This window comes from Deinococcus maricopensis DSM 21211 (assembly GCF_000186385.1).
GTDB lineage: Bacteria > Deinococcota > Deinococci > Deinococcales > Deinococcaceae > Deinococcus_B > Deinococcus_B maricopensis.
Map to the genome: position 1 here is coordinate 980,416 of NC_014958.1, position 114,565 is coordinate 1,094,980.

The 114,565-nt window shown below is 70.3% G+C and carries 99 protein-coding genes and 1 riboswitch (2 of these 100 running past the window's edge); of the genes, 58 read left to right on the forward strand and 41 right to left on the reverse strand.

Features of this window, described 5'->3' with window-relative positions; all coding sequences use genetic code 11:
• A protein-coding gene (locus DEIMA_RS04505) for an ABC transporter permease (RefSeq protein ID WP_013556046.1) crosses the window boundary here: on the reverse strand, positions 1-490 show its beginning. It extends 1,061 nt beyond the left edge of the window; 490 of the gene's 1,551 nt are visible here — the first part of the coding sequence; it begins with the start codon at positions 488-490; the stop codon falls past the left edge of the window.
• Positions 491-497: 7 nt separating this feature from the next.
• A complete protein-coding gene (locus tag DEIMA_RS04510) occupies positions 498-1,508 on the reverse strand; it encodes a thiamine ABC transporter substrate-binding protein (RefSeq protein ID WP_013556047.1) in 1,011 nt (336 codons plus the stop codon).
• A 62-nt stretch (positions 1,509-1,570) separates the two neighbouring features.
• Positions 1,571-1,671: riboswitch (TPP riboswitch) on the reverse strand.
• A gap of 27 nt (positions 1,672-1,698) precedes the next feature.
• On the opposite strand from DEIMA_RS04510, the gene DEIMA_RS04515 reads away from it, so the two are divergent.
• From DEIMA_RS04515 to DEIMA_RS04525, 3 genes are read left to right on the forward strand one after another with little or no spacing between them, the layout of a single operon-like run.
• Positions 1,699-2,109, forward strand: a complete 411-nt coding sequence (locus tag DEIMA_RS04515) for an NUDIX hydrolase (RefSeq protein ID WP_013556048.1) — start codon at positions 1,699-1,701, stop codon at positions 2,107-2,109.
• Between the two features lie 53 nt (positions 2,110-2,162).
• Positions 2,163-3,425, forward strand: a complete 1,263-nt coding sequence (locus DEIMA_RS04520) for an NAD(P)/FAD-dependent oxidoreductase (protein WP_013556049.1) — start codon at positions 2,163-2,165, stop codon at positions 3,423-3,425.
• Positions 3,422-4,048 carry a VOC family protein gene (locus DEIMA_RS04525; RefSeq protein ID WP_013556050.1) on the forward strand — a complete coding sequence of 209 codons (627 nt, stop codon included), beginning with the start codon at positions 3,422-3,424 and terminating at the stop codon, positions 4,046-4,048. Before DEIMA_RS04520 ends, DEIMA_RS04525 begins: the two co-directional genes overlap by 4 nt.
• Here DEIMA_RS04525 and DEIMA_RS04530 read toward each other — a convergent pair.
• Both DEIMA_RS04530 and purU read right to left on the reverse strand, forming a co-directional pair.
• Positions 4,035-4,694 carry a DsbA family oxidoreductase gene (locus DEIMA_RS04530; protein ID WP_043816457.1) on the reverse strand — a complete coding sequence of 220 codons (660 nt, stop codon included), beginning with the start codon at positions 4,692-4,694 and terminating at the stop codon, positions 4,035-4,037. The genes DEIMA_RS04525 and DEIMA_RS04530 overlap by 14 nt on opposite strands.
• 63 nt (positions 4,695-4,757) lie before the next feature.
• Positions 4,758-5,654: a formyltetrahydrofolate deformylase gene (gene purU, locus DEIMA_RS04535; protein ID WP_013556052.1), complete on the reverse strand. Its 897-nt coding sequence runs from the start codon at positions 5,652-5,654 to the stop codon at positions 4,758-4,760.
• Positions 5,655-5,814: 160 nt separating this feature from the next.
• Here purU and DEIMA_RS04540 point away from each other — a divergent pair, with 160 nt between their 5' ends.
• Positions 5,815-6,564: an MIP/aquaporin family protein gene (locus DEIMA_RS04540; RefSeq protein ID WP_013556053.1), complete on the forward strand. Its 750-nt coding sequence runs from the start codon at positions 5,815-5,817 to the stop codon at positions 6,562-6,564.
• A gap of 39 nt (positions 6,565-6,603) precedes the next feature.
• The gene (locus DEIMA_RS04545; protein ID WP_148234903.1) at positions 6,604-7,680 is read left to right on the forward strand and encodes an aminopeptidase; all 1,077 of its coding nucleotides are present in this window, start codon (positions 6,604-6,606) and stop codon (positions 7,678-7,680) included.
• 3 nt (positions 7,681-7,683) lie between these two features.
• On the opposite strand, the gene DEIMA_RS04550 is transcribed toward DEIMA_RS04545, so the two are convergent.
• Both DEIMA_RS04550 and DEIMA_RS04555 read right to left on the reverse strand, forming a co-directional pair.
• Positions 7,684-8,940, reverse strand: coding sequence for a sensor histidine kinase (locus DEIMA_RS04550; RefSeq protein ID WP_013556055.1), 1,257 nt, complete (start codon positions 8,938-8,940; stop codon positions 7,684-7,686).
• On the reverse strand, positions 8,937-9,617 hold the full coding sequence (locus DEIMA_RS04555) for a response regulator transcription factor (RefSeq protein ID WP_013556056.1): 681 nt from the start codon (positions 9,615-9,617) through the stop codon (positions 8,937-8,939). Before DEIMA_RS04555 ends, DEIMA_RS04550 begins: the two co-directional genes overlap by 4 nt.
• A gap of 176 nt (positions 9,618-9,793) precedes the next feature.
• On the opposite strand from DEIMA_RS04555, the gene DEIMA_RS04560 reads away from it, so the two are divergent.
• The 6 genes from DEIMA_RS04560 to DEIMA_RS04585 are packed head-to-tail and all read left to right on the forward strand — an operon-like array spanning position 9,794 to position 16,223.
• Positions 9,794-11,122 carry a TolC family protein gene (locus DEIMA_RS04560; RefSeq protein WP_013556057.1) on the forward strand — a complete coding sequence of 443 codons (1,329 nt, stop codon included), beginning with the start codon at positions 9,794-9,796 and terminating at the stop codon, positions 11,120-11,122.
• Positions 11,119-12,168, forward strand: a complete 1,050-nt coding sequence (locus DEIMA_RS04565; protein WP_013556058.1) for a TolC family protein — start codon at positions 11,119-11,121, stop codon at positions 12,166-12,168. The genes DEIMA_RS04560 and DEIMA_RS04565 overlap by 4 nt, the downstream gene beginning before the upstream one ends.
• Complete coding sequence (locus tag DEIMA_RS04570) at positions 12,168-13,562, forward strand: efflux RND transporter periplasmic adaptor subunit (protein ID WP_013556059.1); 1,395 nt, start codon at positions 12,168-12,170, stop codon at positions 13,560-13,562. The genes DEIMA_RS04565 and DEIMA_RS04570 overlap by 1 nt, the downstream gene beginning before the upstream one ends.
• The gene (locus DEIMA_RS04575; RefSeq protein ID WP_013556060.1) at positions 13,559-14,308 is read left to right on the forward strand and encodes an ABC transporter ATP-binding protein; all 750 of its coding nucleotides are present in this window, start codon (positions 13,559-13,561) and stop codon (positions 14,306-14,308) included. Before DEIMA_RS04570 ends, DEIMA_RS04575 begins: the two co-directional genes overlap by 4 nt.
• A complete protein-coding gene (locus tag DEIMA_RS04580; protein WP_013556061.1) occupies positions 14,305-15,606 on the forward strand; it encodes an ABC transporter permease in 1,302 nt (433 codons plus the stop codon). The genes DEIMA_RS04575 and DEIMA_RS04580 overlap by 4 nt, the downstream gene beginning before the upstream one ends.
• 23 nt (positions 15,607-15,629) lie before the next feature.
• Entirely contained in the window at positions 15,630-16,223 is a 594-nt protein-coding gene (locus tag DEIMA_RS04585; protein ID WP_013556062.1) for a hypothetical protein, read from the forward strand.
• A gap of 57 nt (positions 16,224-16,280) precedes the next feature.
• Here the strand turns inward: DEIMA_RS04585 and DEIMA_RS04590 are convergent, their stop codons facing one another.
• Positions 16,281-17,366 carry a PQQ-dependent sugar dehydrogenase gene (locus DEIMA_RS04590; protein WP_013556063.1) on the reverse strand — a complete coding sequence of 362 codons (1,086 nt, stop codon included), beginning with the start codon at positions 17,364-17,366 and terminating at the stop codon, positions 16,281-16,283.
• A 54-nt stretch (positions 17,367-17,420) separates the two neighbouring features.
• Entirely contained in the window at positions 17,421-18,758 is a 1,338-nt protein-coding gene (aroA, locus tag DEIMA_RS04595; protein WP_013556064.1) for a 3-phosphoshikimate 1-carboxyvinyltransferase, read from the reverse strand.
• 229 nt (positions 18,759-18,987) lie between these two features.
• Between aroA and DEIMA_RS04600 the strand changes: the two genes are divergently transcribed.
• Positions 18,988-19,851, forward strand: coding sequence for a hypothetical protein (locus DEIMA_RS04600; protein ID WP_043816463.1), 864 nt, complete (start codon positions 18,988-18,990; stop codon positions 19,849-19,851).
• 58 nt (positions 19,852-19,909) lie between these two features.
• Here the strand turns inward: DEIMA_RS04600 and DEIMA_RS04605 are convergent, their stop codons facing one another.
• Positions 19,910-20,176, reverse strand: coding sequence for a hypothetical protein (locus DEIMA_RS04605; RefSeq protein WP_043816465.1), 267 nt, complete (start codon positions 20,174-20,176; stop codon positions 19,910-19,912).
• Between the two features lie 79 nt (positions 20,177-20,255).
• Between DEIMA_RS04605 and DEIMA_RS04610 the strand changes: the two genes are divergently transcribed.
• Together DEIMA_RS04610 and DEIMA_RS04615 are read left to right on the forward strand one after the other, a co-directional pair.
• On the forward strand, positions 20,256-21,473 hold the full coding sequence (locus DEIMA_RS04610) for a saccharopine dehydrogenase family protein (RefSeq protein ID WP_013556067.1): 1,218 nt from the start codon (positions 20,256-20,258) through the stop codon (positions 21,471-21,473).
• Positions 21,474-21,700: 227 nt separating this feature from the next.
• On the forward strand, positions 21,701-22,162 hold the full coding sequence (locus DEIMA_RS04615; protein ID WP_013556068.1) for a hypothetical protein: 462 nt from the start codon (positions 21,701-21,703) through the stop codon (positions 22,160-22,162).
• A 55-nt stretch (positions 22,163-22,217) separates the two neighbouring features.
• Here the strand turns inward: DEIMA_RS04615 and DEIMA_RS04620 are convergent, their stop codons facing one another.
• Positions 22,218-23,663, reverse strand: coding sequence for an MFS transporter (locus DEIMA_RS04620; RefSeq protein ID WP_013556069.1), 1,446 nt, complete (start codon positions 23,661-23,663; stop codon positions 22,218-22,220).
• The gene (locus tag DEIMA_RS16795) at positions 23,660-24,106 is read right to left on the reverse strand and encodes a MarR family winged helix-turn-helix transcriptional regulator (RefSeq protein ID WP_013556070.1); all 447 of its coding nucleotides are present in this window, start codon (positions 24,104-24,106) and stop codon (positions 23,660-23,662) included. Before DEIMA_RS16795 ends, DEIMA_RS04620 begins: the two co-directional genes overlap by 4 nt.
• 88 nt (positions 24,107-24,194) lie before the next feature.
• Between DEIMA_RS16795 and nspC the strand changes: the two genes are divergently transcribed.
• Positions 24,195-25,376 carry a carboxynorspermidine decarboxylase gene (gene nspC / locus DEIMA_RS04630; protein ID WP_013556071.1) on the forward strand — a complete coding sequence of 394 codons (1,182 nt, stop codon included), beginning with the start codon at positions 24,195-24,197 and terminating at the stop codon, positions 25,374-25,376.
• Here the strand turns inward: nspC and DEIMA_RS04635 are convergent.
• The 3 genes from DEIMA_RS04635 to DEIMA_RS04645 all read right to left on the reverse strand — a co-directional run bounded on the left by DEIMA_RS04635 (position 25,369) and on the right by DEIMA_RS04645 (position 28,029).
• Entirely contained in the window at positions 25,369-25,860 is a 492-nt protein-coding gene (locus DEIMA_RS04635; protein ID WP_013556072.1) for a gluconokinase, read from the reverse strand. The two genes, nspC and DEIMA_RS04635, sit on opposite strands and share 8 nt — an antisense overlap.
• 62 nt (positions 25,861-25,922) lie before the next feature.
• Positions 25,923-27,131 (reverse strand): DUF4384 domain-containing protein, encoded by a 1,209-nt coding sequence (locus DEIMA_RS04640; RefSeq protein WP_013556073.1) that lies wholly within the window; start codon positions 27,129-27,131, stop codon positions 25,923-25,925.
• A gap of 151 nt (positions 27,132-27,282) precedes the next feature.
• Complete coding sequence (locus DEIMA_RS04645) at positions 27,283-28,029, reverse strand: hypothetical protein (protein ID WP_148234904.1); 747 nt, start codon at positions 28,027-28,029, stop codon at positions 27,283-27,285.
• 332 nt (positions 28,030-28,361) lie between these two features.
• On the opposite strand from DEIMA_RS04645, the gene DEIMA_RS04650 reads away from it, so the two are divergent.
• From DEIMA_RS04650 to DEIMA_RS04665, 4 genes are all read left to right on the forward strand, one after another.
• Positions 28,362-29,684 (forward strand): family 1 glycosylhydrolase, encoded by a 1,323-nt coding sequence (locus DEIMA_RS04650; protein ID WP_013556076.1) that lies wholly within the window; start codon positions 28,362-28,364, stop codon positions 29,682-29,684.
• The gene (locus DEIMA_RS04655; RefSeq protein ID WP_013556077.1) at positions 29,681-30,439 is read left to right on the forward strand and encodes an SDR family NAD(P)-dependent oxidoreductase; all 759 of its coding nucleotides are present in this window, start codon (positions 29,681-29,683) and stop codon (positions 30,437-30,439) included. Before DEIMA_RS04650 ends, DEIMA_RS04655 begins: the two co-directional genes overlap by 4 nt.
• A 57-nt stretch (positions 30,440-30,496) precedes the next feature.
• Positions 30,497-31,807: a hypothetical protein gene (locus DEIMA_RS17775; protein WP_013556078.1), complete on the forward strand. Its 1,311-nt coding sequence runs from the start codon at positions 30,497-30,499 to the stop codon at positions 31,805-31,807.
• 182 nt (positions 31,808-31,989) lie between these two features.
• Positions 31,990-34,014, forward strand: coding sequence for an elongation factor G (locus DEIMA_RS04665; protein WP_013556079.1), 2,025 nt, complete (start codon positions 31,990-31,992; stop codon positions 34,012-34,014).
• Between the two features lie 35 nt (positions 34,015-34,049).
• Here DEIMA_RS04665 and DEIMA_RS04670 read toward each other — a convergent pair whose 3' ends face one another.
• Complete coding sequence (locus DEIMA_RS04670) at positions 34,050-34,565, reverse strand: DEAD/DEAH box helicase family protein (RefSeq protein WP_013556080.1); 516 nt, start codon at positions 34,563-34,565, stop codon at positions 34,050-34,052.
• A gap of 54 nt (positions 34,566-34,619) precedes the next feature.
• The gene (locus tag DEIMA_RS04675; protein ID WP_013556081.1) at positions 34,620-36,182 is read right to left on the reverse strand and encodes an acyl-CoA carboxylase subunit beta; all 1,563 of its coding nucleotides are present in this window, start codon (positions 36,180-36,182) and stop codon (positions 34,620-34,622) included.
• Positions 36,183-36,271: 89 nt separating this feature from the next.
• On the opposite strand from DEIMA_RS04675, the gene DEIMA_RS04680 reads away from it, so the two are divergent.
• Positions 36,272-37,363 (forward strand): DNA glycosylase AlkZ-like family protein, encoded by a 1,092-nt coding sequence (locus tag DEIMA_RS04680; protein ID WP_013556082.1) that lies wholly within the window; start codon positions 36,272-36,274, stop codon positions 37,361-37,363.
• A gap of 4 nt (positions 37,364-37,367) precedes the next feature.
• Here DEIMA_RS04680 and DEIMA_RS04685 read toward each other — a convergent pair whose 3' ends face one another.
• From DEIMA_RS04685 to fni, 3 genes are all read right to left on the reverse strand, one after another.
• Positions 37,368-38,369 (reverse strand): aminoglycoside phosphotransferase family protein, encoded by a 1,002-nt coding sequence (locus DEIMA_RS04685; RefSeq protein WP_245528347.1) that lies wholly within the window; start codon positions 38,367-38,369, stop codon positions 37,368-37,370.
• Between the two features lie 65 nt (positions 38,370-38,434).
• Positions 38,435-38,671 (reverse strand): hypothetical protein, encoded by a 237-nt coding sequence (locus tag DEIMA_RS17240; RefSeq protein ID WP_013556084.1) that lies wholly within the window; start codon positions 38,669-38,671, stop codon positions 38,435-38,437.
• Between the two features lie 54 nt (positions 38,672-38,725).
• Positions 38,726-39,763, reverse strand: coding sequence for a type 2 isopentenyl-diphosphate Delta-isomerase (gene fni / locus DEIMA_RS04690; protein ID WP_013556085.1), 1,038 nt, complete (start codon positions 39,761-39,763; stop codon positions 38,726-38,728).
• A gap of 141 nt (positions 39,764-39,904) precedes the next feature.
• On the opposite strand from fni, the gene DEIMA_RS04695 reads away from it, so the two are divergent.
• From DEIMA_RS04695 to DEIMA_RS04715, 5 genes are read left to right on the forward strand one after another with little or no spacing between them, the layout of a single operon-like run.
• Positions 39,905-40,975 carry a hypothetical protein gene (locus DEIMA_RS04695; RefSeq protein ID WP_013556086.1) on the forward strand — a complete coding sequence of 357 codons (1,071 nt, stop codon included), beginning with the start codon at positions 39,905-39,907 and terminating at the stop codon, positions 40,973-40,975.
• Between the two features lie 52 nt (positions 40,976-41,027).
• Positions 41,028-42,557: a VWA domain-containing protein gene (locus DEIMA_RS04700; RefSeq protein WP_013556087.1), complete on the forward strand. Its 1,530-nt coding sequence runs from the start codon at positions 41,028-41,030 to the stop codon at positions 42,555-42,557.
• Complete coding sequence (locus DEIMA_RS04705; RefSeq protein WP_013556088.1) at positions 42,554-43,150, forward strand: hypothetical protein; 597 nt, start codon at positions 42,554-42,556, stop codon at positions 43,148-43,150. The genes DEIMA_RS04700 and DEIMA_RS04705 overlap by 4 nt, the downstream gene beginning before the upstream one ends.
• 44 nt (positions 43,151-43,194) lie before the next feature.
• Positions 43,195-43,593 (forward strand): YbaN family protein, encoded by a 399-nt coding sequence (locus tag DEIMA_RS04710; RefSeq protein ID WP_013556089.1) that lies wholly within the window; start codon positions 43,195-43,197, stop codon positions 43,591-43,593.
• Between the two features lie 2 nt (positions 43,594-43,595).
• On the forward strand, positions 43,596-43,955 hold the full coding sequence (locus tag DEIMA_RS04715; protein WP_013556090.1) for an MmcQ/YjbR family DNA-binding protein: 360 nt from the start codon (positions 43,596-43,598) through the stop codon (positions 43,953-43,955).
• A gap of 86 nt (positions 43,956-44,041) precedes the next feature.
• Here DEIMA_RS04715 and DEIMA_RS04720 read toward each other — a convergent pair whose 3' ends face one another.
• From DEIMA_RS04720 to DEIMA_RS04735, 3 genes are all read right to left on the reverse strand, one after another.
• On the reverse strand, positions 44,042-44,371 hold the full coding sequence (locus tag DEIMA_RS04720; RefSeq protein ID WP_013556091.1) for a hypothetical protein: 330 nt from the start codon (positions 44,369-44,371) through the stop codon (positions 44,042-44,044).
• 84 nt (positions 44,372-44,455) lie between these two features.
• A complete protein-coding gene (gene pnp, locus DEIMA_RS04725) occupies positions 44,456-46,612 on the reverse strand; it encodes a polyribonucleotide nucleotidyltransferase (RefSeq protein WP_013556092.1) in 2,157 nt (718 codons plus the stop codon).
• 454 nt (positions 46,613-47,066) lie between these two features.
• Complete coding sequence (locus DEIMA_RS04735) at positions 47,067-48,545, reverse strand: peptide MFS transporter (RefSeq protein ID WP_013556093.1); 1,479 nt, start codon at positions 48,543-48,545, stop codon at positions 47,067-47,069.
• Positions 48,546-48,730: 185 nt separating this feature from the next.
• Between DEIMA_RS04735 and DEIMA_RS04740 the strand changes: the two genes are divergently transcribed.
• The 7 genes from DEIMA_RS04740 (at position 48,731) to DEIMA_RS04770 (ending at position 54,496) form a co-directional block, all read left to right on the forward strand.
• Positions 48,731-48,979 (forward strand): acyl-CoA-binding protein, encoded by a 249-nt coding sequence (locus DEIMA_RS04740; protein ID WP_013556094.1) that lies wholly within the window; start codon positions 48,731-48,733, stop codon positions 48,977-48,979.
• A 94-nt stretch (positions 48,980-49,073) separates the two neighbouring features.
• The gene (locus DEIMA_RS04745; protein WP_013556095.1) at positions 49,074-49,865 is read left to right on the forward strand and encodes an ImmA/IrrE family metallo-endopeptidase; all 792 of its coding nucleotides are present in this window, start codon (positions 49,074-49,076) and stop codon (positions 49,863-49,865) included.
• Entirely contained in the window at positions 49,858-50,730 is an 873-nt protein-coding gene (gene folP, locus DEIMA_RS04750) for a dihydropteroate synthase (protein ID WP_013556096.1), read from the forward strand. The genes DEIMA_RS04745 and folP overlap by 8 nt, the downstream gene beginning before the upstream one ends.
• Positions 50,723-51,079 carry a dihydroneopterin aldolase gene (folB, locus tag DEIMA_RS04755; protein WP_013556097.1) on the forward strand — a complete coding sequence of 119 codons (357 nt, stop codon included), beginning with the start codon at positions 50,723-50,725 and terminating at the stop codon, positions 51,077-51,079. The genes folP and folB overlap by 8 nt, the downstream gene beginning before the upstream one ends.
• Positions 51,076-51,576 carry a 2-amino-4-hydroxy-6-hydroxymethyldihydropteridine diphosphokinase gene (folK, locus tag DEIMA_RS04760; protein ID WP_013556098.1) on the forward strand — a complete coding sequence of 167 codons (501 nt, stop codon included), beginning with the start codon at positions 51,076-51,078 and terminating at the stop codon, positions 51,574-51,576. The genes folB and folK overlap by 4 nt, the downstream gene beginning before the upstream one ends.
• A gap of 51 nt (positions 51,577-51,627) precedes the next feature.
• Positions 51,628-53,238 (forward strand): PASTA domain-containing protein, encoded by a 1,611-nt coding sequence (locus DEIMA_RS04765; protein WP_013556099.1) that lies wholly within the window; start codon positions 51,628-51,630, stop codon positions 53,236-53,238.
• Between the two features lie 139 nt (positions 53,239-53,377).
• Positions 53,378-54,496, forward strand: coding sequence for a cysteine desulfurase family protein (locus DEIMA_RS04770; protein WP_013556100.1), 1,119 nt, complete (start codon positions 53,378-53,380; stop codon positions 54,494-54,496).
• Positions 54,497-54,516: 20 nt separating this feature from the next.
• On the opposite strand, the gene DEIMA_RS18175 is transcribed toward DEIMA_RS04770, so the two are convergent.
• From DEIMA_RS18175 to carB, 4 genes are all read right to left on the reverse strand, one after another.
• Entirely contained in the window at positions 54,517-54,678 is a 162-nt protein-coding gene (locus DEIMA_RS18175) for a hypothetical protein (RefSeq protein ID WP_013556101.1), read from the reverse strand.
• A 17-nt stretch (positions 54,679-54,695) separates the two neighbouring features.
• Positions 54,696-54,902: a hypothetical protein gene (locus tag DEIMA_RS17780; protein ID WP_148234906.1), complete on the reverse strand. Its 207-nt coding sequence runs from the start codon at positions 54,900-54,902 to the stop codon at positions 54,696-54,698.
• 61 nt (positions 54,903-54,963) lie between these two features.
• Positions 54,964-56,076: a GGDEF domain-containing protein gene (locus tag DEIMA_RS04775; protein WP_169311920.1), complete on the reverse strand. Its 1,113-nt coding sequence runs from the start codon at positions 56,074-56,076 to the stop codon at positions 54,964-54,966.
• 216 nt (positions 56,077-56,292) lie between these two features.
• Complete coding sequence (gene carB / locus DEIMA_RS04780) at positions 56,293-59,379, reverse strand: carbamoyl-phosphate synthase large subunit (protein WP_013556103.1); 3,087 nt, start codon at positions 59,377-59,379, stop codon at positions 56,293-56,295.
• Positions 59,380-59,716: 337 nt separating this feature from the next.
• On the opposite strand from carB, the gene DEIMA_RS04785 reads away from it, so the two are divergent.
• The 14 genes from DEIMA_RS04785 to DEIMA_RS04855 all read left to right on the forward strand — a co-directional run bounded on the left by DEIMA_RS04785 (position 59,717) and on the right by DEIMA_RS04855 (position 83,432).
• Entirely contained in the window at positions 59,717-60,946 is a 1,230-nt protein-coding gene (locus DEIMA_RS04785; protein WP_013556104.1) for an argininosuccinate synthase, read from the forward strand.
• A gap of 4 nt (positions 60,947-60,950) precedes the next feature.
• Complete coding sequence (locus DEIMA_RS18605; protein ID WP_013556105.1) at positions 60,951-61,898, forward strand: GNAT family N-acetyltransferase; 948 nt, start codon at positions 60,951-60,953, stop codon at positions 61,896-61,898.
• A complete protein-coding gene (gene argH, locus DEIMA_RS04800) occupies positions 61,895-63,313 on the forward strand; it encodes an argininosuccinate lyase (protein ID WP_013556106.1) in 1,419 nt (472 codons plus the stop codon). The genes DEIMA_RS18605 and argH overlap by 4 nt, the downstream gene beginning before the upstream one ends.
• Positions 63,310-63,834: a GNAT family N-acetyltransferase gene (locus tag DEIMA_RS04805; RefSeq protein WP_013556107.1), complete on the forward strand. Its 525-nt coding sequence runs from the start codon at positions 63,310-63,312 to the stop codon at positions 63,832-63,834. Before argH ends, DEIMA_RS04805 begins: the two co-directional genes overlap by 4 nt.
• Entirely contained in the window at positions 63,831-64,358 is a 528-nt protein-coding gene (locus DEIMA_RS04810; protein WP_013556108.1) for an N-acetyltransferase, read from the forward strand. Before DEIMA_RS04805 ends, DEIMA_RS04810 begins: the two co-directional genes overlap by 4 nt.
• 110 nt (positions 64,359-64,468) lie before the next feature.
• Entirely contained in the window at positions 64,469-65,653 is a 1,185-nt protein-coding gene (gene carA, locus DEIMA_RS04815; protein ID WP_013556109.1) for a glutamine-hydrolyzing carbamoyl-phosphate synthase small subunit, read from the forward strand.
• Positions 65,654-66,121: 468 nt separating this feature from the next.
• On the forward strand, positions 66,122-66,607 hold the full coding sequence (locus tag DEIMA_RS04820; protein ID WP_013556110.1) for a hypothetical protein: 486 nt from the start codon (positions 66,122-66,124) through the stop codon (positions 66,605-66,607).
• Positions 66,608-66,633: 26 nt separating this feature from the next.
• Positions 66,634-68,655, forward strand: coding sequence for a beta strand repeat-containing protein (locus DEIMA_RS04825; protein ID WP_013556111.1), 2,022 nt, complete (start codon positions 66,634-66,636; stop codon positions 68,653-68,655).
• Positions 68,656-68,794: 139 nt separating this feature from the next.
• Entirely contained in the window at positions 68,795-71,575 is a 2,781-nt protein-coding gene (locus DEIMA_RS04830; protein ID WP_013556112.1) for an isopeptide-forming domain-containing fimbrial protein, read from the forward strand.
• Between the two features lie 2 nt (positions 71,576-71,577).
• Positions 71,578-76,341: a porin family protein gene (locus DEIMA_RS04835; protein ID WP_013556113.1), complete on the forward strand. Its 4,764-nt coding sequence runs from the start codon at positions 71,578-71,580 to the stop codon at positions 76,339-76,341.
• The gene (locus DEIMA_RS04840; RefSeq protein WP_013556114.1) at positions 76,338-79,235 is read left to right on the forward strand and encodes a DUF11 domain-containing protein; all 2,898 of its coding nucleotides are present in this window, start codon (positions 76,338-76,340) and stop codon (positions 79,233-79,235) included. Before DEIMA_RS04835 ends, DEIMA_RS04840 begins: the two co-directional genes overlap by 4 nt.
• A gap of 74 nt (positions 79,236-79,309) precedes the next feature.
• Entirely contained in the window at positions 79,310-80,002 is a 693-nt protein-coding gene (locus DEIMA_RS04845; protein ID WP_013556115.1) for a S4 domain-containing protein, read from the forward strand.
• Positions 80,003-80,362: 360 nt separating this feature from the next.
• Complete coding sequence (gene lon / locus DEIMA_RS04850) at positions 80,363-82,822, forward strand: endopeptidase La (RefSeq protein ID WP_013556116.1); 2,460 nt, start codon at positions 80,363-80,365, stop codon at positions 82,820-82,822.
• Positions 82,823-82,910: 88 nt separating this feature from the next.
• On the forward strand, positions 82,911-83,432 hold the full coding sequence (locus tag DEIMA_RS04855; protein ID WP_013556117.1) for a YqgE/AlgH family protein: 522 nt from the start codon (positions 82,911-82,913) through the stop codon (positions 83,430-83,432).
• Between the two features lie 12 nt (positions 83,433-83,444).
• On the opposite strand, the gene DEIMA_RS04860 is transcribed toward DEIMA_RS04855, so the two are convergent.
• The 8 genes from DEIMA_RS04860 to DEIMA_RS04900 form a co-directional block, all read right to left on the reverse strand.
• Complete coding sequence (locus tag DEIMA_RS04860) at positions 83,445-86,033, reverse strand: GGDEF domain-containing phosphodiesterase (protein WP_013556118.1); 2,589 nt, start codon at positions 86,031-86,033, stop codon at positions 83,445-83,447.
• A complete protein-coding gene (gene dnaG / locus DEIMA_RS04870) occupies positions 86,030-87,790 on the reverse strand; it encodes a DNA primase (protein ID WP_013556119.1) in 1,761 nt (586 codons plus the stop codon). Before dnaG ends, DEIMA_RS04860 begins: the two co-directional genes overlap by 4 nt.
• Positions 87,791-87,921: 131 nt before the next feature.
• Positions 87,922-88,917, reverse strand: coding sequence for a Holliday junction branch migration DNA helicase RuvB (gene ruvB / locus DEIMA_RS04875; RefSeq protein WP_043816475.1), 996 nt, complete (start codon positions 88,915-88,917; stop codon positions 87,922-87,924).
• Positions 88,918-89,048: 131 nt separating this feature from the next.
• Entirely contained in the window at positions 89,049-89,717 is a 669-nt protein-coding gene (locus tag DEIMA_RS04880) for an SCO family protein (RefSeq protein ID WP_013556121.1), read from the reverse strand.
• 105 nt (positions 89,718-89,822) lie between these two features.
• A complete protein-coding gene (locus tag DEIMA_RS04885; RefSeq protein WP_013556122.1) occupies positions 89,823-92,255 on the reverse strand; it encodes a cbb3-type cytochrome c oxidase subunit I in 2,433 nt (810 codons plus the stop codon).
• 9 nt (positions 92,256-92,264) lie between these two features.
• Positions 92,265-93,380 carry a cytochrome c oxidase subunit II gene (gene coxB, locus DEIMA_RS04890; RefSeq protein WP_013556123.1) on the reverse strand — a complete coding sequence of 372 codons (1,116 nt, stop codon included), beginning with the start codon at positions 93,378-93,380 and terminating at the stop codon, positions 92,265-92,267.
• A gap of 157 nt (positions 93,381-93,537) precedes the next feature.
• Positions 93,538-94,446: a heme o synthase gene (locus DEIMA_RS04895; RefSeq protein ID WP_013556124.1), complete on the reverse strand. Its 909-nt coding sequence runs from the start codon at positions 94,444-94,446 to the stop codon at positions 93,538-93,540.
• A complete protein-coding gene (locus DEIMA_RS04900) occupies positions 94,443-95,399 on the reverse strand; it encodes a COX15/CtaA family protein (protein ID WP_013556125.1) in 957 nt (318 codons plus the stop codon). The genes DEIMA_RS04895 and DEIMA_RS04900 overlap by 4 nt, the downstream gene beginning before the upstream one ends.
• Positions 95,400-95,620: 221 nt before the next feature.
• Here DEIMA_RS04900 and DEIMA_RS04905 point away from each other — a divergent pair, with 221 nt between their 5' ends.
• Together DEIMA_RS04905 and panB are read left to right on the forward strand one after the other, a co-directional pair.
• Positions 95,621-96,106 carry a DUF420 domain-containing protein gene (locus tag DEIMA_RS04905; protein WP_013556126.1) on the forward strand — a complete coding sequence of 162 codons (486 nt, stop codon included), beginning with the start codon at positions 95,621-95,623 and terminating at the stop codon, positions 96,104-96,106.
• Positions 96,107-96,169: 63 nt separating this feature from the next.
• Complete coding sequence (panB, locus tag DEIMA_RS04910; protein ID WP_013556127.1) at positions 96,170-96,988, forward strand: 3-methyl-2-oxobutanoate hydroxymethyltransferase; 819 nt, start codon at positions 96,170-96,172, stop codon at positions 96,986-96,988.
• Positions 96,989-97,018: 30 nt separating this feature from the next.
• Here panB and DEIMA_RS04915 read toward each other — a convergent pair whose 3' ends face one another.
• The gene (locus tag DEIMA_RS04915) at positions 97,019-98,419 is read right to left on the reverse strand and encodes a tetratricopeptide repeat protein (RefSeq protein WP_013556128.1); all 1,401 of its coding nucleotides are present in this window, start codon (positions 98,417-98,419) and stop codon (positions 97,019-97,021) included.
• Positions 98,420-98,628: 209 nt separating this feature from the next.
• Here DEIMA_RS04915 and ftsH point away from each other — a divergent pair, with 209 nt between their 5' ends.
• The 5 genes from ftsH (at position 98,629) to DEIMA_RS04940 (ending at position 103,486) form a co-directional block, all read left to right on the forward strand.
• Positions 98,629-100,503: an ATP-dependent zinc metalloprotease FtsH gene (gene ftsH / locus DEIMA_RS04920; RefSeq protein WP_013556129.1), complete on the forward strand. Its 1,875-nt coding sequence runs from the start codon at positions 98,629-98,631 to the stop codon at positions 100,501-100,503.
• Between the two features lie 201 nt (positions 100,504-100,704).
• Entirely contained in the window at positions 100,705-101,076 is a 372-nt protein-coding gene (locus DEIMA_RS04925; RefSeq protein WP_013556130.1) for a GNAT family N-acetyltransferase, read from the forward strand.
• A 206-nt stretch (positions 101,077-101,282) separates the two neighbouring features.
• On the forward strand, positions 101,283-102,083 hold the full coding sequence (minD, locus tag DEIMA_RS04930; RefSeq protein WP_013556131.1) for a septum site-determining protein MinD: 801 nt from the start codon (positions 101,283-101,285) through the stop codon (positions 102,081-102,083).
• Positions 102,083-102,307 (forward strand): cell division topological specificity factor MinE, encoded by a 225-nt coding sequence (gene minE / locus DEIMA_RS04935; RefSeq protein ID WP_013556132.1) that lies wholly within the window; start codon positions 102,083-102,085, stop codon positions 102,305-102,307. Before minD ends, minE begins: the two co-directional genes overlap by 1 nt.
• Before the next feature lie 111 nt (positions 102,308-102,418).
• Positions 102,419-103,486 (forward strand): FtsW/RodA/SpoVE family cell cycle protein, encoded by a 1,068-nt coding sequence (locus DEIMA_RS04940; RefSeq protein ID WP_245528350.1) that lies wholly within the window; start codon positions 102,419-102,421, stop codon positions 103,484-103,486.
• 99 nt (positions 103,487-103,585) lie between these two features.
• On the opposite strand, the gene DEIMA_RS04945 is transcribed toward DEIMA_RS04940, so the two are convergent.
• From DEIMA_RS04945 to DEIMA_RS04960, 5 genes are all read right to left on the reverse strand, one after another.
• A complete protein-coding gene (locus tag DEIMA_RS04945; protein ID WP_013556134.1) occupies positions 103,586-105,445 on the reverse strand; it encodes an ABC transporter ATP-binding protein in 1,860 nt (619 codons plus the stop codon).
• A gap of 98 nt (positions 105,446-105,543) precedes the next feature.
• Complete coding sequence (locus tag DEIMA_RS04950) at positions 105,544-107,511, reverse strand: transglutaminase TgpA family protein (RefSeq protein WP_013556135.1); 1,968 nt, start codon at positions 107,509-107,511, stop codon at positions 105,544-105,546.
• Positions 107,508-108,416 carry a DUF58 domain-containing protein gene (locus DEIMA_RS17525; protein WP_013556136.1) on the reverse strand — a complete coding sequence of 303 codons (909 nt, stop codon included), beginning with the start codon at positions 108,414-108,416 and terminating at the stop codon, positions 107,508-107,510. Before DEIMA_RS17525 ends, DEIMA_RS04950 begins: the two co-directional genes overlap by 4 nt.
• Positions 108,413-109,345 (reverse strand): AAA family ATPase, encoded by a 933-nt coding sequence (locus tag DEIMA_RS04955; RefSeq protein WP_013556137.1) that lies wholly within the window; start codon positions 109,343-109,345, stop codon positions 108,413-108,415. Before DEIMA_RS04955 ends, DEIMA_RS17525 begins: the two co-directional genes overlap by 4 nt.
• 101 nt (positions 109,346-109,446) lie before the next feature.
• Positions 109,447-109,965, reverse strand: coding sequence for a M23 family metallopeptidase (locus DEIMA_RS04960; protein WP_043817101.1), 519 nt, complete (start codon positions 109,963-109,965; stop codon positions 109,447-109,449).
• Positions 109,966-110,056: 91 nt separating this feature from the next.
• Between DEIMA_RS04960 and DEIMA_RS04965 the strand changes: the two genes are divergently transcribed.
• Complete coding sequence (locus tag DEIMA_RS04965; protein WP_013556139.1) at positions 110,057-110,962, forward strand: alpha/beta fold hydrolase; 906 nt, start codon at positions 110,057-110,059, stop codon at positions 110,960-110,962.
• A gap of 240 nt (positions 110,963-111,202) precedes the next feature.
• A complete protein-coding gene (locus tag DEIMA_RS04970; protein ID WP_013556140.1) occupies positions 111,203-111,763 on the forward strand; it encodes a response regulator transcription factor in 561 nt (186 codons plus the stop codon).
• A gap of 55 nt (positions 111,764-111,818) precedes the next feature.
• On the opposite strand, the gene DEIMA_RS04975 is transcribed toward DEIMA_RS04970, so the two are convergent.
• The gene (locus DEIMA_RS04975) at positions 111,819-112,445 is read right to left on the reverse strand and encodes a hypothetical protein (protein ID WP_013556141.1); all 627 of its coding nucleotides are present in this window, start codon (positions 112,443-112,445) and stop codon (positions 111,819-111,821) included.
• An 86-nt stretch (positions 112,446-112,531) separates the two neighbouring features.
• Between DEIMA_RS04975 and DEIMA_RS04980 the strand changes: the two genes are divergently transcribed.
• The 3 genes from DEIMA_RS04980 to DEIMA_RS04990 all read left to right on the forward strand — a co-directional run.
• Positions 112,532-113,773 (forward strand): MFS transporter, encoded by a 1,242-nt coding sequence (locus DEIMA_RS04980; protein ID WP_013556142.1) that lies wholly within the window; start codon positions 112,532-112,534, stop codon positions 113,771-113,773.
• A gap of 22 nt (positions 113,774-113,795) precedes the next feature.
• Entirely contained in the window at positions 113,796-114,338 is a 543-nt protein-coding gene (locus DEIMA_RS04985; RefSeq protein WP_013556143.1) for an HD domain-containing protein, read from the forward strand.
• Between the two features lie 184 nt (positions 114,339-114,522).
• Positions 114,523-114,565, forward strand: the start of a protein-coding gene (locus DEIMA_RS04990) for a WGxxGxxG-CTERM domain-containing protein (RefSeq protein WP_013556144.1). It continues 314 nt past the right edge of the window; only the first 43 of its 357 coding nucleotides appear in the window; the start codon lies at positions 114,523-114,525; its stop codon lies beyond the right edge, outside the window.

Genomic DNA, 114,565 nt, shown 5'->3' on the forward strand with positions numbered 1-114,565 from the left:
TCGCGCCGAGCGTCCGCGCGGCGTTCAGGGCGTTCGCGGGCACGCGCGCGAACGCGGCGTACGCGAGGCGAATCATGACGGGCAGGTTGAAGAACAGGTTGCCGAGCACGATGAGTCCGGGCGTGTCGCTGAGGTCCACGCCCAGCAGGCCATGCGGGCCGAGCAGCGCGAGCAGCCCGAGCGCCGCCACGAGCGTCGGCGTGACGAACGGCAGCAGCAGCGCCCGCAGGAACGTCGCCTTGCCCGGCACGGCGTACCGGGAGAGCAGGTACGCGAGGGGCGTGCCGATGGTGACGGCGAGCGCGCTCGTGCCGAGCGCCTGCGCGAGCGTGAACGCGAGCCGCTCCCGGAAGTACGGGTCCGCCCACACGCCCACACTGACGCCGCCCTCGCGCAGCACCCGCACGAGCGGCAACGCCAGGAACGCCAGCAGGAACGCGAGCGCCGGGGCGGCCACCAGCCACCCCAGCGCCCGGCGTGGGCCGCTCACGTTCGCCTCAGCGGGCGCGCAGGACCTGCGTCACCCACGCGTCCACCAACGCCTGCGGGTTCTGCAGCAGGTTCGCCTTCACGGGGGTCACGTCCGGCTTCTGCGCGTACTTCCAGACGTCGGCGAGTTTCACACCGCTCACGGCCGGGTACACCCACATGCGCGTCGGGAAGTCCGCCTGCACACCGCCGGACAGCATGAAGTCCACGAACTGCCGCGCGAGGGCGCGCTGCTTCGTGCCTTTCAGGACGCCCACGCCTTCCAGCTGCAGGAACGTGCTGCCGGGCAGCAGCAGGTTCGCGGTGGGGCTGGCCGTGAGGGGCTTCTCGCTGTACGCGACTTCCGCGGCGGGGCTGCTGGCGTAGCTCAGCACGATGGGGTACTTGCCGCCGTTACGGCTGAAGTCCTTGTAGTACGCGTCGGACCAGCCACGCGTGACGCGCAGGCCGTTCGCGCGCGCCTCACGCCACCACTGCATCGCGCGGTCCTGCCCGAGGTGGTTCACGGTCGACAGCAGGAACGCCAGGCCGGTGGAGCTGGTCGCGGGGGACTCCACGACCGTCAGGCGCGCGTACTCGGGCTTCGCGAGGTCCTCCAGGGATTTCGGGAGTGCCAGCTTGTTCTGCTCGAAGTACGCCTTGTCGTAGTTCAGGGCCACGTACCCGTAATCCACGGTGTTCAGCAGGCCCGCGTCGTCCAGGCGGAACTGGGCGGGCACCTTCGCGAGCGCCGGGGACTTGTACGCTTCCAGCAGGCCGGCGCTGCGCGCGCGCGGCAGCAGGCTGTTGTCCAGGCCATACACGACGTCCGCGAGGGGCGCGCCGCGCGTCAGGATCAGTTTATTCAGCAGTTCGCCGGCGTCGCCGCCCTTAATGAAGCGGACCTTGCTGCCGGTGCGCGCCTCGAACGCCGCGACCAGTTTCTTGTCGACGTCGAAGCTGTCGTGCGTGATGACCGTCAGGGTTGCGGCCTGCGCTGCGCCGGCCATCAGGGCCACGGAAACCAGAATGTTACGCATAAGAAAACCCCCTCCGCGTCAGGGAAGGGGAGAGTCGAGCCGACGCCCGCGCCGCGCCGCTCGGGCGCGGCCTGTCACTCTCCCTCCGCCGGTATGAGCCGGATCAGGTTCCTGGGGACTCTCTCAGACCCGCCGTTGCGGCGGGCCACCCCCGGTGACGCCAGCGCCACTATAGCGCCAAAATGAGGGCGTGCAGCTGCTCGCGTGGACAGTCGTGACGCGCGCCGGACGCGTCCTGCTGGGACAGCGCGCGCCGGGCCGCCTGCACGCGGGCCTGTGGGGCCTGCCGGGCGGCCGGGTCGAACCCGGCGAGGCCCTCGCAGACGCCGCCGCGCGCGAACTGCACGAGGAGACTGGCCTGCTCGCCCGGCCGGACGCGCTCGCGCCCCTGGGCGTCACGCACTACCGCACGCCCGAGGGGCGCGGCCTCAGCTTCTTCTTCCTGGCGGAGGACCTGCCGGGCACGCCCCGCGCGCTGGACGCCACCACCGCCGTGACCTGGGCGGACCCGGACAGCCTCCCCGGCGCTGTGCTGCCGTGGCTGCCGCGCGCCCTGCGCGTCCACTGGCGTGAACGCCGCCCCCTCGACGAAACCCTGTAAGCCGGCACTCAGGTCCGCACGCCCGCTCCCGCCGAGCACGCTACGCTCAGCTCATGACGGACACCCTCGTGATCGGCGCGGGCCTCGCGGGTCTCACCGCCGCACGCGCCCTTCAGCGCGCCGGGCGCCACGTGCGCGTTCTGGACGCCGCCGAACACCCCGGCGGTCGCCTGCACACGCACACCGACGACGGCTTCACGTACGACGCGGGCTTCCAGGTGCTGTTCACCGCGTACCCCGCCGTGCGCCGCCACCTGAACCTCCACGCCCTCGACCTGATCGCCCTGCCGCCCGGCGCGGAACTCCGCCGGGGCGCGCACGCCGAGGTGCTCGGCGACCCCATCCGCGACCGCGCCGCCCTCACCCGCACCGTGCTGGCGCGCAGCGTCCCCCTGGCGGACAAACTGCGCGTCGCGCACCTGGCCGCCGACCTGCGCCGGGGCCCCGCGCACGCGCTCCTGCGCGGCCCGGACGAGCGCACCGACGCGTTCCTCCGCGCGCGCGGCTTCAGTGACCGCGCGCTCGACGCGTTCTTCCGCCCGTTCTTCGGCGGCATCTTCCTGAACCGCGAGCTGACCACCAGCGCCCGGCTGTTCCGCTACTACTTCCGCATGCTCATGGACGGCCAGGCGGCCATCCCGCGGCGCGGCATGCGCGAGATTCCCCGTCAGCTCGCGCGCGGCCTGCACGTCATGTGCCGCGTGCAGGTCCACAGCCTCCACCCGCACGCGGGCGGCGTGACCGTCCTCACGAACGCCGGCGACCTTGAAGCGCGCAACGTCATCGTCGCGGCCGACCCGCCGGAAATCGCGCGCCTGACCCGTGAGCGCGTGCACCTCGGCAGCGTCCCCGCCACGTACCTGTACTACGCGGCACCGGACGCGCCCACAGCGCAGCCCCGCCTGATCCTGAACACCGCGCCCGGCCTCATCAACAACGCGCACTGGACCAGCCACGCCCTGCCGGGCCGCGCGCCTGGCGGGCAGCACCTCCTGACCGTCACGGTGCTCGGCCATCCCGACCTGCACGACGACGCCCTTGACGCCGGCGTGCGCGAGGAACTCCGCGGGTGGTACGGCCCGGGCGTGCACGCCTGGCGGACGCTCCGCGTGGAGCGCCTCGCGCACGCGCAGTACCCGCAGCCGCCCGAGTACGCCGCCACGCTGCCCGGGCACGGCACGGCCCTGCCGGGCGTGCTGATCGCCTCGGAGGTCACCAGCATGAGCAGCATTCAGGGCGCCATGGAGAGCGGCGAGAAGGCCGCCGCGATCCTCCTGAACGACGCCGCCGGCATGAGCCGCCCGAGGGGCGCGTGACCGCCGCCCTCGACCACCTCGTGGTGGCGGCGCGCACCCTGCCGGAGGGCGTGGCCTGGCTCGAAGGGCGTCTGGGTGTGCCCCTGCAGCCCGGCGGGGAGCACCCGCTGTTCGGCACGCACAACGCCCTATTGACCCTGGGCGGCGGCGCGTACCTGGAGGTCATCGCCGTGAACCCGGACGCGCCCGCCCCGGCCCGCCCCCGCTGGTTCGCCCTGGACACACCGGACCTGCGGGCGCGTCTCGCGGAGCGCCCGCGCCTGATTCACTGGGTCGCGCAGGTGCCCCAACTGCAGCCCGAGTGGGCCAGCCTGCACGGCGACCCGCTCGCCCTCGCGCGCGGAACGCTCACCTGGACGCTCACAGTGCCGCCGGACGGGCGCCTGCCGCTGGGCGGCGTCCTCCCGAGCCTGATCGCCTGGGCCGGCGCGCACCCCACCGACCGCCTGCCGGACGCCGGCGTGCGCCTTGAGGCGCTCACGCTCACCAGCCCGGACGCGGAAGCCCTGCGCGCGCACCTGGGCGCCCTGGGCCTCGGGGCGGCCGCGACCATTCAGGCGGGCCGCGCACCCGCCCTCACGGCCACGCTCCGCACGCCCGCCGGGACGGTCACGCTGGACTGAGGGGTTGCGCCGCCGCCCACGCGAGCGCCCCGCGCATCGTGTCCAGCGGCTGCGCGCCACTCAGCGCGTACTGCGCGCGCAGCACGTAGAACGGCACGCCCTGCACGCCCGAACGCGCCGCGAGTCCCTGGCTGGCGTCCACCTCCGCCCCGTACGCGTTCCCGGCGAGCACCGTGCGGACGTCCGCCTCGTCCACGCCGACCTCCACGGCGAGGCGCGCGAGCACGTCGGCGCTCCCCACATCAGCACCCTCCTCGAAGTGCGCGCGCATCAGGCGCATGGCCGCCGCGACGCCCACGCCGCGGTCCTGCGCGAGCAGAATCACGCGGTGCGCGTCGCGGGTGTTCGCGGCCTTCCCGATGGCGTCCCAGTTGAAGCACACATCGTCCGTGCACGCGTACTGCGTCACGTGGTCGAACGCCGCCTGCGCGCCAGCGTCACCGCCGAACTTCTGCGCGCGGAACACCGCCCAGTCCACGCCCTCCCGGGGTAGGTCCGGCTGCAGCTGAAACGGCCGCCACGTGACCTGCAGCGGCCGCTCCGCCGCGAGTTTCGTGAGGCGCTCCAGGCCGATGTAGCAAAACGGGCACGCGATATCCGCGAAGACGTCCACGGTGAGGGGCGCGGTGGCAGGGTCGGTCGTCATGCGCTCAAGGTACGGCGCGCGGGGCGGGCGGTTCATGGCCCGCCCCGCAATTGCCGGCGCGCCTCAGAACACGACGGTCTTGTTGCCGTGCACGAGCACGCGGTCCTCCACGTGCGCTTTCACGGCCCGCGCGAGCACCTGGCGTTCCACGTCGCGGCCCAGGCGCATGAGCGTCTCGGGCGTTTCGCGGTGCGTGACGCGCGCGACGTCCTGCTCGATGATCGGCCCGGCGTCCAGTTCCTCCGTGACGTAGTGCGCGGTCGCCCCGACCAGTTTCACGCCGCGCGTCCACGCGGCGCGGTACGGGTTCGCGCCGATGAACGCCGGCAGGAACGAGTGGTGGATGTTGATGACCGGCACGCCCACACCACGCAGGAAGTCGCCGCTGAGAATCTGCATGTACCGCGCGAGCACCACGAAGTCGCAGCGGTCCCGGAGCAGCGCGATCTGCTCCGCTTCCGCCTCGGCCTTGTTCGCTTTCGTGACCGGAATGACGTGGTACGGAATGCCGAACCCTTCCGCGTCGCGGCGCAGGTCCTCGTGGTTGCTGATGATCATGGGGATGTCCACGTCCAGCTCGCCGCGCCGGTGACGCCACAGCAGGTCCAGGAAGCAGTGGTCGTATTTGCTCACCAGGATCGCCATGCGTTTGGGTTCGGTGTTGTACCACACGTGCCAGTCCATGCCGAACGGCGTGGCGACGACGTCCTGAAAGGCCCGCTCGAACGGGCCGCGCGCGAGGTCGAGGCCTTCCAGGTGGAACTCCATGCGCATGAAGAACGTCCCGCCGCTGGGGTCGGTGCTGTGCTGGTCGCTGTGGATGATGTTCGCGCCGTGGTTGTGCAGGAACTGCGACACCGCCGCGACGATGCCCTTGCGGTCTGCGCACGAGATGGTGAGGCGGGCGGTGTTGCTGCGCTGCGGGGCGGCCAGGTCGGTGGGCGTGGGGGTGACCGTCATAATTCGCCCAGGATACGGGAGTGCCCTGGGCCGTGCAGGCAAACCTCCAGATGACCGCAGGGGGGGATTTAAGGATTCATGCAGGCACCCACCAGGGGAAGTCCGCTATGGTACGGGCCTTCCATGTCAGGGCTGTGTCAGGTCCAGGAGGGCCAGCACCATGAGTGACGCCACCATGCAGCGGGCACCCACCCACGCGGACCGCGCGGCCGTGCCGCTCGCGCGGCGCCTGCTCGCGGAGAGCCTGGGCACGGCGCTGCTCACGCTCGGCGGCGTCGGCGCCGGCGCGCTCGTGCGCGCGGGGCTGCTGCCGGACGTCGTCGCGCACACCCTGCCGCCCGCGCTGATCGTGCTGGGCGTCATCTACACCTTCGGGGACGTGTCGGGCGCGCACATCAACCCGGCGGTGACGCTCGCGTTCGCGGCGCGCGGCAGCTTCCCGTGGAGGCGCGTCCTGCCGTACTGGGCAGCGCAGCTGCTCGGCGCGGTCCTCGCGGCGCTCACGTTGCGCGCCGTGTGGACGCTGCCGCACGAAACGGAACGCGTCCCGCCGGTCGGGGCGCTGCTGCTGGACGGCGGGGCCGCGCTGTGGCTGGCGCTCGTGATCGTCGGCACCGCGAAACGCACCGGGAAGCTCGGCCCGAACGTCGGCATTCCGGTGGCGTGCACGGTGGGCCTGTGCCACTTCCTGACGAACGCCGTATCGGCCGTCGCCATGAACCCCGCGCGCAGCCTCGGCCCGGCCCTCGTGAGCGGCGACGCGGCGCGCGCGTGGCCGCACGTGCTCGGACCGCTGCTGGGCATGCTCGTCGGTGTCGCGCTCACCTGGGCGCTGCGCGGCGGCATGAACGACGACGAACGCAAAGCCGCGCGCGGGGACGGGCAGGCCGTGGACGACGCGGACGCCTGAGGGTGGGCGGGCGCGCAGCGGGGAGGTATGCTCACGCCGATGATCTACAACCCTGAGAAGCACGCCGACCTGCTGGTCGACTACTGCGTGTACGTGAAGCCCGGCGAGCGCATCCTCGTGCACGGCAGCACCCTGGCATTGCCGCTGCTGGAGGCCCTGCACCGCGCGCTGCTCACCCGCGGCGCCCGGCCCGTGTTGCGCCTGGAGTACCCGGAGCAGGCGGACGACTTCGTGCGGCTCGCGTCCGACGAGGTGCTGGACGCCGTGCACGCCGCGGACCTCGCGGACATGGAAGCCATCGACGGCAGCATCCGCGTGCTCGCCGCGCGCGCCCTCGCGTCCGACGTGGACCCCGCGCGCCGCAGCCGCCTGATGAAGGCCGCCGCGCCCCTCGCGGGCGCCCGCAGCCGCCGCAAGTGGACCCTCACGCAGTACCCGGCCCTCGCGGACGCGCAGGCGGCCGGCATGAGCGAGGAGGAATACGCGGCGTTCGTGGCGCGCGCCATGTTCCTCGACCACGCGGACCCGGTCGCGCAGTGGGCGGAGGTCCGCGCAATGCAGGCACGCCTGATCGAGCGCCTCACCGTCGCCGACGAGGTGCGCATCGTCGGGCCCGGCACGGACCTGCGCCTGAGCGTGCGCGGACGCACCTGGGCGAACAGCGACGGGAAGCGCAACATGCCGAGCGGCGAGGTGTTCACCGGTCCTCTTGAGGACAGCGCGCAGGGCGTCATCACCTTCGACCTGCCCACCGTGTTCCAGGGCGCGCGCGTGCGCGGCATCCGCCTGGAATTCCGCGACGGCAAGGTCGTGGACGCCACCGCCGAGGAAGGCGAGGCGGCGCTGCTCGCGGCGCTCGACACCGACGAGGGCGCACGCTTCCTGGGGGAACTGGGCATCGGCACGAACTTCGGCATTCAGGTGCCCACGCAGAACATCCTCTTCGACGAGAAGATCGGCGGCACCGTGCACCTCGCCGTCGGCAAGAGCTACCCCGAAACCGGGGGCGTGAACGCGTCCGCGCTGCACTGGGACATGATCTGCGACCTGCGCAGCGGCGGGCAGATCCTGCTGGACGGCGAGGTCTTCCAGGAGAACGGCCGCTTCGTGCAGTGACGCTCAGGCGGCGGCGCGGCGCGCGTCCGCCGCCTGAACGGACGGCAGCGTGAGCGTGAACTCCGCGCCGCCGTCCGGGTGGTTACGCGCCGTCACGTGCCCGCCGTGCAGCGCCGTGATGGCCTGCACGATGGCGAGCCCCAGGCCGCTCCCGCCGGTCGCGCGGTCCCGCGCGCCGTGCACGCGGTAGAACCGGTCGAACAGGCGCGGCGCGGCGTCCTCCGGGAAGCCGGCGCCGCTGTCCCGCACCGCGAACGTCACGGCGTCCGCCTCGGCGCGAACGCTGAGCTGCACGACGCCCGCGTCCGGCGTGTGCCGCAGGGCATTGTCGAGGAGGTTCCCGAGCGCCTGCGCGAGCCGGTCCCGGTCCGCGTGCAGCGGCGCGGGACCGGTCGGCAGGTGCGTGCGCAGCATCTGCGTGCGCGCGTGCGCGCGACTCTCGAACGACCGCGCGACGTGCGCGACGAGGTCCCGCGCGTCGAACGTCGTGCGGTCCAGGGACAGCTGGTGCGCCTCCGCGAGCGACAGCGTCCGCAGGTCCCCCACCAGACGCGTGAGCAGCTCCACCTGCTGCGACAGCACGCCGATCTCGCCGGGCGTCATGGGCAGCACGCCGTCCGCGAGCGCGTCGAGGCGCGCCTGCATCACCGCGAGCGGCGTGCGCAGCTCATGCGCGATGTCGGCGATCATGTTGCGCCGCTCCCCTTCGAGGCGCTCCAGCGCGTCCGCCATGCCGTTGAAGTTCCGGGTGAGCGCCAGCACCTCCAGGCTGCTGGGCTGCTCGGGCGCGCGCACGCTCAGGTCCCCGTGCGCGACGCGCCGCGCCGCCGCGCTGACCCCCTCGATGGGCCGCGCGATCCGCCGCGCGAGCAGCCCCCCCAGCAGCACCGCGAGCGTCCCGGAAATCAGCGCCGCGCCCGTGAGGGAGTTCGTCAGCTGATTCTGGAAGCGCGGGCCGCTCGGCGTGGGCCGCGGCCGCAGGGGCGGCTCGCCGTAGCGGCGACGCATGGCCTGCTCATACGAGCGGTTGCGGAGGTCCTCGGCGCGGCGCTGCGCGTTACGCGCCTCGAACTGCGCGCGCAGCTCCGGCGGGAGCTGCTCGAACTGCCGCCGCACGCTGTACGCACTCAGCGCCACCATGCTCACCGCCATGACAACCACCGTGAGCAGCATGGCGCTGATCAGGTTCACGGACAAGCGCCCCCACAGGCGCGTGACGCCCCGCACGACCCGCGGGAGGCCCCGCCGGACGGCGCTCATGTCTCCGCCAGGCGGTAACCGACGCCGCGCACCGTGTGCAGCAGGCCGGGCGCGCCGTTCGCTTCGAGCTTGCGGCGCACGCTGGTGAGGTGCGCGTCCACGACGCGTTCCATCGCGTCACTGTCCGGCAGGGCCCCTTCCAGCAGTTCCTCGCGCGTGAACGCCCGCCCGGGCGCGCTCGCGAGGTGCGCGAGCAGCCGGAACTCCGCGGGCGTGAGCGACAGCGGCGCGCCGTGCACGCGGACGCTCACGGCGCGCGTGTCCACCTCGAGCGCCCCCACCCGCGTGGGGGCACTGAGCGGTTCCAGCGCCTCCTGCGTGCGGCGCAGCACCGCGCGCACGCGCGCCATCACCTCGCGCGGGCGGAACGGCTTCACGACGTAATCGTCCGCGCCGAGCTCCAGCCCGACCACCTGATCGGTCTCCTCGGCGCGGGCGGTCACGAGGATCACGCCGGTGCGGCCCTCCGCACGGACGCTGCGCAGCACGTCCAGGCCGCTGCGGCCCGGCAGCATCAGGTCCAGCAGGATCAGGTCCGGGCGGGCCGCGTGGAACAGGGTCATGGCGGTGTTCCCGTCGGCGGCGCGTTCGGTGCGGAACCCCTCCTGGCGGGCGTACGCTTCCAGGATCTCCGCGAGATGCGGTTCGTCCTCGACAATCAGGATCAGGGCACTCATGTCTCTCAGGCTAACGGGACCCTGCAAAGGTTTCTTGAACCTGCCCTGCGGAGCCGCGCGGCCCCACGACAACCGCTGACTGCGCGGAAGGGTGTGCTGGACGGCGTCGGCGCGTCTTCGACAAATCTTCACATAGGCTTCGCGGGGCCTTGATGCCCGCCGCGCACGCTGAACGCATGCCCCTCCAGACCCGCCCCCGCTGGGCGCTGCTGCTGCTCACCGCGACGCTCGGCGCCGCGCACGCCCAGGCCACCCCCCTCACGCTGGACGCCGCGCTCGCGCAGGTGAACCGCGCGCCGCAGGCGCAGGCGGCCGCGCTCACCCTGCAAAAAGCGCAGGCGGACCTGAACAGCGCCCAGGCGGCCCTCGGCCTGAACGTCGCCGCGAACGGCAGCGGCGGGTACACCGCCGCTGGGGGCCTGACCCTCACGGCCGGCGTCACCGCCACGCTCGGCGTGCTGCCCTGGGCGAGCGCGCAGAGCACCCTGCGCGACGCGCAGGCGCGTTTGCGCCTCGCGCAGCTCAGCGCCGCCGAAACGCTCAATGCCACCCGCCTGAACGCCGCCACCACCTACCTCAACGCGCACCTCGCGCAGCTGGACCTGGACCTCGCTGCCCAGACGCTGACGCTGCGCGAAACGCAACTCGCGAACGTCACCGCGCAACGTGCCGACGGGAACGCCACGCAGGAAAGCGTCCTGAACGCCACCGCCGCCGTGCAGACCGCGCGCGCCAGCGTCGCCACTGCGACCGCCACGCTGGACGCCGCGCGCCGCTCGCTCGCCGCGACGCTCGGCACGCCCCTCGACGGCGTGACCTTCACGAGCGCCGCACCGGACGCGTCCGCCCCCGGCGACGTGGACGCCCTGATCGCCCGCGCGCGCAGCACCAGCAGCGACGTCGTGCAGGCGCAGGCGGACGTGACAAGCGCGCAGGACGCCCTCGCGAGCGCGCAGCGGGACCGCACGCTCCCGGACCTGAACGTCACCGCCCGGTACGGCGCGAACGGCGGCGGCCTCAGCGCCGGCCTGAACCTCAAGGCGGGCACCGCCAGCGTCGGGTACAGCCAGCCGATTCTCACCAGCAGCGCCAACAGCACTGGCAGCGCCAGCGGCGACCCCAGCCTGAGCGTCAGCTTCAGCGGCGGCGTGAACCTGTTCGCGCCCGCCCAGGACGGCCAGATCGCCGGTGCGCGCACGCAGCTCGCGCAGGCGCAGCTCGCGCTGTCCCTCGCCGGGCAGAACCTCGAACTCGACGTGCGCCAGAAGTACGCCGACGCCCTCAACGCCGCCGCGGCCCTCACCGTGAAGACCACGCAGCTGCAGGCCGCGCAGCAGGCCCTCGCAACTGCGCAGGCGCGCGCGGACAGCGGCCTCGCCACTCCCACCGACGTCACCGCCGCGCAACTCGCCGTCCGCCAGGCCGAACGCGACCTCGAAGCCGCTCGCGTCAGCGCCTACACCGCCACCCTCAAACTCCAGAACGCCGCCGGAGGCCCCCAATGATCCACGCCCGCTCCTTCCGTCCCCTCACCCTGACGCTGCTGCTCGCGATCAGCGTCGCGGGCGCCGCGCAGGCCGCGGACGTCACCCTCGCCGCCACCGTGCAGGCCGCTCTCGCGAGCGGCGCGGACGTCCGCACCGCCCAGGCGAACTTCGACAAGGCCGCCGCCACCCAGAAGGCCCGCGAGGGTGACCCGTCCGCGCTCGTCACGGACCTCACGAGCGCCCGGCAGGCCACCGACCTCGCCCGCGTGCAGCTCGCCAGCGCCCGCATCGGCACGCTGCAGGACGCCATCGGTGCGTACGTCACCCTGCTCAACGCCCAGCAGACCGTGGACCTGCAGACGTTGCAGGTGACGTACGACACCCGCAACCTGCAGGTCGCGCAGGTGAAACGCGCCGTGAACAACGCCACCGACCTCGACGTGAAAAACGCCCAGGCGGCCCTGAGCAGCAGCACCCAGGACCTCGCGGACGCCCGCGCGCAGGTGAACCTCGCCGCGAGCAGCCTCGCGAACCTCACCGGCCTCAGCAGCAGCGCCCGCGCCGCCACCCTCCCGAGCGTCCCCGCCCTCAAGACGTCCCTGCAGGCCCTCACGACCGGCCTCGACACGCGCCTGCCGAACGTCGTGAGCGCCGCGCAGGCCGTGGCGCTCAGCCAGCTGAAAGTCAAACTCAGCGACAACGACTTCACGCCCGCCCGCACCCTCCAGGACGCCCGCACCGCCCTCGCCAACGACCAGCGCAGCCTCGACAACGCCACCCGCACCGCCCGCGCCACCCTGCAGGACGCGTACCAGAAAGCCAACACCGCCGTGGCGCAACTGCAGATCGCCACGACCCGCGAAGCGAACGCCAAGACCAGCTACACGCAGGGGCAGACGCGCCTGAAAAGCGGCCTGATCAGCAACGTCGAGGCCCTCAAAACGCAACTCGACCTGAAAACCGCGCAGGTCGCGCGCGTGAAGGCGCAGGGCAGCGTCCTCACGGCCCTCGCGGCCCTGTCCGCCGCGTCCGGCACGAACGTGACCGGCATCGGAGGCGTCTGATGACCACTGACGCGCCCCCCGCGCCCGCCCGCACCCGCAAACCCCGGCGGCGCGTGTGGCCGGCCGTGCTCACCGTCGTCCTGCTGGGCGGCGCCGTCACCGGCGGCGTGCTGTACCGCCGCGCGCAGACCACCACCGCCGAGCAGACCACGACGGTGCAGACCGCCACCGCCCAACCCGGCCAGGTGCGCGTCTCCGTGAGTGGTCCCGCGACCGTGCAGGCCGCCCGCACCGGCGACCTGAGCGTGACCGTCGCGGGCACCATCACGCGCGTGCCCAGCGTCGGCGAGCACGTCCGCCGCGGCCAGCTGATCGCGCAGGTGCAGGCCGACGCCGCTGCGACCGCCGTCACGAACGCCCGCCTTGCGCTGCAGAAAGCGCAGGCGCAGCTCGCGTCCGTGCGTGCCGCGCAGGCCAGCACCCGCGCGCAGAACGCCAGCAGCACCGTGCAGGCCAGCGTGAGCGTCCAGAACGCCGAACGTGACGTGCAGACCGCCCGCACCGCCCTCGACGCGCAGACGCGCCTGTACAGCGTGGGCGGCGTCAGCCGCGTGAGCGTCGACGACGCCCGCGCCGCCCTCGCCAAGGCGCAGGCCACCCTGGCCACCGCGCGCGCCGCGCAGGCCGCGACGCTGCAAGGCCTCGACGCGCAGACCGCCAGCAACAGCACCGACCTGCAGAACGCGCAGATCGCCGTAGACCAGGCCCGCGCGGACCTGCAGGACGCCGAAACGACCGTCGCCGGCACCAAGCTGTACGCACCCTTCGACGGGACGGTGTCCGTCGTGAACGGCAGCGTCGGCGGCGCCGTGAACGCCAACACCGCCCTCGTGACCATCATCGACGACCAGACTGTGGACCTGCCCGTGCAGATCGACGAGACGCAGATCGGCAGCGTGCAGGTCGGCCAGCGCGCCGACATCACCCTCGACGCCCTGGAGGACCAGAGCTTCACGGGCACCGTCACGCGCCTCAGCCCCGCCGCCACGCAGGACTCCGGCATCTCGTACTTCACGGCGACCGTGCAGGTCCGCAACCCGGACGGCCTGCTGCGCCCCGGCATGACCGCCGAGGCGGACATCGTGCAGCAGGAAGCCAGCGGCCTGATCATCCCCAAACGCGCCGTGCAGACCGTCCGCAACCGCAGCTACGTGCAGCTCGCCGCACGCACCAGCGGCGACGACGCGGAACGCACCCGCGTGCACCTCGGCGTGGACGACGGCACGAACGTCATCGTCGAGAGCGGCCTGCAGCCCGGCGACCAGGTCGTGCTGCCCAGCACCACACCCCGCAGCAGCGGCGGCAGCGGGACGCGGAGCGGCACCCGCAACGCCACCGGCCTGCCCGGCGTGGGCGGCCTCGGCACGCCCGGCGGGTTCGGAGGCGGCCGGTGAACGCCGCCCCCGCAGCGCCCGTCGTGAGCCTGCGCGCCGTGCGCAAGGTGTACGAGGGCGGCGACGTGGTCTTCGAGGCGTTACGCGGCGTTGACCTCGACGTGCACGCCGGCGAGATGGTCGCGCTGATGGGTCCCAGCGGCAGCGGCAAGACCACCCTGATGCAGATCATCGGCCTGCTTGACCGCCCCACCGCCGGCACGTACGTCCTGAACGGCCGCGACGTCACGGCCCTCACCGAGAACGAACGCGCCGGCGCCCGCAACACCCAGATCGGCTTCGTGTTCCAGGCGTTCCACCTGCTGCCCCGCCTGAACCTCGTCGAGAACGTCGAGGTGCCCCTGATGTACGCTGGCGTCCCGCCGCACGAGCGGCGCGAGCGGGCCATGCAGATGCTGGAACGCGTCGGCATCGCTGCGAAGGCCCGCAACCTCCCCAGCCAGATCAGCGGCGGGCAGAAGCAGCGCGTCGCCGTGGCGCGCGCGCTCGCGCAGAACCCGGCGCTGCTCCTCGCGGACGAACCCACCGGGAACCTCGACTCGCGCACCAGCGAGGAGGTCATGGGCCTATTCTGCGACCTGCACGCCGAAGGCACCACCGTCGTGATCGTCACGCACGAACCGGACATCGCGGAGTACACCGAACGCGTCGTCCGCGTCCGCGACGGGCAGATCGAACGCGACGCCCGCCAGGCGCGCACGCGCGGCCCGCATGCGCCCGCCGCCCTCGCCGGGGGGGCCGGATGACCGCTGCGCCCGCCCCCGCCGCGCCCGTCACGCCTGCCGACGACGCAACGCGCCGCAGCGGCCCCGGCTTCGCCGGCGCGTTCGGCATCGCGTGGCGCGCCATCGCCGCGACGCCCATGCGCAGCATCCTCACCGCCCTCGGCGTGATCATCGGCGTGGCCGCCGTCGTGGCACTCACCGCCATTGGCGCGGGCTCCACCAGCAACGTCACCCGCAACCTCGAGAGTCTCGGCACGAACCTGCTCACCGTCGGCAGCGCCCGCCCGCAATTCGGCGGGGGCGGCGGCCTCGTGCGCGGCGGCCCCCGCCAGACCGTCACCCTCAAGGACGCCGAAGCTCTCCGCGACTACGACCCCTCCCGCGTCGCGGGCGTCGCGCCCACCGCGCAGAGCAGCGTGCAGGCGAAGGCAAACAGCGTGAACATGCAGGCGACCGTCATCGGTACGTGGCCCGCGTACGCCACCGTCCGCAACAGCCCCGTGGAGAGCGGCGCGTACTTCACGGACGCCGACGTGGCGGACCGCCACCGCGTCGCCGTGATCGGCTCGGACCTCGTCACGCAACTGTTCGACGGGCAGGACCCCATCGGGCAGAAACTCCGCCTGGGCGCCGTCACGTTCACGGTCGTCGGCACGCTCCCCGACAAGGGCGCCACCGGCTTCGGCAACCCCAACGCGCAGGTCCTCATTCCGCTCAGCACCTTCCAGCAGCGCTTCAGCAACACCCGCAACAACGGCCAGCCCACCGTGCAGAGCGTGTACGTGCAGGCCAGCCGGAAAGACGACCTGAGCGCGCTTCAGACGGACCTCACGACCCTGCTCGCCGAACGGCACAAGCAGACTGACCCGGACAGCTACGACTTCAACATCCAGAACCAGGCGGACGCCGTCGCCAGCCTGAACAGTGTCACCACCACCCTCACGCTGCTTGTCGGCGCCATCGCCGGCATCAGCCTGCTCGTGGGCGGCATCGGCATCATGAACATCATGCTGGTGAGCGTCACCGAGCGCACCCGCGAGATCGGCGTGCGCAAGGCCCTCGGCGCCCGCCCGAGCGACATTCTCACGCAGTTCCTCGTGGAAGCCAGCCTGCTCAGTCTCGGCGGCGGCGTCCTCGGCGTGCTGCTCGGCGTCGGCGCGGCGTTCGGCGGCAACCTCGCCGGCATCACGCCCGTGTTCTCTCCGGTCACGATCCTGATCGCGTTCGCGTTCAGTGCGTTCGTCGGCATCTTCTTCGGCTACTACCCGGCCGTGCGCGCCGCGCGCCTCGACCCGGTCGACAGCCTCCGCTACGAGTAACCCTCACCCCCAGGAGTCCACCCATGAACCCCAGCACCCCCCTGATCCTGACCGTCGCCGCTGTCCTCGCCACCGCCAGTGCCCAATCCACCGGCTCCCCCTCCACGGGCGCCGGGGCGCGCACTATGACACCGGACATGCGCGCGCGCATGGCGCAGTTTCAGCCGATCATGGACCTCGCTCAGACGGTCGCGCTGCTGCCCGAACTCGAGAAGGTCAAAGGGCAGGCGGTCAGCAAGGCGCAGGCCAAGCAGCTCCTGCCGATCCTGCAGACCCTCCAGAAGGCCAGCAGCATCAAGGGCGCGGATGCCACGAAGTACCTCACGCAGATCGAGGACAAGATCCTCACCGACAAGCAGCTCACCGCCATCGACAGCCTGCAGCTCAAGCGCGAACAGGAACGCCGCGCCCGCATGACGCAGGGGCAGACCGGCCAGAACCGCTTCGGGCCGGGGGGCGCGCAGGGCCAGGGCCGCCCGCAGGGGCAAAACGGCTCGGCGCAGGGCGGCGCGCGCGGGGGCCCGTTCGGCGCGAACGGCGGCGCGTTCAACCCGTTCAAGAACGGCCGCACCGCCGACGCCCTCAAGGCGTACATCACCGTCCTTCAGAAGAAGTAAGCGTCCGCAGAGGGGCGGCGAAGCTCAGCTTCGCCGCCCCTCGCCCCTCGCCGCGCGTTACCGGCCCGCCGCGATGCGGTAGATCGCGCCGTTCCCGTCGTCCGTGAGCAGCAGCGCGCCGTCCGGCGTGACCGCGAGGTCCACCGGGCGGCCCCGCACGTCCTGCCCGTTCAGGAAGCCCGTCAGGAAGTCCTGCACGCGCCCGCTCTGCGGGTCCACCATCACGACCTTGTAGCCGCTCTTCTGACTGCGGTTCCACGAGCCGTGCAGCGCCACGAACATCTGGTTGCGGTACGCCGCCGGGAACGCCGTGCCGGTGTAGAACGCCAGCCCGAGCGGCGCGCTGTGCGCCGTGACGGTCGCGAACGCCGGCGTCGCGTTCGTGCACGCCGACGCGTCCTTCCGCCCGAAGTCCTTGTCGAAGACCTGCTGGCCGTTCAGGGTGTAGCAGTACGGCCAGCCGTAATTCCCGCCCGCCTTGAGCTTGTAGAACCCTTCCGGCGGGATGTTGTCCCCCAGCTGGTCGCGGCCGTTGTTGGTGGCGTACAGCGTCCCACCGAACCACTCCAGGCCCACGGCGTTGCGCAGGCCGGTGGCGTACGCGCGGCCATTCTTGCCGTCCGCGTCGTACACCCACACGGCCGCGCGTTTCGGGTCGCTCTCCTCGCACACGTTGCAGCTGCTGCCCGCCGACACGTACATGCGCCCGTCCGGGCCGAACACGACTGTGCGGGTGCTGTGCCCGCCGCCGCTCGGCAGGTCCACGACCTTCTCCGCCGCCCCGCTCGCCTTGGTGTCGCCGGTTTTGTAGCGGTAGCGCACGACTGCGTCGGTGTTCGCGACGTACAGGTACCCGTTGTGGAACGCTAGGCCGTGCGGTTGCCGCAGCCCGGACGCGTACACCGTCTGGCTGTCCGGTTTGCCGTCGCGGTTGCGGTCCGGCAGGACGTACACCCGCCCGGCGCCCATGTCGCTCACGAACACGTCGCCGTTCGGCGCGACCGCCAGCAGGCGCGGCGCGCGGAACCCCGTGGCGTACGTCGTCACCCGGAAGCCGTCCGGGACCTTCAGGTTGCCCGCGACGCCCTGCGCGCCCGCAGCGGACGCGGCGGCCAGACCCAGCAGCAGAAAGACTTTGCGCATGTTCCTATTGGACGGCGCGCCCGTGAGGCCCGCCCCGCAAGCGCATGAAGGCGCTCAGCGCGCGTGGTATTCGAAGGTCGCGCCGAGCGCCTCCAGGTGCGCGAAGAACCCCGGGTAGCTCTTGCGGACGTGGTGCGCACCTGTGACCGTGATGGGCGCGTCCGCGCGCAGGCCCAGCAGGGTCAGCATCATGATCATGCGGTGATCGCCGTACCCGTCCACGATCACGCCGCCCGGAATGTGCGCCGCGCCCGTTACGCTCAGGCTGTCGTGCGTTTCGGTGGCGTGCACGCCGATGCTGGCCAGAGCGGCGCGGGTGTCGCTGATGCGGTCGCACTCCTTGAGGCGCAGTGTCGCCACGTTCTCCCAGGTGGTCACGCCCTGCGCGCTCGCCGCGGCGGCCGTGAGGGCCTGCACGGCGTCCGTGAACGCGTCCCCATCGCGGGTGAGGGCGCGCAGCGGGGCGCCGCCCTGCACGACCACGCTGTCGCCGTCGCGCCACACCTGCGCGCCCATGTCCCGCAGGACGTCCACGGCGGCGCGTTCCCCCTGCAGGTCGTCCGCGAGGAGGTTCAGGACGCGCACCTCACCGGGGCGGACGGCGGCCGCCGCCAGGATTGCGGCGCTGCCCGGGTAGTCGCCGGGCACGCGCACGGCGCCGCCGGGTGCGCGGTACGTCTGCCCGCCGGGAATGGTGACGCGCGTGAGGTCTGCGCTCGCCGTGAACGTCACGCCGAACGTGCGCAGGGTCTGCAGCGTCTGCCGGAGCGGCGCGTGGCTCTTGACGTCACCGGTGAGGTGCAGGTCCAGCCCGTTCGGGAGCAGTGGCGCCGCGAACATCAGGCCGGAGGCGTACTGACTGGACCGCTCCGCGCTGACCTGCACCGGTCCGCCCACGACCGGGCCGCTGACCGTGACCGGCAGGCGACCCTCGGTGCTCGTGACGGTGGCGCCCAGCGCGTGCAGGGCCTCCAGCAGGTCTCCTTGCGGGCGCTTCCCGAGCGATTCGGCGTAGTCGGTGACGAGGGTGGTGCTCTGGGTGAGCAGCGCCACGGCCATCAGGAACCGCGCGACGGCGCCCGCGTTGCCGGGGTTGAGCGTTACGCCGGGGCGCGGGTGAGCGCCGAACCCGGTTACGAGGGCGTCCTCGCCGTCCAGGGCGATGTGGGCGCCCCAGTCGCGCAGGCAACGCAGCAGCGCTTCGGCGTCCTCGCTGGTGGCCACGCCGTGCACGCGCGTGGGGCCTTCGGCCAGCGCCGCGGCGAGCAGGTAGCGGGTGGTGTAGTTCTTGCTGGGTTGCGCGTGGAGGGTGCCGCGCAGGGCGGCCACCGGGTGCACCGTCACGTCGAACCGGGCCGGAAGGGAAGCGTGGACGCTCGGCAGGCCGCTCATGCGCGCACTGTAGCGCTGCCGCGTTCGGCACACGTCCACGTGCCTAGGCCAGCCTTCACCGCTCAAAACGGACGCAAAAAAATCGCAAATGACTGTTCCTTATGGCACAGATTAAGGCCGCGTGAAGGTTTTCTGGTCATCCGCTCTCACCTGCCCTGCATATCACTGAGTGGTCCAGCACCACGCTGCACCACCCATCCCTACTTCCTTTCCGCTCCCAAGGAGTCTCATGATGCGCACCTTCCTGATCCTCACCACGGCCCTCACCCTCACCACCGGCGCGTACGCCCAGAACACCACCGCCACCGGCACTGCCCAGGCCAGCGCCCAGGCGAACGCCACCATCCAGACCGCCGTGCTCCTCGACGCGCGCGGCCGCGTCGTCGGCGAATTCAACCGCGCCGGCCAGCTCGTCGCCCGCGGCGCCGTGAACACCGCCACCCAGGTGCAGGTCACCACCCAGAGCGGCCTGCGCAGCGTCTACGCCCTCGACGGGCAGCTCCGCAGCGGCGCGCAGCTCACCCTCGACACCGTCATGGTCAGCACCGGCCAGGCCCGCGCCAGCGTGAGCGCCGCCGCGCAGGCCAGCGTTACCGCCATGCAGAACGCCCGCCTGCTCGCCGGCCGCACCGTCACCTTCACGAACGCGTCCGGGCAGGCTGTCGCGCGCGTCGCCGCGAACGGCACCCTCACTGTCATGGGCGACCTGCGCAGCGCCACGACCGCCACCATCGAAGGCGGCGCGAGCGTCGCCCAGCGCCTCCAGCTCGACAGCGCCCTCAGCGCCACCGCCGCCGGCGCGCTCAACCTCGGCACCGTCACCGTCGAGCAGGGTCGCGGTGCCCTCAGCCTCACCAGTGTCCTCACCGGCGCCGTCCAGCTGGGCGGCAACGCCAGCGGGAACGGCAGCACCGGCGGCACCACCAGCGGCGAGGCCACAGGCGGCGCCAGCGGGAACGTCAGCGGCAACGCCGGCCTGAACATCGGCGTGGGTGGGAACGCCGGCGGCAGCGCCAGCGGCGGCACCGGCATCAGCATCGGGGTCGGCACGGGCGGCGGGATCGGCATCGGCATCGGCACCGGCGGCAAGTAACCCCACCCACGCAGGAGGGAGGCGCCCGGATGGGCGCCTCCCTCCTGCACGTCGGGCCTCAGCGGCGAGCCAGGTACGTCCGGCCACTCTCCAGACTCAACTGGACCACCAGCGTCCCCCCCTCGCGCCGCACCTCGCACCGCGTCATGTCCGGCGGCGACTGCACGCCGCGCGCCACCTCCCGGCATGCGCCCGGCCCGGTCGCCTCGCGCGCCACGCGCGCCGCGTACTCCCGCGCCCCGCGCCCCTGCAGCGCGAACGCCGCCACGAACACCAGCAGCAACGCCACGAACCCCACCAGGAACCCCACGAACGTCCTCACCATGCCCTCCAGTCGCGCGTCATGCTACCCGCCCCGCGCGGGCGGGATGCCCCGGCACGCCCCCTGGGGTAGAATTCGCGCCATGAGCAAGGTCATCATCATCGGCGCGGGCGGCGTGGGCAACGTCGTCGCCAAGAAATGCGCGCAGAACGACAGCGTCTTCACCGAAGTGCTGTTCGCCAGCCGCACCGTCAGCAAATGCGACAAGATCGTCGCCGAAATCAAAGAGCACATGCCCGACAGCAAGACGGTGTTCACGACCCGCGCAGTCGACGCCGACAACGTCCCGGAACTCGTCGCGCTGTTCAAGGAATTCCAGCCGGAACTCGTCATCAACGTCGCCCTGCCGTACCAGGACCTCACCATCATGGACGCCTGCCTCGAAGCGGGCGTGCACTACCTCGACACCGCCAACTACGAACCGCGCGACGTCGCGAAGTTCGAGTACTCCTGGCAGTGGGCGTACCGCGAACGCTTCGAGCAGGCCGGCCTGATGGCCCTGCTGGGCTGCGGCTTCGACCCGGGCGCCACCAACGTCTTCACCGCGTACCACGCCAAACACCACTTCAGCGAAATCCACTACCTCGACATTGTGGACTGCAACAACGGCAACCACGGCAAGGCGTTCGCCACGAACTTCAACCCGGAAATTAACATCCGCGAGATCACCGCGAACGGCCGCTACTGGGAAAACGGCCAGTGGGTCGAGACGGCCCCGCTGGAAATCAGCCAGGACATCTACTACCCCAAAGTCCAGACCCGCAAGAGCTTCGTGCTGTACCACGAGGAACTCGAGAGCCTCGTCGTCAACTTCCCGACCATCAAGCGCGCGCGCTTCTGGATGACGTTCGGCGAGAGCTACATCAAGCACCTCAACGTCCTTGAAGGCATCGGCATGACCAGCATCGAACCCATCGACTTCCGCGGTCAGAAGATCGCGCCGATCGAGTTCCTGAAGGCCGTACTGCCCGCCCCCGAGAGCCTCGCCGCGAACTACACCGGGCAGACGTGCATCGGCGTGCAGGCCAAAGGCGTCGGCAAGGACGGCCAGCCGAACGTGCACTTCGTGTACAACGTCTGCGACCACGCCGAAACGTACAAGGAAGTGCAGGCGCAGGGCGTCAGCTACACCACCGGCGTGCCCGCCATGATCGGCGCGATGCTGATGCTGCAAAAGACGTGGTTCAAGGCCGGCGTGTACAACGTCGAGGAGTTCGACCCGGACCCCTTCATCGACGCGATGAACACCTGGGGCCTGCCCGTGGATCAGCTGCACGGCATCGAACTCGTCCGCGACTGAGCGGACCGTGCGGCGCGGCGGGCACCAGGGTGCCCGCCGCGCTCTGTGGAACGCCAGCGGCACCCCGAAGGCAGGCCCCGCGCGAGCACCGCCTCAAGACGTCCCGGCAGGACCAGGGGGCGCACCGTGTAGCGTCCGCTGTGGCGTTGGGGGTGCACGTCCGGGCTCAGGTTCTTATCTGCTTCGGGATGACCCTCCCTAAAACGGGGGCCGAATGTCAGACCTGAATGCGCCTTGCGCCCACAGCGCAGCTCCGAGCTCAGGCGTACGCTGACCTCGAAACGCACCTGAACGCCCTGCAAACCCAGCTGCAACGCGGTCAGATTGCCGATCAGGACGTGCTCGACGCGTACTCGGCCTTCCAGGTGCCCGCCCCGGCCCTCGGCGAGCCCTTCAGCGCCCGGCGCGAAGCGTACCTCGGGTCGTACGTGGCGCACGTCGCCCTCGCCCACTGGCTGCTCGCCCGCGCCTGGGCGTACCGGGGCGGCACCACCTTCGACCTCGTCAGCGACCGGGGCGTGCGTGGCCTGCAGCACGTCCTGGAGCGCGCGGAGGGCGGCGCGCACGAAGGGCACGGGCGTGCCCACGAGTTCCTGAACGGCTCAGGCACCGGCGGGCACGGCACGCGGTACCCGACCTGGCTGGTCTTGGTCCGCGCGGTCCTGCACCTGCTTGGTGTTGGGCACTAAACCCACTCAGAGGAGGGGGACGCCCGCGGGCGTCCCCCTCCTCTGAGTGGGGTGTTCAGTCGGTGGCGGAAGTGGCGGGAATGCGCCGCGCGGCGGGCACGATGTACGCGAGCAGCGTGGCGACGGCGCTGAGGGCCGCGAGCAGCCAGAACGCGACGTGCAGGCCGTTGATGAACGGTTGCAGGGTCGTGGCGGGCAGGTGCGTGGCGAGGCCGCTGAACACCTGCAGCATGACGTCGCGCGGCACGTTGGCGACGACGATGCTGAGCGTGAAGATGATCGCGATGACGCCGCCGACGCTCATCAGGAGGCTGCGGACCCCGGCGGCGACGCCGCGGCGGTCTGGGGCGACGGCGCCCATGATCAGGCTGCTGTTCGGGGAGTTGAACAGGCCGTTGCCGACGCCGTTGACGAACATCAGCGCGGCGAGCAGCCAGTAGGGGGTGTTGAGGTTCAGCGTGAACGCGAGCCCGGCGAGCGTGACGGTCGTGAGGATCAGGCCGACGCGGATGAGGTGCAGGGGGTTCATGCGGTCCGCGAGGCGCCCGGCGATGGGGGAGGCGAGCAGCAGGCCGACCGCGACCGGGCCGAGCATGATGCCGGCGATGACGGCGTCAATGCCTTTGGCGCCCTGGAAGTAGAAGACGAACAGGAACGTGAGGGCCATGCGCGTGACGGCGTTCAGGAACACACTGAAGTTGTTCAGGGTGAACGCGGCGTCGCGGAAGAGGCGCAGGTCGAGCATGGGGACGCGCACACGCCGTTCGATGGCGACGAACGCGGCGAGGCCTGCGAGGCCGACGATGATGTACGGTGCGACGCCACTCCACGACTGGATGCCGCCCTGGGACAGGCCGATCATCAGCAGGGCGAAGCCGGCGGCGTAGGTGAGGTTCCCCCACCAGTCGAGTGGGTCCTTGGCGTCGCGGCGGGCCATGTCGCGCAGCGTGAAGGCGGCCCAGAGGGTGCCGATCAGGCCGAGGGGGACGTTGAACCAGAACACCCACTGCCAGCCGAGGGAGGTGAGCCACCCGCCGATGATGGGGCCGAGGATGGCGCCGACGGCGACCATCATCTGGTTGGTGCCGATGGCGAGGCCGAGTTCCTCGCGGGGGAAGGCGTCGGTGACGATGGCGCTGGAGTTGGCGATCATGAAGGCGCCGCCGACGCCCTGCAGGGCGCGCAGCGCGATGAGCAGCGGTACGTTGCCGGTGAAGCCGGCGAGCAGCGAGGAGATGGTGAACAGGCCGAACCCGAGGACGTACAGGCGTTTGCGGCCGTACATGTCGCTGAGGCGGCCGACGTTCAGGACGAACACGGTCTGGGTGACGTTGTAGGCGAGCAGAATCCAGATGAGGTTGAGCAGGCTGGTGTGCAGGTCGCGCAGCAGGGTGGGCAGCGCGATGATGAGCGTGCCGGAGTTCATGCTGGCCATGAGGGCGCCGAGGCTGGTGACGCTCAGCGCGAGCCATTTGTACGGGAAGCGGGCGTGCAGGTTCATGCGGTGACCTCGGTGGGGGAGAGGTGGTGTTCGAGGCGTTCGAGCAGCGCCTGGGTGTGCTGGAGTTCCTCGGGCGTGAGGGTGCTGAACAGGGTGCGGACGTGGTCGCGGACGTCGGGGACGGCGACGCGCATCAGGTCGGTGCCCTGGGGGGTGATCTGGACGCGGACGCTGCGGCGGTCGCCTGCTTCGCGGGTGCGGTGGAGGTGGCCGGCGCTTTCCAGGCGGTCGAGGATGCCGGTGAGGTTGCCGGGTGTGACGCCGAGGCGTTCAGCGAGGGTGTTGGGGCTGAGTGGGCCGTGGTCGCTGAGGAGGCGCAGGACGCGGTACTGCGGGGAGGTGAGGCCGACCTCCGCGAGCTTTCCGGCGATGCGTCTGGACAGGATGGTGTACACGCGGTCCAGGGTCAGCCACAGGTGCACTTCGGGTGGCTTCAGGTCCATGCAAATAGTATAAACCTATATTGTTTAGATATAAAGTACTCGGCGAGGGTGACGGTTCCTCACCCCCCGGAACGCTAAGCTGACCCCCATGACGGACACCGCCCTCACCCCCGTGCTCCCCACCGACCAGATCCCCTGGCAGGACCTCCCCAGCCCCGCCTTCGTCCTCGACGAACGCCGCCTGCTGCGCAACCTCGAACTCATCAAACGCGTCCAGGACGAAAGCGGCGCCCGCATGATCGTCGCCTTCAAAGGCTTCGCCATGTGGAGCACCTTCGACACCGTCCGCGACTACGTGTACGGCGCCACCGCCAGCAGCCTCAACGAAGCCATCCTGGCCCGCGAGGAAATGCGCAAGGAAGTGCACGTATACGCGCCCGCCTACAGCGACGCGGAGTTCCCGGACATGCTCGCCCTCGCGGACCACATCACCTTCAACAGCTTCTCGCAGTGGGCGCGCTTCAAGGACCAGGTCATGGCCGCGCGCGCGCAGGGCCGCCACATCGGCGTGGGCATCCGCGTGAACCCCGAGTACGCCGAGGTCGGCACCGCCCTGTACAACCCCAGCATGCCGTACTCCCGCCTCGGCGTCACCCGCGCCGAATTCCGCCCGGACCTGCTCGACGGCGTGGACGGCCTGCACTTCCACACCCTCTGCGAAAACGACAGCAGCGTCCTCGAACGCGTCCTTGAGGTCTTCGAGCAGAACTTCGGCGAGTTCCTCCCGCAGATGAAGTGGGTCAACTTCGGCGGCGGGCACCTCATGACCCGCGAAGGCTACGACATCGAACGCCTGATCCGCCTCGTGAAGGACTTCCGCGAACGCCACGACGTCGACGTGATCCTGGAGCCCGGCAGCGCCTACGGCTGGCAGACCGGCTGGCTGATCAGCAGCGTCCTCGACGTGGTCCGCAACGAAAAGGACATCGTCATCCTCGACGTGTCCGTCAGCGCCCACATGCCCGACGTGCTCGAAATGCCCTACCGCCCCGGCATCCTGAACGCCTCGGAACCCGGCGAGCGCGCCCACACGTACCTGCTGGGCGGCACCACCTGCCTCAGCGGCGACGTCGTCGGCGAATACAGCTTCGACGCGCCACTGCGGGTCGGCGACCGCGTCATCTTCGACGACATGATCCACTACACCATGGTCAAAACGACCTTCTTCAACGGCGTGAAACACCCGGACATCGGCATCTGGACCAAAGACGGCCAGTACCGGCACGTGAAGAGCTTCGGGTACGAGGAATTCAAGGCGAAGCTCAGCTGAGCGCGAACGCCCCCGCGATGCGCCCGGCCAGCTGGTCGGGCGCATCACTGCGCTGCACGTCCAGCGTAACCGTGTCCGCCTCGCCGGCCGGTTCCTCCAGCGTGTCCAGCTGGCTGGGCAGTAGGCTCACGCCCGCGTAGTGCGTGCGGTGCTGCAGGCGGTCTTCCAGCACCGCGCGCGGCACCCGCAGGTACGCGAAGTGCACGCCCGGCGCGCGCAGCGCGTCCCGGTACGCGGCGCGCAGGGCGCTGCACGCCAGCACCACCCCGCCCGGCTGCGTCTGCAGCGCCTCACGCAGCCGCGCCAGCCACGGCGCGCGGTCCGCGTCAGTGAGGCCCTCGCCCGCCGCCATCTTCGCCTTCGCGGCGGGCGTATGGAAATCGTCCGCGTCGAGGAACACCCACCCCAGCCGCGTCGCGAGCGCCTCGCCCACGGTCGTCTTGCCGCTGCCGCTCACGCCCATGATCACCACTGCCGCCTGCATGCCCCGCAGCGTACCCAAAAAGGGCCGGGCCGGGGCACGCCCGGCCCGGTAGGCCCACTCGTTTACTTGCGGTACACGCGGTACTGCCCGCTCACGTACCGGATGGTGCCACCCTCGAAGTCCGCCGCCCACGCGCCGTTCAGCAGGTACTGGTCACGCTTCGGGAAGCCCAGGACGCTGCCGCTCCCGCCGAGCCCCTGGTACGTCTTGAGGAGCGCGCCCGTCAGCCAGAACGTCCCGTACTTCTCGGTGCTGTACAGCGCGCCGCTCTGGAAGAACCCGTACAGGCCGCTCGTGCCGAACCGGTTGCGCGGAATGACCTTCTCGTCACCGGCGGCCCAGCCGAGGCGGCTGGGTGGCCGCGCCGCGCCGCTCTCCGCCTGCGCGAGCGCCAGGTAGCGTTTCAGGATGGCGCCGTGCACGGCGTACGCGCGGCTGCTGCCGTCCGCGTGCAGCAGCACGCCGTTCCCGTACGCGCCCACGCCGCGGAACTTCTGCCACGCGCCGTTCCCCCAGCGCTGCACGTACGTCGTCGCCGTGCCCAGCGACTCCCCGCCGCGCAGACGGTCGTACGCCGCCGCGATGGCCGCGTCCGTGCTGCCGTCCTCCCGCTCGCCCGGCTGAATCGCCGCGACCGGCGTGCCCGGTTGGGGCTGCGGCTTCGGCTGCGGTTGAGGTTGCGGCTGGGGCTGCGGCGCGGGCGCCTGCGCGGCGCCGACCACCGTGAAGTACGCCGTGTCCGTTACCCACGCGTCCTGCGGCACCGGGTTCACCACGATGCTCAGCGCCTGCGCCAGCTCGTCCTGGCCGCGCGCACTCACCGTCGCGAACGCCGCGTCGTCCTCAAAGCGCGCGAGGTCGCCCAGGTTCAGCTTCTCGGTGCTGGCCAGCGCCAGCACCTTGTCCTGCCCGGCCGGGCCACTCACGTTGAACTGGTACTGCGCCTTCGGGCCGGGGAACGACGTCGCCTGCCCGGCCTGCACGAAGTTGCTGCCGTCGTAGTTGTTCGGGCTGATCAGCGTGATGCGTCCGTCCGCGTTCACGTCGAACAGGTACACGTACGCGTCACTGTTCGTCTTCACCGTGACCGTCAGGCCCTCGCCGATGCGGTACTTCGGGTTGCCCTGCCCGCTCGGGTCCCGGTTCACGCGCACCTGCACGCTCAGGGGCGGCTCGGTGGGGTTCACGATGATGCTCTGCGCGCTGATCTTCGATGGGCCGGCTGACGCCACACCCGCGAGAAGGGCCGACAGGATCAGAAGCTGTTTCATGACCGCACCGTAGGGGCCCAAACTGACCCGCCCCTGAACGCCCGGCGAGCGTCAAGATCACCCTAAGACTCCCTGAGTGGCTGCTGAGAACTGTCAGGCTGAACGGCAGGCCGCCCCAACGGAGCGACCTGCCGTTCAGTTCAGCGCAGCGTCAGCGAACAGCGAGCTTCACGGTCGCCTTGCTGCTCCCGCACGTGACGTTCGCCGTACCGGCCGTCGCGTTCGTCACCGTGCACCCGAGCAGCTTCAGGGCGTCCACGGGCAGCAGCAGCCCGGCGCCCCCCTGGAACGGGGCGCTCGTGAGCGTCACTGCGCCCGACGCGGTCCGCGCGCTCGTGCTGCCCGGCGTGACGATCAGCAGGCCGCCCGCGCGCGTCAGCTGCACCACACCGCCCGTCTGCGGCGTCGCCGTGACCAGGCCGCGCAGGTCCGCGACATTCACGAACGTCGCGCCCGCGCTCGTGGGCGTCGTGGCCGGGCGGGTCGTCGCGGGCGCCGTCTTCACCTGCGACGACAGCGCTCCACGCGCGGCTTTCGGGCTGTCCACGATGACCAGCAGTTCGGACGCACCCAACTGCGCCAGCAGCACGTACGACCCGACGTTGCCTTCACGCACCACCAGGCTCGCGGTCTTCCCGCTCGTCTTCCAATCGCCGATGGCGCGCGCGCCCAAGCGCGCCTTCACCTTGGCCTTGTTCGCGTCGAGCGTTCCCGGGACGTACAGGCACACGGCCTGCGCCGTGACGTTCAACTTCGCGGGGCACGTCACGAGACGACCGCCAATCGCGCGGCTCACTTCCACGCCCAGCGCCGCGTTGGCACTGGAACCACTCTGCGCGCCGGCGACGCCAGCGAGCCCCACCGCAAGCGTCGCGGTCATCAGGGAACGGATCAACATGAGCCCCATGCTACGCAGCGTGCGTGAGCGCACGTTCAGCGAAACGTCCGCTTTTCATGAGAACGCCCGTGCCCGGCACACACGCGCACCCCGACGCCACGCGGACGAACACCTCCCACGCGGCCTGAACGGAACCTGAACGCAACCCTGAAAACTCCTTGATTTTCACCCGGCACCCATACGCGCGCCGCTCAAGTGAAACTGAGGAGGACCGCGAATGACCCCCGAAACGCGCGACAGCACCCCCGATGGACCACGCACGCCCCCCGACCCCACCGTGAACGGCGACCCCTGCGGGGGCCGCGCATGACCTGCGTCCACAGGAGCGTCCCATGATCTACTTCATGTTCGCCACGGGCATCGAGAACTCCTACCCCACCATCCAGGGTGGCCGCGTCCGCATGGACGAAATGGCGAAATGCGGCCACTACGACCGCTGGCAGCAGGACTTCGACCTCGTCACGCAGCTCGGCGTGCAGTACCTCCGCTACGGCCCGCCCATCCACACCACCTGGACCGGCCCGGACCAGTACGACTGGTCCTTCGCGGACGAGACGTTCGCGCGCCTCCGCGCGCTCGACATCACGCCCATCGTGGACCTCTGCCATTTCGGCGTGCCCGACTGGATCGGCAACTTCCAGAACCCGGACTTCCCCGAGCAGTTCGCGCGGTACGCCCGCGCGTTCGCGGAACGCTTCCCATGGGTGCAGCTGTACACGCCCGTGAACGAGATGTACATCTGCGCGCTGTTCAGCGCCCGTTACGGCTGGTGGAACGAACAGCTCAGCAGCGACCGCGCGTTCGTGACCGCCCTGAAGTACATCGTGCGCGCCAACGTCCTCGCCATGCAGCAGATTCTCGCCGTGCGGCCCGACGCGATCTTCGTGCAGAGTGAAAGCAGCGAGTACTTCCACGCGCAGGGCCCACAGGCCATCGGCCCGGCGGAACTCATGAACGCCGTGCGGTTCCTGTCCCTCGACCTGAACTACGGGCACCGCGTCAGCAGCGACATGTACGAGTACCTGCTCGACAACGGCATGACCCGCGACGAGTACCACTTCTTCCTCGACCAGACGCTCAAGCACCACTGCATCATGGGCAACGACTACTACGTCACCAACGAGCACCTCGTCCACCCCGACGGCAGCTCCGAGGCGAGCGGCGAGATCTACGGGTACTCGGTCATCACGAACCAGTACTATGCGCGCTACGGCCTGCCCGTCATGCACACCGAAACGAACTTCGCGCAGGGCGAACGCGGCGACGAGGCCGTCCGCTGGCTCCGCAAGGAATGGGCGAACGTCCTGCGCGTCCGCAACGACGGCCTGCCCATCGTCGGCTTCACGTGGTACTCCCTCACCGACCAGGTCGACTGGGACACCGCCCTGCGCGAGAACAACGGCCGCGTGAACCCGCTCGGCCTGTTCGACCTGAACCGCGCCATCCGCCCCGTCGGGCAGGCGTACCAGCAGCTCATTCAGGAGTGGCGGGCGGTGCTGCCCACGCAGAGCGTCGTGCTGGGCCTCCCGGTCACGCCGCCCAGCCAGCAGACCGCCCCGCAGAGGCAGCAGGCCGCGCAGCGCGCCCAGGCGCGCGAGCAGGCGTACCGCGCCGCGCCCACCAACACCGAACCCGCCAAAGGAGAGCAGCCATGACCACCCCCGCCACCCCGCACCGCTTCCAAGATCAGGTCGTGATCGTCACGGGCGCCGCGAGCGGCATTGGCCTCGCCACCGCCACCCGCTTCGCGCAGGAAGGCGCGCGCGTCGTCATCGCGGACCTGCACGGCGACCAGGCGCAGGCCGCGGCCGAGCAGCTGCGCGCCCACGGCGCCGCCGACGCGCTCGGCCTCCCCTGCGACGTCTCCGACGAGGCGCAGGTGCAGGCCTGCGTCGCCCAGGCCACCCAGCACTTCGGCACGCTCGACGTGGTCGTGAACAACGCCGGCCTCATGACCTTCAAGGCCATTACCGACCTCACCGGCGACGACTGGCGCCGCGTGCTCGGCGTGGACCTCATCGGCACGTTCTTCTTCATCCGCGAGGCGTTCCGGGCCATGCCGTCCGGCGGGCGCATCGTGAACGTCTCCAGCATCCACGCGGTCGAGACGTCCCCGCTCGTCGCGCCGTACGCCGCCGCGAAAGCCGCCGTGGTGTCCCTCACGCGCTCCGCCGCCATCGAGGGCCGCCAGCGCGGCATCCGCGTGAACGCCGTCCTGCCCGGCGCCGTGAACACCCCGATGCTGTGGGACAACCCCAACGTGAAAAGCGGCGTCGAGAAGATCGACCGCAGCCTCGTCGGCGAACCCGAGGACCTCGCCGCCGCCATCGCGTTCCTCGCGTCACCAGAGGCGCGCTTCGTGCAGGGCGCCGCGCTCGTGGTGGACGGCGGCCGCATCGACATCCTGTAGCCCGCTCTCCGCCGGGTGGCGGATGCCGCGCTCCGCCCGGCCCGGCACGATGAAGCCGTGCCCACCCTCAACCACCTTGACGCGCTGGACGCCCGCGTCCGCGCCGCCCTGCGCACCCACCCGCTCCTCACGCACGCCCTCGCGTACGGCAGCCGCACGCAGGGCCCCGCCGAGCAGGGCGCGCACGACGAGTACAGCGACCTGGAGTACTCCGCGTACACCCCGCCCGGCGTCACCCTCGACCCCTTTGCGCTGCTGGCGGGCATCACGCCCGTCGCGCTCGCCGTCACGAACCCGTTCGGCACGCCGAACGTCATCACACCCGACCTCGTGCGCATCGAACTGCACGTCCACCCGGACACGCACCTGCGCGAGGTGCTGGGCTGGCCGCCCGGCAGCCTGCGCGCGGACCTCGCCCTCATCCGCGACGACTCTGGCGTCCTCACGCCGCTCCTGCAACAGCTGGAAGCGGCCCCGCCCGCGCTGCCTGACCTGCAGCGCACGTACGACGACCTCCTGAACTGGCTCACGTTTGCGTCTGCCGTCCTCGCGCGCGGCGAGCACTGGCGCGCGCACGAACTGCTCACCTGGGTGCACGGCGCCCTGCTGCGCCTCGCCCGCGCCGCGACCGGCGCGCCGCACCGTCCCGCGCCCACCCGCCTCGCCGAACGCGACCTCCCGGCCCTCACGCTGCGCGCCCTGCGCCGCACCACGCCCGGCCTGAACCACCTCCCTGACGCGCTGCGCGCCGCGCTGCCCCTCGCCGCGCAGTTCGCGCAGGCCCTGCACCTCCAGGCGCATCCCGCCCTCATGGCCGCGCTGCGCGCGCCTCGGCGCCCACACGGCGCGGTGAAGGGCCGCTCAGGCCCCCATCACCCGCACTCCACCCCCGGCGCCTACGCTCAGCGCATGGACCGCATGGACAAGACCAGCCGCACCGCCATCGACGCGAGCGCCCACGCCGGCCAGTACGCCGTCGACATCACCCCCAACCTCGACCCGCGCGCCGGCATGAAAGCCTCGGAGCCCCTGCTGCAACTTCGCGTGCTCGAACACGTCCACGACGGCGAGGAACGCCACGAAGTCATGAAGAACTTCATCACGCCCGACAGCGCCAGCCGCATTGACGCCGTCCTCGCCGGCGCAGCCCCCCAGGTCGATGTGATCTTCCCCGCCGACGCGCCCAACTGGGTCATCCGCTTCACGCGCCTGGACGACGGCGGCCTGGAACTGCACAGCCTGAACCCCGCTTCCATGCTCCCCGAAGGGCCCGCCGTGACGCTCGCGCGCGCCGAAGCGGACGGCCTGCGCCAGCAGCTCCGCGACCGCCTCCCCGAAATCCTCCACGAGCGCGCCAAAGAAGACTGACGCGCCGCAGCAAACGGGCGGCAGGGGTTCCTCCCCGCCGCCCGCGCTCGCGCCATGAGGAAGCCCACGCCCCACCCGCCCGCGTGGGCGGTGTACACTCGCCGTACCGCATTCATTCCCTGTCCGTCCGGCAGACCATAAGCCCGCCCTCACTGTCTGAAGTGTTTTCAGGAGGTGGTCGAATGCCCGTCAGGAACGTTTCCATCGCCGCGCACAGCGGCGTCGGGAAAACCACGCTTACCGAGGCCCTGCTGCACACCAGCGGGGCCGTTTCGCGCATGGGCCGCGTCGAGGACGGCAGCACCGTCAGCGACCACACCGACGCCGAAAAAGCCCACGCGTTCAGCGTCAGCACCGGCGTCGTCACGCTCAACCACGGCGGCACCACCCTCACGCTGCTCGACACGCCCGGTTTCGCGGACTTCGTCCGCGAAATTCGCGGCGGCATCCGCGCCGCCGACGCCACCCTCATCGTCGTGAGTGCCGTCAGCGGCGTCGAAGTCGGCACCGAACGCGTCTGGGCCACCGCCGACCGCTTCAACATGCCGCGCCTCATCGCCGTGAACATGATGGACCGCGACCGCGCCGACTTCTACGCCGTCCTCGCCGACATCCGCGCCACCCTCCAGGGCCCCAGCGTGGCCACGCACCTCCCCATCGGCAGCGGCGGCACCTTCACCGGCATCGTCGACCTCCTCACCCGCCGCGCCCACACCCCCGACGGGGAAAGTGCCGCTCCCGCCAGCATGACCGAGCTCATCGAGGAGTACCGCGCGCCCCTCATCGACGCCATCGTCGAAACCGACGACGCGCTCGTCGAACGCTACCTCAACGAGGAGGCCATCAGCGACGACGACCTGCACGCCGCGTACCTCCGCGCCGTCCACGCCGGCACCCTCTACCCGGTGATGCCCATCAGCGCCGCCCGCGAAATCGGCATCCGCCCCCTCCTGAACGCGCTCATCACCGGCGTGCGCAGCGCCCGCGAACGCGGCCCCCTCATGGGCACCGACGGGCAGACCCGCGAACCCACCCCCGACGCGCCCTTCAGCGCGCGCGTCTGGCGCACCGTCATGGACCCCTACGTAGGCCGCATCGCGTACATCCGCGTGTGGAGCGGCACCCTCAAACCCGGGCAGGCCCTGCGCAACACCACCCACGGCGCCGACCTGAAACCCGCGCACCTCTACACCCTGCACGGCAACGCCCTCACCGAAGTGCCCGAACTCACCGCCGGCATGATCGGCGCCCTCACCAAACTCGGCGACCTGCACACCGGCGACACCCTCGCCGACCCGGCGCACCCCATCACGTACGACCCGCTCGTCCTGCCCGACCCGGTCGTCACCCGCGCCATCCACCCGTACAGCCGCCAGGACGACGACAAACTCACGCCCGCCCTCACCAAGCTGCTGGAAGAAGACCCCACCCTGCACTTCCAGCGCCACCCGGAAACCGGCGACCTGCTCCTCAGCGGCATGGGCGAGCTGCACCTCGACATCGCCGTCGAGAAACTCGCCGCGCTCGGCGTGAACGTCACCACCTCCACGCCCCGCATCCCGTACCGCGAGACCATCCGCGCCGCCAGCGCCGCGCAGGGCAAACACAAGAAGCAGAGCGGCGGGCACGGCCAGTACGGCGACGTGCACCTGAAGATCGAACCCACCACCGAACCCTACGAATTCACGAGCGCCGTGGTGGGCGGCACCATCCCCACCAAATACATCCCCAGCATCGAGAAAGGCGTGCAGGACGCCCTCGCGCGCGGCACGCTCGCCGGGTACCCCGTGCAGAACGTCAAGGTGACCGTCACGCACGGCAGCCACCACGACGTCGACAGCAGCGACATCGCCTTCCGGACCGCCGGCGCGCTCGCGTTCCGCAACGCCATGCAGGGTGCCAGACCGGCGCTGCTTGAACCGGTCCTGCAACTGCGCGTGCGCGCCCCCGCGCAGTACACCGGCGACCTCATCAGTGACCTCCAGACCCGCCGCGCCCGCGTGCAGGGTATGGACCCCGAAGGGACCGTCATCACCCTCACCGCCGTCGTCCCGCAAAGCGAACTGCAGACCTACAGCGCCGACCTGCGCAGCCTCACTGCCGGACGCGGCGCGTTCAGCATCAAACCGCACGGGTACCAGGAAGCGCCCGCGCACATCGTGGAAAAGGTCATCGCGCAGCGGCAGCGCGAAACCGCGAACGCCTGAAGCCCCACAGGGGAGGCCGCTCAGGGCGGCTTCCCTCAGGCCAGCGCGAGAATGGCCTGCACGGCCGCCCGCACGCTCAGGTGCGTGGTGTCCAGCACCGCCCACCCTGCCTGCCGGTAGGCGCCCAGGTCCTGCCCGGCGTGCAACTGCCGGATGACGCCGTCCAGCACTGCCGGGTCGAACGCCTTGTTGGTGCGGGTGCGGTTGCGTTCCAGCACGGCGTCCAGGTCCGCCCGGAGCAGCACCCGTGTGACCGGCCCGGGCAGCTCGAACATGTCGGCGTCCTCGGGTCCGAGGACGTCGTCGAGCGCGACCGCGAAGCCCGCCCCCGCGTACACCGCGGCGAGCCGCCCGGCGGCTCGCCGCGCCAGCGCGAACTGCCGCAGCGTTTCCGCGGTGACCGCCGGGACGGGGTGCGCGATGCCCGACACCACGAACTCACGCACGTCATCGACCGGCACGTGCACGCCGAACTCGAAGTGCTGCAGCAGTGCGCGGCACACGCTGCTTTTGCCCGTGCCGGGCACCCCGGTGATGATGAACGTGCGCATGCGCTCCAGCGTACCCGGCGCGCAGCGGGCCTCCAGCCTGGAGGCCCGCTGCGTTCACAGGGGGATGTTGCCGTGCTTCTTGTACGGGCGCTGCTCCTGCTTTTCCTCGAGCATCTCGAAGGTCTGGATGAGGCGCTGGCGGGTGCTTTCGATGGGGATCACGTCGTCGATGTAGCCTTTCGCGGCGGCCACGTAGGGGTTGTCGAAAGTGTCTTTGTACTGCTTGATCTTCTCGGCGCGGGTCGCTTCGGGGTTGTCGGACTTCTGGATGTCGCGGCGGTACACGATGTTCGCGGCGCCCTCGGCGCCCATGACGGCGACGGCGGCGGTCGGCCAGGCGTACACGACGTCGGCGCCCATGTCGCGGCTGTTCATGGCGAGGTACGCGCCGCCGTAACTCTTGCGGGTGATGAGGGTGATCTTGGGGACGGTCGCCTCGGCGTACGCGTACAGCATCTTCGCGCCGTGCCGGATGATGCCCGCGTGCTCCTGCGCGACGCCCGGCAGGAACCCCGTGACGTCCACGAGCGTGAGGATGGGGACGTTGTAGCAGTCGCAGGTGCGGATGAAGCGCGCGGCCTTGTCGGACGCGTCGATGTTCAGGGTGCCCGCCATGACCTTCGGGTTGTTCGCGACGATGCCGACCGAGCGGCCGTTCAGGCGCGCGAAGCCGACGATGATGTTGCGCGCCCAACCGGGCTGGATTTCCAGGAAGGTGCCGTCGTCCACGAGGCTGTGGATGACGTCGTGCATGGCGTACGGTTTGCGCTGGTCCGGCGTGACGACGCTCAGCAGGTCGTCGTTCGGGCGGTCAACCGGGTCGCTGGTGGGTTTGAGGGGCGCTTTTTCGCGGGCGTTCTGCGGGAGGTAGGAGAGCAGGTCGCGCAGGCCCGCGAGCACCGCCTCGTCCCCGTCGTATTCGAGGTGGGCGACGCCGCTTTTCTTGTTGTGAACGTCGGCGCCGCCGAGTTCGTCGAAGGTGACGTCCTCGCGCGTGACGCTCTTGATGACTTCCGGGCCGGTGATGAACATGTAGCTGCTGCCGCGGCTCATGACGATGAAGTCCGTGAGGGCGGGGCTGTACACGGCGCCGCCGGCGCACGGGCCGAGGATGGCGCTGAGCTGCGGGACGGCGCCGCTGTAGATGGCGTTGCGGTAGAAGATCTCGCCGTAGCCGCTCAGTGAGTCGACGCCTTCCTGGATGCGGGCACCGGCGGAGTCGTTCAGGCCGATGACGGGGCAGCCGGTTTTCGCGGCGAGGTCCATGATTTTGGTGACCTTCTGGGCGTTCATCTTGCCGAGGGACCCGCCCAGGACGGTGAAGTCCTGGCTGAACACGAACACCTGGCGGCCGTCGATGGTGCCGCGGCCGGTGACGACGCCCTCGCCGGGCGCGTCGACGCCCTGCATGAGGCGGTTGTGGCCGTGTTCCACGAAGGTGCTGAATTCGAGGAAGCTGCCGGGGTCGAGCAGCGCGTCGATGCGTTCGCGGGCGGTGAGTTTGCCGCCTTCGTGTTGTTTCTTCTGGCGTTCGGGGCCGCCGCCCGCTTCGACCTTGGCGCGGCGGGCCTCCATGTCGGCGATGCGTGCCTGCAACTCGTTTCGGATGTCCGTCATGACTGAGCGCAGTGTACCGAACGAGCGTTCGGTCGTACGCGGATGGACACGCTGCGAACAGAGGCGCGCGCGAACATTATGCTGGTGGCATGACCCTCACGCCCGCTGCCCTGCGCGCCCACGCCACCGCCCGGACGTTGCCGCCCCGCACGACCCTGCAAGCCGCCCTGGACCGCCTGGGATTCGTGCAGGCCGACCCGATCCGCGCGCCCGCCCGCGCGCAGGACCTGATCCTCATGCAGCGCGTGAAGGGCTACCGCGCCGGCGACCTCGAACGCCACTACCCGCGCCTGAACGTCGAGGAGGACATCATCCCGAACTACGGGTTCGTGACGCGCGACGTGCAGCGCCTCCTGCACCCACGCGGGCACCGCCCCCTGCGCATCGACCAGCACGCACCCGGCCTGACGGAACGCGTGCTCGCGCACGTTCTGGAGCGCGGCGAGGTCCACCCGCGCGACGTGGAGGCCGCGCTCGGCCGGCAGAGCGTCGGGAACTACTGGGGCGGGCAGTCCAGCGCCACCACCAGCGCCCTCGACGCCCTGCACTACCGCGGGCACCTGCGCGTCACGCGCCGCGAGGGCGGCGTACGCCTGTACGCGCCCGCCACGCACCTCGACGCGCTGCGCGCCGCACCCCTGAGCGACGAGGTGCGCGCACTCGGCCTCGTACACCTCATCACGAACGTGTACGCGCCCCTCCCGCGCGCGAGCCTCACAGGGCTGCTGAGCCTGTGCGGGTACGGCGCGCCCGGCCTCACGTCGCAGCTGCGCGCGGCGCTCAACACCGCCCTGGGCGGCACCCTCACCGAGGGGCGCGTGGACGGCGTCCCGTACATCTGGCCGGCTGCCGAGGCGCCCGGCGACGCCGCCCCCATGCGCGGCGCCCGCATCGTCGCGCCGTTCGACCCGCTCGTGTGGGACCGCCGCCGCTTCGAGCACCTGCACGGCTGGGCGTACCGCTTCGAGGCGTACACGCCCGCCGCGAAACGCACTCTGGGCTATTACGCCCTGCCGGTCCTCCACGCGGACCGCGCCGTCGGCTGGGCGAACCTGAGCGTGAACGCCGGCACACTGCACGCGGACGTGCAGTACCGCCCGGACGTGCGCCAGACCGCCACGCTCACGCGCGCCGTGAACGCCGAACTCGACCGTTACCGCGCGTTCCTCGGCGCGCGCTGAGCGCTCACCACACCGCGCGCGCCGCGTCCAGCACGTTCCGCAGCGCCTCGCGCACCCCTTCGCTCGGGGTGCGCTGCGCCTCCCGCCACACACTCGCGGCGTTCATGAGCACGCCCGCGCGCCACTGCGCCGCGCCGTCCAGCGTCACGCCGTGCTCCGCGAGGCGCGCCGCGTACGCACGCTGCAGCGTCGGCGCGAGGGCCGCGCGGTCCTCCGGCGTCAGGCGCACGGCGAGCAGATGCGCGAGGTCCACGCCCGGCGGCGCCGCCCGCACCCGCCCGAAATCAATCAGCGTGACCACCCCGGTGTCGTGCGGATCAAGCAGGAACTGCCCGGCATGCAGGTCCCCGTGAATCAACGTGACCGGCAGCGCCGACAGGTCCAGGCGCTTCAGGGCGGCGCACACCGGCGGCCCGGCGTCCAGCACGTCCACTGTCGCCCCGGGCGGCGGCACCGCCAGCCCCTCCATGAGGCGCGTGCGTTCCCGCTCCGCACGCCACCGCCACGCCGCCCATGCGTCCGGACGCGCCAGCCAGTGCGCGTGGAAGTCCGCCACGGCCCGCACGATCCCCACCAGGCGCGCCTCGCGCTCGCCGGTCGGCACGGCCCCCCACCCGACCGTGCGCTCCGTCAGGTCCTCCATCAGCACGTGCCCCAGGCGGGCCGCGTCGTCCAGCTGGGCGTGCAGCAGGGGCGCGCTCGGCACCGGGCAGGCCGGCGCGAGCGCCCGCAGGTACGCCACTTCGTTCGCGAGGCGCCGCTGCGCGCGCGCGTCGCGGTCCATGGGGGAGCGGTACTTCAGGAACAGCGGCCCGCGCGCCGACGTGTAGCGCGCGAAATTCGCGCCGTCGCCGCGCCACGCCTCCACCAGACGCCGCGCCGGGAACAGCGCGCTCACGTCCCTCGGCCACGCGCGCGCCGACTGCACCGGGCCGCGGCGCGTCACCGCGAACGTCAGGGACCGCCACGCCCCCCGCGCCTGCACCGCCGGCGCGGACGCGCTCACGGCGCCCCCGCGCCGCGCCACGCGGAGGGTTGAGGCGGCGCCGCTCCGGCCTTCATGTGCCCCGCTTAGGCCAGCAGCGCGAACACGCCACCCACGGCCGCCACGGCGCCGCTCAGCACCGCGACGCCCACCACGAACGCGCCCAGGCACCCGCCCCGGCGCACCACGTGCCGCGCGTGCCCGCGGTGCCCGTACCGGTGCCCGCCAGAATGACTGTGGCTATGGCTGTGCCCACGGAACCCGCGCGCGCCGCGTCCGCTTGACCGACTGAACGAGAACGACCCACCGGAAAATCCGCTCATGCCTCACAGTACGACACGCCCGCACTGTGCGTTTCCGCACATGCCGCGCGGCCCTCACGGCAGGGGCTCGGCGCCCAGCGCGCCCTGCACGGCGCGGACGCTCCCGAACCCCCCCACGAACAGCGCCACCCGCAACTCCTCCAGGAAGGTGGCGAGCCACGCCTCCACCGCCTCGGCGCTGTCCAGAGCGGGCGCCAGCAGGGGCCGCGCGACCGCCACGGCCGTGGCGCCCAGCGCGAGCGCCTTCGCGGCGTCCAGGCCGGAGCGGATCCCGCCCGACGCGATCAGCGGCACGCCCGGCGCGGCAGCGCGCGCGCCCAGCAACGCCTGCGCCGTGGGCACGCCCACCTCGCACAGGTCCGGGGTGCGCACCGCGCCGAACCGCACCAGCTGCTCCACCCGCGCCCAGCTCGTCCCGCCCGCGCCCGCCACGTCCAGCGCCGCGAACCCCGCGCGCGCCGCCGCGCGCACCGCCGCGCCGTCCAGGCCGTGCCCGACCTCCTTGAGCAGCAGCGGGTACGGTACGCGCGGCACCACCTCCGCGAGGCGCGCCGCCACGCCCGCCCACGCGCGGTCCCCGCCCGCCTGCAACGCCTCCTGCAGCGGGTTCACGTGAATGGCGAGCGCGTCCGCGCCGACCCCCTCGACTGCGCGGACCACGTGCGCCTCGTCGTACCCGCGCAGGAACTGCGCCGCGCCAAGGTTGCCGATCAGCAGCACGTCCGGCGCCACCGCCCGCACCTGGAAGCTCGCGGCGGTGTCCGGGCGTTCCAGCATGACGCGCTGACTGCCGAGCATCAGGCCCACCCCGAGCCGCTGCGCCGCGGTCGCCAGGTTCCGGTTGATGTGCGCGGCCCGCTGCGCACCCCCGGTCATCGCGCCGATCAGGACGGGCGCGCGCAGCGCCCGGCCCAGGAAGGTCGTGCGCAGGTCCACGTCGTCCACGTTCAGGTCCGGCAGCGCCCGGTACGGCCAGCGCAGCCGCTCGAACCCGGTGGTGACGTGCGCGTACTGGCTGTCGGCGCGCAGGCACGCCTCGATGTGCCGCAACTTCCGGTCACTCAGGTCCACGTTCGGCGCGCCGTCACTCACGGGCGTAGGGTAGCGCGCGCCCTCACCCCGGAAACGCAGGAACGCCTACAACGCCCCGCGGACGCAGCGACAAGTGCCGCGCCGCTCACGCCTGACGCGACACTGACGCTCCCCTGACACCCTTGAACTCAGAAGGAACTCATGCGCAAACCCCTAAACGTGCTCCTGACAATCCTGCTCATCGCCGGCGTGGGCTTCGCGGCGTACCGCAGCGTCCGCGGGCAACTCGACGCCCGCAGCGTCGTGACCGTGCGCGGCATGATCGGCAGCGAAAAAGACGCCTTCTTCCGCGACCCCGAGGTGATCCGCGCGCTCGCCGCGCACCGCCTGCGCGTGGACCTCCTCAAAGCCGGCTCGCGCGAACTCATGACCCGCGACCTCGGCGGCCTCGACTTCGCGTTCCCCGCCGGCGTGCCCGCCGCGAACGCTCTGCGCGCCCGCGTGAACGCCCGCACCACCTACGACGTGTTCTACACCCCCATCGTCGTGGCGTCCTGGGTACCCATCGTGAACATCCTCGAAGCGAACGGCGTCGCGCGCCGCACCGGCGACACTACCACCCTGAATCTGCGCGCGCTCCTGCCCCTCATGGAGCGCGGCACCCGTTGGACGGACCTGAAGGGCAGTGGCGCGTACCCTGCCAGCCGCAGCGTTCTCATCACGACCACCGATGTCCGCACCAGCAACAGCGCCGCCATGTACCTCGCGCTCATCAGCCACCTCCTGAACGGCGAGCAGGTCGCGCAGCCCACCGACATCACGCGCCTGATGCCGCGCGTCGCGCCGCTGTTCCTCCGCCAGGGCTACCAGGAGAGCAGCAGCGCCGGCCCCTTCGAGGACTACCTGGCGCTCGGCGCGGGCAAAACGCCGCTCGTGAACGTCTACGAATCCCAGTACCTGGAAGCCGCGCGCGCCGGGCACCTCCCACGCGGCGCGGCCCTGCTGTACCCCACCCCCACCGTCTTCACGAAACACGTGCTCGTCCCCATCACCCCCGCGGGCGCGCAGCTCGGCGAGGTGCTCAGCACCGACCCGGCTCTGCAGGGCCTCGCGGCCCGCTACGGCTTCCGCACCCGCGACACCGCCCTGTTTCAGCAGGCCGTCAAGGGCGCGGGCGTCCACGTGCCCGACACGCTCGTGGACGTCGTCGACCTGCCCACGCAGGACGTCATGGAACGCATGATCGCCGCCATCGAACGTCAGACCCCCTGACCCCCAGGAGCCCCCGAATGACGGACCTGACCCCCACCGGAGCGCCCAGCCCATGAAGCGCGCGCTGCTCGCCGCCCTCGCCGTCACCCTCGCCGGGTGCGCCGCCCGCCCCACGCCGCCCCTCACGGTCCTCGGCGGTTCGGAACTGCGCGACCTCGCGCCCATCCTGGAGGACGTCGCCCGCGCGAGCGGCGTGCGCCTGAACATCCAGTACGTCGGCACGCTCGACGGCACCGAACGCCTGCGCGGCGGCGCGACACCCGACCTCGTGTGGTTCTCGCACGCCAAGTACCTCGAACTGCAGGACGACCTGCGCGGCCGCGTCATCGCGCGCGAGAAGATCATGCTCTCACCCGTCGTGCTCGGCGTGAACCGCCGCGACGCGCGCGCGTGGGGCTGGACGGGCCGCAACGCCTCCTGGCGCGACATCGCCCGTAAGGTCGCCAGCGGCGACCTGAAGTACGGCATGGCCAACCCCGCCGCCAGCAACAGCGGCCTCACCGCCCTGATCGGCGTGACCGCCGCCCTCAGCGGCAAGGGCGACGCCATCACCGCCGCCGACGCCCGCAGCCCCGAACTGCGCGCCTTCTTCCGTGGGCAGGCCCTCACCGCCGGGTCCAGCGGCTGGCTTGCCGACGCGTACATCCGCGATCAGGCGCGCCTGAACGGCCTCATCAACTACGAAAGCGTGCTGCTCAGCCTCAACCGTGGCGGGCAGCTGCGCGAGCCCCTCACGCTCATCTACCCCCGCGACGGCCTCATCACCGCCGACTACCCGCTGCTGCTGCTCAACCCGGCGCAGCAGGCCCCCTTCCGGAAACTCGTGGACGCCCTGCGCGCCCCGGCCGTGCAGGCGCGCATCATGCGCGACACGCTGCGCCGCCCCGTGAACACCACCGTGCCCCTCACCCGCGACTTCCCGGACGCCCTGCTGCTCGAACTGCCGTTCCCGCGCAGCGCCAGTACCCTGGACGCCGTCGTGAGCACCTACCTGCAGGACACCCGGCAGCCCGCCAACACCATCTTCGTGCTGGACGTGAGCGGCAGCATGCGCGGCGCCCGCATTGACGCCCTCAAAACCGCCCTGCGCGGCCTGAGCGGCGCCGACACGACCCTCACCGGCCGGTACGCCACCTTCGCGAACCGCGAGCGCGTCACGCTCATTCCGTTCAGCAGCGCCCCGGGAGCGCCGCGCACCACCGAACTCACGCCCGCCACGCGCGGCGCGGCCCTCAAGCAGCTGCGCGCGCAGGTCGACGCGCTCACCCCGGACGGCGGCACGAACATCTACGGCGCCCTGCAGGCCGCCTACGAGCAGGCGCGCGCCGCCCCCGCCGGACGCTACACCAGCATCGTCCTCATGACCGACGGGGAACGCACCGAAGGCCCCAGCGCCGACCAGTTCCGCGCGACCTACGCCGCCCTGCCGGAACGCGCCCGCCAGGTCAAAACCTTCACGGTCCTGTTCGGCGACAGCGACGCCACCGAAATGAACCGCATCGCCACCCTCACCGGCGGACGCACCTTCGACGGCCAGAACGACCTGCGCGCCGCCTTCAAGGACATCCGCGGGTACCAATGACGTACCTCACGTCCACCCGCCACCTCGTCGGCACCGCCCTCGCGCTGCTCGGCCTCGGCGCATACCTCCTCGGCTGGCTCGGCGCGTACTGGCTGCCCATCGTGGCCGGCCTGTACCTGATCGGCGTGCTGCTCACGCCCGCCCGCACGCGCGCGGACGTGCACCTGGCCGCGCAGGCCAGCGCCGACGACCTCCGCACCGAACTCCACCGCTTCACGCGCCGCCTGCGCGGCCGCGTCCCCCCGAACCTGCAGTTGCGCGCTGAGCACCTCAGCGCGCAACTGCAGGCGCTCCTGCCGCACCTCGCGGAACTGGAGCGGCGCGGCGACCCGCACGCCTTCACGGTCCGGCGCATCATCACCGACTACCTCCCCGGCACGTTCCGCAACTACCTGCGCCTCCCACGCGCGCACCGCAGCACGCCCCTGAACGGCGAACGCAGCCCGGACGACCTCCTCGCCGAACAACTCGACCTGCTCAGCGCCACCCTCGACCGCGTCACCGCCGACGCCCTGCGCGGCGACACCGACGCGCTCATCGCCAACGGCCGCTTCCTGCAGGACAGGTTCGGGCGACCGGACCTGCAGCACTGAACCCCACCCCTGACCCGCGCCCGTCACGCGTTACGCTGAGAGCCGTGACTGCGCCGCGCCCCTTCCGCGCCCTGTGGCTCCTGGCCGGCTTCGTGCTCACCGGCCTGGGCTTCCTGGGGCTCATCCTTCCGCTGATGCCCGGCACGGTGTTCTTCGTGCTGGCCGCCGCGTGCTTCGCGCGCAGCAGCCCCCGCTTCGAAACGTGGCTGCTCAACCTTCCCGCCGTCGGCCCCCTCGTCCGCGACTACCGCGCCGGTCGCGGCATGCCCGCCCGCGCGAAACTCATCGCGGTGCTCAGCATCATCGTCGCCGTCCTCCTCACTCTGCCCCGCATTCCCGTGCTGCCCGGACGCCTCGTCTGGCTACTCCTCGGCCTGTACGGCATCTGGTACGTCACGCGGCGCGTCCCGACGCGCGCCGAACCGCCCGCCGGGGAACGCTGAGCATGCGCCGCATCGCCGACATCCGCGCGGCCTGCGCCGCCCTGCCCGGCTCGCGCGAAACGTTCCCGTTCGACCAGACGACGCTCGTCTTCAAGGTCGCCGGAAAAATGTACGCCCTCACGGACATCCAGGCGGACCCCGTGACGCTCAGCCTGAAATGCGACCCGGCCCGCGCCGAAACGCTGCGCGCTGAGCACGCCGCCATCGTGGGCGGCTACCATCTCAACAAACGCCACTGGAACACCGTCACCCTCGACGGCACCGTCCCCGACGCCCTCGTGCACGAACTTCTGCAGCACAGCTACGCCCTGGTGGTCGCGCGCCTGACCCGCGCCGAGCGCGCCGAACTGCACCTGGACTGAGCGCCGCGCCCCTGCACGACCCCGCCCGCATTCGACCGCTGAAGGCCGGCCATGGCGAAGCCCATCGCGCCGCTCGCCGGCGATCCCTACAGGACCACGTCGAGGCCGCTGAGGCACTCCTCGGCAATGGCGCGCGCAAGAGGATCGCGGGTGCTGCGCGCGTAACTGATGCCGAGATGCAGGTGCTCCTGCGCCACCTGATGCGCGTCCCCGCGCCGCGAGGCGGGCGCGAGCGTCTGGTAGTACGCGAGGTGCGTGTGCGCGAGCAGCACGTCCCGCGTCCGCTCGGGCGGCAGGGACCGCAGGAGCTGCAGCGCGTGGTTGTACTCCCGCACGGCCTCCTGATCGAAGCCTTCCACGGCGGCGTCGCGGCCCCGTTGCAGGTGCCGCGCGGCAGTCAGGAACGCCGGACGCATACGGCCCGCATTGTAAAGCAGGGGCGCGGCGCGCACGCATGATGAACGCGCCGCCCGGTCGGGCGGCGCGTTCAGTGGGTGGGGTCAGCGGTCGCGGCGGGGCGGGCGGTCGCCGCTGGGGCGCGGGGCGCGCGGCTCACGCGGCGCGATCTTCCCTTCAAGTTCCGGGCGGATCAGGTCGATCTTGCCGCGGTCATCGACATTCGCGATTTTCACGCGGACCTTGTCGCCGACGTTCATGACGTCCTCGACGGCGTTCACGCGCTCCTCGCTCATCTGACTGATGTGCAGCATGCCGTCCTTGCCGGGGAACAGGTTGATGAACGCGCCGAACGCGGCGGTCTTCACGACCGTCCCATCGAACTCCTCACCGACCTTCGCTTCGCGGGTGATCGCCTCGATGCGTTCACGCACGGCCTGCGCGGCGGCGCCGTCCGCGCTGAAGATGCGGACGGTGCCGTCCTCCTCGATGGTGACCTGCGCGCCCATCGCTTCGAGTTCGCGGATCTGCTTGCCGCCCGGCCCGATGACGCTGCCGATCTTCTCCGGGTTGATTTTCACGGTGATGATGCGCGGCGCGGTGGGGGAGAGCTCCGCGCGCGGCGCGGGCAGCACCTCGGCCATCTTGCCGAGGATGTGCAGGCGCGCTTCTTTCGCCTGCGCGAGCGCTTCACGCATGATGGCGGGCGTGATGCCCTGAATCTTAATGTCCATCTGCAGAGCGGTGACGCCCTCGGCGGTGCCGCACACCTTGAAGTCCATGTCGCCGAGCGCGTCCTCCAGGCCGAGGATGTCGGTGAGCACGCGGTACCGGTCGCCCTCCATGACGAGGCCCATGGCGACGCCCGCGACGGGCGCCTTGATGGGCACGCCGGCGTCCATCAGGCTGAGCGTGCCGGCGCACACCGTCGCCATGCTGCTCGACCCGTTGCTTTCCAGCACGTCGCCGACAATGCGGATGACGTACGGGAACTCCTCGAAGCTGGGCAGGACCGCGCGGATGGCGCGTTTGGCGAGGTTGCCGTGCCCGACTTCGCGGCGCGACTGGCCGCTCATGCGCTTGACCTCGCCGGTGCTGTACGGCGGGAAGTTGTAGTGCAGCATGAAACGGTCGTTCTTGTCGTCCGTGAGGTCGTCAATCAGGATCTCGTCGCGTTCGGTGCCGAGCGTGGTCGTGCCGAGCACCTGCGTTTCCCCGCGCGTGAAGATGGCGCTGCCGTGCGGACGGGGGAGGGCGTGCGTCTCGATCCAGATGGGGCGCACGGTGCGGCTGTTGCGGCCGTCGGCGCGGACGTCCTCTTCGAGGATCAGGCGGCGCAGTTCCTGCTTCTCGACGCGGCCGAACGCGGTCTTGAACGCGCCGGTGCGGGCGTCGGCGTCCTCGGTGCCTTCGGGCACGCGCTCGCCGATCAGGCGGTCGCGCAGGGCCTTGAGGGCGACGCTGCGGTCCTTCTTCTTGGGCGTGAGCAGCGCGTCACGCAGGCCACCCGAGCGGGCCGCCTCGGTGAGTTCCGGCACGAGGTCCACGGCGAGGTCAGCGTCCGCGACGTAGTTGAACTTCTCGCGGCCCACTTCGCGCTGCATCTGCTCGATCAGGTCGATGATGGGCTGCATCTCGCGGTGCGCGAACTCGATGGCGCCCACGAGGAGTTCCTCTTCGACGACCTGCGCGCCCGCCTCAACCATCAGGATGGCGTCGCGCGTGCCCGCAACGACGAGGTCCAGACTGGACGCGTCCAGCTGATCGTACGTGGGGTTCACGACGTACTCGCCGCCGACGAAGCCGACGCGGACGCACGCGGTCGGCCCGGCCCACGGCACGTCACTCAAGCTGAGCGCCGCGGACGCACCGATGGGGCCGAGCACGTCAGCGCCGACCTGCGCATCAGCGCTGAGCACCGTGATGATGACCTGCGTTTCGTGCCGGTACCCTTTCGGGAACAGCGGGCGGATCTGCCGGTCCGTGATGCGCGCGCTCAGGATGGCGCGCTCGCCCGGGCGGCCTTCGCGGCGGTGGAAGCTGCCGGGAATGCGGCCGACGGCGTAGTGGCGCTCCTCGAATTCGACGGTGAGCGGCAGGAAGTCGAGGGGACTGACGTCTTCGCGCGCCTGCGCGGTCACGAGCAGCACGGCGTCGCCGTAGCGCACCGTGACGGCGCCACTCACGAGTTTCGCGAGCTTCCCGGTTTCCAGGGTGAGTTCCCGGCCACCGAGGGTCGCGCTGTAGGTCTTGGGTATCATCAGCGCATTCTACCGCTCTGGTGTGCGCTGCCTCGCGACGCGTGAAGGCCAGGCGACCACGCGCCCCCAGGCCCCCGCGGCGCATCTCCACGCGACACCCTGTGCAGGCGTGCGCCCACACGGGGCGTGACGTCTCACCCTGATGGAGGTCAGCGCATGACCACCCCGAACCTGCGCGGCAACACGCCCACGTGGATCAGGCCATCGTGGATTTCGTTCCTCCTGTCGGCGGGCCTGCTCGGGATCGGCATCCCGTACCTGCTGGTGGACGGGTGGGGCGCCGAGACCTGTTCATCGGGATGTTCTTCCCGCGAGGGGCCACACTGCCGCGCGCGAAGACTCTGCGGGACGCGAAAACCGAGCCGATCCTCACGAAGGCAGATCCCCACGAAGTCCGAGCCCTGAACAAAGGAGAGGGCCCACACGGGGCCCTCTCCTTTCGCGGTGGCTGGGGTTACTTCACGCCGCCCATCAGGCGCGCGATGGGGCGCGCGCCGAACAGCAGCACGACGGCGGCCGCCACGGCGAGCGCGCCGACGACCGTGAAGTACCCGCTGGGCGAGAGCGTCTCGCTGAGGCGCGCGACCTGCGCGCCGATGGCGTTCCCGACGCTGGTCGCCAGGAACCACACGCCGAGCATCTGGCCGCTCAGGCTGGCCGGCGCGAGCTTCGTGGCGACGGACAGCCCGGTGGGGCTGAGCGTGAGTTCCGCGAGGGTCTGCAGCAGGTACACGCCCACCAGCCACAGTGGGCTGATCAGGTGCCCGCCGCTCGCGGCGTGCGCGGCGAGGCCCATCAGCAGGAAGCTGGCACCCACGCCGCCCAGGCCGTAGACGAACTTCACGGGCGTGCTGGGCTGCCGCGCGCCCAGCCGCAGCCACAACGCCGCGAACAGCGGCGCGAACACCAGGATGAACATCGGGTTCAGCGACTGGTACCAGCTGGCCGGGAACTGGAAGCCCAGCAGCGTGCGGTTGGTTTTCTGCTCGGCGAACAGGCCGAGCAGGCTGCCGCCCTGGTCGTAGATCATCCAGAACAGCGCGCTCGCCAAGAACAGCCACACGAACGCCGTCATGCGGCGGCGGTCCTCGGCGTTGAGGCGGCCGCCCCGCAGGACGTTCGCGAACACCCACAGGGTCGCGCCGAACACCACGAACGTGAGCACGTCGATGGGGTTGATGTGCGGCAGGAACACGCGCAGCAGCGCGCCCGCCACAAGTACGGCGAGCACGCCCAGCGCGACCTGCCGCGCGAGGGGCGCGCGTTCGTGCGCGGCGAGGGGGTTGCCGGGCTGCAGGCCCGCCTGGCCGAGGTGACGGCCTCCGAGCACGTACCACGCGAGGCCCAGCAGCATGCCGACGCCGGCGGCGGCGAAGCCGAGGTGCCAGTTGATTTTCTGGCCGAGGTAGCCGCACACGAGCGGCGCGAGAAACGCCCCGAGGTTGATGCCCATGTAGAACAGGCTGAAGCCCGCGTCGCGGCGCGTGTCGTCGTGGGCGTAGAGCTGGCCGACCATCGCGCTGATGTTCGGCTTGAGCAGGCCGGTGCCGAGCATGATCAGCAGCAGCCCCAGGAAGAAGAACAGGGTGCCGGGCACCGCCATGGTGAAGTGCCCGGCGGCGATGGTCAGGCCGCCCCACAGGACGGCGCGGCGCGCGCCGATGAGGCGGTCGGCGATGAACCCGCCGGGGAGGGCCGCGAGGTACACGAGGGCGTTGTAGATGGCGTACGTGCTGGCGCTCTGCGCGTCGCTGTACCCGAGGCCGCCCTGCGCGGCGCTCGTGGCGAGAAACAGCGGCAGCAGGGCGCGCATGCCGTAGAACGAGAAGCGTTCCCAGAGTTCCGTGGCGAACAGGACGCTCAGGCCGAGCGGCTGCCCGAGGAAGCGGGCGTCGCGCTCGGGCGTGCCGGCGCGGGAGGGAGAATGGGTCATGGTGTCCTTCCTGGCCGCCTGCAGGCAGGGGCCGCAAAGCGGCAGTTTACGCGAGCGTGCAGCGCGCCGCCTTGCGTGGGCGTTGAGCGTCTTCGCGGCTGACGGTCATGGGACCTGAAGAACCCCTGAACGTGCCGGGTCGGCACCGGTGGTGGCGGCCCCGCCCGCAAACTTATACTGAGTTCATGCAAGACGCCTTCGCGCAAGCCCAGCAGGACGTACAGGCCCTCACTAAACGCCCCGGGAACGACGTGCTGCTCAAGCTGTACGCCCTCTACAAGCAGGCCACCGAAGGCGACGTGCAGGGCGACCGCCCCGGCGGCTTCGACTTCCGCGGCGCTGCTAAGCACGACGCGTGGGCCGAGCAGCGCGGCAAAAGCGCCGACGACGCCAAGCGCGAATACATCGACCTCGTGAACAGCCTGCGCGGCTGAGCCGCACGAGCAGGGGCGAGCCCGCGGGTGTGGGCTTGCCCCTGCTCGCACAGCCCTGACCGCCCGCCGCACCTTTGCCGTTACACTTTGGGGCATGACCCACGACGCGGACGGCCTCGCGCCGCACAAGGCGCGCATGCGCGAACTCGCGCGGGCCTACGCCGACGCTGCGCCGTCCCGCGACGCGCACGGCCTGACCGACCCGCTCGGCGCCAAACTCGTGTACATGGACCTCGGCGACCGTGACGGCGCGTACGACCCCGAACACGGCGTCATCCTCGTGAACAGCAAGGTCCAACCGGGCCGGCAGCGCTTCACGCTCGCGCACGAGATCAGCCACGCGCTCCTCCTCGCCGACGACGACCTGCTCTCCGCCCTGCACGACGAGTACGACGGCGACCGCCTCGAGCAGGTCATCGAGACGCTCTGCAACGTCGGCGCCGCCGCCATCCTGATGCCGCACGAACTGCTCACGGAACTCCTCACGCGCTTCGGCGCGACCGGACGGGCCGTCGCGGAACTCGCGCGCCGCGCAGACGTGAGCGTCAGCACCGCCATGTACGCCCTCGCGGAATGCGTCACCGACCGCGTGCTGTTCGCCGTGGCCGTCGCCGCCGGCGGGCGCCTCACCGTGCGCGCCAGCGCCGCCACCGACGGCGTGAAGTACACCCTCTCGAACGGCACCGCCATTCCCGACGACCACCCCATCCACGACGCGCACGCCACGCACCTCGAAATCACCGCGCGCAGCTACGTGCCGTTCCGCAGCGGACGGCGCCTGCCTGCGCGCGTGAACGCCTACCCGCTGCGCGGGCGCGTCGTGGCGAGCTTCACGCTCGACCAGCCCGCCCCGCCTGACGGGACCACCCCGGGGTCCGATGCCTGAACGCACCCTCACCTTCCACCGCCCCGTGCCCGGCGCGGCCCGCACGCCCGGCGGCTGGCAGCTCACGTGGCGCGGCTGCGCCGTCATGGGCATCGTGAACGCCACCCCCGACTCGTTCAGCGACGGCGGGCAGCATGGCGCGCCCGCGCAGGCCCTCGCGCACGCCCGCGCGCTGCACGCCGCCGGCGCGCTCGTCGTCGACGTGGGCGGCGAAAGCACCCGCCCCGGCGCGGACCCCGTACCCGCCGCCGAGGAACTCGACCGGATCCTCCCGGTGGTGCGCGCCCTCGCCGACGACGGCGCCGCCGTCATCAGCATCGACACCCTCAAGCCCGAGGTGGCCGACGCCGCCCTGCGCGCCGGCGCGCACCTCATCAACGACGTCTCCGGCCTGCGCGACCCCGACATGCTGCGCGTGTGCGCCGAGCACGGCGCGCCCGCCTGCATCATGCACATGCAGGGCGAACCGCGCACCATGCAGCGCCGCCCCCACTACGACGACGTCGTCGCTGAAGTCCACGGGTACCTGACGGCGCAGGCGGACCGCGCCCTCGCCGGCGGCATTCCGAGTGTGCTGCTCGACCCCGGCATCGGCTTCGGCAAGACCCTTGAGCACAACCTCACGCTGCTGCGCGCCCTGCCGCGCCTGAGCGCCGGGCCGCACGCCGTCCTGGTCGGCGCGAGCCGCAAGCGCCTGATCGACTGGCTCGCCGGCGCCCCCCACGCCGCCGACCGCGACCCCGGCAGCCTCGCCGTGCACCTGCACGCCGCCCGCGCCGGCGCCGCGATGGTCCGCGTGCACGACGTCGCCGGGCACGTGCAGGCCCTGCGCGTGCAGGCCGCGCTGGAGGTCCACCATGGGTAAGGTCGTCCTGAGCGGCCTGGAGTTCCACGGCCGGCACGGCGTGTACGACGAGGAAGCCGTGTTCGGCGCGCGCTTCATCGTGGACGTCGAGATGCACTTTGAGTTCGGGTACATGCGTGACCACATCGACGACACCGTCAACTACGCCCTCGTGTACGACGCCGTCCGCGACGAAGCCGAACGCAAACGCTACAAGCTCATCGAGGTGCTCGCGCAGGCCGTCGCCACGCGCCTCCTCGATGAGCACGCCCGCCTGCTGCGCGTCACGGTGCGCGTCCACAAGCCGCACGCGCCCATCGCAGGCATCTTCCGCGACGTGTACGCCGAAGTCACCCGGGAGCGCGCGTGACCGCTCCCGTGGACGCGCTGATCGCCCTCGGCGCGAACCTCGGCGACCCCCGCGCGAACCTCGCGTGGGCCGTGCGGGAACTCGCGGGCGTCGGCGTCGTCACCGGCGTGTCCCGCGTGTACCGCACCGCGCCCGTCGGCGGCCCGCCCGGCCAGCCGGACTACCTGAACGCCGCCGCGCGCCTCCGCACGACGCTCACCCCGCACGACGTCCTCGCAGCGCTGCTCGACATCGAACGCCGTTCCGGCCGCGAACGCCGCGAACGCTGGGGCCCGCGCGTCCTCGACCTCGACCTGATCGCGTACGGTGACCTCAGCCTCGACACGGACGACCTGACGCTCCCGCACCCACGCGCGTGGACGCGCGCGTTCGTCCTTGCCCCCCTGCACGACGTCGCGCCCGACTACGCGCACCCCGGCACCGGCGAGCGCGTCCGCGACGCGCTCGCGCGCGTCGGCCTGCACGGCGTCCACGCGGAACGCGACCCGCTGCGCTGACCCGCGACGCCCTCAGCGGCCCTCACCGGGGGGCCCTATACTGTGGGCCGAATGTCGCGCACCGAAGGCCGAATCGACGGCAAGTACGAAGTCACCGCTGAACTCGCCCAGACCGGGCAGGAGACGCTGTACGCCGTGACGGCGCCGCGCGGCGACGAAACGCCCCGCCGCCTGGGCTGGTTCAGTGCCACCACCCCCGCCGAGCGCCAGGCGTTCCACACGTACCGCGCGGCCCTGCGCGCCCTCCAGCCGGACGGCCTCGAAGACGTCGTCGCCCGCCCCGGCGCCTTCTACGCCCTGTGGCGGCCCGTGCCGGGCGCGCCCCTGGACGACTTCCTCGCGCAGCCCGTCCGCGCTGAGGAGGCCGTCGAGGGCGTGCGCACGCTCGCCGCGCGCCTCGCCGAGCACGGGTACGCCCTGCAGGACGCCGAGGTAAGCATCGACGGCCCCACCGTCCGCCTCGGCCGCCTCGCGCCCGTGCCGCCCCGCACGCCCGACGAGGTCAGCGCCCTCAACGCCCGCACGCTCGCGCCGCTCGGCAAGGGCCGCGTGCGCCGCAAACGCCGCCCGCTCAGCCCCCTCGCGTTCCTGCCGGGCCTGCTGTTCCTTGGCGGCGCCGGCTACCTCGGCGCGGAAGCCGCCCGGACCTTCCTCAACCCGCCCGTCCGCGAGGTGCCGGACGTTGCCGGGCAGCCCGCCGAGCAGGCCGCGCGTGCCCTGAGCGGCCGCGGGTTCCGCGTGCAGTACGTCAACGGCGAAGGCCCCAACCTCGACATCGGCGACGTTGTCAGCCAGAACCCCGCCGGCGGCAGCAACCTCCCCGTGGACCGCCTCGTGACGCTCACCGTCAACGACCCGAAGCCCGTGCCTGTTCCGAAACTCGAGGAGCTGAACCTCGACCAGGTGCGCGCCGCGCTCGCCGAGAACCGCCTGAAGCTCGGCACGGTCACCACCATCAGCGGCGCCCTCACGAACACCCCCAAGGGCCGCGTGATTGCCCAGGTGCCCGAGGCCGGCAGCACCAGCCAGCGCGGGCAGCCCGTGAACCTCCTGATTTCCGACGGCCTCAGCTTCAAGCAGACGTGGCTGCCGGACCTCAGCGGCATGACCTTCGACGACGCGCGCGAGATGGTCCGCAAAGCGGGCCTCGTCGTGAACCGCGTCCGCACGCAGACCAGCGACGCACGCGAAAACACCGTCCTGACCCAGGACCCCAAACCGTACGCGAAGGTCGACGTCGGCTCACCCGTGACCCTCACCGTCGCCCGCGCGCGCGTGCAGGGCCCCAGCCGCGCCACCAGCAGCCTGCCCCTGCCGCCCGCGCCCGTGCAGCCCGAACCGGACCCCGAACCCACCATCCCGGACGTCCCGGCCGGTGAGGTGCCCGCGCCGCCCGACCCGGTGCCGGCCACGCCGCCCACCACGACGCCCGCCGCCGAGACGCGCCGCGTGAACCTCAACTACACCTTCCCGTCGGACCTGCCGTCCGGCACGGTGGACATCGTGGTCCGCGACGCCGACGGTGAACGCGTGGTGTTCAACCCGGCAGCCACCACCGAAGTCGCGGGCGCGCTCGCGCAGCAGGAAGGCATCAGCGTCCGCGGCGACGCGCTGTTCGTCGTGCGCGTGAACGGCCAGGACTTCACGAGCTTCACGCCCTGAGCGAACGGCGACGCCGGGACGGAACCCGGACAACTTCGCCGCTCGTGGCCTCCGCGCGGGCCCCCGGTCTTCACCGGGGGCCCGCGAACCCTGTCGTGCACCGCTGACCGGCGGCGCGCCCCGCGCTACGCTCGGGGGGATGCGCGAGCTCTACCTCGATTACGCCGCCACGCACCCCATGACGCCCGACGCGCTCAGTGCGTACCTGCACGCCGCCCAGGAAGCCGGGAACGCCGCCAGCGTTCACCGCGCCGGGCAGCGCGCCCGTGAGCGCCTCGAGGAGGGGCGCGCGGCATTCGCGGACGCCATCGGCGCGCACCCCCTCACGGTCATCGCGAACGCCGGCGGCACCGAAGGCGACAACCACGTGCTGCAGGCCGTCATGGCCGGCGGCGGGCACCTGATCACCACCCTCACGGAGCACTCCGCGGTGCTCGCGCCGGCGCGGGCACTGCAGGAGCGGGGCGTGGACGTCACGTTCCTGCCCCCGGACCGGCACGGCCGCGTCACGCCCGAGCAGGTGCAGGCGGCCATGCGCGCCGACACGCGCCTCGTGAGCGTCCACCACGCGAACAACGAGATCGGCACGGTGCAGGACGTCGCCGAGATCGCGCGGGTCGCGCGGGCGGGCGGCGCGCTCATGCACACCGACGCCGTGCAGAGCCTCGGGGTGCTGCCCGTGAACGTCGTCGCGTGGGACGTGGATTTCGCTTCGTTCAGCGCGCACAAATGGGGCGGCCCGAAGGGCGTGGGGTTCCTGTACGTACGGCGCGGCCTGGACCTCGCGCCGCTCACGCTCGGCGGCGGGCAGGAGAAGGGCGTGCGGCCCGGCACACACAACGTCGCGGGCGTGTACGCGGCGGGGCTCAGCGCGCACGTTGCCGCGCAGGCGCAGGCGGACACGTACGCGCACCTGACGCGCGTACACGACGCGTTCCTGGCGGGCCTCGCGGCCGTGCCGGACCTCAGCTTCAACCACGCGTCCGACGGCAGCCCGAAGGTCGTGAACGTGACCGCGCACGGCGCGGACGGCGAGGCGCTCCTGATGAACCTCGACATGAGCGGCGTGTACGCCAGCGCCGGGAGTGCGTGCAGCGCGGGCACCATGCAGGCCAGCCACGTGCTGATGGCGCTGGGGCTCAGCGAGGCGGACGCGCGTGCCAGCCTGCGCTTCAGTTTCGGGCGCGCCACCACCGAGGAGGACGCGACCTACGCGGCGGGCGTGTTCGCGCGCGCCGTGCAGTTCAGCCGCGCGTAACGGCGCGCTGCAGCGCGCCGTTACGCCGCCGGCCACGGGGTGGCGTTCGCGGTCACGAACGCCACCGACGCGAAGGCGCCGCTGCCCAGCACGTCCAGCGTGTGGGGCGCGCCGATCACCGGGCGGCCCGCCATGACCGCCAACAGGCCCACCGTAAACACGGGCGTCCAGCGGCGGCTCACCTACCACGACCACGCGGTCAGCAGCGCCGCCACGAGCGTGGGGTCACTGGGGAAGCCGTTGTCGTGCGCGACCCATGCGAGCGGCCGTCGTGTTCCGCGAGGTACGGGTGGGACTCGTGGACGGCGTGCCCGCGCAGCGGCGTCCGCACGACGCCCGTCGACAGCGCCGCGAGAACGCCCATCAGCGCGGCGAGCGCGAGCAGCAGCGGATTTGTGCTGAACACGGCGAGGTGCGCGGCGAGACGGTGCTGCGCAGCGAAGACATGCAGGGTCGTCGAAGGGGCGTCAGTCGCCCGTGACGGGCAGGCTCACGCGGGTGCCGCCGCGCGGTTCGGTGTCGGCCATCACGCGGTTGCGACCCTGCCCTTTGGCGCGGTAGAGGGCGGCGTCGGCGCGGCGCAGGACGGCGTGGGCGGCCTCGTCGGCTTCTGCCTGCGCGACGCCGGCGCTGATGGTCGCCACGCCCACTTCGTCGAACACGTGCGCTTCCACGCTCTGCCGCATGCGTTCCGCGAGGGCGTGCGCGTCCGCGAGGACCGTGTCCGGCAGGATCAGCAGGAACTCCTCGCCGCCCCAGCGGGCCAGGACGCGCGCGCGCCCCGTGTGGCGGCTCAGGACCTGTGCGAGTTCGCGCAGCACGTGGTCGCCGACGTGGTGCCCGTACGTGTCGTTGATGCGTTTGAAGTGGTCGAGGTCCAGCATCACGACGCTGAGCGGCGCGTGGCCGGGCCGGGTGTGCTGCGCGAGGTGCCCTTCCGCGTAGCGGCGGTTGGGCAGGCCGGTCAGGAAGTCCATGTAGGCCATCAGGTGCACCTCGCGGTCGCGTTTGCGCGCGAAGGCGAGGGCGTACTGAATGCCGATTAGCACGGCGCCCGACAGGTAGAACTGCGCCATGATGCCCAGCACGCGGACTGTGAGGGCGCCGTCGGCGTGCAGCGCGAAGAGGTTCAGGACGCCGATCAGCAGCGCGAGCCCCCAGGTAATCCCGGCGAACGTGAAGGCCTTGCGCGGCGCCCACGCGGCGTACGCGGCGGCGTACAGCACCGCGAACCAGAACGTCGACTCGCTCAGGGCGTTGTGGTTCGGGACGAACACCTCGAACTGGTGGTTGAGTGCCAGCAGGAAGTACGTGGCGACGGCCGCGTACGCCACGCCGATCAGTTCGTCGACCGGGGCGGTGGGGCGGCGCAGCGCGAGGTATACGCCGAGCAGGACGACGTTCAGGGTGGGAAGCGCCCAGCAGTCGAGCGGGTCGAAGTGCGGGGCCTGCACGAGCAGCGCGCTGAGGCAGGCGAGTACCGCGACGGGCATGACCCACAGGAAAATGCGTCGGCGTACGTCCCGCGCCGGGTCAGGCACGGCCAGCAGCGGGTCACTGGCGACGGGTTCTGGCTTCATGGGGGGCACGGGAGACATTCCGAACGCCGTTGGGGGGACGACGTGGGTTTCCGGGAATGTTCGCGTGCTCAGTGTACCCGGTGGGCTGGGCGAATCAGGTTTATTTCACGTTCACCCCCCCAGGTGAGGGGGGAGTGAGGAACCCGGTCGGCTCACGGCTGCCTGCGTTGAAACGACCACACCCCCAAACGGGGGTGTGGTCGCGCCGGGACCGGCTCAGGCGGGCTGGGGGGTGCTGGCCAGCCACGTCTGCAGGCTGGTCACGGTCCAGTCGGCCTTCACGGCCGCGGCAATGGCGCGTGCCGTCCACAGGGCCGCTTCGCGCGTCGTGACGATGGGCACGCCGCGCTCCAGCGCGCGCCGCAGCAGCGGCGAGCCCGTCACGTCGATCAGCAGGTCCGGCAGGGCGTCACCGGCCGTGCGCGTGACGATCAGCCCCGCGCCCTCCAGCAGCTCGGCTGCCTGATCGAGGCCGTCGCCGAGCAGCAGCGCCGTGCCGCGCACCGGCAGCATGCTCTTCACGCCGAGCTGCGCGCGGTAGAACGCGAGGTCCGGGTCCGCGTCGATGCCCATGCTTTCGCCGGTGCTCTTCATTTCCGGCCCGAGGGTGGGTTGCACGCCGCTGAACTTCAGGAACGGCAGGTGCACCTCCTTCACGCTGTACATGTTCGGCACGGGCGTTTCGGTGAAGTTCAGGTCCGCCAGCGTCCGCCCGGCGGCGATGAGCGCCGCGTACTTCGCGAGGGGCACGCCGATGGCCTTGCTCACGAACGGCACGGTGCGGCTCGCGCGCGGGTTCGCCTCCAGAATGTACGGCACGCCGTCCTTCACGGCCCACTGCACGTTCATCAGGCCGCGCACGCCCAGTTCACGCGCGAGGCGTTCGGTGGTGGCCTTGACCTCGGCGAGCAGCTCGGGGCTCAGGTGCACGGGCGGCAGGATGCAGGCGCTGTCGCCGGAGTGCACGCCCGCCGCCTCGATGTGCTCCATGACGCCCGCCACGACGGCGTGCTCCCCGTCGCACAGGGTGTCCACGTCGAGCTCGAGGGCGCCTTCGAGGAACTGGTCGAGCAGGATGCTCGGCTGGCCTTCCACGGCGGCGTACACCTCCGTGAGGTACGTGCGCAGCTCGTCCATGCTGCGCACCGTGCGCATGGCGCGCCCACCGAGCACGTAGCTGGGGCGGGCCATCAGCGGGAAGCCGAGGGCTTCGGCGAGCTGGAGGGCTTGCTCGGCGTTCTCGGCGACCTTCCCTTTGGGTTGCGGGATGCCGAGGCGCTCGCACAGCGCGTTGAAGCTGGCGCGGTCCTCGGCGGTGTGGATGGTGGTGGGGCTCGTGCCGATGATGGGCGCGCCCGCGTCCTCCAGGCGGCGTGCGAGCTTGAGGGGGGTCTGCCCGCCGAGCTGCACGATGACGCCCACCGGGCGTTCGTGGTCGACGATGTTCATGACGTCCTCGAACGTGAGCGGCTCGAAGTACAGGCGGTCAGCGGTGTCGTAGTCGGTGCTGACCGTTTCCGGGTTGCTGTTGACCATGATGGTCTCGTACCCGGCCTGCTGCAGCGCCCACACGGCGTGCACGGTGGCGTAGTCGAACTCGACGCCCTGCCCGATGCGGTTCGGGCCGCTGCCCAGGATCACGACCTTGGGTTTGTCGGTGCTGCGGACCTCGTCCTCCCACTCGTACGTGGAGTAGTGGTACGGGGTGTGCGCTTCGAACTCGGCGGCGCAGGTGTCCACGGTCTTGTACACGGGCGTGGCTTTGGCGGCCTTGCGCAGCGCGCGGACGTCCAGTTCGCTCTTGCCGACGATCTCGCCGATGCGCGCGTCGCTGAAGCCGAGGCGTTTCACCTCGCGCCAGTACTCGTACTTCCAGCTCTCAATCGGGCCGAGTTCCAGCAGCTCACTTTCCGCGTCGATGATCTCCTTGAGCTGGCACAGGAACCAGCGGTCGATCTTGGTGGCGTCGAACAGCTGGTCCACGCTCTCGCCGCGGCGCAGCAGTTCCAGCACCGCTTCGAGGCGGCGCGGGTTCGGGTACAGCAGCGCGCGCAGGTCGTCCTCGCTCATGGTGGCGTACCCGCCGCGCACGTCACCTTCGGTGCTGCGGAGGGCCTTCTGCAGGCTCTCTTTGAAGGTGCGGCCGATGGCCATGACCTCGCCCACCGAGCGCATCTGCGTGCCGAGGTGGTCCGGGGTGCCGGGGAACTTCTCGAACGCGAACCGCGGGATTTTCGTGACGACGTAGTCGATGGTCGGCTCGAACGCGGCGGGCGTCACCTGCGTGATGTCGTTCGGGAGTTCGTCGAGGTGGTACCCGACGGCGAGCAGCGCGGCGATCTTCGCGATGGGGAAGCCGGTGGCCTTGCTGGCGAGCGCCGACGAGCGGCTCACGCGCGGGTTCATCTCGATGACGATGACGCGCCCGTTCTGCGGGTTCACGGCGAACTGGATGTTGCTGCCGCCGGTGGCGACGCCGATCTCGCGGATGATCGCCAGGGACTGGTCGCGCAGCCTCTGGTACTCCACGTCGCTGAGCGTCTGGGCGGGCGCCACGGTGATGCTGTCGCCGGTGTGCACGCCCATCGGGTCGAAGTTCTCGATGCTGGTGATGATGATGACCGTGTCGGCGGTGTCGCGCATCACCTCCAGTTCGTATTCCTTCCAGCCGAGGATGCTTTCTTCGAGCAGGACGCTGGTGACGGGGCTGTCGCGCAGGCCGCCTTCGGTGATGCGCAGGAAGTCCTCGTAGGTGTGCGCGATGCCGCCGCCGGTGCCGCCGAGCGTGAAGCTGGGGCGAATGACGACGGGCAGCCCGAGTTCCTTCTGGTACTCGATGGCCTCGTCCATGCTGTGGACCATCTTGCCGCGCGCGGTTTCCACGCCGATTTTTTTCATGGCTGCCTGGAAGAGTTCGCGGTCCTCGCCTTTTTTGATGGCTTCGACGCCCGCGCCAATCAGCTCGACGTTGTATTGCTCGAGCGTGCCGCGTTCGTGGAGGTCCATGGCGAGGTTGAGGGCGGTCTGGCCGCCGAGGGTGGGGAGGAGCGCGTCGGGTTTCTCAAGGGCGATGACGCGCTCGACGAACTCGGGGGTGAGCGGTTCGAGGTACGTGGCGTCCGCGAGGTCCGGGTCGGTCATGATCGTCGCGGGGTTGCTGTTGACGAGCACCACGCGGTAGCCCTCGCGCCGCAGGGCTTTCAAGGCCTGCGTGCCCGAGTAGTCGAACTCGGCAGCCTGCCCGATCTGGATGGGGCCGCTGCCGAGAATGAGGATCGTCTGGATATCGGTACGCTTAGGCATTCCGAGATTCCACCCTAACACGGATGAGCACCTCAGGGCAAGGCAAGATTATGCAGATTGTCTGGGTGTGGCCGTCCGCGCCCGAGTTCCTGAAGCAACCCTGACCTGAACGGCAAAAAGTGAGCAGGGATCAGGACCGATTTGAGATTTATGGTGTTGACCCCTCCGGCATTGCCTGTTAGTCTATGAATACCTATACGCTTCATGCGTATTTCGATTCAACTATGCAGACCTTCGCCGCCCGACGCTGACGCCCCGACCCCCAGAACTGGAGGGTTGGGTGCTTCACGCGCCGGGCGAACCCCTGCACCACCACGCTCACCCAGGAGGCCACCCCATGAACAAACCCAAAATCGTCCTCGCCTACAGCGGCGGCCTGGACACCAGCATCATCCTCAAATGGCTCCAGACCGAACGTGGCTACGACGTCGTCGCCTTCACCGCCGACCTCGGCCAGGGCGACGAAGTCGAAGAAGCGCGCGTCAAGGCGCTCAACACCGGCGCCGTCAGCGCCCACGCCCTCGACCTGCGCGAGGAATTCGTCCGCGACTACGTCTACCCGATGTTCCGCACCGGCGCCCTGTACGAGGGCTACTACCTGCTCGGCACCAGCATCGCGCGCCCGCTCATCGCCAAGAAAATGGTCGAGATCGCCCAGCAGGAAGGCGCCGTCGCCGTCTCCCACGGCGCTACCGGCAAAGGCAACGACCAGGTCCGCTTCGAACTGAGCGCCTACGCCCTGCAGCCGGACATCATCACCGTCGCGCCCTGGCGCGAATGGGCCTTCCAGGGCCGCGCCGACCTCGAAGCGTTCGCGCACGAGCACGGCATCCCCGTCCCCACCACCAAAAAGGACCCCTGGAGCACCGACGCGAACCTCCTGCACATCAGCTACGAGGGCGGCATCCTCGAAGACCCCTGGGCCGAGCCGCCCGCGCACATGTTCAAGCTCACCGTCGACCCGCAGCAGGCGCCCGACCAGCCTGAGTACGTCGAGGTCGAGTTCGAGCGCGGCAACGCCGTCGCCCTCAACGGTGAGCGCCTCAGCCCCGCCGACCTGCTCGCCAAAGCCAACCAGATTGCCGGCGCGCACGGCGTGGGCCGCCTCGACCTCGTCGAGAACCGCTTCGTCGGCATGAAGTCCCGCGGCGTGTACGAAACGCCCGGCGGCACCCTGCTGTACCACGCGCGCCGCGCCGTGGAGAGCGTCACCCTCGACCGCGAAGTTCTGCACCAGCGCGACCAGCTCTCCCCGAAATACGCCGAGCTCGTGTACAACGGCTTCTGGTTCGCGCCCGAACGCGAAGCGCTGCAGGTGTACTTCGACGCCGTCGCGCAGGCCGTCACCGGCACCGCCCGCCTCAAGCTCTACAAGGGCAGCGCCACCGTCGTGGGCCGCAAAGCGCCCGTCAGCCTGTACGACAAGGACCTCGTATCCTTCGAGGCGGGCGGCGACTACAACCAGCACGACGCCGAAGCCTTCATCAAGCTCAACGCCCTGAGATTGCGCGTGAAGGCCCGCGCCGAAGCGAAGGCCGCCCAGAACCCCGAGCCCGCCCAGGTCTGAACGCGTGACGCCCGCCGCCCCCCTCACGCTGCGCGCCGCCACCCCCGACGACGCGCCCGCCTTCCACGCGGTGATGATGGCGGCGGGCATGGACCCCCGCAGCAGCTGGACGCGCACCACCGAAGCGCAGCTGCACGCGGCCCTCAGCGCCCCCGGCGCCGGCGGGTTCATCGCGCTCGACGGGACGCAGGCGCTCGGCATCGTCGGGTACCGCCCGGACGGCCACGCCACCCTCACCCTGAATAAGCTCGCGGTGCGGCCCGAAGCGCGCGGGCGCGGCCTCGGCCGGCAGCTCGTGCAGGCCGTGGAGCGCGTCGCCGCGCGCGGCGGGTACGCGCGGGTGCTGCTGGCCGTCAGCCAGTACAACCAGAGTGTCCTGCCGCTGTACGCGCACCTCGGGTACAGCGTCAACCCGGACGCCCGGTACGCGTTCGCCAGCCCGCTCAGCCCGGCCCCGGTGGTGCTGGTGAAAGCCATCACGGGCGTCCCGGACGGTTACACCCTGCGCGCCGCCACTCCAGACGACGCCAGCGTGATCGCCACCCAGCGCGAGCGGATGTTCGAGGACATGGGCGCCCCCTACGGCCCCGGACACACCGCGCGCTTCGGGCCGTGGGTGACGGACCGCCTGCGGAGCGGCACGTACCTCGGCTTCCTCATCGACCACGCCGCCCAAGCGGTCGCGGGGGCCGGCCTGATGCTCCTCGACTGGCCGCCCGGCCACCTCGACGCCGCCACGCACCGCGCGTACCTCCTGAACGTGTACGTGCAGCCGCAGCACCGAGCGCGCGGCCTCGCCCGCGCGCTCGTGCACGCCGCCACCCGCGAAACCCGCGCGCGCGGCCTCCGCGTGCTCACCCTGCACGCCAGCGACGCCGGCCGCCCTCTGTACGAGCACCTCGGCTTCGAGCCCACCAACGAGATGCGCCTGACCCTCACGGAGGACCAATGACCACGACAACCGACAAGAAACTCTGGGGCGGGCGGTTCGCCGAAGCCACCGACGGTCTGGTGGAGCTGTACAACGCCTCGGTCCCCTTCGACCAGCGCCTCGCCGAGCAGGACGTGCGCGGCTCCCTCGCGCACGTCGCCATGCTCGGCGCCGTCGGCATCCTCCAGCCCGACGAAGTCACCGCCATTGAGGGCGGCCTGCACGGCATCCTCGCGGACATCCGCGCCGGCACGTTCGAGTGGCGCCTGGACCGCGAGGACGTCCACATGAACATCGAGGCGACGCTGCGCGACCGCATCGGCCCGGTTGCCGGGAAGCTCCACACCGCTCGCAGCCGCAACGACCAGGTGGCCACCGATTTCCGCCTATTCACCAAGGAAGCCGCCCTGGACCTCGCCGGGAAGGTGCGCGCGCTGCGCGCCGTGTTCGTCGCCGAAGCGCACAAGCACCTCACCAGCAACGGCGGAGAGCCCGTGATCCTGCCCGGGTACACGCACCTGCAGGTCGCGCAGCCGATCCTGCTCAGCCACTGGTGCCTCGCGTACGCCGAAATGCTCGAGCGCGACGAAAGCCGCTTCCGCGACGCCGCCGCGCGCATGAACGAAAGCCCGCTCGGCGCCGCCGCGCTCGCCGGGACGCCCTGGCCACTCGACCGCTTCCAGACCGCTTCAGCGCTCGGCTTCGCCCGCCCCACCCGCAACAGCCTCGACTCGGTCGGCAGCCGCGACTTCGCCCTGGAGTTCCTCGCGGCGGGCAGCATCCTCGCGGCGCACCTCTCGCGCCTCAGCGAGGAACTGATCCTGTACTCCACCTTCGAGTTCGGTTTCCTGACCCTCCCGGACAGCCACACCACCGGCAGCAGCATCATGCCGCAGAAGAAAAACCCGGACGTCGCGGAACTCGCGCGCGCCAAATCCGGCCGAGTGTTCGGCGCGCTCATGGGCCTGCTCACCGTCGTGAAAGGCACGCCGCTCGCCTACAACAAGGACCTGCAGGAGGACAAGGAACCGCTGTTCGACGCGTACGACACCCTGAGCATCACGCTGCGCCTGTTCACGGACATGCTGCCACGCGCCACCTGGCACGCTCAGGCGACCCTCGCCGCCGCCGCCCGCGGGTACAGCACCGCCACGGACCTCGCGGACTTCCTCGCCCGCTCGGGCGTGCCGTTCCGCGAAGCGCACGAGATCGTCGGCGCCCTCGTCGGCCTCGCCAGCCGCACCGGCCGGCAGCTGTGGGACCTCACCGACGACGAAATGCGCGCCGCGCATCCCCTGCTCAGCGCCGACGTCGCGCAGGCGCAATTGACCGTGCAGGCCAGCGTCGCCGCGCGCGCCAGCTACGGCGGCACCGCCCCCACGCAGGTCCGCGCGCAGGTTGACGACGCCCAACGCCGCCTGGAGGTGAACGCATGACCCTGACCGCCACCCCCACCGAAACCGAAGTGAAGCTCAGCGCCGCCACGCCCGCCGACCACGACACCATCCGCGCCCTGCTGAACACCTGCGGCCTCACCACGCAGAGCCTGAACTTCGACGCGCCCGGCACCTTCTGGGTGGCCCGGCAGGACGGCCGCCCGGTCGGGTGCATCGGCCTGGAGCACGGCCAGGGCGCCAGCCTGCTGCGCAGCACCTGCGTGCTGCCCGAGGCGCGCGGCCTCGGCGTGGGCCGCGCCCTCGTCCGCAGCGCCCTCACGCTCGCCACGCTGCGCGGCGACCACGGCGTGTACCTGTTCAGCAACGACGCGCCCGACTACTGGACGCGCCTCGGCTTCAGCGAGGTGCCGTCCGCCACCCTCGCGGACGTCCTGCCGGACGCGCCGCAGGTCCTGAGTGGCGTCACGCGCGGCTGGATTCACGAGGAGCGCGCGTGGCACCTCGAACTCGCCCCCCGCCCGGAGCAGCCGGAGCACCTCGAGGAGCACGAGCCGCAATGACCCTCAGCCTGGACAGCATCGCCGTTCCCGAACTGCACCCGGACGCGCCGCTCACGACGCGCAAGGCGCGCCTGTCGGACATCGACGCCATCCACGAACTCATCGGGTACTGGGCCGCGCGCGGCCGCATGCTGGTGCGCAGCAAAACCCTGCTGGCCGAAAGCATCCGCGACTTCACCGTCATCGAGGCCGCGCCGCACGCCGGGAAACCCGGCGGCATCGCCGGCGTCGGCGGCCTGCACCTGCTCGCGCGAGACCTCGCGGAGGTGCGCGGCCTCGCCGTCCACCCGAACATGAAAGGCCGCGGGCTCGGCAAGGCCCTCGTGCTCGCCTGCGAAGCCGAAGCGCGCGACCTCGCCCTCCCGGCGCTGTTCGCGTGGACGTACGAACAGACCTTCTTCGAACGCTGCGGCTTCACGCGCATCGACAAGACGAACCTCCACCCGAAAGTGTGGAGCGAATGCCAGCGCTGTGCGTTCTTCGAGAACTGCAACGAGATCGCCATGTTCAAACCCCTCGTGTAGGGCCCGCACCATCCGCGCGCCCCGAAGGTGCTACGCTCGGCGGTTGAGAACCAGGGGCTCTGGTTCCACGCCATGAAATGCGGCCCGTGAGCCGTGTATGGAGGTCCAAGATGATTCGCAAGGAACGCGCCATTCTGGCGCTGGAAGACGGCACCGTGTACCGCGGGTACGCGTTCGGGCACCGCGGCGAAACAGTCGGCGAGGTCGTGTTCAACACCTCCATGACCGGCTACCAGGAAATCATGACCGACCCGTCCTACAACGGGCAGATCGTGACCATGACGTACCCGCACATCGGCAACTACGGCGTCGCCGTGTACGACATGGAAAGCAACAAGCCGTACGTGCGCGGCTTCATCGGCCGCGAGTTCTCCGGCGACTACAGCAACCACCGCGCCGAACAGGGCCTTGAGGAGTTCATGGTGCGCTACGGCATCGTGAGCATCCAGGGCATCGACACGCGCGCGCTCGTGCGCCGCCTGCGCGTCGGCGGCGTCGTGAAGGGCGTCATCGCGCACCGCAGCTACACGCACCCCGGCGACCCCTTCGGCGAATTCACGACCGAGGAGGAAGCGGAACTCGTGGCCCGCGCCCGCAACCACGCCGACATCGACGGGCGCGACATGACGCCCGAAGTCAGCACGCCCCTGCCGTACGCGTACCCCACGCTCCGCGAAGGCAAACGCGTCGTGTTGATGGACTTCGGGATCAAGCACACCATCATCAAGCGCCTCGCGGAAGTCGGCATCGAACCCATCGTGGTGCCCGCGCACACGACCGCCGCGCAGGTGATGGCGCTGCACCCGCACGGGCTGTTCCTGAGCAACGGCCCCGGCGACCCCAGCGCGCCCACGTACGCGCACCAGACCGCCTGGGAACTCATGGGGCTGATGCCGACGTTCGGCATCTGCCTCGGCCACCAGATCCTCGGCCTCGCCGCCGGCGGCCGCACCTTCAAGATGAAGTTCGGGCACCGCGGCGGCAACCAGCCCGTCAAGAACCTCCTGACCGGCAACGTCGAGATTACGAGCCAGAACCATGGGTACGCCGTGGATCTGGAGAGCATCCCGAACGGCGCGTTCCAGGCGACGCACATCAACCTGAACGACGGCACCCTCGAAGGCATGGCGCACACCCGCTACCCGGTGTTCAGCGTGCAGTACCACCCGGAAGCGTCCCCGGGTCCGCACGACAGCCGGTACCTGTTCGACCGCTTCATCGAGGAAATCGACAAGTTCGACGGCGCCACCGGCACGCCGGTCGAGAAGGCCAGCACCGGACGCCTCGGCCTGTAAGGCCTCAGGAGTATCTCCGAAAGGAGCACTGCCAGATCTCCTGGCGGTGCTCCTTTCGGCTGTGGAAGGGCCACAAGGGTGCGCGGCAGGGGAGGGGTGCAGCCACCAGCGGGAGAGTGTAAGAAGTTTGTGAGGCCCATGAAGCTAGGGCGGAGTTAGTGGCTCATGCGCCCCTGTAAAATGAGTACAATATGAGTCATCATATAAGCCGCTGTTTTCAAATTCGCTTCTTATAAATCGGTGATATTCTCCGCAAGTCACGGCGCAGACGCACCGTATGCATTCACGAAACCGCAGCATGTAAGACTCTCGTAATGCCGCTGCACTTAATCTAAAACTAGTTCAGGAGCAATGAAACATCTGGCGTTACACGGGCGCCTGCCAGATGCGGAGCGAGTGGCGCGACCGACAGAACCGAGGCCGAACACTGCCCGGAGCTGTCGGTCCTTTCATTCCCCGGAGGTAACCATGCGACCCGCTGCGCTCATCTTTGCCACCTTCATCCTCACCGGCGCGACCCTCGCGCAAACCGCACAGCCGATCACGCTGACCCTCACCCGCGACCTCGTCCGCACCGTCACCCAGAACGGCAAAAGCACCGAGCAGATCACGGCCAACGTCAAGAGCGTCCTCCCCGGCGACACGTTCATCGAGAACCTCACCGTCCGCAACACCACCACCAAAGCCCGCAACCTCACCGTCCGCCTGCCCGTGCCCAAAGCCGCGCAGTACATCGGCAACGCCACGCCCAGCAGCAACCGCTGGCAGGTGCAGTTCAGCGCCGACGGCGGCAAGACCTTCGCAGCCGCGCCCCTCAAACAGACCATCATCGACAACGGCATCAAAAAAGAAGTCGTCGTCCCCATCAACAAGTACACCGACGCCCGCTGGATCATCACGGGCCTGAAACCGGACGAATCGCTGAAGTTCAACTTCCGCGCGCAAGTCAAATAACGCCGTTCCCACACGTGGAGGATTGAATGAAGAAGTACGCCACCCTGATTTCCCTGATGACCGCCCTCGCCCTGGGCACCGCCAGCGCCGCCGGCGGGACTTCTGCCGGTACGGCCATTGAAAACACCGCGTACGCGTCGTACACGGACGATACCGGCACCAGCGTGACCGACCAGGCGTCCAATAAAGTCACCACGACGGTCCAGACGGTCGCGAGCTTCAGCATCACGCCGAACGACGGTGGTGCGATCGGCACGCCCAACCAGGACAGCCCCGGTCAGACGTGGAGTGGCGGTGCGAAGCCCGGCGATACCGTCAACTTCCGCTACACTGTCACGAACTCCGGCAACACGCCACTCGTCGTGGACCTCACGACCACGGACCGTACTGACACCGACGTCACGGCCGTCAAGTACTACCTCGACAACCCCAACGGCGGCGCTGGCAACGTTGGGGTCCTTGACGCCGGGGACACCCTCCTGACCGACACGAACGCGACCGGTACCATCGACACCGGCGTGATTGCCAATAACGCCGCGGGCACGGCCTCGGTCACGGTCTTCCAGGTCTACACCATTCCAGCTGCCGCCACCCCCAACCAGAAATACGGCGCCAACCCCAACGGCAAGGCGTACTACGACAGCACGCCTGACGCCGTTACCCCTGCCAACAACGCCTACACCGAAGCCACGGGCCTCGCGACGGACGACAACAACTTCAACCAGACCGTTATTTACACCCCTTCGGCTGTCGTCGGCCCGAGCACCTTCCCGGCAGGTGGTGCAAGTGGCACGTACACCGACGCGAACAACACGACCATCACCCGCAGTGGTGATACGCAGACGGCTTCCCCCGCCGCTGGCACCAAAACCGTTACGTTCGTCAACACCCTGAAAAACAATGGGACGCTTACGGACGGCTTTGAGATCATCAAGCCCACCATTGCCGGCGCGACCGTCACCATCACCCCGAACACCACTGGCGTGACGCTCACCGACACGGACAATGACGGCAACCCCGAAGTGAATAACGTCGCGTCAAACGGCGTCTTCAGCTTCAACGTCACCATCACCTACACGGGCACCCCCCCGGCTGGCGCGGTGTCGAGCACCATCGGTATCGAGTCGCTCGGTGATAGTGACACCACGGTTGAGGACACCACCACGAACGTCATCAACTTCCCTGGCGTTGCCTTCGGCGACCCTGACACCACGGTCAACGGTGGTAAGGCCAGCACCGTTGCCACCGGCAACCCCAACCCAGTGCAGCCCGGCAGCGTCGTGTACTTCCCCATGGAAGTCGGTAACACGGGCGGCGCTCCTGACACGTTCAACTTGAGCGGAACGGTGGGTGTCAAACTGACGGACGGTAGCACCCAGACGGTCAACGTCGCGTACTACTTGGACGCAAACGGTAACGGCACCTTCGAAGCCGGAACCGACACGCCCCTGGTCGACACCAATACCGACACTGACGCCCTCGTCGACACCGGCAGCATTCCCGCCGGTCAGGAAGTCAAGCTGATTGCAGCGGTGACCATTCCGACCAACGCGCAATACGGTACCTATACGCTCACCAACCAGCAGGCCAGCTCGACCATCACGGGCGCCAGCCAGCAGGATGTGAACGACACCCTGACCGTCGGCAAGACCGGCAACATGACGTTCACCAAGAGCTTCAGCAAGACCGACAGCACGGTCACCACAAACAACGCGGCGCCGAATGCCAACGTGACCTACTACATCACGGGCAAGAACAACAGCAACGCGAATGTCAAAAACTTTACCGTCAAGGACGCCACGCCCTCCAACACCACCTTCGTGAGTGTCCTTGGGGAAGTGTTCAGCGCCAACGGCACCAAGTTGACCACAGCCAAAGTCCTGTACAGCACCGACAACGGCACCACTTGGAGCGCCACGGCCCCCACCAACCTCACCGGAAATGTTCTGGTCGGTTACAGCTCGGACGGGGACAACACTATCAGCGTCACGGACATCATCACCCCGGGCCAACAGGTTGTCGTGACCTTCGTCGTCAAGGTCAACTGAGCCTCTTTTGCGCGCCTGCCCCCAGGGCGGGCGCGCCCCTCAACACGAGACGCGCCGCTGGCGCTTTGCGCACCACCCCTTTTGCTGACTCTGTTTTGCTCGTGGTTCTCGTTCGCCCTCAGCCTTCAAGGGAGGCACCGTGCTCAAGCTCAACTTCATCGCGAGATTCCTGCCGGTGGCGCTGCTCTCCCTGGGCTGCGCCCTCGCTGTCGGAACGCCCGCGAACACCGTCATCGAGAACGTCGCGTCCGCGACGGCCACCCTGGACACCCCCGGCGGTGATGAGACCGTCGAACTGCTCAGCAACGTGGTCCGCACGACGGTCTTGCCCGTGTGCGCGCCGAGCGTCGTTCCGAACGGCACCCTGAGCGCCCCGGGGCAGACGCTCGCGCGGTTGCCCGGGGAGAGCGGCGTGTTCACGTACACCGTGACGAACGGCGGCAACGACCGCTTCGCGCTCGCACTCACCGCCGACGTGGACGGCGCGTCGAACTTCACGCCGGACGTGCAGGTGATCGTGGACGCGAACGGGAACGGCAAGCTGGATGACGCCGACATGCCCGCGAGCAGCGTGACCCTCGCAGCGGACGCCCGCGCGACCGTGTTCGTGAAGGTCACGGCGGGCGCTGCCGCGCGCGGCAACGCGTTCGTGAACCTGGCAGCGGCGTGCGGCGCGGCGGACGGCGGTGCGCGCGACGCGGACAACGTGTCGCTGCTGAAGGTCGGCGAGCCGCCCGCGCTGGTGCTCCGCAAGACGTTCGGGAGCGCGACGGTCCGCCCCGGCGAGGAAACGACCGTGCGCGTGGACGTGCAGAACACCGGCGCGGGTGATTCCCGCGAGGTCGTCGTGACGGACGCGCTGGACACGCCGGACATGGCGGACTTCACGTTCGTGCCGGGCAGCGCCACGTCCACGGCGGGCGCCGTGAGCTTCAGCGGTGACGGCGTGACCTTCGCGGACGCCGAGCCGACCCCGGTGCGGCAGGTGCGCTGGCGCCTCCCGACCGTCCCGGCGGGCGCCACCGCCAGCCTGACTTTCCGCCTGCGCGTGCCTGCCTCGGCGGTGGGCGCCCGCGCGAACACCGTGACGCTCGCCACGCCGAACACCCCGGCGCTGACCAGCACGGCGCGCGTGGACGTGCGGTACACGCCGGCCCTCGCCATCGGTCCCGTCGGGAACGCGCGCGCCCTGCCGGGCGGCGAACTCAGCGCGGACGACACGCAGACGCGCGTGTCCGCGGTGCTGCGCCAGCCGGTGTGCTTCGTGCACACCCTGGCGAACCTCGGGGACCAGGACGACGCGGTGACGCTGCGCGCGGACCTGCAGGCCGGCGCGGCGGACGTGACGTTCACGGCGGAGGACGGCGGTGCCCTCGCGCAGCCGCTGCCGCTCGCGCGCGGCGCGAGCGTGAACGTCCGCGTGTGCCTCACGCCCACCGGCGCGAGTGCCGGCGCGGACGCCCTGCGCGTGCTGATCACGGCGGTCAGCAGCGTCGGCGCGCCCAGCAACGCCACCATCGACCGCGTGACGAGCGTCGCCACGGTCGCCCCGGACCTGAACAAGACCGTGAATGCGGACGGCACCGTCACCGCCGGCACGGAGCTCACGTACACGCTCACGGTTCACAACCCGTACGCGTTCGCGCTGGAAGGCGTGCGCGTCACCGACCCGCTCAGCGCGCAGCTGACCTTCGTGCGCGCCTCGGACGGCGGTGCGTTCGCGAACGGCGCGGTCACCTGGGCGCTCGGCGCGCTCGCGCCCGGCGAGACGCGCACGCTCACGCTGGTCACGACCGTGAACGCGGACGCGCCCGACGACGTGGTCGTCGAGAACACCTTCAGCTTCGTCAGCACGCAGACGCCCACGCCCGTGCCGTCCCCCACGACGCGCACGCCGGTGTACAGCAGCGGCCTGCCCATCACGAAAACCAGCACGCCCACCGTCGTCACCGTCGGTGACCGCATCACGTACACCATCACGCTGCGCAACCCCAGCCGCAGCGCGACGTTCCGCAGCGTCGAAATCGAGGACGACATGCCCCGCGGGCTCTCGTACCTGCCCGGCACGGCCACGCTGGACGGCCGCGCCCTGCCCGACCCGACCGTCAAGAGCGCGGGCGCCCTGATCTGGACGGTCGCGGACCTGCAGCCCGGACAGCAGCTGGTGCTGAAGTTCGACGCGCGCGTCACGCCCGAAGCGGGCGACGACCTCGTGAACGTCGTGATCGCGCGCGCGCTCGGCATGAACGGCTCGCGCGTCACCAGCAACTTCGCGCGCGCCGCGAACAAGACCGACCCGGCGCTGTTCGTCACGCGCGGCGACCTCGTCGGGTACGTGTTCATTGACCGCAACCGCGACGGCACGTACCAAAAAGGCTTCGACCAGCCCATTCAGAACGCCCGCGTGGTCCTCGCGAACGGCCGCGTGGCCCTCACGGACACCGAAGGCCGCTACCACTTCGCGGGCGTGCAGGAAGGCTTCGCCGCCCTGCGCCTCGACCCGAGCAGCGTCCCGTACGCCGCGCTCAGCGTCCCTCAGGACGGCGCGCGCGACGGCAGCCGCGGCGTGTTCATCCGCAACCTCACCAGCGTCGACTTCCCGCTCGGCGCGCTTGGCGGCGACATCGCCGTCCTGCGCGACACGACCGTGCGCGTCGGCGACCTCACCATCTTCAAGCAGGTGTTCACGACCGCCGAACGCGGCGTGTACCTCACGCAGCTGACCCTCAGCTCCCCCCGTGACCTGCCGGACTTCTTCCTCGACGATCCCCTCCCGGACGGCGCGCAACTCCTCGACGGCCAGAACGCCGCGCGGGACGCGACCCTCACGGCAGGCACCCACATCATCACGTACCGGTTCCGGTTCGCCGGCGACGCCAACGCCGCCGTCACCGACCCGAACGCCGGCTGGAGGTACTGAGCGTGAACCGCGAAGCCTTGCCTCTGCTCACGGCGCTGCTGGCCGCCAGCGCCGGCGCGCAGGAACTCAGCAGCAGCCTGCCCCTCACCAGCGTCGGCAGCAAACTCATGTGGACGGTCGGCGACCAGGACCTCCGCCTCGTCGTCGGCATGGACGCGCGCGTCCGCCTGGAACTGTACAGCCCGCAACTCGATCCGGACGACTACCGAAGCCCCGACGAGTACGGCGACGAGCACTACGACGCGCAGCCCGTCACGACGACCTTCACGCTGCTCGGCGACGCCGGACAGGTGCTGCGCCAGCAGACCTTCGGTGCCGGCAGCCACGACTGGCAGGCGTTCCTCGACCAGGACCTGCCCGGCGGCACGTACACCCTCAAGGTCCGCACCGAAGGCAACGCGAAGAACACCTTCGCCGTCCGCGTGAACAGCGTCAGCGCCAGCGTCGAGGCGGACCGCGTGAACGTGAACGTCCACGCCCGCGACTGGACGCCTGCCGTGAACGTCCACAACGACGGCGGCCCGCTCAGCCTGCGCCTGTACGACGGCGACGGCGCCACCGAACTCGAAGCGGAACTGCGCGACGACGCCGGCCACACGTACCCCGTGAAGGTCAGCGGTCAGCTCGACTGGGAAACCATTCAGGTGCCCGAAACGCCCGGGAACTACACGGTGTACCTGCGCCAGCCCGTCACGGCCCGCCAGTACAGCAACACCGTCGGCTTCAGCCTGTTCCGCAGCAGCGACGCCCAGGTGCCCCTCACCATCGCGCGCGCCGACACCACCGGCCGCCTGACCCTCACCGCCGAACTGGTCCTGCCGAACGGCACGCAAAGCACCACCGCACCCGTCCAGGTCGGCGACCGCACCCTCACCGTGAACGGCACGCAGACACTCACGGTGCCCGCGCAGGCGTACGCGCTGCACGCCGCGCCCGTCGCCGGCGCGGCCGTGACCCTGAGCGCACCGAGCGTCACCGTCCGCAAGGGCGAAACCGCGCAGGCGAAGGTGCAGGTCCGCCCAAACGTCCAGCTGACCCTCAAGGCCGACAAGGACCTCGTGTGCGTCGGCGACGTCGTCACGTTCACCGCCACGGCCCGCACCGCCTTCGCCGGGGACCTCCCCGCCGAGCTGCGCGCCTCGCTGCCCATGAACCTGCAACCCGTCGGGGCCGTCGAGAAGACCGCCACCCTGAACGCGCAGCGCCCCACCGAACTGCGCTTTGAGGCGCGCGCCGTCCTCGCCGGCGCCGCCCAGGTCCGCGCGGACCTCGGCCCGTGGGGCCAGTCGCAAACGACCGACCTGCGCGTCCTCGCGTCGACCACGCAACTCGAACTGCGCCGCGCGGACCTCCCCAGCGCCCTGCCGGGCGAGACCGTCAACGTCAGCTTCACCGTCACGAACGCCAGCGGCGCCCCCGCCGACTTCACCGTCGAGGACCAGCCCGGCGCGAACCTGCAGGCGCAGGCCAGCACCACCTTCAGCGGCACGCTGCAGCCCGGCGAGACGCGGGAACTTCGCTACCCCGCCCTCGTGGTCGGCCAGAGTGGCGACACCACCACCGCGCAGGCTACGCTCCGCAGCGCCTGCGAAGGCGTGCAGACCAGCAGCGCTGCATTCACCGTCGCCACGCCCGCCGAAGCGCCCACCCCCGCGCCGCAGGCGGCGCCCGCCATCACGCGCGAATCCACCGTCCGCATCCCGTTCGACGCGCCGAAAGTCGCCACGCAGCTTGTCATCGCGCACGCCCTCCCTGCGGGCAGCACGTACGTGCCCGGCAGCAGCACCCTCGAAGGACACGCCCTCCCCGACCCGGTCATCGGCACGTCGGGCCGCGCGTACTGGACGGTGCCCGGCAGCCTCCGCGGCCTGCTCACGTACCGCGTCACGCACACCGGCGCGCTCCCCACGCTCAGCAGCCCCGCCCTGATCGGCAAGTACGCCTTCGGCCGCCGCGAAGTGCTCGTCGGCGACGCGAACCTCGCCGACCTCGACGCCGCCACCCCCGCCGCGCAGGCCGCCCCGCAGGAAAACGACGGCGACCTGAAACTCCCCCTCGCCGGCACCGTGTACCGCACGCGCGACAAGATCAGCATCAGCGTCGTCGGCACGCAGAATGACCCGCGCGTCCTCACCGTGAACGGCGCGCCCGTCACCGAAGCCAGCCTCGGCGGGAAAACCCTCGACCCCACCACCGGCCAGGTGCGCCTCGACTACGTCGGCGTGAACCTCCGCCCGGGCGAGAACGTCCTCGCGTACGGCGACCAGACCATCAAGGTGTACCTCGCCAGCGCCGCCGTGAACGTCGAATTCACGCCCGTGAACCTCGAAGCGGACGGCGTCACGCCCCTGCGCCTCAAGGTCCGCGTCGTCGACGCGAACGGCCTCACGCCCGACCTACCGGCCCTCACGCTCGACAGCACCCTCGAACCCACCGCGCAGGACGCCGCGCCGAAAATCGGCAGTTACCAGGTGCGCCTCACGGACGGCGAAGGCACCCTCGAACTCCCCGCCCTCACTGCCCCCACCCGCTTCACGGTCCGCGCACTCCTCGGCGCCAAAGTCATCGAACGCAACTTCGAAGCGACGCCCGGCGGCGGCAACGTCGCGGTCGGCTTCGTCAGCGCCACCGCCGGCCTCGGCGGCAACCCCACCCTCAGCGCCCGCGGCCAGGCGTACGCCGAACAGCGCCTCGGCAGCGGCAAACTGTACGTCGCCGTCACCGGCGGGTACGACGCCACCCTCAACGACGGCCAACTGACCGGCGCGCCCACCGACGAGCACCTCCCCACCACCGCCAACCCCACCGTCCGCTACCCCGCGTACGGCGACGCCAGCACCGAACAGCTCGCCCTGCAGGGCATGGACCCCGTCGCGTTCCGCTACGAACACCCGACCTTCAACGTCCAGTACCGCCAGGCGCCCGTCCCCATCGACGTCTTCAGCATCGGCGAGACGCCCACCGCCCTCAGCGGCTTCACCCGCACCAACCCGCAAGTGAGCGGCTTCGCCGCGTGGCTCCCCCGCGACCTCGGCGACGACACCCTCATCCCCGACGGCACCCGCGTGCTGCGCCTCAGCCACACCGGCGCCGTCCCCGACAGCGAAACCGTGCAGCTCGTCACGCGCGACCGCGTCACCGGCGCCGTCACCACCACCACCCTCACCCGCTACGCCGACTACACCCTCGACCCGGACGCCGGCGTCCTGTACCTCAGCAAAGCCATCACCGCCGTCGACGAGCACCTCAACGACGTCCGCCTGCACGTCACGTACCGCGTCCTGAACCGCAGCGAGAACCGCACCCTCGGGTACGGCGCGCAGGTCAAAGGCACGTTCGGCGCGTTCACCGCCGCCGCCGCCGTCGTCCGCATGGACGGCGTCACCAGCACCGGCGCGCGCCTCACGTACGACACGCAGGCCACGCACGCCAGCGTCACCGGCGCGTACGCCGACGGCGTCATGCTCGCCGCCGACGCCCGCACCACCTACGCCGCCGGCGACGCCACCCTCAGCGCCCACTACCAGGACGCCAGCTACGACGGCCTCAACAAAGGCACCGCCGGCTTCGGCGTGAACGCCAGCGCCAACTACGCCTTCACGCCCGCCCTCACCGGCACCGTCACCGGCCAGTACACCCGCACCCTGAACGCCGACGACACCACCACCGAAGGCGGCACCGTCACCGCCCTCGCCCGCTACCGCACCGGCGCCCTCGCCGTCGGCGGCGGCCTCAAAGCCGGCACCGGCACCGAAGCGGGCGTCAGCGCCGTCGCCAGCGCCAGCTACGACGCGAACCCCTTCAGCGTCAGCGTCCAGCACGCCCAGCCCATCAGCGCCGGCACGCAACAACCCACCACCGACATCACCACCAAAGTGCAGGTCGCACCGAACGTCACCCTCGGCGTCACCGACACCATCACCTGGGGCGAAGGGCAACGCGCCAGCGTCAGCCTCAACAGCAAACTCGGCGGCACCAACCTCAGCGCCGCCTACGACCTCCCCACCGCAAGCGGCGAAGGCAACCGCGCCCGCTTCGGCGCCGACACCAGCCTCGCCCTCACCGACCACCTCACCCTCGGCCTGAACGGCAGCGTCACCCTCGCCGTCCAGAACGGCGCCAGCACCTACAACGCCGGCGCCAGCCTCCGCTACACCCAGGACCGCCTCACCGCCACCGCCAAAACCGACTTCAGCGTCACCCAGGGCCGCCTTAAAACCGTCCTCGCCGGCGGCGTCACCTACAGCCTCAGCGACCAATGGACGCTCACCACCGACGGCACCACCGTCCTCGGCAGCGACCCCGGCACGCGCTTCACCGTCGGCACCACCCTCCGCGACGGCCCCTGGCAGGGCCTCGCCTACGCCCGCTACCAGACCGGCAGCCTCGCCGGCGGCACCCCACAACTCACCGGCGAAGCCAGCCTCGAATACCACCGCGCCACGTACGCCGTGCGCGGCAACCTCGCGGCGCGCACCAACCTTAACGACCCCGACAGCTTCACGTACCAGCCCAGCGCCAGCGCCACCTGGTACGTCACGGACCGCCTCGGCCTCGGCCTGAACGCTCGCGCGCTCCTGCAACCCGCCGCCGGCTTCGCGCAGTACGGCTACGGCGCCGAAGCGAGCCTGCGCGTCCTGAGCGGCACGTGGCTCACCGTCGGCTACAACCTCAAAGGCTTTGATGGCGTCGGCAGCAGCGTTTACACCCGCCCCGGCGCGTACCTCCGCCTCGACCTCCTCCTCGACGAAGGACAACGCAAGTGATTCACCGCACCCTGAAGGGCCTCCTGACACTGGCGGCCCTTGCAACCTCCAGCATGGCGGGCGCCGTCTCCAGTTACTGCACCGGCATCTACGCTGCGCAGTCCACCGGGGCCCTCGCGTACTTCAACCCGGTGGACAACAGCTTCCAGGCCATCTCGACTTCAGGCGTGACCAGTCCGAACGCACTGGCCCTGAACACAAAAGACGGCACACTGTTTTACGCCAACCAATCCAGCCGTCAAATCTATAAGTTCGACCGGCAGACCAAGCAATCCACACTGCTGTACACCTCCCAATACCAGGAGATCGGCGGCACCTTCGGAGCGAACGGCATCTATTACATGCTCGGCCCTGACGGGTACCTTGATCGTTACGATCCCTCCAGCAACACGTACGGCTATACCGCCTTCACAGGCGCCACACTCAACTCCACCACCAACGGCGATATTACGGTCAGTCCTACAGGACAGGCCTACGCAGTTCTGGACCGTAAGCTCGCTGACGGAACGGTCGAAGCGACCCTCTACAAGCTCGACTTATCCAGCGCCGTCCTGAGCTCGCCTGTTCGCCTGACCTACAACGGTGCCAACTTCGTGCCGGCCAACGGCGGTGTGAACGGCTTGGCAGTCGATCCCGTCACAGGCACGTTCTATATCAGCACCACAGACACCACCAAGCCCGGAATTTACAGCGTTAATACGTCAACGGGCACTCTGACACTGAAAACCTCGGCCATCAGCAATGTGGTGGACTTGGCCACCTGCCCTGAAGTGCCGGACACGCCCGCCATCAGCAAGGGCTTCAGCCCCACGGCGGCCACGGCCCTCCCGGCGACCACGACGCTGACCCTCACCATCGGCAACACCAACAAGGCGGAGTACTACACATACGCGGCGTTCACGGACACCATGCCGGCCGGCATGACCGTGGACAGCTTCACGACGACCTGCCCCGCCGGGAAGGTCACGGGCACCAGCACCTCCCTCACGCTCGCGGCGAACACAGCCCTGCCGGTGGATGGGTGTACCATCACGGCGCGGGTGCGGGTAACGGCGACGGGCGTGTACACGAACACGGTGGCAGCGGGGGACGCGCAGACGTCGGTGGGGAACAACGTGGCGGCCAGTGCGACGTTCACGGTCAGCCCGCCGAGCCTGAGCCTCACGAAAACGCTGACGGGCTCGCTCGCGGTCGGCTCGACGGCGACATACACGCTGGCGGTTACGAACGCGGCGTCCAGCGTGGCGACCATGGGGACGCTGAGCGTCGTGGATCAGCTCCCGGCGGGCGTCGGGATTTCCGGTCTGAGCGGGCAGTCACGTGGCACGTCGAACGGCGTCTCGTGGACGTGCACGTACCCGGATGAGAGCGGCGCCTACCAGCCGAGCGGGCAGCCCGTGACGTGCACCGGGACGGGCACGCTGGCGACCGGGGCGACGAGCACCTTTACATTGCCGGTAATTGTCGCGCCGGACGCCGCGTCGAGCGTCACGAACTTCGCGGCTGTGGGGGGCGGCGGCGACCCGTACAACAGCGGCGTGGCCCCTACACCCGGGAGTGCCTGTACGAACATGCATTGCGCGTCGAGCACGAATGCGGTGACGGCCGCGCCGACAGCGCCGGCCACGTGCGCGACGGGCGCGACCACGAACCTCCTGTCGGGGGGGACGCTGTCGGGCTTCCAGGACAATGACACGGCGGCGGCGACGACGACGGTGCCGCTGGCGGTGAACGCCGGCGCGTACACGAAAGGGGTTGGGGCCGGCGGGGCGTTTATCGTGGACATGGACTGGGCGTTCAACAACGGTGTGGGTACGAGTTCGAACGTGGCCACGTTGACGCTGTACGTGAACGGCACGGCGTACGCGCAGCTGGCCACGACCAGCGGGTACAACGGGCTGGCGACCATCACGGCCAGCAATGGCGCGACGGTTTCGACGACCAGCCTGAACCGCAACCGGTACGCGCAGAACGCACCGAATAGTTACGCGCTGCTGAAGAGCTTCGTGACGCTGCCGGCGTCCGTGACGGGCGTCAGCAGTGTGGAGGTGCGCTACCAGCCGAACGCGGGTGGGACCAGCGGCCAGTCGGATGATTTCGCGTACATCATCCGCGCCCTGAACGGCTGCAATCCGGGAACGGACGTGCAGGTGACGAAGGTCGGCCCGGCGTCCATCGTGGCGGGCGGGACGGTGACGTACACCATCACGCTGAAGAACGCGGGGGTGCTGGCGGCGTCGAACGTGAAGCTGACGGACACCCTGCCAGCGGGGGTGACGTTCGTCAGTGCGAGCCCGGCAGCCACCAGCACGAACGGGACGCTCACGTGGCCGCCCGTGGCGACGCTGGCGGTCAACGCGACGGCGTCGTACACGGTGGTGGTGACGGCGCCGTCCAGCGCGGCCATTGAGGGTGGAGTGAAGTCGTTTACGAACACGGCGCAGTTCACGTCGGACACGCCGGACACGAACGCGGGCAACAACGCCGCGCAGGCGCAGACGAACACGGTGTACGTGAAGCTCTCGAAGCTGGTGCGGAACGTCTCGCGGGGCGGCATGTTCGCGCTCGCGGCGGACGGGAAGCCGGGGGAGACGCTGGAGTACTGCATTTCGGCGCAGAACCTGGGCGGTGGGGACGCGCGCGGCCTGACGCTGCGTGACGCGGTGCCGGCGAACACGGCGGCGCTGCTGGACGGCTACGGCGCGGGCCTGGGCGTGCTGTACGTGACGGGCGGCGTGGCGGCAGGGAGTGGGACGCCCACAGGGACGGCGTTGACGTCGTCCAGCGCGGACACGGACAGTGCGAGCCTGTCGAGTGCGGGCATGAACGTGGGGCCCACGACGCTCGCGGCGGGAGCGCAGGCGGCCGTGTGTTTCCGCGCGAGCATTAAGTAAGCCTCCTGACGGGGCGTGCGTGCCCAGGCCATTCCGCTCAGGGATGGTCTGGGCACGCTTGCTACACTCCCGTCATGAAACAGAAAGTGGCTCAGCTGGTGGCGCAGGCGCGCGGTGGACGCGTGGTGCGCACCGCGTTTATGGACGCGGATGACCTGGATCGTCGGGCGCTCGCGGATGATGAGGTGCGGCACGTGATCGCGGGGGGGTTCCCGGACGCGCGGCGCGTGGTGTTGACGCTGCATCCGGCGCACATTCCGAGTGTGGATGCGGGGGTGACGGTGCTGCGGTTCATGCCGGAGGTGCCGGGCTGGGACGTGCAGGATTTCGCGGTGCAGCTGAGGCAGCTCGGCCTGCCCGAGGAGCAGCTGGGGGATGTGCGCGAGGAGCGCGGGTCGTTCCTGGTGGCGGCGACGGGGAAGGCGGCGGGAACGCTGGCGGACCTGACGAGCCTGGGTGGCCGGGACGTGAGCGTGGAGGAAGTGGGGGAGAGCGCGGGGCGCGGGAACAAGCTGCGTGAGGTGGTCGTGCCGAGTATGCGCGTGGACGTGGTCGGTGCGAAGGGCTTCGGGGTGAGCCGGGCGTACTTCCAGCAGGGGATTGATGGGGGGAAGGTGCGCCTGAACGGGCAGGTGGCGCGGGCGAGCAGTGAGATCCGCGAGGGGGACAGCCTGTCGGCGGAGGGGCTGGGGCGCATTGATTTCAAGCGGGTGGTGAACGAGACGCGCCGGGGGAACTTCAAGGTGGAACTCGACGTGCACCGTTAAGCACGCGCCACGCTGTGGCGTGGCGGCGCAATGATAATGCGCCTGCACGCTGAGCGCGTCAGAATTGCGTGTGCTGAGGGGTGGAGTGGGTCTGGGGGGTGCCGGGTCCGGTGGGGACTGCAGGCTGGTGGCGTGCGGCTGGGAGCGTTGTGGGGGGTGGCCGTGTATGAACGCCTCATCAGGTGGGGCGTGATGTTTCTGTCAGGTCCGGCGAGTAGGCTGGGTTTAGACGTGAATGGCGGTGTGATCAGCGTCTGGGCGCGGTTGTACGCCGTTTGGCGGAGCGCTCCCGCCCTTGTGGACACCTCAGAAACTTGATATACTCAGACTCAAGTTTTTTGGGCGAAAGGAGTTATGAACATGCCCACCGAAACCATCCACAGCCACACCCCGCTGCCCGCCAACGTCCCGGTCTGCCCGGTACGCGGCAGCGTCATTTACCCCACCATGGTCCAGCACATCGACGCCAGCCGCACGCTGAGCATCGAAGCCATCGAAGCGGCCATGGGTGAACACAAAGTCATCCTGATCGTCTCCCAGCGCGACAAGGACATCGACGACCCCGCCGGCACCGACCTCTACGACGTCGGCACCGCCTGCACCGTCCTGCGCGTCCGCAAGAACCCCGACGGCACCGTCCAGATGCTCGTCAACGCCATTGCCCGCGCCCGCGTCAGCAACTACACCAAGGGCGCGTACCTGCGCGGCGACATCACCCCTCTCGACACCGAAACCGGCGACGCCGTCGAACTGCAGGCCCTCGTGCGCGAACTCAACGACAAGTTCGAGCACCTCATCCAGGGCGGCAAGTTCATGAGCCCCGAAGCCGTCCAGACCATTCAGGGCAAGGACGATCCCGGCGAAATCGCCGACCACATCGCCTTCAACATGGACTTCAAGGTCGAGGACAAGCAGGCCGTCCTCGAAGCTGCGCGCCTCACCGACCGCCTCCGTAAGGTCCTCACCCTGCTCGACGCCGAACAGGAAGTCCTGCAGGTCCAGCAGAAGATCCGCCAGCAGGTCAAGGAAGAAATCGACCGCAACCAGCGCGAGTACTACCTGCGCGAACAGATGAAGGTCATCCAGAAGGAACTCCAGGGCGGCGACGACGGCGAAACCGACGAAGCCGAGGAATTCCGCAAGAAGATCGACGCGCTCGACCTGAAACCCGAAGTCAAGAAGGAAATCGACCGCGAAGTCAACCGCCTCGCGCGCATGCACCCCGACGCCGCCGAAGCGGGCGTCATCCGCACCTACCTCACCTGGGTCACCGACCTGCCGTGGAACACCCGCAGCGAAGACCAGCTGAACGTGCAAGACGCCGCCAACACCCTCGACGAGGACCACTACGGCCTCGAAAAGGTCAAGGACCGCGTGCTGGAGTTCCTCGCCGTGCGCCGCCTCCGCCAGGAACGCGCCGAACGCGGCGACATCAACACCGAGGACGTCAACAAAGGCCCGATTCTGGTGTTCACCGGCCCTCCCGGCGTCGGCAAGACCAGCATCGCGCAGTCGATCGCCAAGAGCCTCGGCCGCAAGTACGTCCGCATCGCCCTGGGCGGCGCGCGTGACGAAAGCGACATCCGCGGTCACCGCCGCACCTACATCGGCGCGATGCCCGGCCGCATCATCCAGGGTCTGCGCGCCGCCGGCACCAAGAACCCCGTCGTCCTGCTCGACGAGGTCGACAAGCTCGGCAGCAGCTACCAAGGCGACCCCTCGGCCGCGCTGCTCGAAGTGCTCGACCCCAGCCAGAATCAGCACTTCACCGACCATTACCTCGGCGTCCCCTTCGACCTGAGCGAAGTGATGTTCATCGCCACCGCGAACTACCCCGAGCAGATCCCGCCCGCGCTGTACGACCGCATGGAAGTCATCGACTTCAGCAGTTACATCGAGCAGGAGAAACTCGAGATCGCCAAGCGCTACCTGCTGCCCCGCCAGATCACCGCGAACGGCCTGAAAGCCAACCAGATTCAGATCACCGACGCGGCCCTCGAGAAGCTCATCTCGCACTACACCCGCGAAGCCGGCGTCCGCAACCTCGAACGCGAGATCGGCACCGTCGCCCGCAAGGTCGCGCGCCGCATCGCCAGCAGCGAACTGAAACGCGCGAAGGTCACCGACAAGGAACTCGAACGCTACCTCGGCCAGCCCCGCTACCTCCCCGAGCACGAAGCGCGCGAAGACATGGTCGGCGTCAGCACCGGCATGTTCTACACGCCCGTCGGCGGCGATATCCTGTTCGTGGAAACCAGCATCATGCCCGGCAAGGGCCTCGTCCTCACCGGCCAGCTCGGCGACGTCATGAAGGAATCGGCCCGCGCCGCCCTCACGTACGCCAAAACGCACGCGGAACGCTTCCGCATCCCCCGCGAACGCCTCGACGACAGCGAGATTCACGTGCACGTCCCGGCCGGCGCGATCCCTAAAGAAGGCCCCAGCGCGGGCGGCGCGATGGTCACCAGCATGATCAGCGCCCTCACCGGCATCCCCGCCCGCCGCGACGTCGCCATGACCGGCGAAATGACCCTCACCGGACGCTACCTGCCCATCGGCGGCCTCAAGGAGAAAGTGCTCGGCGCCCGCCGCGCTGGTATCCGGCACATCATCCTCCCGAAAGCCAACGAAGGTGACCTGCGCGACATCCCCGCGCACCTGCGCACCAGCATGACCTTCCACGTCTGCGAAACCGTCGATCAGGTGCTCGATGTGGCCATCGTCGGCGGCATCGCCGCCCTCGAAGGCAAGACCGAAAAGGCCCCCAAAGCGCCCGTAAAGCCCCGCAAAGCCGCGCGTGACAGCGCCGCCAGCGCCTGACCCCCAGCCCTGCAAAGCCCCCGCCCATGAACACGGGCGGGGGCTTTTCGCGTGCGTCTGCTCATGCCACTCAGGTAAGGTGAAGCGTATGGTTCCCCTGACCTTCCTGGTCGCCAGCCCGCACCTCAACGGCGGGATGTTCGAGCGGAGCGTCATCCTGCTGCTCGAACATGACCACACTGGCGCGATGGGCCTCGTCATCAACGCCCCCACCGAACTTGCCATCGGGGAATTGCTGCCGCTCGCGCAGGGCCGCCAGGAGCGCGCCTGGGTGGGCGGTCCCGTGGAACCGCAGGTGGGCTGGTGCATCTACGAAAAGCCCACCGGCCGCGCCGGCGAGATGCGCCTCGGCCCGAACCTCTACGCCACCAGCAGCCTCGACGTCCTCGACGGCGTGCTCTGCGACGACTGCCGCTTCATGCTCCTGCTCGGCTACGCCGGCTGGCAACCCGGACAGCTCGACGCGGAACTCCGCAACGGCACGTGGCTGTGGGTGGAGGACGGCGCGCACCTCGTGTTCGACACGCCCGCCGAGGACCGCTGGGCCGAAGCCATGCAACTCATCGGCGTGAAACCCGACACCATCGTCCCCGGCGGCGCCCAGGCGTAACCTGCCCGGCGCCTACCCGCTCGCTTCGGGCGCGTCCGTCAGCGCGAACGCCACCGCTTCCTCCGGCAGCAGGGGCCGCGCGAACAAGAACCCCTGACCGTGCGTGCACCCCGCGTGCCGCAGCGCCTGCAGCTGCGCTGCCGTCTCGATACCCTCCGCGATGACGCTCATGCCGAGCTGCGTGGCGAGCTGCGCGATGCCGCCCACGATGCGCTGTTGCCGCTCGCTGCCCGTCACGCGCGCCGTGAGCGCCCGGTCCACCTTCAGGCGGTCGAACGCCACGCGCTCCAGCGACGTCAGGCTCGACGTGCCCGTCCCGAAGTCGTCCAGCGTGAGCGTGCACCCCAAGTTCCGCAGGGTGTCGAGCGTCCCGAACGCCGCGCTGCCGCTGTCCAGCAACCCCGTCTCGGTCACCTCGAACTCCAGGTCCGGCGCGCTACGCGCGTGCGTCACCAGGTCCGACACGAGCGGCGTGTCCAGCAGCTGCCGCACGCTCAGGTTGATGTTCATGCGCGTGCGCAGGTGCGGGTGCGCTGAACGCCACGCGCGTTGCTGCGCCGTCGCGGCCTGCACCACCCACAGGCCCACCGCGCGGCTCAGCCCGCCCGTCTCCGCGACGTGCAGGAACTTGTCCGGGCTGAGCAGCCCCCGGGTGGGGTGCGGCCAGCGCAGGAACGCCTCGAACGCCACCACCCGCCCGTCCGCGAGCCGCAGGATAGGCTGGTAATGCAGCTCCAGGCCCTCGTCCCGCAGGGCCGCGCGGAAATCCTCAAGCAGCTCCAGCTCCTGGCGCGCGGCCTCGTGCATGCCCGCCTCGAACAGGGCCGTGCCCCCAACGCCGCGACCCTGTGCGCGCCGCAGGGCCGTCAGGGCGTCCTGCACGCTGCCCTCCGCGTTCGCCCCGGCCGGAACGAGGGCCAGCCCCACGCTCGCCGTGCGCGTGGTCGGCGTTCGCCCGAGCCGGAAGGTGGGCAGCATCGCCGCGTGGACGCGTTGCGCGACCCGCGCGGCATTCACGGGGTCCTGCACGCCCCACAGCAGCACCGCGAAGGTATCCTCCGCGAGGCGCGCCACCAGGTCGCGGTCACGGAAAAGCCGCTGCAGGCGCGCGGCGACCTCCACCAGCAGGCGGTCCGCCGCGGCCGGCCCGAGGACCGCCTGCACGTCCCGGAATCCGTCCACGCTCACGACCATCACGGCGGCGGGCGCGTCCCGCAGGGTGCCGTCCAGCCGCTCCAGAAAGTGCGCGCGGTTCGCCACAGACGTGAGCGGGTCGCTGGTCGCCCGCTGCTGCAACTGCAACGTACTGCGCCGCTGCGGAGTGAGGTCATGCAGGGCCACCACGCCGCCGAAATCCTCGGGAAGCGGGTCGGCGCGGACCAGCAGGTGCCGGGGCGCGTCCGCACGCGGCGTGAGGGTAATTTCCTCCGGCGGCAGCGTGCCGCCGCTGGCCACAACGGCTGGCGGCGCGGCGTGCCCGGCGGGCCACCGGGTCCGTGCCGACCACGTGTCGGGTGTGAGGCCGCCCGGATCGACCCCCAGCAGCTCCTGCGCGGCGTGGTTCGCGCGCTGGACGTGCCCGGCAGGATCGAGCAGCAGCACACCGTCGTGCGTGGCCCTCAGGACGGCGTCCAGCGTCGCCTCGGCGGCGCGCAGCGCGCGGTCACGCGCGTTCGCGGCGGTCCGGTCCGCCCACAGGACCGCCGCGTGCCCGCCCGCGGACGCGCAGAAGCGCACGTCGTACGCCCGCCCGGCGTGCGTGACGGCGAGCGTGGCGGGCACGCCCCCCAGGGCCTCCGCGAGGGCGTCGCGGACGCGCGCACTCGGGAGGCCCCCCCACACGCGCGCGTCCGTCAGCGTCCGCGGGCGCGCCGGGGTGAGCGCCCGGAACGCCGCGTTCGCCCGCACGATCCGCCCATCGGCCTGAGCAATCACGGCGGGACCGGGCACGGCCTGCAGGACGGCGTCCACCTGATCGTCCGCAAGCGCCTCGTCGGTGGCGTCATGCAGCGCCCACACCAGACCTCCCCGGGCGGGGCGCACGGTGCCGCGGACGGACCGTCCCGCCCGGCCCGCGCCCACGAGCGCCGCGCGCGCGAGCGGCAGCGCCGCCTGCCGACGCTCAAACAGTGCCGCGCGCGCCTGCGGCACGTACGCGCGAATGTCACTTCCGGTCGCCGCGCCCGGCTCCAGGGCCAGCAGCGTCAGCCAGGCGTGGTTCACCTGCTGCACCGTCCCGTCCGCGTCGGTCAGGGCGAGCGCCACCGGCAGGTCAGGCAGCCAGACGCCGCCCTCCACGTCCCCGGGCGCGGCGGGGCGGTCCGGCGCCCCGAGCAGCGCCTCCAGTGCCCCGGTCAGCGCCGCGCCCGGGACGTCAGGCGTGTGCAGCAGCCCCACCAGCGTGCCTGCACGCATGACCCAGTGCAGGTGCCCGGCGTCCAGCCAGGCGTCCGGCACCTCCAGCGTGGCCGCGCCGGTCGCCTCGGTGCCGCCCGCATGCACCCGGTACACCAAGCCGCCACTCAGGGCCAGCACCTCCCCGCCGGGCGCGTGCGCCGACAGCAGCGCCGCCGCCCGCGCCAACTGGTCGCCGGGGGTCACGCGTGCATCTTGCGCGCGCGCTTCTCCGCTTCAATCGCGCGCTGCAACTCACTGATCTGCCGCAGCAGCCCCAGCTGCTCGGCGGGCGGCGCGCCCAGCACCTGTTTCTTCAGGGCGTCCACCTCCGCGCGCAGCTGGTCGATGCTCAGCGCAATCTGAATTTCATCCGTGGCCTGCGCCGCGTACGCGGTGCGTTTCTCCTCGTACTGCTCGGCGGCGCTGCGCGAGTGCGCGCCCGCGTCCCGCGCTTCGAACATCAGGCGGATCAGCAGCTGCTCCTCGGGCTGCCCGCGGAACACCTCCAGCACCTCCTCGGAGCGGCGCGTGCCGCGCGCGGCCAGCACGACCTTGCGGACCGTTTCGTTGTGGAACGGCACGTGCCCGTCGAGCTTCGCGAGGAGGGTCGGGTCGATCAGCAGCTGCTTCAGGAGGGCCAGTTCGCGGTCCTCGTCGTGACGCTGCGTGCTCATGCCGGCCAGCTGCGTCTTGGAGAGCGTTTTGCGCTTCGCCTTGGAGGAAATCCAGTCGAGCAGCGCCTCGGGCTTGATGCCGAGCCGCTCGCAGGCGATGTCGCGCATGCGGCTCGCGCCTTCGTCCAGCGGGTCGAGGTTCTGCATGCGTGGCAGCAGGCTCATCAGCACCTTGCGTTTCCCGTCGCTCGTGGCGACCCCGTACGCCTCCACGGCGGACTGCACGCGGTACGCGACCTCGTCGAGGCCGCCGGCGAGCGCGGCGCGCAGGGCGTCCATCTCGCCGGCGAGGATCGCGTCGGCGGGGTCCTTGCCGTTCGGGACGCTGAGCGCGCGGACGTTCAGGCGTGCGCCCACCACCTGATCCAGACCGGCCAGGGTGGCTTTCTGCCCGGCCTCGTCGCGGTCGAACAGCAGCGCGAGTCGGCGCACGCCCTGGCGTTCCAGCAGCGTGGCGTGCTCCGCGGTGAGGGCGGTGCCGAGCGTCGCCACCGCCGTGGTGAACCCCGCTTGCTGCATGGCGATGACGTCCATGTACCCCTCAACGACGACCAGTTCGCCCCCGTCGCGCACCTGCCCGCGCGCCTTGTCGAGGCCGTACAGCAGTTCGCCCTTCTTGAACACGTCCGTTTCCGGGGTGTTCAGGTACTTCGGCTTCTCGTCCCCGAGGACGCGCCCGCCGAAGCCCACAAGGCGGCCTAGGTGGTCCCGGATGGGGAACATCACGCGGTTCCGGAAGCGGTCGTACACCCGCCCGGTCTCGTTCTCGATGAGCAGGCCCGCTTCCAGCAGTTGCCGCTCCGGGACGCCGCGCGTGCGGGCGCGCTTGAGCAGCCCGTCCCACCCTTCGGGCGCGAAGCCCAGCTCGAAGCGCTCAATGGTTTCGTCCGTGAGGCCACGGCGGCGCAGGTACGCGAGGCCCTCGCCGCCCAGGTGCTCCCGGAAGTACTCCAGGGCGAACGCGTTCACGTCGTACAGGTCGCGGCTCTGCTTCTCGCCGTACCGCGTTTCGACGGCCACGCCGACGCGCTCCGCGAGTTTACGCAGCGCGTCCCCGAAGCTCAGGTTCTCGGCGCGCTGCACGAAACTGAACGCGTCCCCGCCGGCCTTGCAGCCGAAGCAGTAGAAGTAACCCTGCTCCACGTCCACCTGGAACGACGGGCTTTTCTCCTTGTGGAACGGGCACAAACCCTTGAGGCGGCCCCGCCCGGCGGGCGTGAGCTGCACGTATTCGCCGATCAGTTCGGCGATGTTCAATCTGGCGCGAACGTCCTCTTTGGTACCCACCGGGTTTCACCTCCTCCTTGAGGTTAGACCCTCAGTGTACGGCGGCCCCCGGCGCTCTGCGAAGAGAGGCAGAGCACAGACAGCCGCGGGGACGCCCACCCGGAGGTGGGCGTCCCCTTCGGGGTGGAGCCTCAGTTGACGAACGAGAAGCCTTCGTCGTCCAGCCGCACGACGTCCAGGCCGAGGTGGTCGTACGCGGCGGCGGTCGCCACGCGCCCGCGCGGGGTGCGTTTGATGAAGCCCAGCTGGATCAGGTACGGCTCGTACACGTCCTCGAGCGTGAGGGCGTCCTCGCTGATGGCGGTGGCGAGCGTGTCCACGCCGACCGGGCCGCCGTCGAAGCGGTGAATGAGCGTCTCCAGGTACTTCTTGTCGCGGTCGTCCAGGCCGGCGGTGTCGAGGCCGAGTTTGTCGAGGGCGTCCTCGGCGCGTTCCTTGGTGATGCGGCGTTCTCCGGCGACCTCGGCGTAGTCGCGGACGCGGCGCAGCAGGCGCTTGGCGATGCGCATGGTGCCGCGCGAGCGCGCGCCGACCTCCATGGCCGCGTCCAGTTCGAGGCCCAGGTCGAGGGTGGTGGCGTCACGCATCAGGCCGAGGGCGATCTCCTCGGGCGTGTAGTACTCAAGGTGCTCGATGATGCCGAAGCGGCTGCGCATGGGCGCGGTGATCAGGCCGGGGCGGGTGGTGGCGCCCACGAGCGTGAAGCGCGGCAGCGGCAGCTCGATGGTGCGGGCGGCGGGGCCCTGCCCGAGGACGATGTCGAGCTTGAAATCCTCCATGGCGGGGTAGAGGTGCTCTTCGGCGACGCGGCCCAGGCGGTGGATTTCGTCGATGAACAGCACGTCGCCCTCTTCGAGGCTGTTGGTGAGGATCGCGGCGAGGTCGCCGGGTTTCTCGATGGCGGGGCCGCTGGTGACTTTGATGTTCACGCCCAGTTCGTACGCGATGATGTGCGAGAGCGTGGTCTTGCCGAGGCCGGGGGGGCCGAACAGCAGCGTGTGGTCGAGCGCTTCGCGGCGGGCCTTGGCGGCCTGCAGGTACACGCTGAGTTTCTCCTTGAGCCGCGCCTGGCCGACGTAGTCTTCCAGGCGCTTGGGGCGGTTGGCGAGATCCGGCGCTTCCGTCATACCCACCATGTTACGCTATTTGCGAAATAGGAGTGTGTGACTGGGCGCCACCCCGACTCCTCACCGCAGAACCACCGCCAGGAGCAAGCAGAGCGGCCGGGGCGACCGCCCCGGCCGCCCCACGCCCCCGCTCAGTACGTCCGCAGCAACGCCGGCAGGTCCCGCGCGAGTTCTCCCTGCGTCACCGCGAGACCGTCGTACACCCGCACGAAATGCCCGTCGCGGCTCACCACCGCCACCTGATCACTGTGCACCAGCGTCGCCGGCCCACTCGCCTCCGCCTCGGACTTCGCCATGCCGGCCATGTGCGACATGTGCGCGGCATGCTCACTCGCCGCCGGCGGCGCGTCCGAACGGGCGTACACGAAGAACGCCTTTTGCAGCGCCACCATGTTCGCGCTCGTGCCCGTGAACCCACGGAAGTCCGGGTTGAACTTCCCGAGGTACGCGCGGACCACGTCCGGCCGGTCCACGAGCGGGTCGACGCTCACGAAATCCACCCGCAGTTGCGCACGCTGCGCAGGCGTCAGGGTCTTGTACGCCCCGGCAAGCACACCCAGCGTGATCGGGCAGATGTCCGGGCAGTGCGTATACCCGAAGAACACCAGCCGCACGCGCCCCGCCCCGTCCGTAAAGCGCGCCGCGCGCCCATCTTCGGTGAGCACCGACACGGCCGGGACTGCGGGCCGTGCGTCCAGCGCCGTGCCCGCCCGCAGGGGCTGCGGCGCGAACTGCCGGTACGCCAGCACGCCCCCCAGAACGACCGCGACCGCCACCAGCATCCACGTGAGCCACTTCATGCGCGCACGCTACCGCGCAGGGCAGGGGAGAGGTGTCCTGCACGCGCACGCCACAAGGAAGGGGGCGCGCCAAACGGCGCGCCCCCTTCCTGACAAAGCCCCGGGTTACCAGGCGTAGAAGATCGCCACGATAAACAGCCAGACGATGTCCACGAGGTGCCAGTACAGGCTGGCGGCCTCGGTGCTGCCGTGGTTGTGCTTGTCCATCTTGCCGGTCATCGCCTGGTAGTACACCAGCGCGACGCCCGTGCCGCCGATCAGAATGTGCAGACCGTGCAGGCCGACAATGATGAAGAAGCACGCCTGCCACAGGTTCTCCTGCCAGTTGCTTTCGGCGCCGAACTTCGAGAACTCGTAAATCTGGAACAGCGTGAACACGGCGCCCAGCACGAGCGTGATGAACAGGCCCAGACGGAAGCGGCTCATCTTGTGCTGACGCTCCGCACCTTCCGCGCTGTGAATCACGAAGGAGCTCGCCACCAGGATCAGGGTGTTGAGCGACGCGAGCCAGATGGCGGGACGGTCCGCGGGGGGCACCGCCACGCCTTTCACGCGCAGGTACACGTACCCGGCGATCAGCACGCCGAACAGGCCGACTTCGCTGATGATGAACCACGCCATGCCCATGAAGCCGTTGCTGTACTTCGTGAGGTGGTGGTGCGCCACGGGCACGTCGTACTCGCGGGTGCCGGCCCACTTGAACAGCGCCCACAGGAACAGCGGGATGCTGGCGTACAGGACCGCGCTCGCGAAGGGGTTCGGGGTGTGCGGGTTGACGTCAGGGTGCCAGCCGGTGAACCAGCCGAAGCTCAGACCGTAGCCCATGAGCAGCAGCGCGAACGCCGTCAGGAACGGCCAGGGGCTGCTCACCGGCAGGTGAATGCTCTTGGGATCGACGGGCTTGAGCTTGTCACCGTTCTTCTCCCAGTCGGCAAGCGGACGCTCACTGGGGAAGGTGGTGGGGAAGTCGTGCGCGAAGTTGTACTCCTCGGGCGGGCTCGCGGCCGTCCACTCGAGCGTGAAGCCGCCCCAAGGGTTCGGGGACGCCGTGATCGGCTGGCGCATGCTCTGCAGCATGTTCCACACCCACACGATGCCGCCGGCCAGCAGGATGAACGCGCCGATGGTGGACACGAGGTTCAGTTCGTTCCACAGGAAGTTGCCTTCCGGGTACGTGTAGTAGCGGCGCGGCATGCCGAGCAGGCCGAGGAAGTACTGCGGGAGGAACGTCAGCCACGAGCCGACCATGAACAGCCAGAAGTGCACGAGGCCGGTCTTCTCGTTCATGAAGCGTCCGGTCATCTTGGGCCACCAGTAGTACAGGCCGCCCATGGCAAGGAACGCCGTGCCGAACATCATGACGTTGTGGAAGTGCGCCACCACGTAGTAACTCATGGTGACCTGGTAGTCGAACGGAATCATGCCGAGGCTGACGCCGGTGATGCCGCCGATCAGGAAGTTGAAGATGAAGCCGACCAGCCAGTACGTCGGCGTGCGCATCATGATGCGCCCGCCCCACAGGGTGCCGATCAGGTTGAAGATCTTCACGCCGGTCGGGACGGCCACGATCAGCGTCGCGATCATGAACGCGATCTGCCACGCTTCAGGCAGGCCCACGGCGAACATGTGGTGCACCCACACGAGCAGCGACACCAGCACGATGCCGAGCTGCGAGTACACCATCACGCGGTAACCGAACAGCGGCTTGCGGGCCATGGTGCTGGCGATTTCCGCGGCGATGCCGAGGTACGGCAGCAGCATGACGTACACGGCCGGGTGGGAGTAGAACCAGAAGAACTGCTGGAACAGCACGGGCGCGCCGCCGATGGCGCCGTTGAACATGCTGAGGCCAAGCTTGAGTTCCAGGTACGTGACGAGCGCCGCGGCGGTCAGGCCGCCGAGCGACACGAGCTGCAGCAGGCTGGTCGCGAAGATGCTCCAGCAGAACATGGGCATCTTCCACAGGCTCATGCCGGGCGCGCGCATGTTCACGATGGTCGCGGCGAAGTTCGCGCTGCCGAGCAGCGAGCCGAGGCCGTTGAGGATCAGCGCGACCATCATGACGGCCACGCCGGTCTGGTTCGCGTCGACGCTCAGCGGGTAGTAGAAGGTCCAGCCGACGCCGGGCACGCCGCCGTTCCACATCCCGAAGATGATCAGGATCATCGAGAAGATGAACAGCCACACCGCGAAGGTGTTTACGCGCGGCAGGGCCACGTCGCGCACGCCGAGCTGCAGCGGCAGGAAGAAGTTCCCGAACCCGAACAGACCAATCGGAATCAGGAAGAAGAAGATCATGATGGCCGCGTGCATCGTCAGCACCTGGTTGTAGGCGTTGCCGGTGAGCAGCGTGTTGTCCGGCACGGCAAGCTGCGCGCGGATGGCGACGGCCAGCAGGCCCGCAATAGCGAAGCCCACGATGGACGTGATGATGTACAGCAGGCCGATCTTCTTGTGATCGGTGGTGGTCATGTAGTCCCAGACGACGTCAAGCGGTCCGCGTCTGCTGTGACTCTGGGACGGCATTTGAACAGCCATGCGTGCTCCTTACTTCTTCTCGCCCCAGAAGGCGGTGTTGTGGTCGACGCCCTGCCAGTAGTCGGCCTGCTCGGGGAGCTTCAAGGAGCGCAGGTACGCGCTGAGGTCCGCGAGTTCGGCGTCGGTCAGGGCCGGGTAGTTCTCTTGCGTGCCGTCGTAGCTGGGCATCAGGCTGCCGGGTTTGACGACCTTGCTGTGCTTGATCCAGGTGGGCAGCATCTCGCGGGCCTTGTCGCCTTCCCACATGCCCGCCCCGAGGGTGCGGCGCGTGCCGAAGAAGCTGAGGTCCGGGCCGTTCACGCCGGCGGCGTTGGTGCCCTGCACGCGGTGGCAGGCGGCGCAGGAGCCCTGGCCGTTCTTGCCGTTGAGGAATAGCGCCTCGCCGCGCGCTTCGGCGCTGCCCGCTGCGGGGGTCGGCGCTTTGTACGCCTGCGCGGCCTGAATGAAGGTGTTGAAGCGGTCCTGGGGAAGCACGACGACCTTGAAGCGCATGTTGGCGTGCGAAGCGCCGCACAGCACGCTGCAGTTGCCCTGGTACACGCCGGGCTTGTCGCTGTTGACCTGCCAGGTCTTCTTGACGGTCGGGATCGCGTCACGCTGACCGCCGAGGTTCGGCGCCCAGAACGCGTGGATGACGTCAGCGGCCGTGATGGTGAGCGCCACGGGGCGGCCTGCGGGCAGCACCAGCTCGTTGCCGTTGGACACCAGCGCGGTGTCCACCTTCGCCTGCGGGTAACGGAAGTTCCAGAAGAACTGACGGCCTTCAATGTCGACAGGCACGGCGGTTTTCGGGGTGGGGTTCAGCACGGCCATGCTCTTCACCGTGAGGACGCACAGGACCGCCACGATGATGACGGGCACGCCCACAAGGGCGACCTCGAGCTTGTTGTTCCCGTGGAAGTCCTCGGCCTGGTGGGTGCTGGTCGGCCGCTCGCGATACTTCGCGACGGTGTAGAACAGCGCCCACGAGACGCCAATGAAGATGATGATCGAGAAGGCGATCGCCCAGATGCTCATCGCCCAAACTTCACGGTTGTACCCGGAGTTCAGGTCGCCGATGGACAGCACCTGTTTCGTCGGACTCTGCGGCTGGGCCAGCGCCACCCCCAGGGCGGTGAGCGCCAACGGGACGGCCCACCGCGCAGCGGCGCGGCCCAGAAGGGCCGCGTGCCGTGGCGGTGGCAGTCGGCGAGATAAAGTGTTCAACATCACTCCTTTCTATCGCACCTAGCATAGGGCGTTTGGCCCCACCACGCGCGACGCCAGAGGCCTTCCGGCCGGCTCATGAAAGCACCGCCCGGTCCACGGCAGCGGCCAGGAACAGCAGCGCCAGATACAGCATGCTGTAGAGGTACAGTGGCACCGCCACCTTGCGCTCCACGCGGTGCCCGGCCATGACGTGCCGGTACAGCACCCACGAACGCTGCAGCAGCAGCGCGCCGAACGCCAGGGCGCTCAGCAGGTACAGCCACGACACCTCCGCGAACAGCACCGGCATCACGGACAGCACCACGGTCAGGACCGCGTACAGGATGATCTGCGCGACCGTCAGCTTGTCGCCGTGCACGACGGGCAGCATCGGCACGCCCACCTCGCGGTACTCGTCCTTGATCATCAGCGCCAGCGCCCAGAAGTGCACGGGCGTCCAGAAAAAGATGATCGCGAACAGGTACCACGCGAACAGGTTCAGGTCGCCCGTCACCGCCGCCCAGCCGACCAGCGGCGGGAAGCAGCCGGCGGCGCCGCCAATCACGATGTTGTGCCACGTCGTGCGCTTGAGCCACAGCGTGTACACCACCACGTACGTCAGGAAGCCCGCGAAGCTCATCCACGCGGCGAGCGGCGTCGCGAACGCCCACAGCAGCGCGAACGCGATCACCATCAGCGCCGTGCCGAACAGCAGCGCGTTGCGCGGGCTGATCTTGCCGCTGGTGGTCGGGCGCGAGGCCGTGCGCGCCATCTTCAGGTCGATGTCGCGGTCGATGAGCATGTTGAACACGCCCGCCGCTCCCGCAGACATGTACCCCGCGACGGACGTCACGAGCAGCAGCGTGAAGCCGGGCCAGCCGCGCGCCGCCATGAACATGGCCGTGATGGTCGTGAACAGCAGCAGGCTGATGACTTTCGGTTTGGTGAGCGCCAGGTAGTCACGCCACGTCGCGCGCTCCGGCAGGGGGGTGGCGGCGGTCATGCGCGCGCCCCCGTGGCGGGCGCCGTCGACGCGGTGCGTGCGGGCGCAGTAAGGGCGGAATAGGTCAGCATTACGGTCACGAGCCACATGATGCACGCCAGCAGCAGGTGTGTCAGTTGCATCCATCCCGGCGCCTTGAGGACCACGTTCGCGAAGCCCGCGAGCATCTGCGCGCCGATGATGCCCCCCAGCGCGTACTGCCAGCGCGTGACGCCCTCACCACGCGCCTCGCGCGCGCGGCCCGCGAACCACAGCAGGTAACCGCTCGTCACGAACGCCAGAATCGGGTGCACGACGCGCAGGTTCTCGATGATCGTCGCCGTCGTGCGGAAGTCATGCTTCACGGTGTCCACGGGCGTGCCGTTCGAGGGCGCGAACAGCAGGTCCCCCAGGGCCGTCACGGCGCCCGCCATGCCGAGCACCAGCATCAGCAGCAGCCCGACCAGCGCCGCGGCGCCCAGCCAGCCCTGCCCGCGCAGCCGCACCGGCCGCCCGCCCGACGCCCACACCGCCGTGAGCAGCAGCGCGCCCATCAACGCGAACGTGTTCGCGAGGTGCACGCCCTGCACGAACCCCCGCGCCGGGTTCGTGCTGTTCGCTGTGAGGCCCAGCAGCACCTGCACGCCGCCCACCAGGCCCTCCAGCACGATCAGCGCGAGCGACAGCCACGCGCCCAACCGCACCGGATCGCCTTTCGGGCGGGTCAGCATGGCGAGCGCCACCAGGCTGATCGCCAGCAGGCCCGACAGGCCGCTGGTCAGCCGGTGCGAGAACTCGATGATGGTGTGCAGCGTCGGACTCTGCGGCACCACCACGCCATTACACAGCGGCCAGTGCTCCCCGCACCCTGCCCCTGCGCCCGTGATGCGCACGACCGCGCCCCACAGGATCACCAGAATGTTGTACGCCAGTACGCCCCACGCGAGCGCCGGAAGCCACCGGCCGACCCACATGACGCCCCTCTGGCTCCTCAAGCCACCGTCCACGCCTCACCTCCGCGCCGCCCGGCCCGCCCGGACAAGCCGCCCGAACGCCGGCGAATCTCGGCGCTTAACGCCCAAGTCTACCCCCCACCCCCGGACGCCGCGCGTACGATTGTCCCCGCGCCGGGCGCGGCCCGAGGTACGTTCGTCACGCGCCGAGCGCCCGCGCGCCACCCTACACTGGGCAGCACATGGACCACCTTGGTGAACTCCTCGCAGGCGCCTCCGTCATCACGATCGTGCTGAGCGGCATTGCCCTGGTCCTCGGCGTCATCCAGATCCGCCGCGGCCACCGCCCCGCCCACATGCGCGCCATGCTCACCGCCACCGCCCTCGCCACCCTGTTCCTCGTCCTGTACCTCAGCAAGGTCGCCATCGGCCACACCAAGGTCTGGGTCGGCCCGGCCGAGTGGCGCCCGGCGTACCTCGCGCTGCTCGCCTCGCACACCCTACTCGCCGCCGTGAACGTCCCCCTCGCGCTCGTGGCGCTCTGGTACGCCCGCCAGGGCCTCCAGGCCGCCGGGAACCTCGACCGCATCCATGAGGTGCCCGCCGCCGACGCCGCCTTCCGCCGCCACCGCGCGTGGGTGCGCTGGACGGTGCCGGTGTGGCTGTACGTCGCCGCGACCGGCTGGATCATCTACGTCGTCCTCGAAAAGTACGGCGCCGTCAAATAACGCGCGCCCCGGGCACCCAGGCAACCGAGCGTGCCCGGGCGCCCTTTTCGTTACCCTGAGCGCATGAAACTCACCGTGCCCGACATCGTCCGCGCCGAGACGCCGCTCGTCATGGTCACCGCTTACGACTATGCCGGCGCGCAACAGGCCGCGCGCGCCGGCGTGGACCTCATCCTGGTGGGCGACAGCCTCGGGAACATGGTTCAGGGTCACCCGAGCACCACGCCCGTCCGCCTGGAGCACGTCATCTACCACACGGAAATCGTGCGGCGCGGCGCGCCCGACACGTTCCTGATCGCGGACCTTCCGTTTGGCACGTACACGACCGGCCTGCAGGACGGCCTGCGCCACACCGTGCGCCTGATGCAGGAGAGCGGCGCGGACGCCGTGAAGCTCGAAGGGGCCACGCCCGAAGTGCTGGACCTCACGCGCGTCCTGGCCCGCAACGGCATCCCCGTGATGGGCCACGTGGGCCTGCTCCCGCAGACCGCCGTGAACCAAGGCGGCCTGAAAGTGCAGGGCCGCGACGAGGACGGCGCGCGCGCCGTGCTGGACGGCGCGCTGGCGCTGCAGGAGGCCGGGGCGTTCGCGGTGGTGCTCGAAGCGATTCCCGCGCGCCTCGCGCGCCTCGTGACCGAACGGCTCAGCGTCCCGACCATCGGCATCGGCGCAGGCCTGCACTGCCGCGGGCAGGTGCTCGTGTACCACGACATCCTCGGCATCTTCGAGGGGGACAAGAAAATCGCCAAGCGCTACGCGGAACTGGGCGCGCAGGCCACCGCCGCCCTCGGCGAGTACGCCCGCGAGGTGCGCGAACGGGCGTTCCCCACGCGGGAGAACAGCTTCGTGATCAAGGACGACGTCCTCGACAAGCTGTACTGAACGCCGGGGGGCCGAGGTGCGGCCCCCAGCTCAGTTCAGGGTGCGGCCGCGACCCTGCTGGTCCTGCAGGCGCTCCTCGGCCTTTTGCGCGTGCTCCCGCAACGTCGTGTGCCACTCGTCGCTCGGGTCGAGGTGCTCCAGCGCCTGCTGCGCGTGCGCGTACGCCGCCGCTGGGTCCGGGAAGCCCTGCTGCGCCATCACGTCCGCGGCCATCTGATGCCCGAGCGTCCAGTCACGGCTGCCGGGCGCCGCCTCGCGCACCACCCGCTCGTAATGCTCCAGGGCGTCCGGCAGGTGGTAGTAGTCCATGGCGATGTTTCCCAACACGATGCTCGCTGGGACGGTCGCGCCCTGCGCGTACGCCTGCTGCGCGTTCGCTTCGGCTTCCGCGAGGCGCCCCAGGCGGTACTCGCATTCGGCAAGGTCCGCGAGCACTTCCGGCGCGTACGGGTACTCGTCGTGCGCGAGCACCTGCTGCAACGCCTCCATGGCCTCCAGCGGGCGGTCGAGGTCGAGGTACGTGACGCCCAGTTCGTGCAGGGCGTACGGCCGGTCCTCGGCGGACGCCAGTCGCAGCGCCTCGGTGAAGTGCGCGAGCGCCTCCTCGTGCCGGTTCGACTGCGTGAGCGTCTGCCCCCACACCAACTCCACGCCGTAGCTCGGGTCGCCGTTCGCGCGTTCCAGGCGGCTCGCCTCGCTGATGCCGGTGAGGGCCGCCTGCAGGTCCCCGCGCGCCAGCTTCACCTGCGCGTCCAGGTGATGCCACCCGGCGAGGTGCAGCGCCTCGCCCTCCGCGCCGCGGTACTCCAGGCGCGCGCGGCCCAGCAGCGTCCCCGCCTGCTCGTGCTGCCCGGCCTGCAGGTGCAGCGCGGCGGCGTCCTGAAACATGATGGCGCGGTTCATGCCGGTCGCGGCGTGCGCCGCCTCGGCGTACAGGTGCGCGGCCTGCTCGGCGCGGCCGAGCTGCTCCTCGCAGTCGGCCTGCCATGAGCGCAGGCGCCAGCGCAGATGCGCGGGCAGCTCGGCGGCGCTGACCTCCACGTCCAGCGCGCGTTCCGGCTGGTGCGTCAGCGCGAGCGCCGCGAGGGCGTGGTACCGGGCGAGCGGCGGGCCGCTCAGCGCTGCGTCCGGCAGGGGAGCGGCGTCGGGGCCGCGCACGCGTCCGTCGATCTCGGCCATCAACGCCATGTACAGCGGATCGTGCCGGATGCCGGAGTCGGCGGTGCGGGCGTCACGCAAGGCCGTTTGCGCGTCGGTGACGCCGTCGTCGCCGTACAGCGAGTCCACGGACGCGAGGTACAGCAGGATGCGCGCACGTTGGGGCCGCGCAGCTTCGCGCTCAGCACCTTCCAGAATGGCGTAGGCGCTGTCGAAGTCTTCGCTGGCGAGCGCGTCGGCGGCCTGCTGCCAGGTGAGTTCGGGGTCGATCATCTAGGAGCAGCATAGCGCCCGCCCCGCCGCGAAGGGTGACCGGGTGGGCGCGTCGGGACACGTGCCGCGCGACGTAATGGTTTCCTGAAGTGCATTGTGGGGTTGCGCCCACGCATACACATCTTGAGTGAGGTACACTCAAGTCCAGCGTCCAGACTTCTCGACTTCACGCGACCCTGAACCACCTGCCTTCCCCGGAGGAACACACTTTGAGGCGTCTCAACCCCTGGCTCATCCTGCTCTTCGTCGTGGCCCTGTTCCTGATGTTCGGGAACGTCCCCATGGGCAACAACACCACCGTGGACTACTCGCAGTTCCGCACGCTCGTCGCCAACGGCAAGGTCGAGAACGTTGTCATTCAGGACACGCTCGCCAACGTGACGCTCAAGCAGCCGGAAAGCATCACCGTGCAGGGCGTCCGCGGCACCCCGGAACAACGCACCCTCGCCAACTTTAAGGTCCGCCTGCCCAACAGCCAGACGAACCTCGAAGCGTTCCTCGACCAGAACAGCGTCAACATCGGCAGCCGCCGCTACGAGCAGCCCAGCCAGTGGCTGAGCATCCTCGTGAGCCTGCTCCCGATCCTGCTGATGGTCGTGTTCTTCTACTTCATCTTCATGCGCGCGCAAGGCGGCCAGAGCGGCGTCATGCAGTTCGGCCAGAGCCGCGCCAAGCGCTACGGCAAGGAAAACAAGGTCAGCACGACCTTCCGCGACGTCGCCGGCCATGAGGAAGCCAAGAAGGAACTCGTGGAAGTCGTCGACTTCCTCAAGAACCCCGGCAAGTACCACCAGATCGGCGCGGAAATCCCCAAAGGCGTGCTGCTCGTGGGCCCTCCCGGCACCGGCAAGACCCTGCTCGCCCGCGCCGTCGCCGGCGAGGCCGACGCGCCCTTCTTCAGCGTCAGCGCGTCCGAATTCATGGAGATGTTCGTCGGCGTCGGCGCCAGCCGCGTCCGCACCCTGTTCGACGACGCCCGCAAGAGCGCGCCCGCCATCATCTTCATTGACGAGATCGACAGCATCGGCCGTAAGCGCGGCGCCGGCATCGGCGGCGGACACGACGAACGCGAACAGACCCTCAACCAGATCCTCAGCGAGATGGACGGCTTTGACAAGACCAGCAGCGTCATCGTCCTCGCCGCCACCAACCGCCCGGACATCCTCGACCCGGCCCTGCTGCGCCCCGGCCGCTTCGACCGCCAGGTCACCATCGACCTGCCGAACCTCAAGGAACGCGAAGCGATCCTCGGCGTGCACCTCCGCAACAAACCCCTCGTGGAAGGCCTCGACGTCGGCGAACTCGCCAAGAGCACCCCGTACTTCAGCGGCGCCGACCTCAAGAACGTCGTCAACGAAGCCGCCCTCGAAGCCGCACGCGTCGGCAAGACCCGCATCGACATGAGCGACTTCTACCGCGCGCTCGACAAGATCACCCTCGGCCTCGAAAACGGCAGCCTCACCATCAGCCCCGAAGAGAAGAAAGCCATCGCGTACCACGAAGCCGGGCACGCCGTCACCGCCGCCGTCATCCCCGGCAGCGACAAACTCCAGAAAGTCAGCATCATCCCGCGTGGCCGCGCGCTCGGCGCCGCCTTCTACCTCCCCGAGGAACGCGCGCTGATGAGCAAGGAACGCCTGGAGAACCAACTGATCGTCAGCCTCGGCGGACGCGCCGCCGAAGAAGTCTTCATGGGGAGCATCACCAGCGGCGCCGCCGACGACTTCCGCAAAGCCACCAACATCGCCCGGCGCATGGTCCTCGAATGGGGCATGGGCGACAACTTCAAGAACATGGCGCTCAGCACCGACAGCGGCCCCGTTTTCCTCGGCGAGGACATGGCCCGCCCGAAAGAATTCAGCGAACACACCAGCCAACTGGTGGACGAGGACGTCAAACGCATCCTCACGCGCGCGTACGAACGCAGCCGCGCCCTCGTCAGCGAGTACGCGCAGGCCATGCACGAAGTCGCCGACGCGCTGCTCACCAGCGAACTCATCACCGGTGACGTCGTCCGCGAAGCTGTTCGCCGCACCGGCGGGCAGAACGTGAACCTCGGCAAGGACCCTACGCCTACCGCGTAAACCCCACCCAAGGACGAGGGAGGCCCGCATGGAGCCTCCCTCGTCTGGTTGTGCCCAGGGTGAATGACAGCGACGAGGGTCGACGCATGCGCCCGCGGGTCATCAGGAACCCCGGCCGTATCGCACTCCTGCCGACCCGCGTGCTTTCACCGCTACCCGGACGATGCGGACCGGGCGTGGCGCGCGCCGTACGCAGCGTGAGTGCAAAGCGCCATCACGCGTGGGACGTACCTTGGCTGGCTGCGTGAGGTTGAGGGTGAACCCGTGTCCGGGGCAGGTCTGGTGCTGATGGAGTGGGGCCCCACCCGTACCAGCCCCAACCCGTTCCGGGCGCGCGTGGTGAACGTCTACACCCCGCCCGCCTGGCGGCGCCAGGGTTTCGCGCGCGCACTGACCCGGCACGTCCTGCAGTACGCACAGCAGCAGGGCCTGCTTCAGCTCAGCCTCAGGGCCTCGGCGATGCCCGACACGTTGTCCTCGGACCTGGGGTTCCGCACGGCCAGCCACGAGATGCTGCTGGACCTCCCCGCCCTCCGTTCCGGAGGGGCCTCTTCGCGTGGCAGTGACCGGTGAGTGCGCCAAGTCTCGCCCCGCGCGGTTCCAGGCCTGAGGCCCTGCACCGCAAGGCCAGGGTCAGGCGCTTTCGCCGATCGGGCCGGTCTGCCCCGGCGGCACCTCGGAAGCCGTTCCGTGACGCCTGCTGTACACTGTCACGCAGACCAGAGCGCACCACCACCCTTTGCGCGTACGCGCAGGGCCGCGCATGGGAGGAGCAGCAGTTGAACGCCAAAGTCATCGTCGTGACCTCCGGTAAAGGAGGCGTCGGGAAAACCACCACCACCGCCAACATGGGCGCGGGCCTCGCGAAACTCGGCGAGAAAGTCGCCGTCATCGACGTGGACGTCGGCCTGCGCAACCTCGACGTCGTCATGGGCCTCGAAAGCCGCGTGGTGTTCGACCTCGTTGACGTCCTCGAAGGCAAATGCCGACTCGGGCAGGCGCTCATCCGTGACAAACGCGTCGAGAACCTGTACCTGCTGCCCGCCAGCCAGACCCGCGACAAGGACGCCCTCAGCCCCGAAGTGTTCAAGAACACTGTCCGGCAGCTCCTCGAGGAAGAAGGTTTCGACCGCATCCTGATCGACAGTCCCGCCGGCATCGAATCGGGCTTCAAGACGGCCGCCGCGCCCGCCCAGGGCGCCCTGGTCGTCGTGAACCCGGAGGTGTCCAGCGTCCGCGACGCCGACCGCATCATCGGCCTGCTCGAAGCGCAGCAGGTCAGCGAGATCCGCCTCGTCATCAACCGCCTGCGCCCCAAGATGGTCGCCAGCGGCAACATGCTCAGCGAAGCGGACATCCTCGACATCCTCGGCGTGAAACCCATCGGCATCGTCCCCGAAGACGAAGGCATTCTTGTCAGCACCAACGTCGGCGAACCCGCCGTGCTCGGCAAGAGCCGCGCCGGGCAGGCGTTCCTCGACACTGCTCGCCGCCTGCGCGGCGAGGACGTCCCCTACCCGAAACTTGAGGAGAACCGCGGGTTCCTGGCCGCGCTGCGCCGCCTGTTCGGAGGTGCCTGATGTTCTGGGGCCGCAAACGCACCAAGGAGACCCTCAAGGACCGCCTGGAGCTCGTGCTCGCGTACGACCGCGCGCAGATCCCGCCCGGCAAGGTGGACGCGCTGCGCCGCGACCTGATGGAGGTCGTGCAGCGGTACTTCCCGACGCAGGGCACCAACGTGGAAGTCGAGCAGCGCGGCGACACGGTCGTGCTGGTCGCGAACATTCCCCTACAACGCGACTGACCCCGTCCTGACGGGAACGCGGAGGCCACCCGAGGGTGGCCTCCGCGTTCCCGTGCGGGGAATGTCAGGCGGTTCAGGCTCCACATGCCCCCGCTTGCTACCTTGGAGGGCGTGCCGAAGTTCGACCTGCGTTTCCCTCTGATTGTGGCGCTCCTGTTGCTGGTCGGGCTCGTGACCGTGTCGAGCGTCGCGCTCAGCCCCCGCGTGGACCCCGGCATCTTCACGAAACAGCTGCTTGGCGTGGGCCTCGCCGCCATCCCCATCGGCGTGCTGTGGTGGGCGGGCCGCGACCGTATCTACGCACTCGCGCCGTGGCTGTACGGTTTCGCGCTGCTGCTGCAGGCCAGCACCTTCGTGATCGGCAAGGACGTGAACGGCCAGCAGAACTGGATTGTGATCGGCCCGCTGCAGTTCCAGCCGCTCGAATTGCTCAAGCTCGCGTTGATCCTGTTCCTGCCGGTCGTCATGCGCGCCGGGTACCGCGGCGTCGCGTCGTACTGGCGGCCATTCGCGGTGTTTCTCCCCGCGTTCGGCTTGGTTGTCGCGCAGGACTTCGGCGGCGCCATGGTGCTGTCCGTGATGTTCGCCGCGATTCTGCTCGCGTGGCGCATTCCGCTGTGGCACTTCCTGCTGGCGGTCCTGGCAGTCGGGATTGCCTTCCCGACGGTGGTGTTCCCGCACCTCAAGCCGTACCAGCAGGCGCGCCTCACGATCTTCCTCGACCCGTACCGCGACGCGCGCGGTCAGGGCTACCAGGTCATCCAGAGCACCATCGCCGTGGGGTCCGGCGGGATGATGGGCAAGGGCTACAAGCAGGGTACGCAGTCGCACAACGGGTTCGTGCCCGAGGCGCACACGGACTTCGTGTACGCTTCCTGGTCCGAGGAGCAGGGGTTCGTGGGTGCCGTGGCGGTCCTCGCGCTGTACGCGCTGCTGTGCTGGCGTCTGGCAGGCATGGCGACCGAATCGCCGAGGTTGCCGGACCAGATCCTGTTCGCGGGTGTGCTCGGGCAGATTGGGTTCCAGGCGGTTGAGAACATCGGCGCGTCGTTGAGCCTGCTGCCGCTCACCGGCATCACGTTGCCGCTGATCAGTTCCGGCCTCAGCAGCCTGATCAGCACGCTCGTGACGCTGGGGCTGGCGTACGTGATCTACCGTGACCGCTTCGAGCAGATCTGACGGGCGCCCGGCAAGAAAAGGCCGCCCACACGGCGCGCAGCTCGGGGGCGGGTTCGGGGGGAACAACCTCAGCGTAAAAGGGGATCTCTCACCGAATTCTTACATGCGCGGCGTGTCCTCCTCGGCGCTCGCGCCGCGCGGCGCGTACCCACTGGCCTGCAGCGCGTACAGCTTCGCGTACGTCCCACCGAGCGCCATCAGCGCCTCATGACTCCCTGCTTCGCTCACCACGCCGCCGTCCAGCACCAGAATGTCATCCGCGAGGCGCACCGTCGAGAAGCGGTGCGAGATCAGCAGCGTGAGGCGGTCCCGCGCCTGCGCGCGCAACGCCTCCATCGTCTCGAACTCCGCGCGCGCGTCCAGCGCCGCCGTGGGCTCGTCGAACACCAGCACCGACGCGTCCCGGAAGTACAGCCGCGCAAGCGCCAGCCGCTGCCACTGCCCGCCGGACAACTGCCGCCCACCCTGGAAAAGCCGCCCCAGCGGCGTCTCCAGGCCTTGCGGGAGCCCCTCCACGAACGCCGCGCCCGCTCGGTCCACGGCGCTCTGTACGCCCTCCGCGTCCTCCAGGCGGCTCACCTCCGCCAGGGCGACGTTCTCGCGCGCGCTCATCTGGTACTGCCCGAAATCCTGAAAGATGATGCTCATCTCCCGCTGAACGCTGCGCGGCGAGAACCGCGCCGCGTCCTGCCCGTTGATCAGCACCTGCCCGCCCGTCGGCTCGAACAGCCGCGTCAGCAGCTTCACGATGGTGGTCTTCCCGGCGCCGTTCTCGCCGACCAGCGCCAGCGCCTGCCCGCGCCGCACCGTGAACGACACGCCGCGCAGCACGTCCCGCTCCGTGAGCGGATACCGGAAGCTCACCTCCCGGAACTCGATGGTGTCGATCGGCCCGCGCCACGGCTCACCCGCGTCCAGATCCCGCGCCGGCAGCTCCAGGAACGAGAACAGGTTCCGCATGTACAGCAGGTTCTGGTAGATGCCGCTCACGCCGCTGAGCAGCCCCGCCACGGTCCCCTGCACCTGCGCGATACCCAGCACAAACACGCTGAAGTCTCCTACCGTGATCTGCCCGCGCGCCGCGCGCGCCAGAATCAACGCGCTCGCCACGCCGATCAGCAACGCGGACGCCAGCGCCGCCGCGAACCCCCACGCGGACCGCTGCCGCACCAGCTGCTCCAACTGCACCCGGAAGCCCAAGTAGTACGACCGCCACCGCGTCAGCAGGTACGGCTCGAACTGAAACAGCCGCACCTCCTTCACGAGGCTGTCGGACGTGAGCAGGCTCCCCAGGTAGTTCTGCACGCGCGCGTCGTGCGTCTGCCGGCGCAGCATCCGGTACCCCTCCACGCCGAAGCGGTTGCTGACGATCACGCCCGGCAGGCTCGCCAGCAGCACCAGCGGCAGCACCCACACGCCCAGCCGGCTCATCAGCACCCCCACCGACCCGAGCGTCACCAGTGCCCCCGCGAGGCTCACCAGCTGCGTCGCCACGCCCAGCGGCCGCGACCCGACCTCCCGGTACGCCTGCTGCAGCCGGTCGTAGGTGTCCGCATTCTCGAACGCGTCCACGCTCAACCCTGACGCCTTCTCCAGAATGCGGCGGGTCACGCTGTGCTGCAGGCTGTCGCCGAGCAGCTGCTGCGACGCGTTCTGCACCGTGGACAGTAGACTGCCCAGCACCACCAGCGCCACCTGCACCGCCAGAAGACCGAGCAGCGCGCTGTACGTGATGCCCCCGCCCGCTGCGCGCGCCACGCCGTCCAGCAGCAACTTCCCGACGTACAGGTTCGCGGCGGGCAGGGCGCTGCCCGCGAGGGTCGTGAGGGCGTACGTGACGCTGTGCCGCGGGCTCGCGGCCCACACGAGGCGCAGCGTGTGCAGCAGATCGGCGCGCAGCATCGCCAGCGTCACGCGCTCGCCGGGCGGCAACTTCACGGGGCGGGGAGGCATCATCATGTGCGCTCAGTCTCGCGCAGCGGCGCGCCCCCTGACCGTGGCCATGGCACGCCGAAAGAAGCTCGGGGGGCCTCCAGGGCCCACGAGCCGTATGAGCGTCACCCCCTGATGCGCACGAGGCGCACGCGGTCCCGCAGGGCCCGCAGGTCCGCCGGCGTCGGCGCCGGCCCGTACCGGACGCGCGCGAACGCGTCCGCCACTGCCAGGATCGCGTCCGCGCTGTCCGGGTGCATCCGCGCCGCGCGGCGGGCGAAGTCCCCGGGCGCCTCGCCCACCTCGGGCCGCAGGCGCACGCGCGCCACGAACTCCGCGAACGCCCGCAGGGCCGGGTCACGGGGGCGCGCGCGTCGCCGCGCGGCCAGCAGCAGCGGCCCGCCCAGCAGGACCGCCACCACGCCCAGCAGCGCCACGCCGTACCGCGCGTCCCCCACCCGGCCCAGTCCCAGGTTGCTCAGCAGCGTCCGCTGCCGCGCTGCGTCGAAACTCACCACCCAGGTGTTCCACGTGGCCTCCAGCACGTCCAGCCGTAACCGCGCCTGCGCGAACGGCGAACTTTGACGGCTGATGGCGGGCGCGTCGTTCGGGTCCGTGAGGCTCGCCGCGAGCCCACGCGTCACGCGCGCGGGCGACACGACGGACGTCGGGTCCACCCGCGTCCACCCGCGCCCCTGCAGCCACACCTCCACCCAGGCGTGCGCGTCCGCGTTGCGGACGATCAGGTACCCACCCGTCGGGTTCAGCTGCCCGCCCAGGTACCCGCCGACCACGCGGGCCGGCACGCCCGCCGCGCGCATCAGGAACGCGAACGCGGAGGCGTAATGCTCACAGAAGCCCTGTTTCGTCCCGAACAGCAGCGCGTCCAGCCCATCCCGCTCCGGCAAGGCCGGGGGGTTCAGGGTGTACCGGAAGCCGCCGTTCGCGAGGAACGCCAGGGCCGCCTGCACGCGCCCGTCTGGAGGGAGGTTCGCCCAGCGGGCCGCAAGCGCGCGCGCGCGCGGGTTCACGTTCGGGGGGAGCTGCGTGCTGAACTGCAACCAGCCCGCCTCCTCCTGAATGCCGAGCCGGGCGTCCAGGTCGCTTTCCAGCGTGAAGGCGTGCCGCCCCTCGACGTTCGTGACGTCGAACAGTTGCGCCCGGCCCGTCAGGACGCTGCTGGTCGGTGTGTTCGTCGGGAACGCGAGGGTGGGGAGCCACCCGTTGCGTTGCGGTTCGAGCGTCACCGTGTACCGGGTGAGCTGCCCGGACGGTTGCAGGCGCACCAGGCCGCCACGCTGCGGACCATAATTCCAAGCGACGCCGTCGAACACGTCGAATACCGGGCCGCGCCAGTACAGTGCCGAGTCGGGCGGCCGCGTGCCCTGGAACGCCGCGCGGAACGCGACGCTGCCGTCCTGCGCGAGGCTGGTGACGTTGCCGGGCGCGATGCGGTCCGGCAGGCCCGTGCGGCTCTCGTTGCTCTGGATGGGCAGGGTCCACAGCGGCCCGTTCGGGCGGGGGAACAGGAAGAACAGTGCCGCCGCGACCGGCAGGGCGAGCAGGGTCACGCGGGTGGCGGCGCGCAGGGCGGCGGGCGGCGCGGGCGCGCGTGGGCCCCACGTGGCGGCACTCGCCGTGAGGGCGAGCGTCACGAGGGTAGCGTACGCCGTCGCGAGGGCCCCCTGCGAGAAGAAGAAGTTCGCGCAGATCAGGAAGTACCCGACGAGGGTCAGCATGCGGAAGTCCCGGCGGGTGCGGGATTCCAGCAGCTTCAGCGCCGCGAGCAGCACCAGCAGCGCGGTGCCGCCGTCGCGGCCCAGCAGTGTCCCGTAGGACGTGACCGCCAGCGCCACGAACGGCACGACGAGCGCGAGCGGCACCCAGGACGCCGGCGGGCGCCCGCCGCGCCACAGGCCGTATGCGCGCGCGCCCGCCGCGCCCACCACCGCGAGGATCAGCAGGAACGGGAAGCGCACGACGTACGGCGCGAACGCCAGCGTGAGCGCCGCCACGGTGAGCAGCGCCGGCACGCGCGGAAGCGCCTCGGGGGTGGGCGTGGGGCTCAGTTGCACGCCGAACACGCGGGTCATACGCCGTCCTCCGCCGCGAGACCCGCCGTGCCGTGCACGGCGAGGCGCGCGAGGCAGCGCGCAGCGTGCGCCTCACCGCTGCCCGGCCCGACCGTGCCGTCCGGCAGCACCAGCGTGAAGGGCCGCCCGGCCGTGCCGGCGCGAACCACCCAGGCGCTCAGGCGCGACAGGCGCCCCTCGGTGCCAAGGTGGGCGGGCGTGTCCGTCCAGCGAAGCTGCACGTCGGGCGTGGCGGGCGCGTCGTACTCGCGTACGAGCAGGCCGCCGCCGGGGCGGGTGGCATGCCGCCACGACACCCGGCGGCGGCTGTCGCCGGGCCGGTATTCGCGCAGGCCCGCGAACTCCTCGTCCCCCCGGGCGCGCAGGGTGCCGCTCCCGCCCGCCTGCAGGGCCGGGCCGGGCGGGTCGGGCGCGTTCACTTCCGGCCGGGGGTACACAGTGACCGCCCCGTTCGCGGGGATGGACGCCGACGCGGTCCACAGGCCGAGTGGGTCCGTCACGTCCACGCACACGCCGCGCAGGTGCAGCAGCCCCCGCGCGTCCGTGGGCACCTGCAGGACCCCCGCGCCGTACTCGTCAAGCGGGGCGAGTGCGCCGCCCGCGCGCGCGACACTGCCCGGCTGCCCCCGCACGGGGAAGGTCGCGTCGTCCCCCGCGAACACGTCCGGGCCGGCGCGCACGTCCGCGCGCGCCAGCCGCGCGGCCCGCCACGCCTCGCCGGCGCTCACGACCCACACGCCGCCCAGCAGGAAGGTCAGGAAGTACCCGAGGCTCAGCTGGTAGTTCACGCATCCGATAAAGGTCAGCAGCGTCAGCGCCGCGAAGGCCAGCCCGAACCGCGTCGGCTGCACCGGCAGGCGCCGCAGCCACGCGGGTGCCCGCACGGGCCGCGTCAGGCCCGTCATGGGACGGGTGTGGCGGCGAGCAGCGCGCGCACGCTCGCCAGGTTCGGGCGGAGCGTCGCGCGGTCCGGCAGGCGGTGCACGGCCACACTCGGAAACACCGCTTGAATGTCTTCGGGCAGCACCATGTCCCGCCCGGCCAGCCACGCCCACGCGCGCGCGGCGCGCATCAGGCCGAGCGCGGCGCGGGGGCTGAGGCCCACCACGAACCGCGACCCGTCGCGCGTGGCGGCGAGCAGCAGCTGCACGTAATCGAGCAGGGCGTCCGAGACGTACACGCCTTCCACGAGGCGTTGCGCGTCGAGGAGTGGCTCGCGCGGCAGGGTGACCGTCACGCCCGCTGCGCGGTCCCCGCCGCCGCCGGCGAGCAGCGCTCGTTCGGCGCGGACGTCCGGGTAGCCGAGCGTGACGGTCATCAGGAAGCGGTCCAGCTGCGCTTCCGGCAGGGGGAACGTGCCGACCTGCTCGAGCGGGTTTTGCGTGGCGATCACGAAGAACGGCTCCGGCAGAGGCCGCGTGACGCCGCCCTCGCTGACCTGACGTTCCTCCATCGCCTCAAGCAGCGCCGATTGCGTTTTGGGTGTCGCGCGGTTGATTTCGTCGGCGAGCAGTAGTTGCGTAAACACCGGCCCTTCATGGAAGCGGAAGCTGCCGCTCTCGCGCTCGAAGACGCTCACGCCGGTCAGGTCGGCGGGCAGCAGGTCGCTCGTGAACTGCACGCGCGCGAACTGCAGCCCGAGCGTGCCGGCCAGGCCGTGCGCGAGGGTGGTCTTGCCGACGCCCGGCAGGTCCTCGATGAGCAGGTGCCCGCGCGCGAGCAGGCACGCGAGCGCCAGCCGCACCTGCGTGGGCTTGCCGAGAATCACGCGCTCAAGTTCGTCGAGGGCGGCGCGGGCGCCACTGTGGGCGTTCAGGTTGGTGGGGCTGGACACGCGGACCTCCTGGGGTTTGCGCTCAGGGTAAGCGCGTTCGGGGGTGCGCGTGTGGACAAAGTTCTCAATTATGAGCTCCGCCGGGTAAGGGTTTTCTTGACCTATGGGCGGCGCAGCAGCGGGTACGGGTTCACGGCCCGCCAGGTGGGCGTGTACACGCCGTAATGCAGGTGCGGGGGCGTGCCGCGCGCGTTGCCGCTGTCGCCGACGTACCCGACGACGTCGCCCACCTGCACCTCATCGCCGACGCGCAGGTCCGGGTAGCGTTCCAGGTGCGCGTAATAATGGTGGTACCCGCCGGGCCCAGTGACGGTGACGGTCCGGCCGCCCAGGCGGTTCTCGCCGATGCGCTCCACGTACCCACGCGTGGTGGAGCGGATGGGGGTGCCGCGCGGCGCGAAGATGTCCACGCCCTCGTGACGGCGGCCCTCGCTGCGCGCGCCCCCCCACGTGTCCGCGTAGCGCACGCCCGGCAGGGGCGCCGCGAGCGTCGCCGTGGAAGGCCCGGGGGCGCGCAGCAGGCGCGCGTAATCCAGGGCGCGCTCCAGGAGCGGCCAGCACAGGGCGGCGACGCCGGCGAGCAGCGCCAGCACGATCAGGGGGGGGAGGGCGCGTCGCATGCTCACCATGCTGCCGTGCGCGCGTGAGAGGCGGCGTGCATTGTGGCTGACAGCGGGGGGCGCGGACGTAGGCCGCCCTACACTGTGCGGGATGACGCACGTGGATGAGACGTATTTCGAGCGCCTGAACGGCGCGGACCTGTACTTCGAGGTGGTCGGGCCGGAGGACGCGCCCGCGCTGCTGTACCTGCACGGCGGACCCGGGTACAACAGCGCGTCGTTCCGGACGCTGGTGGGTGACGCGCTGGAGGACTACCGCGTGGTGTACCTCGACGGGCGCGGCGGGGGCCGCAGCGGCCCGCTGGACGAAACCGACCAGGGCGGCGACTACCTGGACCTCGACACCCTCGTGGACGATGTGGAGGCCGTGCGCGCGTTCCTGGGGCTGGAGCGGTTCACGCCGCTGGGGCAGGGGTTCGGGGCGTTGGTGGCACTGGAGTACGCGCGGCGCTTTCCGCTGCGCACGGCGCGCGTGATCGCCGTGAACCCGTGGGTGCACTTCCCGGAGCTCGCGTACATCCTGCTGTCGGAGGCGTCCCGCCTGCGGGGCCGCCCCGTGGAGGACCCGCGTGACGAGGTGCTCGCCCGCACGCCCGAAGGGAAGTACCCGCAGGTGGGTGCGGCGCGCGTGGAGGCCGCGTTCGACCTCGTGAACGCGCGGGATTTGCTGAACACCCTGGAGTTCCGCGATGCGCACTCGCGCATGCGGCTGGAGTTCGCGGACGCCGAGAGTCAGCTGCTGGGCGGCGCGGACGTGCAGCAGGCGCTGGTGTTGCAGGGGCTGTGGGAGTTCGAGTACCCGCCGTTCTTGGCGGAGATCACCCGGCCGATCTACGTGATTGCCGGGGCGGAGGACCGCACCAGCTACCCGGAGCAGGTGCAGTGGCTGGAGGATCTGGGCGGCGCGGACGTGACGGTGCTGCCGACCGGGCACTACCCGTGGCTTGATGATGAGGAAGGCTTCCTGGAAGCGTTGCACGACAGCATGCGCCGGTAAGTCCCCGTGAAGGAGGCCCTGCTGTTTCCAGCGGGGCCTCCTTTTGTGTGGGCGCGGGCTGGTCAGTGGCCTGGGTCGGTGCCGGCGGCGTGCGTGAGGGCAGAACCATCCTGCACGACGGTTAATCACCCACTCTACTGCTAGGCGTGAGTATTGTCATGCGCAAGTTTGCACGCATGACTTTTCCGGGCCTGTTACGCTGAACGAGCTTTCTGAGCATTTCCTGATCGGAGGCTGATCTTGCAGACATTGACGACCCTCACCGCCCCGCCGGAACGCCTGCTGCTCGTTCCGAGCGTCGAGAGCGGTCTCGCCGAACTCACCCGGCCCGTCCGCGACCTCCTCCACGCGCAGGCCCTCCCGCCCGAAAGCGCACACCTGCGCATCGTCCTCGACGCCCCCTGGGGCTACGCCCTCGACGTCCTCCAGACCGACGCCACCAACGCCGTCGTCATTACCCGCAGTCCCGTCCGCGAGTACCTCGAGGACCTCTGGGAATGCGGCCCGGCCGTTCTGATCGCCCACCCGGACAGCGACCCCGACCTGATCGACGTGCTGCGCCGCGCGAGCGTCGGCGACCGCTGGCGCGACACCCCGCCCGGCCGCCCCGTGCTCACGCCCGCCGAACGCGCCGTCCTGCGCTACGTCGCGCGCGGCCTCAGCAACAAGCAGATCGCCCGGCGCCTCGACGTGATCGAAGGCACCGTGCAGAACGCCCTCAGCAAGATCTTCCAGAAGCTGCGCGTCGCCAACCGCACGCAGGCCGCCCTGTACTACTGGGGCCGACTGCCGCGCGCCTGACCCAGCCGCAACGGGCGGGCCCGCAGGTGTTCACCTGCGGGCCCGCCCGTTGTCCTTAAGGCCGCGACGGCGACAGCAGCACCGTCAGGCTCCAACGCTCCCCGCCCTCGTCCGGGCTTTCGGCCAGCTCGTCCATCAGGGCCGTCAAGCGCTCCTGCAGCGCCCGCACCCGCCCCGGCGACAGGCGCAACTCCACCCCACTGGCCATCAGCGGTGAGCGCGGCCCCTCCCAATCGCCCGAATGGATCCGGTGCGCGATCGCGTTGTCCTGAACGTCCAGCGTCACTGCCCACATGCTGGACGTGCGGTCGCGCTCCAGCACCCACGCCAACGTATCGAGCTGATCGCTCAGGCGGGCCTGCAGGGGCCCCGCCAGCAACTCCCGCAGGGTGGCCGCCGCCGTCACCGCAAAAGGAATGTGCCAGGGCCGCGGCCACCCGTACACCCGGACCGTGCGGCCCGCCCGCGCCCGGACCGCCACGACGTCCACCACCCCCGCGCCATGCAGCCGCGTCAGTTGCGCGTGCACGCTCGACAGCGGACGGTTCGCGCGGCGCGCCACCTCCGCAGCGCCCGCCTCCCCCTGCGCGAGCGCCGTGAACACCGGCGCGTACCGCTCATCCAGCAGCAGCGCGGCCTGAGCGGCCGTGGCCGTCCGGGCAGGCGCAGCGGGCACAGGCATGCCCTCATGGTACCGATCCTCAACTCCGAGCATCACCGCGCGCCGGGAGTTGCCGGCGCCGCACGCTGAACGCACAGGAGGCCCCCATGACCACGCACCCTCTACTCTGGAACCGCCACTTCACGCTGTGGTGGCTCGGCAACGCGCAGTCCGCGCTCGGCGGCGCCCTCGCCGGCATCGCCCTTTCGTTCCTGGTGCTGCACGAAACGGGCAGCAGCGGCGCCATGGGCGTCAACCTCGCCCTCACCCTGCTCCCCACCCTGCTCTCACCCCTGGCCGGCGCGCTGGTGGACCGCCTGCCCGTACGGTTGCCGCTGATCGTCCTGAACGTCGTGCGCGGCGGCGCGCAGCTGCTGCTGGGCCTCGCGGCGCTGCACGGCCCCGTGGGGGTGCCCGCCCTGCACGCCCTCGCGCTGCTCAACGGCCTGATCGCCGCCTTCTACGTGCCCGCCAGCATGGGCGTCACCCCGCGCCTCGTGGCGCCGCAGCACCGCGCGCGCGCCGCGAGCCTCATGCAGGGCAGCGCGCAGATCATGCAGCTCGCCGGGCTGCTGGGCGGCGGCCTGCTGGTCAGCGCCCTCGGCAGCGGCCCCAGCCTGATGTTCGACGGGATGACCTTCCTGCTCATGGCCGCCCTGCTGCGCGCCGTGCAGGTGCCCGATCCACGTGCGCGCGGCGCCCGCAGCAGCGTCCGCGCGGACCTGCAGGCGGGCGTCCAGTACACGCGGAGCAGCGCCGCCCTGCTGCTCCTGCCGGGCCTCGCCCTCATCATCAACGCGGTCCTCGCCCCCATGGAAATGCTGCTGCCCGCCCGCATGACCGCGCTCGGCGTCGGCGCAGGCGGATTCGGGCTGTTCCTTGGGCTGTTCACCGGCGGCATGGCGAGCAGCAGCCTGCTGCTCGCGGCGCTCGGCGCGCGCGTGCCCGCACGGCTGGGCGGCGTCCTCGGCTTCGCCCTGTCCGGCGGGATGTTCGCGCTGCTGAGCGTCACCCGCACCGCCCCGCAGATGTACGCGCTGGCCTTCGCGTGCGGCGCCGCCATCGCCCTGCTGAACATCAGCCTCAGCCTCACGTTCCAGACGCTCGTGCACCCCGAGTACTACGGCCGCGTCGGCAGCCTCCTGAACACCGCCGGGCAGATCGGCATGCCCGTCACGCTGCTGCTGCTTGCGCCCATCGCGGACCGCGTTCCACTCGCCCTGATCTTCAGCGTGACCGCCGCCGTGTTGCTGCTCGCCGCGGCACTCTGGCACGCCGTCATGCGCCGCACCCCGGACGCCGTGATCACACCTGCCACGGTGCGCGCAGTGGACGCCCGCGCTGCCTGACGTGCACGCCGTATGCTGCGGCATGAACCGCGAAGACGCCTACGCACTGATGGTCCAGCACACCCCCAGCGTCAGCCTGCAACGCCACATGTTGAACGTAGAGGCCGCCATGCAGTTCTACGCCCGCCTCTGGGGCGAGGATGAGCACCTGTACAGCCTGGCCGGCCTCCTGCACGACTTCGACTACGAGCAGCACCCGGACGAGCACCCCGCCTGGGGCGTCATGTACCTGCGCGCCCACACCGACGTGCCGGAAATCGTTCTCGACGCCATCATGGGGCACGCCGCGTACACCAACACCCCGCGCGACACGCGCCTCGCGCGCACGCTCTTCGCCGTGGACGAACTGACCGGCCTGATCCAGGCGGCCGCCCTGATCCGCCCGGACCGGGACGTCCGGCAACTCGAACTCAAAAGCGTTCAGAAGCGCTTCAAAACGCGCAGCTTCGCAGCGGGCGTGAACCGCGATGAGGTGGAACAGGGCGCCCTCGAACTGGGCGTCCCGCTGGACGAGCACATGGCGAACGTCCTCCACGCGCTGCAGGACGCCGCCGACGCGACGTAAACACCCCTGCTGCTCAGCGGCGCCCCCCTGCGCGCCTGAGGGCAGGCCAGGAGGCGGGGGGCCGGGCCTCGCCTTTTCAAGTTCAGCTTCACGGGGCATCAAGGGGGCTGCATGGGACGCTCACGGTTCGCCGGGCCAAACGGGCCACACTGTGCGGACCGAGCAACCCGAAAGGAGCTTCACCATGCACAAACTCATGATGCTGACCCTGACCCTGACCTTCGCGA

Bases quoted from the DNA above. Each gene is read 5' to 3' on its own strand.
- ruvB (WP_043816475.1), bottom strand. From the start codon at position 88,917: ATGACGGAAGCGCCGGATCTCGCCAACCGCCCCAAGCGCCTGGAAGAC.
- DEIMA_RS04640 (WP_013556073.1), bottom strand. From the start codon at position 27,131: ATGAAACAGCTTCTGATCCTGTCGGCCCTTCTCGCGGGTGTGGCGTCA.
- DEIMA_RS04510 (WP_013556047.1), bottom strand. From the start codon at position 1,508: ATGCGTAACATTCTGGTTTCCGTGGCCCTGATGGCCGGCGCAGCGCAG.
- DEIMA_RS04695 (WP_013556086.1), top strand. From the start codon at position 39,905: ATGCGCAAACCCCTAAACGTGCTCCTGACAATCCTGCTCATCGCCGGC.
- DEIMA_RS04530 (WP_043816457.1), bottom strand. From the start codon at position 4,694: ATGACGACCGACCCTGCCACCGCGCCCCTCACCGTGGACGTCTTCGCG.
- DEIMA_RS04885 (WP_013556122.1), bottom strand. From the start codon at position 92,255: ATGGCTGTTCAAATGCCGTCCCAGAGTCACAGCAGACGCGGACCGCTT.
- DEIMA_RS04585 (WP_013556062.1), top strand. From the start codon at position 15,630: ATGAACCCCAGCACCCCCCTGATCCTGACCGTCGCCGCTGTCCTCGCC.
- DEIMA_RS04620 (WP_013556069.1), bottom strand. From the start codon at position 23,663: ATGAACCTGCACGCCCGCTTCCCGTACAAATGGCTCGCGCTGAGCGTC.
- DEIMA_RS04900 (WP_013556125.1), bottom strand. From the start codon at position 95,399: ATGTGGGTCGGCCGGTGGCTTCCGGCGCTCGCGTGGGGCGTACTGGCG.
- DEIMA_RS04555 (WP_013556056.1), bottom strand. From the start codon at position 9,617: ATGAGTGCCCTGATCCTGATTGTCGAGGACGAACCGCATCTCGCGGAG.
- DEIMA_RS04545 (WP_148234903.1), top strand. From the start codon at position 6,604: ATGATCTACAACCCTGAGAAGCACGCCGACCTGCTGGTCGACTACTGC.
- DEIMA_RS04980 (WP_013556142.1), top strand. From the start codon at position 112,532: ATGACCACGCACCCTCTACTCTGGAACCGCCACTTCACGCTGTGGTGG.
- DEIMA_RS04720 (WP_013556091.1), bottom strand. From the start codon at position 44,371: ATGCGTCCGGCGTTCCTGACTGCCGCGCGGCACCTGCAACGGGGCCGC.
- DEIMA_RS04735 (WP_013556093.1), bottom strand. From the start codon at position 48,545: ATGACCCATTCTCCCTCCCGCGCCGGCACGCCCGAGCGCGACGCCCGC.
- DEIMA_RS04680 (WP_013556082.1), top strand. From the start codon at position 36,272: ATGACCCTCACGCCCGCTGCCCTGCGCGCCCACGCCACCGCCCGGACG.
- DEIMA_RS04880 (WP_013556121.1), bottom strand. From the start codon at position 89,717: ATGAAGTGGCTCACGTGGATGCTGGTGGCGGTCGCGGTCGTTCTGGGG.
- DEIMA_RS04700 (WP_013556087.1), top strand. From the start codon at position 41,028: ATGAAGCGCGCGCTGCTCGCCGCCCTCGCCGTCACCCTCGCCGGGTGC.
- DEIMA_RS04740 (WP_013556094.1), top strand. From the start codon at position 48,731: ATGCAAGACGCCTTCGCGCAAGCCCAGCAGGACGTACAGGCCCTCACT.
- DEIMA_RS04845 (WP_013556115.1), top strand. From the start codon at position 79,310: ATGAAACAGAAAGTGGCTCAGCTGGTGGCGCAGGCGCGCGGTGGACGC.
- carA (WP_013556109.1), top strand. From the start codon at position 64,469: ATGATTCGCAAGGAACGCGCCATTCTGGCGCTGGAAGACGGCACCGTG.
- purU (WP_013556052.1), bottom strand. From the start codon at position 5,654: ATGACGGTCACCCCCACGCCCACCGACCTGGCCGCCCCGCAGCGCAGC.
- DEIMA_RS04810 (WP_013556108.1), top strand. From the start codon at position 63,831: ATGACCCTCAGCCTGGACAGCATCGCCGTTCCCGAACTGCACCCGGAC.
- DEIMA_RS04765 (WP_013556099.1), top strand. From the start codon at position 51,628: ATGTCGCGCACCGAAGGCCGAATCGACGGCAAGTACGAAGTCACCGCT.
- argH (WP_013556106.1), top strand. From the start codon at position 61,895: ATGACCACGACAACCGACAAGAAACTCTGGGGCGGGCGGTTCGCCGAA.
- DEIMA_RS04570 (WP_013556059.1), top strand. From the start codon at position 12,168: ATGACCACTGACGCGCCCCCCGCGCCCGCCCGCACCCGCAAACCCCGG.
- DEIMA_RS04610 (WP_013556067.1), top strand. From the start codon at position 20,256: ATGAGCAAGGTCATCATCATCGGCGCGGGCGGCGTGGGCAACGTCGTC.
- DEIMA_RS04855 (WP_013556117.1), top strand. From the start codon at position 82,911: ATGGTTCCCCTGACCTTCCTGGTCGCCAGCCCGCACCTCAACGGCGGG.
- DEIMA_RS04615 (WP_013556068.1), top strand. From the start codon at position 21,701: ATGCGCCTTGCGCCCACAGCGCAGCTCCGAGCTCAGGCGTACGCTGAC.
- DEIMA_RS04905 (WP_013556126.1), top strand. From the start codon at position 95,621: ATGGACCACCTTGGTGAACTCCTCGCAGGCGCCTCCGTCATCACGATC.
- DEIMA_RS04785 (WP_013556104.1), top strand. From the start codon at position 59,717: ATGAACAAACCCAAAATCGTCCTCGCCTACAGCGGCGGCCTGGACACC.
- DEIMA_RS04665 (WP_013556079.1), top strand. From the start codon at position 31,990: ATGCCCGTCAGGAACGTTTCCATCGCCGCGCACAGCGGCGTCGGGAAA.
- pnp (WP_013556092.1), bottom strand. From the start codon at position 46,612: ATGATACCCAAGACCTACAGCGCGACCCTCGGTGGCCGGGAACTCACC.
- DEIMA_RS04705 (WP_013556088.1), top strand. From the start codon at position 42,554: ATGACGTACCTCACGTCCACCCGCCACCTCGTCGGCACCGCCCTCGCG.
- lon (WP_013556116.1), top strand. From the start codon at position 80,363: ATGCCCACCGAAACCATCCACAGCCACACCCCGCTGCCCGCCAACGTC.
- DEIMA_RS04960 (WP_043817101.1), bottom strand. From the start codon at position 109,965: ATGCGACGCGCCCTCCCCCCCCTGATCGTGCTGGCGCTGCTCGCCGGC.
- DEIMA_RS04975 (WP_013556141.1), bottom strand. From the start codon at position 112,445: ATGCCTGTGCCCGCTGCGCCTGCCCGGACGGCCACGGCCGCTCAGGCC.
- DEIMA_RS04775 (WP_169311920.1), bottom strand. From the start codon at position 56,076: ATGAAGCCAGAACCCGTCGCCAGTGACCCGCTGCTGGCCGTGCCTGAC.
- DEIMA_RS04915 (WP_013556128.1), bottom strand. From the start codon at position 98,419: ATGATCGACCCCGAACTCACCTGGCAGCAGGCCGCCGACGCGCTCGCC.
- folP (WP_013556096.1), top strand. From the start codon at position 49,858: ATGCCTGAACGCACCCTCACCTTCCACCGCCCCGTGCCCGGCGCGGCC.
- panB (WP_013556127.1), top strand. From the start codon at position 96,170: ATGAAACTCACCGTGCCCGACATCGTCCGCGCCGAGACGCCGCTCGTC.
- DEIMA_RS04565 (WP_013556058.1), top strand. From the start codon at position 11,119: ATGATCCACGCCCGCTCCTTCCGTCCCCTCACCCTGACGCTGCTGCTC.
- DEIMA_RS04635 (WP_013556072.1), bottom strand. From the start codon at position 25,860: ATGCAGGCGGCAGTGGTGATCATGGGCGTGAGCGGCAGCGGCAAGACG.
- DEIMA_RS04965 (WP_013556139.1), top strand. From the start codon at position 110,057: ATGACGCACGTGGATGAGACGTATTTCGAGCGCCTGAACGGCGCGGAC.
- DEIMA_RS04675 (WP_013556081.1), bottom strand. From the start codon at position 36,182: ATGACGGACATCCGAAACGAGTTGCAGGCACGCATCGCCGACATGGAG.
- DEIMA_RS04895 (WP_013556124.1), bottom strand. From the start codon at position 94,446: ATGACCGCCGCCACCCCCCTGCCGGAGCGCGCGACGTGGCGTGACTAC.
- DEIMA_RS04540 (WP_013556053.1), top strand. From the start codon at position 5,815: ATGAGTGACGCCACCATGCAGCGGGCACCCACCCACGCGGACCGCGCG.
- DEIMA_RS04650 (WP_013556076.1), top strand. From the start codon at position 28,362: ATGATCTACTTCATGTTCGCCACGGGCATCGAGAACTCCTACCCCACC.
- DEIMA_RS04950 (WP_013556135.1), bottom strand. From the start codon at position 107,511: ATGACCCGCGTGTTCGGCGTGCAACTGAGCCCCACGCCCACCCCCGAG.
- DEIMA_RS04580 (WP_013556061.1), top strand. From the start codon at position 14,305: ATGACCGCTGCGCCCGCCCCCGCCGCGCCCGTCACGCCTGCCGACGAC.
- DEIMA_RS04945 (WP_013556134.1), bottom strand. From the start codon at position 105,445: ATGATGATGCCTCCCCGCCCCGTGAAGTTGCCGCCCGGCGAGCGCGTG.
- DEIMA_RS17240 (WP_013556084.1), bottom strand. From the start codon at position 38,671: ATGAGCGGATTTTCCGGTGGGTCGTTCTCGTTCAGTCGGTCAAGCGGA.
- DEIMA_RS04825 (WP_013556111.1), top strand. From the start codon at position 66,634: ATGAAGAAGTACGCCACCCTGATTTCCCTGATGACCGCCCTCGCCCTG.
- DEIMA_RS04770 (WP_013556100.1), top strand. From the start codon at position 53,378: ATGCGCGAGCTCTACCTCGATTACGCCGCCACGCACCCCATGACGCCC.
- folB (WP_013556097.1), top strand. From the start codon at position 50,723: ATGGGTAAGGTCGTCCTGAGCGGCCTGGAGTTCCACGGCCGGCACGGC.
- DEIMA_RS04645 (WP_148234904.1), bottom strand. From the start codon at position 28,029: ATGTTGATCCGTTCCCTGATGACCGCGACGCTTGCGGTGGGGCTCGCT.
- minE (WP_013556132.1), top strand. From the start codon at position 102,083: ATGTTCTGGGGCCGCAAACGCACCAAGGAGACCCTCAAGGACCGCCTG.
- DEIMA_RS04715 (WP_013556090.1), top strand. From the start codon at position 43,596: ATGCGCCGCATCGCCGACATCCGCGCGGCCTGCGCCGCCCTGCCCGGC.
- DEIMA_RS04655 (WP_013556077.1), top strand. From the start codon at position 29,681: ATGACCACCCCCGCCACCCCGCACCGCTTCCAAGATCAGGTCGTGATC.
- DEIMA_RS17525 (WP_013556136.1), bottom strand. From the start codon at position 108,416: ATGACGGGCCTGACGCGGCCCGTGCGGGCACCCGCGTGGCTGCGGCGC.
- aroA (WP_013556064.1), bottom strand. From the start codon at position 18,758: ATGAGCGGCCTGCCGAGCGTCCACGCTTCCCTTCCGGCCCGGTTCGAC.
- DEIMA_RS04550 (WP_013556055.1), bottom strand. From the start codon at position 8,940: ATGAGCGCCGTCCGGCGGGGCCTCCCGCGGGTCGTGCGGGGCGTCACG.
- DEIMA_RS16795 (WP_013556070.1), bottom strand. From the start codon at position 24,106: ATGGACCTGAAGCCACCCGAAGTGCACCTGTGGCTGACCCTGGACCGC.
- DEIMA_RS04520 (WP_013556049.1), top strand. From the start codon at position 2,163: ATGACGGACACCCTCGTGATCGGCGCGGGCCTCGCGGGTCTCACCGCC.
- DEIMA_RS04605 (WP_043816465.1), bottom strand. From the start codon at position 20,176: ATGGTGAGGACGTTCGTGGGGTTCCTGGTGGGGTTCGTGGCGTTGCTG.
- DEIMA_RS04745 (WP_013556095.1), top strand. From the start codon at position 49,074: ATGACCCACGACGCGGACGGCCTCGCGCCGCACAAGGCGCGCATGCGC.
- DEIMA_RS04670 (WP_013556080.1), bottom strand. From the start codon at position 34,565: ATGCGCACGTTCATCATCACCGGGGTGCCCGGCACGGGCAAAAGCAGC.
- DEIMA_RS04600 (WP_043816463.1), top strand. From the start codon at position 18,988: ATGATGCGCACCTTCCTGATCCTCACCACGGCCCTCACCCTCACCACC.
- DEIMA_RS04985 (WP_013556143.1), top strand. From the start codon at position 113,796: ATGAACCGCGAAGACGCCTACGCACTGATGGTCCAGCACACCCCCAGC.
- DEIMA_RS04805 (WP_013556107.1), top strand. From the start codon at position 63,310: ATGACCCTGACCGCCACCCCCACCGAAACCGAAGTGAAGCTCAGCGCC.
- DEIMA_RS04560 (WP_013556057.1), top strand. From the start codon at position 9,794: ATGCCCCTCCAGACCCGCCCCCGCTGGGCGCTGCTGCTGCTCACCGCG.
- carB (WP_013556103.1), bottom strand. From the start codon at position 59,379: ATGCCTAAGCGTACCGATATCCAGACGATCCTCATTCTCGGCAGCGGC.
- DEIMA_RS04820 (WP_013556110.1), top strand. From the start codon at position 66,122: ATGCGACCCGCTGCGCTCATCTTTGCCACCTTCATCCTCACCGGCGCG.
- nspC (WP_013556071.1), top strand. From the start codon at position 24,195: ATGACGGACACCGCCCTCACCCCCGTGCTCCCCACCGACCAGATCCCC.
- DEIMA_RS04590 (WP_013556063.1), bottom strand. From the start codon at position 17,366: ATGCGCAAAGTCTTTCTGCTGCTGGGTCTGGCCGCCGCGTCCGCTGCG.